The organism is Lacimicrobium alkaliphilum, assembly GCF_001466725.1.
Classification (GTDB): domain Bacteria; phylum Pseudomonadota; class Gammaproteobacteria; order Enterobacterales; family Alteromonadaceae; genus Lacimicrobium; species Lacimicrobium alkaliphilum_B.
Genome location: NZ_CP013650.1, coordinates 401,819 through 514,340 on the forward strand (window position 1 = coordinate 401,819; position 112,522 = coordinate 514,340).

Consider the following 112,522-nt stretch of genomic DNA (forward strand, 5'->3'; position numbering starts at 1 on the left):
CTTACTGTTAATGAATATTTGCTCAGTGACGGTGGTCTAATTGACGCTCGCTACGTATTTATTCAGGCGTTTTACCGTGATAGACACTTGTAGTCAGTCAGGGGGCATAATAATGGAGAAGACTGTGGCAGAACAAAAATCAGGACAAAGCTCAGCCAGGATAACCAGCACAGAGCCAAAGAATGAATTGCATCAGGAATTGCCGGTTGATTTTCCTGATCCGTTTTTTCGTGGCTTACATCATGTGATCCGTTTTGCCATACGGGTGCTGGCGGTATTGATGGTTGCCGTGATCCTCTGGGGCGTCGGGGATGTGGTGTACATTATTTATGAGCGGCTGATTACGCCACCGATTTTGCTGCTCGATATCAACGACATTTTCTATACCTTCGGCGGCTTTATGGCGGTGCTGATTGCGGTGGAGATCTTTATCAATATCAGGCTGTATCTGGGCACCAATATCTTCCCGGTACAGCTGGTTGTCGCCACGGCACTGATGGCCATTGCCCGAAAAGTCATAGTGCTGGACTTTGATCAGATTACTCCCATGTACCTCATCGGTATTGCCGCCACCACCCTGGCTTTGGGGATCACTTACTGGCTGTTGAGAAAAAGCAGTGATCAGGAATACCCCGAGCACTGATAACAACACAGGGCAGAGCGGTGGTGGGAATGACATTGGTGACCTTTCCATCTTCCAGACCAGTAGTAACGCCGATATCAGTGGCTTATGCATGTCAAGCCTACGACTAATGTCTAGGTTCTCTTCGGCCTTTTAGGCTGGGCACCAATCCTGTTTGAGCCAATAATGGGGTATCGTACTGGATAGCTGAAGCGGGGCTTTATCATGGCTCAAAGTCTGTTCCGAACCGGACTGGTAGCGCTGGGCACACTTATCTGCACTGGCCTGGTTCTGTGGCTGATTACAGGCCAGATTCTGCAGTTTGTGGCACTGGCGGTAATTATACTTGCGGCTCAGGCCCTGATCTACGCCAGGCAACAGGCAGTGCCGGAAACGGAACAAGCCCAGTCAGCACAAAGCAAATCCGATCAGACCCTCCATCAACTGGCCCGTAACTCAGGGGCTAACGCTATTTCCACTGCAGAGCTCAGCTTTGCCATCACCAATCTGCATCAGGTATTAGCCAGCACCGTAGAGCGCCTGCAACAGGTGGCGAAAAGTTCCGATGTGATCAACCGGCGGGCGCAGGACATTCATCATATTACCGGCGAAGTGGCTGAGGCAGGAGAACAGACCCGATTGATCAGCATTCAGGGGCAGCAGCAGGTGGAGTCGCTCTCCCGCGATATCACTGAAATCGTCAGTGCCAGTCGTCAGGCGGAGCAGACCATCGCCGGGTTGCGTGATAAAGCGGAGAAAATCCGCAGCGTGACCAATGTGATTCAGAGTATTGCCGACCAGACCAACCTGCTGGCATTGAATGCAGCCATTGAATCGGCGCGGGCCGGTGAACATGGTCGTGGCTTTGCAGTGGTGGCCGATGAAGTTCGCACCCTGGCCCTGCGTACCTCAAAGGCGACGGTGGAAGTTGGCGAGCTGGTGGAAGGGATTCACCACGAAACCCAACAGGCAGCAGATATCATTAACAGACTGGCCGAGCAGGTGGATCGTCAATCCGCGACGACTCATCAGGTGGCCGATCAACTTGGCCAGATAGCCCGGCATGCCGAAGAGGTGGATCAACAACTCAAAAGCATTGCCGGCAGCCTGGGAGAGAACCAGCAGGATCTGTCCGAAAACACCCTGTTACTGGATTCTCTGACCGGAGATCTGAGTTCACAGCAACAGCAGATGAAACAACTCACGGAGCAGGCCGAGCGGCTGGAAAGTCAGGCCGAACAGCTGCTGGCGTTATTGGTTACCTCTGACGACAGCTCTGCCCATCGCAGAATATTCAGCATCGCTGAGCAAACCGCCCGACGTATCGGCCAGCGACTGGAACAGGCCCTGGCAAAAGGAGAACTGTCTGAAGCGCAGCTTTTCAGCCGCGATTACACTCAGGTTAAGGGGATCGCACTGACCAAGTTTGATACGCCTTATTCCGCGTTTTTTGATCGGATACTGCCCGAATATCAGGAACAGGCGCTTAACAGTGAAGACCATATTGTCTATGCTATTGTCACCGACCCCAACGGATATGTCGCCAGGCACAACAATGGCTTTAACCAGCCGCTGACCGGTGACAGCAAAAAAGATTTGCTCGGCAACCGCTCGCGACGCATGTTTGACGACAAGACTGGCAGCCGCTGCGGGGCGCATACTCAGCAGCTGTTATTGCAAACCTACAAACGCGATACCGGCGAAGTCATGCATGATCTGTCGGTGCCCTTATATGTTAATAACAAGCATTGGGGCGGATTCCGCATCGGCTACAGGCCGCTGGAATAACCCCACCGTCTACCAGGAATACAGAGAACAATAAAAAGTGCGACTTGTGTCGCAGAAAAGCTGATGTTATTGTGTGACACATGTCGCACAAGCGTGATTGTTATTGGCAGGAATAACCATGGCGAAACATCAGCCTACCGCCCCTGAACTCGAAGTACTGAAGTTACTCTGGAATACCCAGCCCCGTACCGGCAAAGAAATCCACCAGGTGCTTACCGCGCTTTATGGCTGGACCTACTCATCAACCCGTAAAACCCTGGAGCGCATGAGCGACAAAAACTTTGTTCGTACCAGCACCCGGGGCAATAAAAATCTCTACTACGCAGAGCTTCAGAAGGTACCGACTTTAGCCGCATTTGCCAGCGACTTTGCCCGGCGGGTGCTGGAAATTGATACCCCGCTACCAGTGAACTTTTTCTCTGACAGCCATCTGATTAATGAAGATGAGCTGGCTGAGCTGGAAGGGTTGCTGCAACAAGTGCCAACAACGAAATCAAAACAGGGTGGTGCAGCATGAGTAGCAATATTCTACTTTCTCTGGCGCTGTGGGTGTTGTTAACTGGCCTGTTCACGCTGACGGCGGGTTATATTGCCCGCAAGCGGCGACTTACCCCCGGCTTCTGGTTATGGACCCTCATCGCGCCTTCGGTGGTAATGCTGCCCGTACCCGATGTCCTGTTGCGGCACACCAAATACACCGGTGCTGCTGATTTCAGTGTATTTGAGCCCGTGGTCTGGATGGCAGACAACATTACAACACCCTTGCAACAGCCCTGGGTGGTGTCCTGGAGTCTGCTGGTATTGACCCTGATCGTGCTGGTGAGTCTGGCAAAACTGGCCCGGCTGGCATGGCATTATCACGCGGTTTTGCAGTTAGCACAGCAGAGCACTCATTGCCCTGAAGCGCTGAACGGCCATATCATCAACAGCAATATTGATTGTGTATTGCTGCCGGCACAAGCGCCACCAACCAGTGCTTTTGTGATTGGATTACGCCGGCCCCGTATTGTGTTGCCGCAGCACTTTTTACAGTTGTCGCCACAACAGCGGCAGATGATCTTAGCTCATGAGGTTAACCACATCCGTTTTTATGACCACTGGTGGCTGGTGGCCTGGCATATTATCTCAGCCGTTGCCTGGTTTAATCCGTTCCTGGTAAGGCTCAGCGCGCATTTTACTCAGGCAGTTGAGATGCGCTGTGATGCCGCGACTGTTGCGCAGGGCCGGTTCTGTCCCGATGCCTATGCCCGGGCTCTGATCGCCAGTATCAAACAGTCGGTTAATACCACGGCTCAGCCACACTCTGCGGCTATGCAACTGAGTTTTACCGGCCATGGCATGGGCCTGGCAGCCTATAAACAACGTATACGCGCGATAATCGGAAGCGGGCCTGCACCCTTAAACTGGCAACGCCAGATGCCGGTTTTTCTGGTGGCGATGCTATTAGTCTTGTTCACCCGATCTGCCTACACCCGGGCGTTAGCCAGCGGGCCGGATCAGTGGATAATGCCGGTCGATAAACCGGCCATCAGTTCGTCATTTGGCCATGTGGCGGCCATCCGTCAGAATCAGGTGCATCAGGGTGTTGATTTCAAAGGGCCCGTTGGCACAGCAATCTATGCCAGCGCTGCGGGCCGGATTATGATTGCCGATGCCACCACGCTTAGCGACAACTACGGCAAGGTAGTGGTGGTGCAACACGGTGATGGCTGGCAGACACTCTATGCTCACCTCGACAGTATTGACACGCAAAAGGGGGATCGGGTTAAACAGGGCGAGATCATTGGTACCATGGGCGCCACCGGCAAGGTTACAGGTTCGCACCTTCATTTTGAGTTGGTTCAGAACGGTCAGAGGCAGGATCCAATGGTCTATTTAGGCCATACACGCAAAAGTGGGAGTGAGTAATATGACAGCACTTTCCCAACGGCATGTTTTTGCGCTGGTTTTTGTTATTGCTGCGTTACTGACCTTTATTATCAGCTCCGGCAAAGATAATAACCCCGTTACAGCTACAACGGCGGCGTCCCCCGTGCCTTTTGACAGCAGTTTATCGGGCGATTCGCTACAGTCTTATGCTCAGCAACGGCGTATTGGAGCGGGAGTAACAGAGGTACAAGCCCAACCACCAGGCCAGTTGGTTACCCTTGAACCCGGGCAAAACCTTACCAGATTGTTAGGTAAACAGGGTATTTCGGCGCACCGGGTCGCATTGCTGGCCATAGCCGCGAAGCCCTTGCTCAACCTGGGCAGATTACAAACCGGTATCAATATTGAAGTTGCACACCCGACATCCACCAGCCACCGCGTGCGCCTGGCTCGTGAGTATGGCGAGATTATCGAAGCCACCTATGCCGATAACGCCTGGTCAGTGGAATTAAAGCAGGTGCCCACAGTGTATGAAACGCACGAGCAGGGTCTGGATATCCGTAACAGCCTGTATCAGGACGCAGCGCAAAACAGCATTCCTGTTGATGTGATCAACAGTGCCATCATGGCGTTGTCACATTTTGTGGATTTTCAGCGGCAGGTACAGCAGGGGGACGTACTTGAGGTGCGCTATCAACGCACGCAGGTGAGCCAGGATCCTGCCTTGTTTGCACATTTACAAAATCCGCTGCTACTGACGTACTTACGTTTTACTAATGCCGGAGAGGATCATCGTCTGATCCGTTTCAATGACGCCTTCTACTTTCCCGATGGCCGTCTGGCGCAAAGTTTTCTGATGAAAACCCCGCTCAATGGTGCACGTTTGTCTTCCCATTTCGGCAGCCGACATCACCCTGTGCTTGGTTACAATCGCCAGCACAAAGGCATTGATTTCAGCGCCCCTGTTGGCACCCCGATTATGGCAGCAGGTGGCGGTGTGGTGAAACGTGCCAGCCGTTTCGGCAGTTTCGGTAATACGGTGATTATCCAACATAGTAATGGCTATGAGACCCTGTATGCGCATTTAAAAGGTTTTGCCGGCAAACTGCGGGTGGGTGAGCGGGTTAAACAAGGCGATATTATCGGCTACCTGGGTAATACCGGGCTTTCCGCCGGGCGTCATTTACATTATGAAGTGCATCGGCATGGCCGGGCGATTAACCCGTTGAAGCTCAAAGCTTCCGCCGATATCCGCTTGCACGGAGAAGAATTAAGCCGCTTCAGGCAGCAATTAGCAAGGCTGGACCGGGCCAATAGCCAACTGTCCAGCCTGGCACCCTGATAAGGATCTGTTTATAAGAAGGCCGTAGCCCGGATGCAGCGAAACGGAATCCGGGTATACCTGCGGCATGCGCGAATGACCGGGAGTTGTCTTGCTGAATGGTGCAACCGGCCATCTCCTTTTCCTGTTGTCATCTGGATGAAAGCGGAGATCCAGTGCCTTTATGCCTGTATCGTCGGGTTGTCACGCTGATACAAATGCAAAAGCTCATCGTCCGGTGTCTGGCGGTACTCACTTTTAAAAACAAAACCGATACGTTTCAGAAGCTTAATTGAACCCTGGTTATCCGGCAGGCAGAACGCCAGTAGGGTGGGCCGGCCGTCTTTATCAGCCTGTTCGACTACAGCTGCGGCGGCTTCAGTTGCGAGGCCCGCGCCTCTTCCTGCAGGTAAAAAGGCAAAACCCAGATCCGGATGCGGCAGGTTATCGCGCTGCAATAAACCGCACAGGCCGATGGCCTGATCCTTGTCTTTCAATCCTACCCGCAGCATGCAAAATCCATGTTTTTGCTTCATCGCCAATGGCCCCTGTTGAATAAAGTTGCGGGCATCATCGAGGTTATTAACCCCTCGATTACCGATATATTTCAGCCAGTCCGGGTCATTCAGCAATTCCAGAATAAAGGCAGCATCGTTGTCATCTAACAGACGCAGATTAAGGCGAGGGGTGGTTATTGGCGACATATCACTTTCCGTTTACTAAAAAAGACCGGCCTTAGCGGGCCGGTCAAAAGGTCTCAGAGAGTTATATTAAGTGAATCTTACTGCTTGCATAGCCCTATGGGCTGTTATTCATCTGTGTAGCGACGAACCACTTTGCTGCTCAGGGCGCTGTTTTCCAGTTTCAAATCTACAGGGCGTTCAAGAATAATCTCGCCGTCGATCTGTACGTTGGCACCAATGGTCAGGCTGGGTTCACTGTCTGAGTTCCACTTAAACCAGCTCTTATCACGGTTACGTCTGATTGCCACATCACCCTCGATATGGGTATTGCCAAGCAGCTCAACATCGCCGTTAAAGGTTTCTACATCACCGCCAATACGGGCATCAATCAGGCGCAAATCGCCGTTGATATTGGATACGTCTTTGCCGACTTCAGCCCCTTCCTCGAGCAGAATTTCACCATTAACAGTTTCCAGGCTTTTTTCAACACGCAGGTTTCTGCCCGCTTCAATGCTGCCGTTGACAGTTTCTGCATTGCGGATAGACACATTATCTGCCAGTTCGATGCTGCCGTTCACAGTGCTCAGATCCCTTGCACTGCTGTCGTTTTCCATTTCAATACTGCCGTTGACCATAGACAGGTCTTTAGCGCTGCGACCGGATTGAATATCAATGCCACCAAATACGCCATCGACATTACCACCGCTTTCACCGGCACCGACATGCACAATACAACCGGTAAGCAATACGGATATCAGAGCCGTGGCAGAGATAATAGAAAATACGCTGTGTTTCATGAGTGTTCCTTTCAAATGTTGTTTTTACGATTTCTCACACTACTGAGCAATTCCTTTGCCAATAGTTTAAGATGTTGATTTATATGAATATTGTTGTTTTGTGGTGGAAGGAGGGGTTGCCAATACCACCAACAGTTGGCGAAAAACACCAATGTGGATAACGTTTTGGCAGGTTTACCCGGATTTCGCTTCGCTGCATCCGGGCTACGGGGTTGGTGTAGCCTGCAAGGAGCGTAGCGGATTGCGGGTTGAGTGGTCTATATTTAATGTTTTTCAAATGGAGTTGAAAACCATGGTTAGATACAGACGGGTCTGGGTGGATGGCGGTACCTACTTTTTTACATTAACGCTGATTGATCGTCATGCGAGTTACTTAACTCAATATGTAGATGAACTCAGACAAGCATTCAGAGAATCTCGCAAAAACCATCCTTTTAAAATTGAAGCAATTGTTGTGTTACCAGAACACTTGCATATGATTCTGACCTTGCCGGAAGGAGTCAGCGATTACGCCAGGCGCATACAAAGCATTAAGGCTATTTTCTCACGTAAGGTCGCAAATCTGATCCCGGGCTGTTGTCCGAACAATCGTGGTGAGTACAACCTTTGGCAAAGGCGGTATTGGGAACATTTAATCAGAGATGAAGAGGATTTCAATTCGCACGTGGATTACATTCACTACAATCCGGTCAAGCACAAGCTCGTTGATGAAGTGAAGGCCTGGCCCTATTCCAGTTTTCATCATTATGTAAGAGAAAGAATTTTACCCCAGGATTGGGCGGGTTATGCCTTTACATCAAATAGTAACTTTGGCGAACGGTGATTTTCCCGGATTCCGCTTCGCTGCATCCGGGCTACGCGGTGGTGTAGCCTGCAAGGAGCGCAGCGGGTTGCGGGTTGCAGGAGCGTCGCAGGTTTACCCGGATTTCGCTTCGCTGCATCCAGGCTACGGGGTTGGTGTAGCCTGCAAGGAGTGCAGCGGATTGCGGGATTGTGAGCACGCCGCAGGTTGACCCGGATTCTGCTTCGCTGCATCTGGGCTACGGGGTTGGTGTAGCCTGCAAGGAGCGCAGCGGATTGCGGGTTGTAGGAGCGTCGCAGGTTTAGCCGGATTCCGCTTCGCTGCATCCGGGCTGCGGGGTTGGTGTAGCCTGCAAGGAGCGCAGCGGATTGCGGGTTGTAAGAGCGTTGCAGGCTTACAGTGGAATCAGAACAATAAATCCATCACATCAGCCAGGTCGGTCTTGCCTGCACGGATTTCCTCTTCGCTGAGATCGGCTATCTCATGGGGGAATACCAGCCACTCGTCACTGGTTTGTACATAATAATCCGGTTCGATATCCACTTTGGAGTTCTGTGGTTTGTACCAGGGGCAGGCTATGCGGATATCATGGGGTGTGTTCAGCCGCGAGAGCTTCTGAATTTGCTTGATCAGCGCATCCACGCTTCGGCCTGAATCGAATACATCATCTACGATCAGCAGTTTATCGTCGGCGTTGGCATTCTCGATCAGGTAGTGCAGGCCATGTACTTTGATTTCTTTGGATTGCTGATTGATGCCGTAATAGGACGAGGTGCGTACGGAAATATGATCTGTAGTCACCTTTTTAAAATCAAAAAATTCCTGCACAGAAATACCCACAGGGGCACCACCGCGCCAGATCCCTACGATGTAATCAGGGCGAAAACCGTCGTTATACACATCGGCGGCCAGGCGGAAAGAATCCCTGAGCAGTTCTGCAGAACTGATAAAACGCTTCTCGGACATGGATTTGATATCTCAGTAGTGGCATAAAGATGTAGTATATCAACAGCAATCTGTGTTTGGAAAACGAGTCCCGGAGAAAACCATGTTATTAGCGCAATCAAGCTGGATGGAAGTGGAAGAATACCTTAAACGCTCAAAAAGTATTCTGGTTCCTGTTGGCTCAATCGAACAGCACGGCCCTAACGGCTTGCTCGGCACCGACGCCATCTGCCCTGAGGTGATCGCCAAAAGGGCCGAACAACTCACCGATATGCTGGTGGCACCGACCTTTTCGGTAGGCTGTGCGCAACATCACCTGGCCTTTGCCGGCACCATTACGCTGCGCCCCTCTACCATGATAGCCAGCATACTCGACTGGACAGCCTCATTGCAGCGCCACGGGTTTGAACGTATTTACTGGCTCAATGGCCACGGTGGCAATGTGGCGACCGTGAATGCCGCTTTTGCCGAGATCTACGCACAGCGCAGCTTTTCATCTGCAGTGCAGGAACAGGATATATTGCTAAAACTACAAAACTGGTGGCAGTTTGAATCGGTAGCGGCGCTGTGCAAACAACTCTATCCGGTTGGTGATGGCCAGCATGCCACGGCCTCTGAGGTGGCGGTGACTTATGCTGCCTACCCGGATGCGCAAAAGCAGGTACAGATGCAGCCAAAAATTGCCCCCACCGGCACTATCACCCATGCGCAGGATTATCGCCGCCAGTTTCCTGATGGGCGCATTGGCTCCGATCCTTCACAGGCGTCAGTTGAGGACGGCAAACAGATTATTCAGGCCGCCGCTGAAGCCGTGGCCGCAGAATTTGAGCGCTTCGCCAAAAGCTGAACTATAGTGCTCTAATCCTTTGTTAATTCAGGAAAACCTTGATGCATAACAACGCCGATAAATGCTTCTATTTTGCCTATGGTTCGAATATGTCATTCCAGCGGATTGGCGCCCGTATCTCACCCATTCAACGGGTGGGCGTGGCGCAGTTGCTTGGTTTTGCGCTGAAGTTCCATAAAGTAGGCCGGGATGGTTCGGCAAAGGGTAATGCCTGGTGTACCGGGGAAGAAGCCGATTCCCTGTGGGGCGTATTGTATCAGCTTGAGCACAGCCAGCTTGAAGAGCTGGATAAGATTGAAGGCAAAGGCCAGGGCTATGACAGGCGCACCGTGGCGGTATATCAGGGGCCAGAGCGGGTGGAAACGCAGATTTATGTGGCCACTCATATCGATGACAGCCTGCGGCCTTTCGACTGGTATCTGCACCATGTTTTATCCGGTGCAAGGCAGAATAATCTGCCGGTGGAACATCAGAATCTGATTGTGCAGACAACCAGTATCGAAGACCCGGACCGGGACCGTTATCACCGCGAGGTGTCGATTTACGACAACCTGTGAAATACCGCTAACGGACTGGCGTTACAGCCAGCCGTTACGTTTAAATAGCCACACCAGCGCCGTGGCCATTACGCCCATTACCCCTAACAGCACATAGTAGGCATACTCAAACGCCAGTTCCGGCATATGCTCAAAGTTCATGCCGTAAATACCCGCCAGAAAGGTCAGCGGCACAAAAATCGCCGTGATCACCGTCAGGATCCGCATGGTGTTATTCAGCTGGTGGGATGAGAGCGAGATATAACCCTCAACCAGGTCACCGCTGATGTCATAATACATCTGCGCCAGGCTGTGCAGGCGCTCGAAGCGCTCGTAGAGATCATTAATGGCGTGCAGTATTTCCGGATTTTCCCTGGGCAGCAGGCGATAATCATAGCCGCTCAGCTCATGGGTGATCGACAGGTGATAATTAAACACCCGGCGCAGTTTCACCAGTTGCGATTTATATACCGTCAGGGTCTTCATCTGGGTGTCGGTGGGGCGGGTCAGCAGCTCATCTTCCAGATCGCTGAGCTGATTCTCAAACGCCAGCAGGCTCTCCAGATAGAAACCCGATGACGTATGCATGGTTTTCAGCGCCCATTCGCCGATGGTTTTCTGATGCAGATAGGTGGTTTGCTGGCTCCACATCTGGTCAATACTCTTGGCACTGCCGGCATGCAGGCTTACCAGCATGCGCTCAAACAGAAAAAACACAATCTGCCGGGGCTCATAATTCAGATGCTCATCCAGGCTGGCCATGCCGCGATAGATAATCAGCGTGTGTTGCTCGAACTCCTCCACCTTGGGCGGGTGGCGTTCACGCAGGGCATCATTAATAGCCAGCGGGTGGCATTGCAACTGCTCCAGAAAGGCCCGCTGCTGTTCAACCGATTCGCCCTGTAAGTCAATCCAGATACGGCTGTGGCGATCCTTTTTCCAGCCATCCATTAATTCGGCACCGCCCTCTTCCAGCTTGCCGCCCTGTTTAAACAAGCGTGCTCTGATCATATCCCGCTCCGTTTTTGGTATTTACCGACAGCTTATCGGTAAAGCAAAAACGCCGCCAGTGGATTAGCAGAGAGTAAAAGACAGGTCTTGTCCAAAGTTGTTATCGGGCATCCAGAACCTTTTCTTTTTGTAGGTTGGACTTCAGTCCAACAAAACAACCAGAAACCACCAGCCATGTCGGACTGAAGTCCGACCTACAGAATCCCCGCTCTCCTGCAGGGTTCACACAGGTGCGTAATCGGTAAAAATTAATGACGCACAACCTACACTTTCCCGGATTCTGCCGGGTTATCAACGGGCGCGGCGTTGCCTTCTTCTTTATTGGTAAAGTACTGCACAGTGGTGCATGACACCACATCACCCAGCACATTTACCGAAGTACGGCACATGTCCAGGATCCGGTCTACGCCCAGAATCAGCGCGATACCGGCCGCCGGGATCCCAACGCCCTCCAGCACCATACTTAAAATAATAATACCAGCGCCCGGTGTGGCAGGTGAGCCTATGGAGGCGGCCACCGCCATGGTCACGATAAACAGGTAACTGCTCAGGCTCAGATCGACGCCAAAGACCTGGGCCAGAAACACCGTGGCTACCCCCTGATATAAGGCCGTGCCGGTCATATTGATGGTGGCACCCAACGGGATCAGAAAGCGGGCGATGTCGGCGTTAATGCCCAATTTATTCTCGGTTACGTCAAGAGTAATTGGCATTACTGCCGCCGAGCTGCTGGTGGAGAACGCCAACAACAAAAGCTCCCTGATATGTGAGATAAATTGTTTAATGGGCCCATGCCAGGTGAATTTCGCTACCAGCAGGTACAACATCGCTAACAGCAGTATTCCCAGCACCACGGTAAGTACGTAAACCAGCATCCCGCCCAGCACTTCAATACCCAGATTGGCCACCAGTTTGGTAATCAGACCGAATACTGCAAACGGCGCCAGCACCATGGCCCATGACACAATGCGCAGGCTCACTTCCTGTAATGCGCCAAGCAGCTCAAACAGAGGTTTAGACTGCTGTGCAGGAATAGATAACAGTGCCGCCCCTAACACTGCAGCAAAGAGGATCACCTGTAGCATTTCACCCGAGGCCATCGACGCCAGCGGGTTTTTCGGGATCAGTGCGGAAACCTTGTCGGGTAAGTCCGCCAGTTCCGGAAAGCCTTTTCCCACAGCGCTGGTCAGCGGTGCGGCCTGACTATCAATTAAAATTCCGGCATCGATATAGGCACCGGGCTGAATATTCAGCGCCAGGGTGATGCCCAGTGCCGCCGCGATCGCCGTAGAGCCTATGATAAACAACAGCGCAATCACGCCATTTTGCTTCAGCGCCGCAGGGTTATTATTGGCAGCCAGCCCGCGAACCACCGAGGCCAGCACCAGCGGCACCACAATCATCTGAATTATGGCCAGAAATAACTGGCCAGGCAGGGCCAGCCAGGCAGTAATAGTGACAACGGCGTCTGCCGATACCAGGTGAAGATCAGGGCCGAGCAGAATACCGCACAACACACCCAGGAACAGGGCAATCAGCACCTTAAGCCAGAGTCGCCCCTGAATAAATTTGTCGAACTGGGCAGTTAAATTCACCACGGGTTGCAGAAAAAGCGGCAGACTTCGCATTGCCATCCTCCGAAAGTTGATGGTTTGCCAATGAGTCTACAACATGCGCAGGCGGCTTACCCCCGTACACTGGTCATCTTTTGATCCAGCGCAGGGTTAGTCATGTCCGAATGCGGTTATCGGGCATCTGCGCCTCTAAACACGTAGCCTGGATGTAGCGAAGCGGAATCCGGGAAATTCAGTTTGCCATTTCTGCTTAACCTGAAGGACGCTGGATTCCCGCCAACAACCCGCGGGAATGACCCGCAGAGGCAATTAGTTTCGACCAGCAATAGCAGGCCCACAAGCCCAATAAACTGGACCCGACACAGGCCAAGGATAAAAAACCACGTCATCCTGATGAAAATCAGGATCTTTTTCCGTCCGGCTGTATTGGTCAGATTTCATTCCTCTGCCACCTGATAAAGATTCCGGCTAACAGCGTGCCGGAATGACGGGAAGTGCTGCCAGGTGTAGCCTGCAAGTAGCGCAGCGGATTGCTGGAGTGTGAGAACGCCGCAGGTTTATGGTAATCATGCATCAGACGATGGTACCGTTAGGGTAATAAAGACCCTGAACAACGGCTGACCTCGCCCTGGAGAATATGTCGCACAACACTATCGCCCTGAACAAACAACGCCAGCCGCTGGATCACCTCGAGTCCGTATGGCTGTTCGGTTATGGTTCGCTCATCTACAAAGCAGATTTTGAGTATCTGCAGCGCCGGCCAGCCTTTATCTGGGGCTGGCAACGGCGTTTCTGGCAGGGGTCACACGATCATCGCGGTACGCCGGAGGCACCGGGGCGGGTAGCAACCTTAATAGAAAAGCCGGGAGCGCGCTGTGCCGGCATGGCCTATAAAGTGACGCCGGATACCTTTGAACACCTCGATCACCGTGAAAAAAACGGCTATTTACGCGTATTTACCGCGCTGCACTGGTTAGATGAGCCCGGCGAAGCTGAAGGTTTGGTGTATCTGGCCAGTGCCGATAATGAAGCCTGGCTGGGCCCGGCGACGGAAGCCGAAATTGCCGCCCATATCGCCCGCAGTGAAGGGCCGAGCGGTCCGAATAGTGAATACTTACTTAAACTGGCCGAAGCGCTGCGCGAGCTGGACGAGCACGATGAGCATGTGTTTGCGATCGAGCAGGAGCTGATAAAGATTCCGGCTGACAACCTGCCGGAATGACAGACGACAATGGTCATGCCCGAATGTCGTTGTCGGGCATCCAGCGCCTTTAAACGCTTAAGCTGAAGGTTACTGGGTTTCCGCCAACAACCCGCGGTAACGACGATTAATCGCGCTTCTTGCGCCTGAAATACAGGGTGCGGCTGACATGAGCCACCACGTCACCGGCCTCATCGGTGATATCCACCGTTAGTGGTTTTATAAACTTCTCACCCCCGACGGTCTGCTGTCTGATTTCATCCAGCAGTTCCTGGCTGATTTCAAATACGGCTTTGACCCGGCCACGGCCCGGCTTGCGATATTCGATGCTGCCAGCCTGATCCCAGACAATATAGTCCGGGCCCAGGTTATTAATCAGCATCAGCATATAAAAGGGATCGGCCATGCTGGACAGGCTGCCGCCAAAATGTGTTCCCACATAATTGCGGTTATACCAGCGCAGCGGCATTTCCACCTGTAAAAAACGGTAATCAGGGGTGACTTTGCTAACACGAATGCCGGTGCCCAGATAGGGCGGATAGCAATTGATCATCAGTTTGAACCATCTGACTTTCATACCAACAGCCCTTGCTGTAAATAAGCTAAGTTTGCCATCTGTGGTCTGACCTGTCTAACACCGATCAAAAATACTGCTGTTCAGATATTGACCAAAGTCGCAAAGCGAACAAATATTAATCAGTTCAAGCTGTCGGTACCTCTTATGCCTCTGCTCACCCGCACTCTTAGCGCATCGCTGGCTTATGTTCCCGCGCTGCTGCTGTTGGCCGCCGTTGGTTTGAGCCAGTACAGCGCGAATCTGTACCTTGGTGCCCTGTTGCCCCTGGTGTTTCTATATGCTCTGTTGCCGCTGCTCGACTATCTGATTGGCCTGGATACCCGCAACCCTGACCGGGCCGAAGAGCAGCAGCTCAGACACAGCCGCCTGTTAAGGCTGTTGCCTGTGCTGGCACTGCCGGTTCAGCTTGTGCTGCTGTTTGGCACACTGATTTGGCTGCAGGGCAGGGACGATCTGAGCATTCAGGCACTGCTGCTGTGGGCTATCAGCCTGGGCGTAGTGAGTGGCATTAATGCCATTAATACCGCCCATGAACTGATCCACCGGCCAGGCAGAACTGAGCGCATTACTGGCGGTATATTACTGAGCCTGGTGTGTTATGGCGGCTTTAAGATAGAGCATATCCGCGGTCATCATGTGAATGTGGCCACACCGCTGGATAACTCCAGTGCCCGGCTGAATCAAAGCGTATACAACTTTGTGTTCAGGGCACTGCGGCACAACCTTTATCAGGCCTGGTTACTGGAAAAACAGCGCCTGGCACACCAGCATTTGCCCGCCTGGCACTGGCGCAATGAAGTGCTGGACTGGTACGCCCTGAGCCTGCTGGTTGCCTGTAGCTGTTATGTGCTGGCCGGATGGACAGGGGTGCTGTTCTTTTTGCTGCAAAGCCTGATTGCGGTGATTGAACTGGAAGTGATTAATTACATCGAGCATTATGGTTTACAGCGGGCCAGACAGGCTAACGGCCGCTACCAGCGCCCCACGGAGATGCATTCCTGGAACAGCAGTTACAGGCTCAGTAACCTGTTGTTGCTGCAGTTACAGCGCCACGCCGATCATCATGCTAACCCGAACCGCCCCTACCCATTACTACGCCATCTTGATCACAGCCCGCAATTGCCTGGCGGCTACGCTAGTATGATGTTACTGGCCCTGATCCCTCCGTTATGGCGCAGGGTGATCCACCCCCGCCTGCCGCAGCAACCTGACCGCAGAGGTAATGTTATACCGGGCTGAAGCTGCGACCTGCACTAGCCCTGACTTTCGCTGACAACGGCTATCTCAGTAAAATACGGGTTGGCCGTCAGCGCACGGATATGGCTGATTTGCATCATCTCAACCCGGTTTGCCGGGTTCTCCAGGCACAAAAACTCACCCCGGCCCTTCTGGGTTTCGGTGGTGCGCGCTACTCCGGTAATCCGCTCGCCACTGACCAGCGCCAGCTCCAGCCGGTAACCATACAGGCAGGCGGTTTCAATATAATCATGTATTGCACAGGCAATAATGGGTTTGTTCACGGTAAGGCTTCCTTCAGACGACATGAGTTTTTGTATCTATTCAGATGCGCGAACCAAACTGTTCCAGTCATCCGGCGGATTGCCCGAATTCAGCATCTTTTCGAACACCTTGCAGGCATCGGTTTTACTGTCGTAAGCACGTTTAGTTTTTTCATCATTAACCCAGGCATACACAATGGTTTTTGACGGCTCGTGGTAACGAAAGAACAGCCGGTACTGTTGAAAAAACGTAGCCCGAAACCAGTGTTTGTATGCATCTCCCAGCGTAGTTCCTTGTCGATACTCGGGCCTGGTGGGATCCTGAGGGATGACGTCATAGATTAGTTTCTGAATCGCCGCCAGGCGTTTGCTTGCGTTTTTGTGAATATAGTCCTGAGGGTGTTTTTGTTTTAACGCTTCGACCTGCCCGACAAGCTCATTGTATTGAGTGTTAAAACACGGATGGCCATATAATGACCATCCGTTTACCTGAGTGGGTAACCGCCGGGAAGGGTCACTCATCCTCATCACTGAGCGGGGTGTTTAAGTCAACCTCAACACCATCAATCAACCCATCGACATGAGCTTTACGTTCAGCTGAGAGCGGCTGAATATGCTGAGGATTGGCAGTCATATCCTGCTCAAGAAATGACAGAAACTGACCAACTACAGGATCAGTACCAAGCTCATCAGCGCGGCTCACCAGAACCTTGCCATCATCCATCACCGTAAAATTCAGTTTGTCACGTTTGTTCAGGTGCAAGGCTTTACGTACCGTTGCGGGTACCGTGGTTTGAAAGCGATCGGTCAGCGTTGACTGTGTCACTACTGCGGCTTTTGCCATAACAACCTCCATCGGTTGAATAATGCACAAAGTGTAATGCATTTGCATTACCCCGGCAATTGGAAGGGCAAATTTATTCGCCCTGTCGCAGGTCGTGGCTTTAGCCCGAAAAAATCCCCCAACACGCCCGAAGGCGGTGCTAAGTTAAACTGCAATTTGCCAACGGTTTTGCACTTCCTGCAGACGAATTTCCTGCGCAGCTTCCTGGGCTTCAGTATCAGCCAACAAATCAAGGAAATAGCTGACAGGATTGTTCTTCTCCTGGCTTTCCATATACAGAGATCTCAGAGCAGCGTCTGTTGTGCGGGGAATTTTGGTAGTCCCCTTTTCATAGCGGGCGATAGTTTGTTCATCGATGCCAAAACGCCTGGCAAGCATCTTCTGAGAAACATTTAATTCAATACGTAAAAATCTGAACGCTTCGTTTGTCAGTGGCTTATTGCTGTCAACAATGGTCTGGGCAATGGCTCTGTGCAGGCCGTTCAAATCATCAATGCTGGTATATTCCTCGCCATCAATTTCATCAACGGTAACGCCATTTTCTAAAAATACATTCGATAAACCGCACTCAGTGTAATGGTACATACTCCCCCCTAGTCAATCCACACGGTAATCAGCACCGAACTGGGGCTGCAATGATGATTCTTAAGTGCAACAGCAAGTTCAATAACATTACCGGCTGCCATACCCTTCAGGTTGAACTTCCAATCCCCATTGGCTTCAGGGTACGGGCCTTCCCTGAAGATAGAGTGCTTACTCTTAAGTAAGGTCAGTATCTGACCTGAAGTAATTCTCCGCTCTTTCATTCGCTCTTTAACATGCCGACTCCATCGGATCCGATGAGTATGATTTTCAGCCAGATCATTGATGATCTTCCTGGCGGTTCCCTCTGTCAGAGGGAACTCGTCGACACCTTGAGGATGATTCGTATCCATACGCCACCTATCAATCTGATACCTATCATTTTGATGGGCATTAACGGCATTGTCAACAAAACAAACTGCTGTGTGTTAATTCATTCGTCTAATTGCACGTGGCCTGGGGTCTTGTAGGGGCGAATTTATTCGCCTTGTTTATATCCATGAACGGTATGTCGGAGTTGCTGGGATGCACTTCGTCGACAATCCGGACAATGCCCGTACCTTAGTACATGACAGCACCCACACAATTCAATAAGCTGGATGCAGATTCCCCAACCGGCAGAGCAACATGGAAAAAGACGCCTATATACAGCATTGCCAACAGCAGATACTCGAGGTGTACCAGCGCACCAAAGCAGGCAAACCCGATGATGCCTTTAAACACCGCACCGAAGGCTGTATTCATGCTGCGCAATTGCTGGGGTTTATCAGCCAGCAGCAAGCCAAAGATATGATCGAATCGGCCCATCAACAGGTATTTGGTGAAACCGTGCAGCACCGCCAGGAGCGTAAAGAAAAACTCAATGCCATCAAAAAACAGTCACCGGAAAAGTATTACGAAATCCCCGCCGTAGAGCGCAAACCCTGAATATTAAACCTGGCCTGTAACCGATGAAGCATAAACAGAGTAGCGAATCCGAAAAAATCGTCCTTGAGCACCAGGCCGCGAAGCTCTTTATGCGCTGGTATGAACGCAATACCGGTGAAATAATTCGCCATATCTGGCACAACCGGCCCCATAAACCGGATGTTTCCTGCTTTTTAAACGGTGAACGGCTGGACCTGGAAATTGCCCATGTGTACGGCTCAGAAAAAGAAGCGATGCAGATCCTCGGCCGTGAACTGGATGACAAAACCCGCCATGAATTACAGCAACTCGACCAGTATACCGACGCCCATCAGCGTCTGCTAAAAGCACTCAACCGGATTCTGGCCAACAAGTCTGTTAAACATTATAAAACCCGGCGTGTATGGCTGGTGCTGCGCAATGCGCACCCGGCCTGGACAGCAGAAGAGATCCAGTCACTGCAGCACCATATTGATGTGCCGGATCAGCACCCTTTTGAGCAAATCTGGATTGTGGGCGATATGCAGGGCGAAAGCGGCATAGTACAGCTATTTCCCTAGCAGCCCGGTAGGTCACTTCAGTCCGACAACGCACCCCACCATAACGGTGCAGGGGTAGCCCGGTACCCTCTGGTGTTGTAGGTCGCGGCTTTAGCCCGACAATTGGGTACCCAGAGGTGCTGGATATACCTGGATGTAGCGAAGCGGACTTGTCCAGCACCTGTGAGTTACCTTAAAAAGGGGGGACTCAGGTGGGTAGTGAAAGGCTGCTGGGATCCGGGAAAGCCTGCCATATTTCCTGGTCAGCATTCCGCTGCGCCACTCTCTGTCATCTCCGCTTCTCTCTGTCATCTCCGCTTCTCTCTGTCATCTCCGCGAAGGCGGAGATCCAGTGCCTTTTCACATCATAGCAATCAGGGCACTGGATTCCGGCTAACAACATGCCGGAATGACTGTGTGGATGGCGTCGGAATAAGGGTAGGGTTTCCCGAATGCCGTTATCGGTTTTGTAGGGGGTGAATGTATTCGCCGTGCTGTAGGTCGGAATTTATTCCGACAAACTCATCACTAATCCCTCATCACTCATAACTGCTCTTTGAGCCGCGCAAAAGGCCGCATCGCCTCAGTCACCGCAAAATTTTCGTAATCCGGGCTGGTGACCTCAGATTCACAGGGTGTTGGTATCCTGCCTGGCCAGTTCCATCCTATTGGTACACATAAACAGCCCCGGCATTGATGGCGTTGTCATTGGGGCTTTTCGCTGTGCTGTTGAGATCGCCGTCTTCCTGGCTTGCCCCGACTACAATAGTATCTTTGTCGATGGTAACGCTGATACCAAACTGGTCATCTTTACCCCTGTTACTGGCCTTTAAGTAGGCATGTTGGCGCCATAATCCGCCATCTCGGGTAAAAACATAGGCCGCCCCGGTATTTTCCGCATTGTTATTGCGTTTCGAGGCCGACCTGTCTGCGTTGGCAACCTCCTGATCTGCCCCGACCACCAATCTGTCGCCGGACAAGGCTACGCTGATGCCAAACTGGTGATTGCGTAAGGCATTATAGGCTTTCAGGTAGGCCTGCTGGCGCCATTCCCCCTGGTCGCGCGTAAACACATAGGCCGCCCCGGAATTTGGAGCCTTACGATTCGGACTTGCTGCAGTGCTCTGGGCGTCACCATGCTCACCTGCCGCCCCGACAACCAGGGTCTCCCCATCAAGGGAAACACTGGAACCAAACTCGTCCTGATGACCGGCATTGCCTGCCTTCAGGTAGGCCCGTTGCCCCCAGGTATTGCCATCACGGGTAAACACATACACGGCGCCGGCATTGGATAATTTGTCATTTGGGCTGCCTGCCGAACTATTCGCATCACCTCGCTCCCAGATTGCACCCACCACCGCTGTGTTGCCGTCAAGATCAACACTGGTGCCGAAGCGGTCCCTTGCGCCCGCATTGCTTGCCTTCAGATAAGCTTGCTGGCTCCAGACCCCGTCGGTACGGGTAAATACGTAAGCCGCGCCTGCACCACCAGCATTTGTGTTGTAGTTCGATGCTGTACTGTTTGCGTCTCCGTTCTCCAGCGGTGCCCCTACTATCAGAGCATTACCATCAATTGCGACACTGGCGCCAAACATCTCACCCATCTTCGCATTAGCCGCGCTCAGGAAAGCCTGTTGACTCCACACATCGTCAGTACGGGAAAAGACATAGACCCCCCGGAACCCAGGAAAGCCGAACCGCCACCGATGTGCCGTGGTGCCCCTACAACCAGAGTGTCACCATCGAGTGCGATACTGTAGCCGAACTGCTCTTTGTGCCCCGCGTCGCCGGGCACCACTGAGGCATGTTGACTCCAGATTCCGTCACTGATGGAAAAAACGTAAGCGGCTCCAACACCAGGTGAGCCGATAGCCAGGGTGTTACCGTTGAGGTCGACACTATGACCAAACTGTTCTCTGGGCCCGGGGGAATCGGCTTTCAGATAGGCTTGCTGCACAACAGGCTGAACCTCAGCGCCGGACGTGGCGGTAAATGCGAGAGGGACCCATAACAACAGAAGTAATTTTAGCGATTTCATGTGTAGAACACTTTAAGCTGTATTGTAAAGCAGCGCCGCAATATCCGTTCCAGATATATAACGTAATGAAAAACAAGGTTATTTCAATTCGGGCAATGACCAATTGCAAAGAACACTGACAGTCCTGACGGAATAACAACCCACACGTCATCCTGAAGCACGCCAGGATCTCTTTCAGCCAACTGTGCCGGAACTACCTACAGGTCATCCTGATGAAAATCAGGATCTCTTCTGCTCAACTCGACGCTACACCCGTCATGCCCGAATACCCTTATCGGTTGTAGGGGCGAATTCATTCGCCTGATTGCACGTTGCCCTGGACTCTGTAGGGGCGAATTTATTCGCCATGCTGTAAGTCGGAAAGCGAATACAAGGATGGTTTGTCTCGCGAACCGAAGGGTGGAATTTATCCGACCAGCGATACCTGAGACGTGTTGGTATAAAATACGCCGCCCCGATAGCCCTGTTGAAGAAAATACAACGTACCCTGCCCCAAATCACAACCGGCATCCAGAATATGCGCAATGACAGCCTCATTTTTAAACGGCTTTTTTATACCTCTGATATTAACGTTCATTATGCGATATATTGGCCGCCTGAATGAATGCTCAGGGCACAATGCCCGCGCTGGCTGAAACGTCTGGTGGCTTATTTTATCCATTAGCCTGGATTTGCAGAGTAAAGGTCAGGCAGTACGTAACTATGCCAGTGTTATAAATGAGCAATAATTACTAATCGGAATTTATATGAAATTGATAGTACGCAACTTAGATCGGGCAACGACTGAAGAAGAGCTGAAAAGCATTTTTCAGGAGTTTGGAGCCGTTCAGTCATGCAATCTGGTCATCGATGGGGCTACCGGTTTATCTAAGGGTTTTGGGTTCGTAGAGATGCCTAAAGTGGGTGAAGCAAAAGCGGCAATAAAAAACTTAAACGATAAGTCTGTTGGCAACAGTAAAATACGCGTTAAAAAGGCCGAGGAAAAAAAGGCATAATTACAAGGTTGTGTCGCCCTCACCGGGATCCTCATCAATAAGCCATTAAAACAACATGAAACCCACAGTGTATGGCTGATTATTCGTAGCGCTCACCCGGCCAGGGCCTCAGAACCGTTATGCCGGAACGCCGTTGTCGGAGATCCAGCACTTGTGCCGTCATGCCCGAACGCCGCTAGTGGTTTTGTAGGGGGTGAATGTATTCGCCGTGCTGTAGGTCGGAAAGCGCGTAGCCCGGATGCAGCGAAGCGGAATCCGGGAAGCCTGCGAAGTTGAATGTGTCATGCCCGAATGCCGTTGTCGGGCATCCAGCGACTTTAACAATATTCCCGTCGTGCCGGTACCTCTATGGATTTTACCCCAACTCATCACTAATCCTTCATCACTCATAACTGCTCTTCCTCCCCCAACACCGCCCTCAACCGCGCAAAAGGCCGCATCGCCTCAGTAGCCGCAAAATCCTTATAATCCGGGTTAGTGGCATGCAACCAATACTCACCCTCAGCGGTCTTACGAATCACCCGCAGCACATACTGGTTATCACAGGTCTCATCCTGGCGCTCAATGGCCATGGCAGAATATGTGTATCAGCAGGCAACAAGGGCATAAAGCGCTGATACAGCGGCTGCATATCCATCGCTATTGTACCTTCGAAAAAAGCCTACGCGTGCTGCTGGTAATAGTCCAAAGACATCAATAAGTTTGGAAAAGTGATGTTAAGTCAGTACATTAGCAGAATTGGTGTGGGGATACAGTAGTGCTCAGCACTGCAATGAAAGAATAATGTTGTTAACAGTGCTTTGAGTGTAGTAGATACATTGGGTGATAATTTTGGTAGCTTACTTCAGAGTTGAGTACTGTTTTAGAGGACTAATTTTGACACATCCTCTACTATACAACGTGGTATCACGGAAAATACGGAGCGGATAGAAAATTCAAGCCTTTGGGTGGTGGCGAAGCCGAGACAACAAGGTGGACGTTATCTTAATATCTGCCGATTTTTACACAAAAAAATCTATTTGCTTTACAGCTAAAGCCTACTACGCCCCAAAAAGATATAGTTTACGGTTTGGCTTTTCTACTTATAGGTTAAATATTGGTGTTCTCGTCTTAGTCATAGATATGAATTACAATATAGACAGCGATATTTTTAAATAAGTCTTTAAAATTCTTGGCAATCTAAATATGAATAACAAATTTCCTGCTATTTGGTTTTTCGACATGGAAGGAACTCTTTTGAAGAAAGAGTATTCCCTTGATAATGGAAAAGTTGCACCGAGTGCTTGGACCGTTTTAGCAAGAAAACTGGGAGAGCAATGCTACTTAGAAGAGGAGAAAACAAAAGATAGATGGTTGAATGGTGAGTACAGAGGCTATTTGGATTGGATGGCTGATACTGTAGAGATCCATAAGAAATATGGATTGAGAAAAGAGCTGGTTGACCAAGTTGTCGAAGACGCAAAGCTTTATAACGGTGCTGAAGAACTCTTCAAATGGTTAAGAGAGAATAAAGCAATAACTGTTTTGATTACTGGAGGATTTAAAGCGCTAGCAGATAAAGTGCAACGAAAATTAAAGATCAATCATGCATTTAGTGGGTGTGAATACTTTTATGATGAAAATAACTTGGTTGAGTTTGCAAATTTACTCCCTTCAGATAATCAAGGGAAAGCAAGTTTTATGAGACAAGTTATCGAAGAGCATGGTGTAAGTTCTAAGGATTGTATTTTTATTGGTGATGGAATGAACGATATTTACTTGGCAAAAGAAGTTGGATTTTCAATAGCGTTTAATGCGCAGAATGAATTGTCAGATATAGCGTCAGCGTCCATTAATCAAGGTCAGAACAAAGAAAACCTTTTGGAAATAAAAGAACTAATCTCTAGCTATTTTATTATTACTTGATTGCTTTTTATTTTTTATTTTTTAGGTTTTCTATCTCAGTCTTTATTTTATTTATTTCGTCTTTATTAACTTGGAATTTGTCGTTTGTTACCTGTATCGCAACTGAAACAACTATAGGTAGTATGGTCAGAAATGCTGCGAAAATAAATGATATGATGGCAAATTTTCTGTTGCTTATAAATCCCGCTTTATCAGTGAGACTTTTATCTACTTCAGCTTTAATTTTACTCGGATCAAGAAAATGATATGGGAACTTTTTTAGGTCTGAAATTCTATATTCTTTATATTTTCTATATGAGTATTTTCTTTTCTCAGAATTCGTTAATTCACCGGAATTTGTCATTTTATGAAATACAACTCTAAAGAATAAATGGTTATCTTGGTTATTGCTTAACTCTATAGATTCTCTTGATAAATTGGTCATTACTGTTGAAACTGGACCATCGAATCCCGGATCAATTATTCCAGTATTAAAAGAAAATAAACCCATTTGAGATAGTCTGTTCTTGAGAAAAACATATGCCACATGATTTTCAGGGACAACAACCCTCTCTCTAGATATTACACAAACTGTTTCTTGTGGCCTGATAATGTATTTTTCACGACATTCTATAAAGTTGCTTTCCTCACTATCTTTCAAAAGTATTTCTTTTATTCCAAGATCAACACTTGCTTTTCCTCTATAGTCAAAAGGATTTAACTTTTCGCCATTAAAATCAACTATGAAACCATCATTAACAGCATCGAAAGCTGACAATTGCATAAAAACCTCTACGAGTTAATTTTATCAATAAAGTTTTTAAGGCTCCATATATCGACACGTTGTTCTTCAGTATATGTATACTGAATTTTCGTGGGTATAATGAGCTTAACATTTAGAGACTTCATTTGTTCTGTTTGTTCTTTTGAAATAGAAGGTTCAAGAGTTATTAAGTGTTTCGTACTAATTCTTTGCGCTTCAGTGAGAACTTGTCGCCACCTGTCTTTACACGTCGTTTTTGCTGCAAGAGAAAATAATTTATCACGGTTAAACGAAGCGTCGAGATATGCATCTTGAGATGGGAATAAAAAATCAGGCTTGTGTTTTCCTTCTGTATAAACACCACATTCAAATTTCATTTTATTTCTTTCTAATATTTCCGTTATATGGTTCTCAAAGGCGTGACCCACTCTTGATTTTCGTCTGTTCTGTACACTCAATGAAAATTTAATGAATTCATCAACATCATGTCCTGACTTACCGAAGCCACTTTTTAATCGTTCCGAAACTATATGTCGCTCTTGGATTCGGAAAAGCTTCTCTTCATAATCCATCCAACTGAGTAAAGCCTCGTCAGGTTCATCAATAGCTGAAATCTTGTCGTTTAAAAACTGCCTGGCAAAATCTGAGAACACTTTAGTTTTTGGAAATGTAGAACCGAACTTTTCAAGCATTTTATCCAGCAGTTGAGTATCTGATACTGATTTTGCATAGAATTCGACACCAAGCTCAGCCAGCATCAACCGTATTGGTGCAACTAGAGCCGCTTCTTCAATATAGATTGGTCTAAGCTTGTTATCGGTCGTTGCTGAAATTGAACCAAAGATACTACGAAGTTGGAGTTCAGCATCACTATCCGGCGGAGTCACGACAATCAACAGGCCGTTGTATCGGGTGAGCGCTATCAGAAAAAAATCGCCTTGACGAAACATATTCGTGACATCATTACTTCGGTAATATAGGCGATACTCAGCGGTTCGATGTGGTTTATTATATCTTGTGTCATACCACGACATTACATCTTCACAAATTAAAGGGTCAGTTGAATCATCTCCTATGTATACTATAGTGGCCGGGAAAGACCATTTATTTCCATCTTCCGGGTAGCCTAGCAGGTCAGCAATTCCCGCCTTCTTTAGCCCTCCAATCTCATGTTGGTTCGATTTAACAGGCTCTGCGTCAACAGCTGTAAGGTATTTTTCCGCAGCAGCGACAAAAATATCGCTTAGTTTCTCGAACATCAGTAAATCCTTCAGTGTCAGCCACTGCTACCTGATCACCAGCAACAAGCCATTCTTGAATATTTGTAAGTAGCTTATCAGGCTGTAATCTATCTTTTCCTTTTAAAGCACATTCCCATACTATCAATACCCTATAGTTTTTATCCAGTAGAAATTGTAAGTTACGTTTGTCGCGCTCAACATTACCGGAAAGTTTGTCCTGCCAAAATTTTTTCCGGCTCGATGGTAGTTTAAATAGATAGCAGCCATGTGAATGCCAAAAGCATCCATTCACTAAGACAGCAGCGTTGTATTTGGGTAAGTAGATATCGGGTTTGGCGGGTAAGTTTGGGGGGGCAATACGATAACGAAAACCAAGTTTGTGGAGACATTTGCGAAGCCAGATTTCAGGCTTAGTATCACGCCCCCGGATAGCCCGCATGTTTTTACTGCGGACTGCGGGGGAATGAACATCAGCCATAGATCAGGCGACCGCCCTTTGATTTTGTCTTGCAATTGCCTGAAGAATCCTGTCCTTCATTAATTTTGCTACAGACTGAAAAACCGGTACAACAACTGAGTTACCAAATTGTTTGTAAGCCTGCGTATCAGAAACCGGGATGCTGAAGGTTTCTTCACTAGGTTTACTAAACCCCATCAGCCGGGCACACTCTGTCGGGGTTAGTCTGCGAGGCCTGCGCTCCATATTGGTCGGATCGTTAAAGTCCTTATTAAAATCCCAGCCCCGGTCCACCAGAATTTCAGAGCCATCTTTGTAGTAGCGTGCTGACAGGGTTCTGGTAACAGGTGTGTTCTCATTGACCAGCCCAAAACCAAAGCCATTGCCTGCTGCTTTATGTTTGGCCGCATACTCATAAAGGTATTGCCACAGCCTTGGAGTGAGAACGTAATTTGCTGGGTATTTTTCATCAAGAATATCACCCAGTTTAGGTGTTTTTTCCGGCATCAGTCTGGTGATATCTTTGAGTGTAAAACCGTTATGAACGTCCAGATCTTTGCGAAAGCCGACCAGTACAATACGCTCCCGGTGCTGAGGCAGCCAGTGTCGGCCATCAATTACCTTCGGATCGCTGGCACCGCTTACGTCGCTGTCGGCTACCCAGTAACCCAGTTCATCCAGTGTTTCCATTATAACTTTGAAGGTCTTTCCCTTGTCGTGGCTTTTCAGGTTTTTCACGTTTTCCAGTACGAACGCAGCAGGTTTTTTTGCGGCAATAATACGAGCCACGTCAAAAAACAGGGTTCCCTGTGTTTTGCATTCGAAGCCATGAGCACGACCCAGCGCATTTTTCTTCGACACGCCTGCAATAGAAAAGGGCTGGCAGGGAAAACCGGCCAGTAAAACATCATGATCCGGGATTGATTTATCTATGTTCTGATAAGCTTCGTCTTCACTAATGTCTTCTCTGTCACTCAGTGTTACATCACGGATATCTTCGTTAAACTTATGATAATCGCTGTTACATGCATAGTTGGCTTTATAGGTTCTTACTGCATACTTGTTCCACTCGCTGGTAAACACACACAGACCGTTCTGGTCTTCGAATCCCTTGCGGATTCCTCCAATGCCAGCGAACAAATCAATAAAGCGGAAGTCCGCCGTATCCGGTGTTACTTTTTCTTCGGGAAATAGCTTCTGCAGATGTTTAAACTCAGCAACATTCAGTGAAGGATTTGCCTTTCCTTTAAGCCATCGGTTGATTGTCTCACGGCACCAGTGGCCCGGTGAAAACTCATTCAGGTATTCACCAATAAATTTCTGATCATAAATCTCAAGCAGTTTTTCTATGAGCTCCCTGCCGGATCTATCTTCTGTAGATTGTATTTCCAAGGCTAATTGCTCCATGATTACCCCCATTTAAAGGGGAAGAATGAGTGACCAATCATCACTCATTCTTCCCTATGTGTCAAACAGTTAATCTGTATATATGTACAGTATTTTTAAGTATGGATGTTTTCCCGTAAGAGGCAAGTCTGAACTGTTGTCTGGGATTGAATTTGTGTCAGTTTTAGCCAGGAGCAAATCAATGCCATTGCTTATCAGGTGGCTCAACGCGCGGTACAGGGCGAGCGGGATAAGTGAATTTGCCATGTGGGTGGAATTTTACGTTGTAGTTGCCTGATAGAGATTCCGGCTAAAAACATGCCGGAAAGACGGGGGGGACCGCAATGACGGAGCGTTGATTTGTCGGAATGAATTCCGACCTACAGCAAGGCGAATGAATTCACCCCTACAAGGTGCTGGGCATGCCCGCCTTCGCGGGAATGACAGGGAGTGGTTTATCGTTGAGTTCCGTTATCGTCGTACTGCCCCTTTTATTGCCTGATAGGATATCTGCTTCTAAACAGGGTCTGTCAGGGGAAAATAATGAATCATCAATCTGTAGAGCGCTTTAACGCATTGCACCAGGGCGAAAAGCCACTGGTGCTGGTGAATATCTGGGATGCCGCCGGGGCGGCGTTGTTGCAGAAGCAGGGCGCGCAGGCGCTGGCTACCAGCAGTGCATCACTGGCCTGGTCGCTGGGTTACGCTGATGGCGGTACGTTGCCGGTGGCTGAGTTATTGGCAGCGGTGGGCCGGATTATGCGGGTTTGCCGGGTGCCGCTGAGTGTGGATATTGAGCAGGGCTACAATGATAACCCGGTTGAAGTGGCGGCGCTGGCTAAGCAGTTGGCTGAACTGGGGGTGGCAGGTATCAATCTGGAAGACGGTAGCAGCAGCGCTGAATTGCTGGTGGAGAAAATCGGCGCTATCCGTTCAGCGCTGGGGCCTGGGCTGTTTATCAATGCGCGTACCGATGTATACCTGCGCAATCTGGCCCAAGGTGAGGCGGCCGTGGCTGAAACCCGTCGGCGTTTGTTGGCCTATCAGCAGGCCGGCGCCGATGGCGGTTTTATTCCCGGGCTGGATGACGAGGGCGTGGCGGCGCGACTGGCAGCGGCGGTATCGATGCCGCTGAATCTGATGGTGTCAGCTGAGGCCAAAACAATCAGCGCTTTGTCGGCCTGCGGTATCTGCCGTTTCAGCATGGGGCCTGCGCCCTTTCTGGTGGCCTACGGGGCAGTGCTAGGATGGGCCGGTTTTGATGAGGCGTTTGCAGCACTGGATTACGGGCAGGTAAACGCGTTGTTTGATTGATTGGATGAGGTGAGGCGGGGAGGGTAGGCTTTTTTGCAGGGTCGAATTTATTCGACCAACATTGACCAGACCAATCATCAAGGCCGAATAAATTCGGCCCTACACGCCAGCGAAGGGCGCTGGATTTCCGTCATACCGTCCATCCATGGACATCGGCGAAAAAACGTTCCCGACATTTCCGCCATACCGTCCATCCATGGACATAAAGCTGTGGCCTACATAAAACAAAAGGGGTTAAGGAATTGCCTGCCCCATAATAACTTACGGTCTGTTTTGCTAAGCCGGGCTTCATCACAAACGGCATGCCAGTGCGTTTCAATGATCGATTGCTGATGTTCAGATATTTCTTTTGCGTCTTCCTGGCTTAACAGGAAATTGTGCGCTGTTTCCAGACAGGTTGTTAACTGGCTAAGCCTGTTGTTGCCGCAGATCAGCATCGCCTGAACAGCTTCATTTCCTGTTCGCCCCTGTGGGCAGATATCATAGGCGGGTGTCAACGTCAGTTGTCTGCCATTCCAGAAAGCAGCATGATTTCTGGCGTGATCATCGTTATTGCCGCACAGAATATTAAAGGTTAACCGGGAAAACAGTTCGCGCAGTGTGGTCTTAGGGTCAGTGAACCGATGGCGGATGAGCTCAGCCAGTTTTTCATAGCTGGCATACCTTGCCATCATTTCGTCCAGTTCAAATAACGTCAGCGCGGATACCAGCGATTTGCGCATCCAGCCATGGGCTGTCTGTTGGCGGTCAAACCTCTCAATCAACAACACGTCTTTACCGGCCGATTGGGTGAGGCGTACCGGAGCCACATCAAGTCCGGCCAGCTTAGCCAGCCGCATGGCAATGAACTCGGCTTTTACCACGCTGTAGAGGTCAGTGCTGGCAGAGAATTTGGCAATGTACTTCACACCCTTTTCTTCGATCAGGGCCTTAGGGCGAGCGCCACCAATGGAGCTGCCATGAAAGAGCGCCTGATCAAGCTCAGGCGTTAAGGGTATACCTTTTTCAACACGCTCAGCGGATTCAAGCAGTTCTTCCATGCTGGCGTTTTGGGCAGTTCTGGGTATGTACTCAGTAGGAGAGCGTTGAAAATCCAGGGCGCCAATTCTGTCAGAGCCCGATTCCAGTAAATAGGTTAACTCATCGAATTGGGCGGTATCTGCTTTGGCCCCCTGGCGGCCAAGCTTTTGGTTAATGATTACCCTGCGCCCCCACGCATCCGGCGCACTGTCGCGGATACAGCCTGGCATGCTGAGCCCCTCGGGCAATGGGAGTATGCCCGGCCTTAAAGGCAGCTCCGGCGCGTAGATGGGTATTGCGTTTTCGGTACGCTGAAGATAGCTCTTACCATAGTTGAACAGCAACTTGTTGCCATCTGCTTCCAGTCTTCCGGCAACAACAGGTTCGGTTTCACCAGGGAGCCATATCCAGACGAAGGCTTCTTTGTACCGGGTATCAGAAGTCATCCATCACTACCTTATTTGGCTTACGCGCCTTTTGGGGCAGCAAAGTGAGCTTATCTTCAACTTGCTTTATGTGCATTGCCAGCCTGCCTGGCTCTGCGTTAAAGAGATTTACCCCAACAATATGCGCAACTTCAAAGGTGGCACCTATTTCGCATTTTGGGTCGGCCTTTTCGATGCGCTGAAGCATGCCTCTGGAAATGCCTGCCCGATCGGCCACCTCCTGTGCACTCATTCTGTTTTCCAGGCGGGATGCACGGATTAACCCCGCGAGCAGTGTCAACGCTTCTGCGGTGACGTCAGAGTAGGTTCTTACGACGGACTTAGGCATTTATTTGATTCACATATAATACAAAAGGCAGTCTAATGGGCTATATATAAATCAGTGTGGTTGCGAATAGCGAGTTTGTCAAGTTATGACATGGGTTTTATATAAACCATTTAGGTGCTTATTGGGTTATATATGAGTCAATGTGTCGAATAATAGGCTTCCTCAGAGCCTGCCCCGCACTTGATACGGGGTTCGCGAGGCAATACATCCCTGTATTCGCTTTTTGACCTACAACAAGGCGAATGAATTCACCCCTACAAGGTGCTGGACATGCCCACCTTCGCGGGAAAGACGGGAGAAGCGTGATGATCTGGAGTGGATCAGAAAGAGTGTGTTTTGGATTCGGATATTGCTCTGTCGATGATGTTTATTAAAGGTGACAGGTTGAGGTTTACCTCGGCGACATTGGCTTCAATCCACTTTTCCTGGGAAATTTCTGGCCAGGTTATTTCATACCCTAATGTGAATATCATTTCTTCAAAAAAGAACCTCTGAGCCCGGCCATTACCTTCTCTGAATGGGTGCAGTAAGTTTAACTCACAAAACAGATCCGCAGTCTGACCTATCAGTTGTTCACGAGATCCAGCCTCAATCAGGACAGGAATGGCTTTGAAAAGCCTTTCGGCTTCAGGCTCAATGCGCTGACAGTTGCAAAACCGAGTGGTACCTTTAGAAATGTCTACATCACGCACTTTTCCGGCCCATTCATATAGATCCTGAAAAAGATGATAGTGAAGTGCTTTAAGGTGTTTAAACGTGAAGTCGCTGATAGACAATTGAGGTGATTGGTAGGTGCGATATCGTTCCGCAGTGAATTCTGCTTCTGCTTCTGCCAATGTGTCAGCGTCGCGAATATTCAATAGGTTGATTAAAACATCCGAGTCAGGATAACAATACTTGTCCTGTGTTACGCCATACTTATCGCGCATATTTGCGTTTTAGATCCGCAATACTTTGGTTCTCTGGGTTTTTCTTCAAAGTCAGTCCCTCATACATCAGGCTGGTTCTGAAGTTATCCATTTTCGGAGTGAACCGGGCTTTGGTCTTTGCCGAACCAGCTTTCTGTTGCTTAGTCTGCACTGAGTCTGTCATATGCCCTCCTGTTTACCCGAAATTATAACTCTAACAGGCCGGTTGTGTCATGCGGATATCCGCTTGCGCGGGAATGAGTGCGGGGATGTAGGCTGTTTTATCTTAAACCCTTAGCTCCCGGCTACTTCATATACGGTAAGGGTAAAGATTGTGATTTCTTCTGAGGTGTTGGCGTAGTGATGGGGTACATCGGTCTGCGCCACCATGGCGTCGCCGCTATCAAGGCAGTAGTCTTTCTTATCCACGGTCATGGTCAGGGAGCCCTGCTCCACATGAAATAATTCAATGGTGCCTCTGGAGTGGGCCTCGGCACTGAATACTTCGCCGGGCTGCATTTCCCAGCGCCACAGCTCGACCATGGTCGGGCCTTTGGTACCGGCAAGCAGTCTGGCCTGGCCGCCGTTTTCCCCCCGCCACAATACCGGTATGTCGCGACCTTTTATCACCGCCACTTTTGGCTCAATGGACACATTCACAATATCGGCAACCGATACTTTCAGGGCGTTGGCCAGTTTACAGAGTATACCAATGCTGGGATTGGCCCGGCCTTTTTCAATTTGCACCAGCATGCCCTTGCTGATTTCAGCGCGTTTTGCCAGTTCATCGAGTGACAGGTGATGGGCCTTTCTGTACTGATGTACCCGCCCGGCAATGGCCTGATTAACAATCTCTGAGTTCGCTTCGGTCATTATATTGACTTTTTGGTTTATTAAAATAGACTGTGGCGGTGACTTCATTATCCGAGTGGAATCAGGCAGCGTCAATCAATGGGGTGGGTATGGCGGAATTAATCAGTACATTTTTTATGGGCGCGGTGATATCCGGTGGCCTGATTGTGGCCATCGGCAGCCAGAATGCCTTTTTACTTAAAGTGGGTCTGAGTAACCGTTACCCGGTGTGGGCGGCATCGGTGTGCTTCAGCGGTGATATTCTGCTGATCGGAGCCGGGGTGTTCGGCGTTGGCGCGATTTTCTCTGCCGATACGCTGTGGCGGGATCTGCTCAGCCTGGGCGGGGCGGCGTTTTTGTTCTGGTATGGTTTTACGGCGTTAAAATCTGCCATCCGTGGTAATAACAGCCTGGCGGTGGAGTCTGGCGATGCCACCCCAAAAAGTTTAAAGGCAACGCTGTTGATGGCCTTTGCCATGACCTTTCTTAACCCCCATGTGTATATTGATACTGTGGTGCTGGTGGGGGCGTTACCGCCAGCCTGCCTGCTCAGCAGAAGGTCTGGTTTGCCTCCGGCGCTCTGGTTGCCTCAGCGCTGTGGTTTTACAGCCTGGTGTATGTGGCCAGAAAGCTGATCCCGGTGCTGAACAAGCCCAAAACCTGGAGAGTGATTGACGCATCCATTGCGCTGGTGATGTTTGCCATTGCCATTAGTTTATTGATGGGTGTCTGAGAATGTCGCAGGTTTACCCGGATTGCGCTTCGCTGCATCCGGGCTACGCGGTGGTGTAGCCTGCAAGTAGCGCAGCGGATTGCGGGGTTGTGAGTATGCCGCAGGTTTACCCGGATTCCGCTTCGCTCCATCCGGGCTACGAAAGCATTGTCATCCTGACGCACGTCAGGATCTCTTGCGGCCATCTGTGTTGGTTAACTTAACCCCCTCTGCTGTTTGATAAAGATTCCGGGGCAGGCCCGGAATGACGTGTGGTGGTGCCGGAATAAGGACATGGTTGGTCATGCCCGAGGTTGTTATCGGGCATCCAGCGCCCTTAGGCACCTAAATTGAAGGTCACTGGATTCCCGCCTGCGCGGGAATGACTGTTTAGGCTCTCGGAATGACGGAGCCTGGTGTTGCCTGCAAGCCCGTTTCACTACATTCAGGCTACCCAACTACCCTACCTATAGCTAAACTTTCTATTTAGTAGAAAAATAACGCTGATTTATTGCTATTTTCTTTCTTTTTTGTTGGTCTATTATTCTCTTTAACCAAATAACTGGTGAATTAATCAACAATTCAGGAGAAAGAAAATGATCTTTTCAATTGTATCAGGCAACAAAACATTATCGGATCTGGCAACACTGTTTGCGCGGGTGGGTCTGTCGGCGATTTTTATTCTGGCGGGGCTGAATAAAATTCAGCAGTACGAGGGCAGTGCCCAGTATCTGGCGTCAGCGGGTTTACCCGAGGGGCTGCTGCCACTGGTGATTTTATTTGAACTGGGCGGCGGTCTGTTGCTGCTGGCTGGGGGGTTAACCCAACTGATTGCGCTGGCCTTTGTCGGTTTCAGTCTGGTCACGGCACTGATGTTCCACTTCCAGCTGGATGATCAGATGCAGTTTCTGATGTTTTTCAAAAACGTGGCCATAGCGGGCGGATTCCTGGCGCTTGCAGCCAGTGGTGCGGGCCGTTTCAGCCTGGATCATAAGCTGCTGAGTAAAAAAGTACAGGCTTGATTCCCCTAATCCAGTGCCCTTTAACACTTAAGCGGATCCTCCCCGGATTCCGCTTCGCTGCATCCGGGCTACGCGGTGGTGTAGCCTGCAAGAAGCGAAGCGGATTGCGGGGTTATGAGCATGCCGCAGGTTTACCCGGATTCCGCTTCGCTCCATCCGGGCTACAAAAGCTGCTGTTGGATAAAGGTTCCGGCTAACAGCATGCCGGAATGACGGGAACAGGCGCCGGAATGACTGGGATTTGGTTTGTCGGAATAAATTCCGACCTACAGGGAAGGTCACTGGGTTCCCGCCAACAATCCGCGGGAACGACGTTTGATAATGCCTGCCGTGTTGACTCAGATAAACACCATCCCATCTATTACAGGCACTGGTCGAGCAGTGACTCTATGGCCAGTGAGGCAGACAGCACTACTTCCTGTTGGCGTACTTCTGCCAGGGCCCAGAGTTGCTCGCGCAAGGCAGCGGCCTGTTCTGAAAGTTCCGGCTGACGGCATTGGCCAAGGATGGTGTCTGCCAGGGCCAGCAGTTTGTCCAGATCTTCGGCCAGCGGCTGCAGGTCGGCCAGTTCCGAGCTTTGTGCGATTAGTTTTTTCAGCGCCGGTTGGTTCTGCTGCCACTTTGCTAAGGTGGCTCTGATCTGTGCCACAGCCTCCTTGTCTTCAGGCACCTTGCTAATCGCCTGGTTAAGTGTGACCAGTGCCAGGCTCTCAGCAGGCAGAAAATCCACAAAGCGGTTCAGACGCTCCTGCTGGTGGTAGTTACCGGCCTGATACTTCAGATGATGGCGGGTGTAGTACTGGGCCTGCTCTACCGCCTGGCTGAAGACCTCAAGGAGGCGAATATCCGCCGATTCAGCCACCAGTGACGCAAAGCCCTGGCGCTGTTGCTGATTGTGTTGCAGACCGATGCCGGTATCGGCGTATTGCTGCATCGCCATAAGCCGCTGGTACATAAAATCAGGGTCCTGTATTTCAGCCGGTGACCACAAACGCTCGGCGATGGCGAACAGTCGCGGCCACAGGCGCAGATCGAGATTATGGGGCATAACGATTTCGGCCCAGATAGTGGCCTCACCGCCAAGAATATTATCGCGGGCAGCTTCAGTCAGGGTTACTGCTGCCTCTGCTTCAGTCGGCACCTGCCCTTCGCCTTTGTCTATCCGATGGCCGCTGAGGGCATAGGGGGCATTGCCAACCAACACCCGGCCTCTGAGCTTATCGGCGTTATCCAGATACAGTTCAAAACGGGTGGGTCCCATCCAGGTATCCAGCTCAAAGCGGGTCAGATTACCGGTTTGTTCTGCCAGCCTCAGCGGGCGCAACGACTGATTGTTTAAACGGATATTGCCCTTAAGCCCTGCTTCTGACTCACTCAGGGTAAATTCCCCTGTTACAGCACTGCCTTTGAGTCTTGGCATGGTGAATTGCCAGCGTTGCCATTTTCCGGGCGGCAGCGGTGTCGGGTGGGCCTGTTCGGTGGGGTCATTGCGGTAGTGATAAGTGGTCGGCTGGGGCTGGTCCACATAGAAACCGGTCGAGAGTAAGCCCTGATAGCCGCTGTTGGCGATTTCGGTCAGCGAGTCCAGCCCACGCCAGGATTGCACCAGAATATCTTTGGGTAAATCGGGATGAAAGATTTCGTCCCAGCCCATCATGCGCTTGTCAAAACCGGCCAGAATCTGCTGTAACTTCTGGTTAAAGTGGGTATGCAGTGCATCACTGTCGGCCAGTTTGTGCTGCTGCATATAGGCCTGAACAGCTTTGCTCTGCTGCCATTGGGCCGGATTAACCTCATCGCCACCAATATGTAAAAAGGGGTCGGGGAACAGCTCTGCAAATTCGCCCACCAGCGCCTCGATAAAGTCATACACCTTGGGGTTGGAGGGGTCCAGCAAAGGCTCGAATACGCCCCAGTGGCGCTGCATCTGATAAGGCCCGGGCAGGCTGATCAGCTCCGGGTAGGCCACGGCAATGGCCGAGGCATGGCCGGGCAGATCCAGCTCAGGCACCACACGGATGCCTCTTACAGCAGCAAATTCAACCAATTCCTTAATCTGCACACGGCTGTAATACTGGCCATCTGATGCCAGTTTATGCAGTTTAGGGTAGGCGCTGGATTCCACCCGCCAGCCCTGGTCATCGGTCAGGTGCCAGTGCAGAACATTGAGTTTGGCGGCGGCCATGCCTTCAATCTGGCGTTTGATGTCTTCAAGCGGCATAAAATGCCGCACACTGTCGATCAACAGCCCCCGCCAGGGGAATCTCGGGCGGTCTTCGATGAGCATGGCCGTCAGCGCTTTGTCACTGTTATAAAGCAGTTGTAACAGGGTTTGCAGACCGTTTAGTACACCCAGCTCGGTTTCGGCGGTCAGCCGGATACCATCCGGGCTTACCGCCAGGCGATAGCCTTCGTTTTGATTAAATTGCGGTATCGGGCTGGCAGCGATCTTGTCGGCCTGAATCAGTAACTGAGCTGTCGTTTGTTGCTGGCCGGAATTCTCTTTGCTCAATCTGGCAACGGGGTGCTGGTACAGCGCCTGCTCAAGCCGCTCACGAATATAACGGCTTCTGGGCGCAGAGATATTGACCAGTTCCAGTTTCATGCCCTGAGTAAGTGGGAAATGGCCTTCCTCAGTGGTGATCCTGGCCGGGTAGGGCATCAGCTGTGCGTTGGTAGTGGCAGCCTGAGCGAACAGGGCAGCGCTTGCCAATAAACTTATCAGTAGCGTTCTGGCTAGGTTCATATTAATGCTCCGCAATAAATAGCTGGGTAAGATCTGACATCTGCTCTGGCGCAATAATGGCGCCGGGGTACTGTATTACCCTGGCCGCCAGCTTGTGCCCGGCTTTGGCAGCCTGCTGGCCGCTGGCATTCTGCAGCCACAGGGATAGAAATCCTGCTGCAAACGCATCCCCTGCAGCACTGGTATCCACCACCGGTTCAACCCGTTGTGCCGGCACCTCACACAGGTCGCTTTTATCCAGCACCAGCGCCTTGCTGCCGCCCCGTTTAATCACCGCTTCCGGGATTTTGAGAGCCATACAGCGGCTGATGATCTGTGCTAACTGCTGTTCACCGTAGATGGCAAATTCATCTTCGTCGGTCAGCAGGGCTAAATCGGTTTGCGCCATGATGCGGGCATACCAGAGGCAGGCCTGAGATTGTTGCCATAACTGCGGACGGTAGTTGTTGTCGAATATCAGCTTGCCGCCGGCCTGGCGAAAGCTGCTGATCAGTTCAAGTAACCGCTCTTTGTGGGCGTCGGGCAAGATGGCCAGGCTGATGCCGCTGACATACAAAAAATCCCATTGCTTGTGCGCTAAGGCCTGCTCCATCGGGGTTGAGTCGATATTAAAATAAAAGCGAGCGGCACTGTCATCGCGCCAGTACTGAAAATGGCGTTCTCCGTCAGCGCTGGTATTAATGCGATAGCGCCCGGGCAGCTTATCTGCCAGCCGGCGCACCAGACTCAGATCCAGCCCTTCCTGCTGCCACTGGTAAAGCAGAGAATCACTGTCATCATCGGTACCCAGGGCAGTGGCATAACCGACCTTAACATTCTCGCGCCCGGTCAGACGGGCCAGATATATGGCAGTGTTAAGGGTATCGCCGCCAAAACTGATACCGCGGGCGGATTGTTCCAGCATCGCTTCGCCGAAAAACAGGATACGCTTCATGAGCCACTCCGGCTGGCTTTAGGTGACAGCACCACCTCAGGCGCCTGCTGTTCCATCTTGTCACGTTCCTGTGCAAGTATTTCCAGGGCCTGCTGTGGGCTGATGGTGCTCGCCGGGGTTAACAGGGTTACCAGTACGCCGCTGAGGGCAGAAACCAGCAGTGATGGGATCACCGGGTTACCAAACAGCGCATTCCAGTCCGGGCTCAGGCTCACCGCAATGGCGGTGGCGGAGCCTGCAACTAGTGTCGCCAGGGCGCCCTGCCAGTTGTATCTGGGCCAGAAACGGCCCAGCAGACCAGTTACACACAAGCCTGCCATCAGAATCGATATCATCCGGGTGATATAGGTAATGATATCGTTGGAGGTCAGGGCAAAGCCCAGTGCAATGCCTATGGTGATGAGCAGGGCGACCCGCGACAGCAGCACCACATTAACGGCCTGAGGCATGTTGCCTGTGGCCATGGCGTAGATATCTCTTAATACTACGCTGACACCGGCAATGGCATCTGAGCTGGCACTGGAGAGGGTGGCTGAGATACCGGCGATAATGATCAACAGCCCCAGCCCCAGTGGTAACACATTCAGGGCCATGTGGGGGAAAGCAAAGGAGGCGTTTTCCAGCGCGCCGCCACTGGCATAGGCGGTCATGCCGATAATGGCCGGGATCACCGAAAAGCCCAGATACAGCAGCCCTGATAACACAAAGGAGCGGCGAATGGAGCTCACCGTACTGCCGGAATAAATGCGCTGACGAAAGGAAGGAGTGGCTAATATGCCCACCAGAATCGCCAGTGATAAGGATAACGCCGGTAAAGTGCCGAGTTTGTCGATGGCCAGCCAGCTGATGTTCTCAGCCGGTTGCGCCGCGAGCATGGCGTCCCAGCCGCCAACCGCGATGACCGAGAAAATGGCCATCAGGATAAAGCCGGTGAACAGGATCAGCGCCTGAATGGAGTCGGTCCAGACCACCGCCGTGTAGCCACCGATCACCACATAAATGGTAAAGCTGGCGGCCAGCAGTACCTTGGCCCACTGAATATCCATGCCGGTTAACCAGGCCAGATACATGCCACCGCCGATAATATGGGCACCAAGCCAGCCGATGCAGGCCACAAAAATGATCACGGCGATAAGGTTTTTGATCAGCACATTGGCGCCGACGTAATAGGAAATTTCTTCGCTCATGGTCATAAAACGAAGTTTGCGCATGGGCGCGAAAATCCACGCCAGCAGCAAAATACCCACTGCGCCGCCGAGTCCGTACAGGGTGCCGCCCCAGCCGTTTTCGTATGCAAAACCGACAGCGCCCATGGAAGAACCCGTCCCCACCATGGTGGCGACCGTGGTGCCCATGGTCAGCAACAATGGCAGCGAGCGCCCGCCCAACAGGAAGTCCTCGCCACCTTTATTGTGCCTGGAAACAAACCAGCCGAGGCCAATCATGGCCAGCATATAAATCACAAAGGCAATAATAAAGCTGTAATGCATAGGATCCTCTCTGGTTTGGGCGTGCGTGCGATCAGGGGGCTTTGTAACAGGTCACATCTACTTCTACTTTGCAGTCCACCACCAGATCGGCAACGGCGCAAATGCGGGCCGGTGGATGCTCACCAAAGTATTGTCTGAACACCTTATTAAAGGAGCTGAAATAACGGGCGTCGGTCAGAATCACTTTCACATGGGCCACATGCTCCAGGCCATAGCCTGCTTCTTTCATGATGTTCAGGCAGTTCTCGATGGCCAGTTGCGACTGTTCGACGATACCGCCTTCCACCACTTCGCCATCACGCATCGGGGTTTGCCCCGATACCAGCAGCCAGCCTCCGGCTTCCACAGCCCGTGCAAAGGGCAGGTGTTGTCCGCCCGTGCCTGTACCGCCGTCGATGCCAAAACGTTTAATGGTCATAATGATTTACCTGTTTAGTTGCGGGTGAGAAAGCGACCAGCGCCGCTGCTGGTCAGTTGATATTCCTGGCCATCAGACTGATAGCTAAGATGGCCATTGACCCAGACCCGGCGAATGCCGGCACTGCGTTGTTTGGGGTCTGTGAAGCTGGCATTGTCTTTGACCTCATCGGGGCTGAACAGCACCAGATCGGCCTGATAGCCAGGGCGGATAAAACCGCGACCGTGTAAATTGAATTCGGTGGCAGACAGCCCGGTCATCTTGTGGATGGCCAGTTGCATAGAGAGTAATTGGGTGTCTCTGGCGTAATGCCCCAGCACGCGGGGGAAACTGCCCCACAGTCGGGGGTGAGGGCTGGGGTCGCAGGGCAGCCCATCAGAGCCTACCATGCCGCCTTCAAAGCCGAGGAAATGCCGCACATCCTGTTCGTCCATGCCGTGATATACGGCCCCGGCCGGTTGCAGCTTTTCGGCGGCGGCAGTTAATGACAGTGACCAGCTCTGGGCGATCTGTTGCAGGGTCTTGCCGGCCATCTCCGGGTGCGGAACAGACCAGGTGATATCGATATCGAAATCTGCGGTCACCTGTTTCAGATCCAGGGTGCTGGAACTGGCACTGTAGGGGTAGCAGTCGCAGCCAATATGCTGATGCTGTTGGGCATTTTTCAGATGATTGAGTACTTCCGGCGCCCGCCCCCAGTTGGCCTTGCCGGCACATTTTAAGTGTGAGATCACTACCGGAATGGCTAACTTACGGCCAAGGCCGAAGGCCTCATCCAGGGCCTGAATAATGCCATCAAATTCGGTTCGCAGGTGGGTGGTATAGATACCATCAAAGTCTTTGAGTACCGAGGCCAGGCTTTCCACTTCAGAAGCCGGTGCCGAATTGGCGCTCTGATAGGCCAGACCGGTGCTCAGGCCCAGTGCACCATCGCTCATGGCCCCGGCGAGCAGGGTTTGCATGGCCGCAATTTCTGCCTCTGTGGCGCTTCTGTCCAGCCTGTCCATAACCTGGGCCCGCAGTGCGGTGTGGCCTACCAGTGCGGCCACATTGACATTAGGGCGGGCCTGTTGCACCGCCTGAATATAATCTTTTAAACGGGGAAAACGAAACTCACCGGCCTGGCCGAGTAAATTCAGCGGATCAGGCACCTCGCCCTGAATACGCACCGGTGCGGCGCTGATACCACAGTTACCGGCAATCACGCTGGTCACACCCTGACTGACCTTGTTTAACATGCCCGGATTGCGAATCACTTCAATATCGTCGTGGGTATGTACATCGATAAACCCCGGAGCCAGCGCCAGCCCTTTCGCCTCAATCAGGTTGTCGGCCTGATACTGTCCTGCAGGGGTCAGGGCCAGTATTTTGTCGCCTTTGAGCAGTACGTCCTGCTGTGTGGGGGCGGCTTTGCTGCCATCAAAAACAAGGGCATCGCGAATGATGCTGTCAGGGGTATGGTGCTCCAATCTAATCTCCTAGTGGCAGGCGCTCTGAGCCCTTTCGGTGTTGATCAAGGTGGTGTTTGAGGCGGCGCAGCTTCTCACGGGATTTACGCTGATTGACCACCGCCACTTCACCGGCGACCACGTCAATCGCCGCCAGCATGGCGTAGCGGGAGGCGCTGGGGTTGAAAATATACTCGGCTTCCTGGGTTTTAATCGGCAGGTGCAGATCCACGGCATCGGCCAGCGGCCCTTCGGGGCAAATCGCCAGCAGATGGGCGCCATATTCCTTGGCTATCTGGGCTGAGGCCATCACATCGGGGCTGACACCGCTTAAAGACAGGCACAGCACCACATCATCGGGGTTCACCGTGGCGGCGGTCATGCGCATCATCATAGGATCCGAGTAGGCGTTACTTTTCACTTCCAGCCGGAACAGGCGGTTGTGACATTCCTGGGCCATAAAGGTACTGCCGCCACCGACGCCGAAGATCAGCACATGATCGGCGCGGGTCAGCAACTGGCTTGCCTTCTCAATGGCCTCATCGGTGATCAGCCCGGCGTTGATATCCAGAATGTCATGTATGGCCTGATAAACCGGCGGAATATCCTTGCGGCTGACGGGCTTATCGGCAATAAAGCGCTCGCCGACGGCGGCCGATTGGGCCAGCAGCATTTTCAGTTCACGCACATTTTTACATTCCAGCGCCTGAGCCAGTCGTGTAATGCTGGCATGGCTGACCTTGGCCTTGCTGGCCAGCTCATTGATAGAAGCACTGGCGGCGTAGTTAAGGTCACCGAGAATATAGCGGGCGACCTTTTGTTCTGCGGGCCGCAGGTGAGAAAGTTGGTTGTGTATGCGAGAAACAATATCCATTGCTCAGATCCCCTGTGTAATCAGAATTCGGTTTTAATCAGCCGATGGGCACACAAATTGTCATCGACCACGGCGATATATTTCCATTTATCCATGGTCAGACAGGGATGTGAAGTAGAAAATCCAATAATATCGCCGACTTGCAACTCGCAGTCGGCATCAGTTGTCAGCATGGCGTGCTGATCCATGATCTTGCTCAGTTGCCAGTTGGCCGGAGCCTGCCGGGGCTTTTGCTGCCCCGGCCTGGCGAACCATTGCGGCGTCGGCAGGCCTGCGTCAAAGGCGGCATCCCGTTTACCCAGGCCGATAATCGCCATGCCAGGCTCAGGAACAGACTGAACATAGGCACAGAGTTGCAGGCTGCTGATCAGATCTCCGCCGATATCACAGGCAAGGGCGCTGCGGCTCATCACGCCGGCCTGGGCCTGTTCATAAATGCCGGTGTCGTGAATCAGATAGCAGCCAGGGCGGATCACCACCTGCATGGCCGCGGGCAGAGAAGGGCCATCTAAGGTTTCTGCCACCAGATCATACCAGGCTGAGCCGGCGCCGGTGATGCTGACGGTGCCAGGGGCAAAGCCTTTTTGCTGGTAAATGGTCAGCGCCAGGGCGCGCATACGCTGTGTAAAGGCCGTGATTCTGGCCGGGGCATCTTCACCGCCAATCACACCCTCATAAAAAGCCAGCCCGCGCAGCGCCAGACCAGGCAGGCTGTTGATTCCGGCGCAGAGCGCCATGGCCTGCTCGTCGGTGCGTACGCCGCAGCGCCCCCCGGGTACACCCACTTCCAGCATTACGTTCAGGGTCAGACCCTGGCTGTCGAAGTAATGACTCAGCGCCTGCGCATTGGCAAGGGAATCCACAAAACAGTAATACTCCAGGCCCTGCTCAAGCATCCGCGCAATGCGCTGCATATTGGCTCTGCCCACCAGTTGGTTGGCCATCAGGATGCGGCTGATACCGGCCTGATGAGCCGCGGCGACCTGTGGGGCGGTGGCCAGGCTGATGGCCCAGCTGCCCGCATCGCGCATCTGCCGGAACAGCTCGGGGGCCATGGTGGTTTTGCCGTGCGGCGCCAGTCTGACACCGCTTGCGCTGGCATAGCGGTTCATCCAGTTGAGGTTGTTTTCAAGGGCACTTTGGTGCAAAACGGCAACAGGCAGGCTGACATCTTCGTTCAGAATGTGCCAGCCCCTTTCTTTCAGCTGTTGTTCACAGCCGGTTCCTTTTACCGCGTCAGATAAAGTCTGTGCAGCCTTTTGCATGCATTCCTCTCCTGCCAACCTCTGGCATCGGGTTGTTGTGGTCCGGTGAATAAAAAATTAACAGAAAGCCGTTGCAAAGCTTGCTGATTCAGTGTTAAAAATTATCACGTAAATGTTGGTTGTGGTGATAAAAAGTAACATTGTTTGCAACATTAATGGGCAATCAGGCGATTGTCAACAAACAAATAACCACAACAGGAGAAGACCATGAAAGACCTGAAAGTCAGTCGAAACAGGCTTGCGGCAAGTGTGGCGCTGATAATGGCGGGGCTTACCACGGCTGCGCCAACCCTGGCCCAGCAACAGGATAGTGAAGAGTTTGAACTGGTAGAAGTACGGGGTATTGCCGCCAGCCACAAACGAAATCTGAACGAAAAGCGTTTCAGTGACTCGATAACCGACGCGATTACGGCAGAAGATATCGGTAAGTTGCCCGATGTGACCATTGCCGATACCTTGCAGCGTATTCCCGGGGTACAGATCCGGCGCTCCGCCGGCGAAGGCTCTACGGTTAATGTCAGGGGAATGCCACAGGTAACGACCTTGCTGAATGGCGAGCAGATGCTCAGCGCTGGCTCTATCACCAGTGTACAGCCAGACTTCAGTGATATTCCGGCGCCGCTGGTATCCGGCATTTCGGTGCATAAGTCGCCAACCGCATCGATGTTGGCCGGTGGTATTTCCGGTACCCTGGATCTGCAGACGCTGCGTCCCTTTGATCTGGACTCCGGGGCGACATTCACCGGCGCTGCAGAGCTGACCCGCGGCAGCCTGTCAAAAGAAAATGACCATAAGCTGATTGCCTTTGGCGGTTATCGCGGTGACGACATGGGGTTTTTACTCAGTGCCTCCTATGACACTAACAATCTGGCAAACTATCGCTATGGCACCATTCTGACTTCATTTGAAGAGCTGGATGAGAGCTTCGGTAACGCCCGTGACATCAACGGCGATGGCGATACCAATGACAGTCTGCTGAGTCAGCGCTTTCACGGCATGATGGATAAAGAGGTGGAGCGCGACCGCCTTGGTGTGAATGCCAGCTTCCAGGCCGCATTGTCGGATAATCTGGAATTTGTGGCCGACCTGTTTTACACCGATATGGACGACGCCAATCGCCAGCAGGGTATTATGGTGGATAATGCCCGCGGCAGTATCTGGGCCTATTCCGATGATTTTATTGCCCGTACCGGTAATGATCAGGGCGGCGATATCTTTACCGTCAATCAGGCCGAACTGAGGGCGCGCCGGGTCAGCTCCTATTCGGAAAGCCTGACCAATGATCGCCAGTCAACCAACCTGAACCTGGAACTGAAATACGCCGGGAATGGCCCCTTCAGTGGCTCGCTGCGCTACCTGCGTGGTGATGCAGAACGTTCACACACTGAAAACGTGGCCCACTCTTATCTGACCAGCGGTGCTCAACACGGCCTGTTGCGCAATGACGGCAGCGGCGCCGAGCCGGCTAACCCCAGAGGCTATGGCCCGGATCCGGTGCCGGTACAGTTTGATCGGACCGGTGAATATATCACCCTGGATTACGGACCGGACTTCGGCTCGGATATCAGCAGTTACAATCTGGTTTCCACCTATTCGGAGAACAACTTTGACGAAGATGCCACGCTGGATGTGCTCAGAGGCGACGGACGCTATGAGTTTCTGGGTGAGCATATCAGCGATATGCAATTTGGCCTGCGTTACGGTAAGCGTGATGTGACCAGGGATACCTATATTCTGGTGGCGCCCTTTACCACCGGTGATATCAGTGCGGATGTGATGTGGAAAGACTCCGGCGCTTCTCTGGGTGATACCAATGGTGACGGTGAAAACAGTGTTGCCGGAGGCGATCTGACGCTGGGTAACACCAACTACTTTACCGATCTGCCAGAAGGGTGGGCGCAACGGGTAGATGGATTTGGCCCCGGCACCAATGACAGCTTCTATACCATCAACCCCAAAGTGCTGGATGACCCTTTTGCATTCCAGAACGCCATTTATCCCGGCAACAAGCGTCTGTCATTGCCGTCCCGTTCATTCCGGGTGGAAGAGGTCACTCAGTCGGCTTATCTGCGTTTCAACTTCGACGGCCAGCTGGGTTCAGTGCCCTACAAGGCCAATGTCGGCGGCCAGTATATCCGCACCGAGCTGGACATCGTACAGAATCAGTTGGGTGATGAACGCCCCTGCTCTTTGTGTACGGCGACTGAGAAGGTGGGCGAAGAGCTGATTTCCCGCAGCTATTCTGACTTTCTGCCAGCGGCGAACATTACGTTTAACCTTACCGATGACTTTCTGATCCGTGCAGCTTACGGCAAGACCATGACCAATCTGGACATGAGCCAGTTAGCCGGCGGTATCAGCGTGGGGCGCAGCCGTGCCGGTGACGAACTGGCGGCAGAACTGGGCGTGAGTCCGGATTTGCTGGTGGCCATCAACGGGCGTCAGAACGGTAACCCCTATCTGGAGCCCTGGCGTGCCACCAACTATAACCTCTCAGCCGAGTGGTACTTTGACGGCAGCAGCCTGCTCAGTCTGGGCCTGTTCAAAATGGACATCGAGTCCTTTATCGAACAGGGCACCGTACAGATGGGGCTGCCGGATATTGATGGGGTCGTACGCCGTGACGTACCGGTTACCACCGAAATCAATGGCGAAGGCGGCACTATCGACGGTATTGAGCTGGCCTATCATCAGGCCTTCGACTTTCTGCCGGGTATTTTCAGTGGTTTTGGTACGACCATGAACTTCACGTATGCGCCCAGCGACAGCGCCAATGTGGATGTGTATGGCGGTAAGCTGCCGATTCAGGATAATTCCGAGCGTTCAGCCAATGCTATCTTATGGTATGACCGGGACGGCATTCAGTTCCGCATCGCCGCAAACTACCGCAGCGATCGTCTCGACAGCCTGGGGATCGATGTTGGCGAAGGCGTGTTGCCGATCTGGGCCGATGACACTTTGTATGTGGATATGTCGGCAAGTTATGACCTGAATGACGACATCAGCCTTTACCTGCAGGGCAGTAATATCACCGAGGAGTTCGAGGATATTTATGCCCAGTGGGAGGACAATGTGGTGACTCAGAACGTTTATGAGCGCCGCTTTACCTTTGGCGTCCGCGGGCACTTCTAAGCTCCGCTCTGATGGCGGCTTCAGGGACGAACCCGCTATTCTCCCTCTTTGTTCACACCCGGAACTGATTCACCAGTTTCGACAGATCGCGGCTCAACCCTGTCAGGGCTTTAGCTGCCTGATCACATTGCTCTATACCACTGGCGGTTTGTTGCACCAGGGTGTTGATATTCTGCACGTTCTTATCCACGTCCAGGGCTACGGTGCTTTGCTGTTCGGCGGCGGTGGCAATGTGTGAGTTCATCTCTGAGATCTGGCCAATGGCAGTATTGATTTGATCCAGAGCGTCTTTGACTTCATCGGACAAGCTTACCGTGCTGTTGGCCTGCTCCAGACTCTGGTTGACCGAAGCGGTCATCTTGTCGGTGTCCTGCTGCAGATTCTCAATAATAGTGGCGATCTCGCGGGTGGAGTTCTGAGTTTGCTGGGCCAGGGTTCGTACCTCGTCTGCTACAACAGAAAATCCCCGTCCCTGCTCGCCGGCCCGGGCCGCTTCGATGGCTGCATTGAGGGCCAGCAGGTTGGTCTGATCAGCAATGTTGTTGATAATCCCAAGCGCCTTGCTGATCTCTACCACAGCGCCGGCCAATGCCTTGGCGACTTCGGCGCTTTCCTGCACATTTCTGCTCAGATGCTGAATGCTGCCACGGGAGCGGTCGACCACCTTATTGCCCTTATCGGTCAGTTGTTCCGCTTCCAGAGCCGAATGATTAGCCTGTTCGGCGCTGCCAGCCACTTCTGATACGGCGGCGCTCATTTGCGTAATCGCAGCGGCGACCTGTTCGGTTTCAAGTTGCTGTTGCTCGCTTTCTTTACGAATTTCCTCTGTGGCGGTGTTCAGCTGATTGGCGGCGTCGGCCAGGGACTGGGCTGATTCTGTCACTTCCCTGACCAGATTGCGGATCTTGGCAACAAACTGGTTGAAATAGTCAGACAGCCTGGCCAGTTCATCTTTGCCTTCCACCCTGAGGTTAACGGTCAGATCGCCATCGCCCTGGGCAATATCCTGCATCGCGTCGACCACCCCCTGCAAGGGAGTCAGAACGCTGCGGGAAACCATATAGATCAGCCAGGTCAGCGCGCCGACAATGAGTAAGGCTAATCCTGCCATGCTTAATGCGGCAGTCCGGAATGCACCGGCGACATCATCCACATAGATTCCTGTGCCCACTACCCAGCCCCAGGGCTGGTAGAGTCTGACAAAGGTTACCTTGGGAACGGGTTCTTCACCGCCGGGTTTGGGCCAGTTATATTCAACCGTATGCACGCCGTCGTCTTTGACGCCCATAGCCATGTCGTAAAATAACCTGTTGCCTTGTTTATCGGTGAAGTCACTGACACTGGTGCCATCCAGATCCGGGCGAAACGGATGCATCAGCATATTGGCCTGCTGATCAATCACAAAATAGTAGTCGTTGTCTTTGTAGCGCATCTTTTTGAGTGTGGCCAATGCCTGGCTCCGGGCTTGTTCAGAGCTTAGCTCACCGCTGCGGACTTTCTCCCGGTAACCGTCCAGCAAGCCGTCAACGGATTCAGCCAGAAAACGGGTAGTAAGGCGTTTTTCCTCCAGAATAGTCGCCTTCAGGCCGCTGAGTATCAGCAGGCACAGAACGATTTGCCCCAGTATGGCAACGGCCAGAATACTCCATAGTCGTTGCCGGATAGTCAGTGTTTTCAGCATAGGGGAACTCCGCAGGTTAAGGAGCTGGATAATCCTGAACATAACGGGAAAGTCAGCCTGAACAATAGCATAGCCATTTTTATGCGAATTGCGCTGAGACTTTGGTCGGGAATAGGGTATTTCTGTCGATTAGCCCGCCAGATAGCCTGGATGTAGCGAAGCGGAATGCGGGGGCATGAGAATGTCGCGGGTTTACCCGGATCCCAGCAGCCTTTTGCTACCCACCTGAGTCACCCTTTTTAAGGTAACTCACAGGTGCTGGACAAGTCCGCTTCGCTCCATCCGGGCTACGAAAGCAGTGTCATCCTGACGTATGTCAGGATCTCTTTAGGCTATCTGTGTTGGTTGAATTTGACCCCCTCTGCGGTTTGATAAAGATTCCGGCTGACAGCATGCCGGAATGACGGGGAGTGGCGCCGGAACAACGGAGGAAAGTAGGTCATGCCCGAATGTCGTTATCGGGCATCCAGCGCCCTGAAGCACGTAAAGCGAAGATCACCGGGTTCCCGCCTTCGCGGGAACGACGGGGTATTACAAGCGGGTGGCTCAGGTTTTCAGCCGGTAGCCGGTTTTAAAGATCCAGCCTATGGTTAGCAGGCAGATCAGCAAAAAGACCAGCGTCATACTCAGACTGATACCGATGCTGACATCAGACACATCATAAAAGGCCCAGCGAAAGCCGCTGATCAGGTAGACCACCGGGTTAAACAGGGTGATCTGCTGCCAGATTGGCGGCAACATGCTGATGGAATAGAAGCTGCCGCCGAGGAAGGTCAGCGGGGTGATGATCATCGCCGGCATAATCTGTAACTTGTCGAAGCCATCGGCCCAGACCCCGATAATAAAGCCGAACAGGCTGAAGGTCAGTGCCGTGAGAACCAGAAATCCGAGCACCCAGAACGGGTGGGCGATGTCAAAATCCACAAACAGCCCGGCGGTGGCCATGATCAGCAGACCCAGAATAATGGATTTGGTGGCCGCCGCTCCCACAAAGCCGGTCACAATCTCAAAAGGAGAGACCGGTGCTGAGAGGATTTCATAGATGGTGCCGGTAAATTTCGGCATATGGATACCGAATGAGGCATTGGAAATACTCTCTGTCAGCAATGACAGCATGATCAGCCCCGGAATAATAAAGGCGCCGTAACTGATACCGTCTATTTCTACCATGCGCGAGCCGATGGCGGAGCCGAACACCACAAAGTAGAGCGATGTGGAAATGACCGGCGAGGCCACGCTTTGCAGCAGGGTGCGCCAGGTGCGGGCCATCTCAAATTTGTAGATAGCGGATATAGCATGAATATTGAGTGTCATGGGTTTTCCCTCACCAGATTAACGAAAATATCCTCCAGTGAACTCTGCGAGGACTGCAGATCTTTGAAGTCGATATTATGGCTGTTGAGGCGCTTGAGCAGCTCGGCGATGCCGGTGTGCTCGGCCTGGGTGTCATAGGTGTAGATCAGCTCATCACCGCTGTCACTGAGCTCCAGCGGGTAGCCGCTGAATTCCGCTGGCAGGGCGTCTAGGGGCTGTTGCAGATGCAGCCGTAACTGTTTTCTGCCCAGTTTATTCATCAGGGTGGCTTTGTCTTCCACCAGTATCAGTTCACCCTTGCTGATCACGCCTATGCGGTCGGCCATTTCCTCCGCCTCCTCGATATAGTGGGTGGTGAGGATGATGGTCACGCCCTGCTCGCGCAGTTTTCTGACCATGGCCCACATGTCGCGGCGCAAATCCACATCCACACCGGCAGTGGGCTCATCCAGAAACAGGATCTTTGGTTCATGGGCAAGGGCTTTGGCGATCATTACCCGGCGTTTCATGCCGCCTGATAAGGCCATAATGCGGGAATCTTTTTTGTCCCACAGTGACAGGGTGCGCAGTAACTGCTCCAGATATTCAGGGTTCTTTGGCTTGCCGAACAGGCCGCGGCTGAAGGTAACGGTGGCCCAGACGCTCTCAAAGGCATTGGTAAACAGCTCTTGTGGTACCAGCCCAATGCGGGAGCGGGCCTCCCGGTACTGGCTGATGATGTTGTAGCCGTCGGCCTGGATTTCACCGTCGCCGGGATTGACGATGCCGCAAATGATGCTGATCAGGGTGGTTTTACCGGCCCCGTTGGGACCCAGCAGGGCGAATATCTCGCCGGGGTGAATATCCAGGTTAATGTCGCTAAGGGCCTTGTGGCCGGAAGCGTAGGTTTTATTCAAACCCTTGACAGAAATAACAGGCTGCACGGTACCTCCCTGTGTTATTGATGTTGAATAGCCTGACGCCCAGGGTGGGGCAGGATTACCCCCTGAACGTGATTGCTGGAATTGAAGGTTCATTTTTGCTCCTTTTATGCAAAGGAGAGTGACACTGTATAACAGCATTAGGCCTGATTGTTATACATCTTGTTATCACTCTGCGAATTGCCCTGAGTATTAAAAAATCGCAGTGAGGATAAAACCTCAGGTTAACTTAAGGTCAACAGGTTTTTTCAGCAATGACGGGGTCTTCATCCCCGCCTTTAACAGGTACAAATGGCACTGACTCAGAACTGGTAGGTTAGCTGGGCTGAGAGGCTGCGGCCCGGCTGGCTGTATTGGTTCCGCGGGGTATCGGCGGGCTGCCCGGCAATACTCTGGTAGGGAATATATTCCTTATCCAGCAGATTCTGCAGCGCCAGATTCAGCCGCCACTGGCCCAGGTCCAGGCCTGCGAGTATATCCAGCCTGCCCCATCCGGCTGCTTGCGCTGAATCGTTATCCGGCACTTTGCTCATGTTGGCTGCGGCACTTAGCAGTGTGCCGATGTAATAGTTATCGGCGTTGTAGCGCAGCATCATCGTGCCGGACAGCGGTGAGATGGAACTCAGGTAGGTTTGGCTGTCTTTTCCCTGGCTGTAGGCAATGGCGGTACTGATTTCCCAGTAGTCATTCAGCCAGGCATTGAGGCTTACCTCGGCGCCGTAAATGTGGGCACCGTCTTTGTTCTGATATTGGTATTCTACCCGCTGCACACCGGGGATAAAGGTAGGCGAGGTGCCCACCACCACAGAATCGATAAAATCATCGAAATCGGCGTAGAAAGCGGCAAGATTCAGACTGATGTCGCCGTTATGGTATTTCAGGCCCAGTTCGCTGGCATAGCTGGTTTCCGGTTCCAGATCCGGGTTTGGCAGAATCGCATAGAAGGGCTCTACACCGTGATTCTGATAGGCCTGATCATGGGGCGGGATCTTAAAGCCCTGAGCGTACTGGGCATACAGGTTAAGTTGTTCGTTGTAGCTGTAGATCATACCGAGCTTGGGTGACAGGGCGGTTTCGGTAATATCCGCCAGCAGGCTGGGGTCATACAAAGGATCTTTATTCGCCTGCATACGGTAATGATCCAGCCTGAGTCCGGCCACCAGTTTCAGGGGCAGGCTTGTCAGCACCATATTGTTCTGTACAAAAACTCCGCCGAGCAAGGTCTCAGCCCCGGGAAAGGCCTTCTGCGGCTCGCGGTCCTGGCTCAGGGTACCGTCCGTTTTAACACGGGTTTTATAGCGTGGGCGCAGGGTGTCGTAATAGTCGATATCAGTACCAAATACCCAGTGCTGATCCAGGCGTTGTCCTTTAACGACTTTGTCACCCTGCCAGCGAAACCCGAGAATCTGCTGCTCAAAGCGATAATCGTTATGGTCTGTGTAGGGGCCGGTTTGTCCGGCGCCAGCGCGCACCTGCAGGCTCTTCTGGCGGTAATCAGAAATATACAGCTGGGTGGCCATAGTGTCATACCACTGGCTGGCAAGCTGGCTGGTATAGTCCAGTGACAGCGCCAGTTGTTTGTCCAGATCATCGGTTTCGTTGCTGCCAGCGCTGATCACCTGTTGGTTCTGTTGGCGGTATCCGTCGAGCGTGAGTTTCAGTTGTTGCTGGTGACTGATGTCCCAGTTCAGTTTACTAAGCAGGCTGTAGTTGTCGTAATCGTAGCCCGGCAGGGTTTCGGCAAAATTCTGAGTCTCATTCCCTTCTCGATAGCTGAAACTGGCCATGCCCTGGGTGTCTCCCCAGCTTCTGGCATGGGTGATATTGGTGTTGGTTTCGTCACTCAGACCCTGGTAGCCAAGGCTGAGGCGGCTGTGTTGGGTTGCACCGCCGAGTAAATCTTTTGGGTCGGGGGTGGTGATCACCACAATGCCGCCCAGGCCATCGGAACCATAAAGCGAAGAAGCCGCCGATTTGGCCACTTCGATGCGTTCAATCTGTGCTACGTCCAGATAGCCGCGACCTACCAACAGGCCGCCGCCCCCGGCGTAGCCGTCATTCAGACGGCGACCATCTTTTATGTAAATCAGGCGATTACCCCCTATCCCCCGAATGCTGAGCTCCTGCGCCTGACCAGCTTTGCCGGTACTGCTGATACTGGGGTCATAGCGAAACACATCGGCCAGGCTGTTACTCAGTTGCCGTTCGATATCGGCTCCTTCCATTACCGCTACTGAACCGGCTACATCTTTGAGTTTCTGTTCGATGCGTGAGCCTGTTACGACTATGACGTCATGCGTTGGTGCCAGGCCCGGGACCTCTTCGGCCACACTCGTGCCAATGAACAGGCTGGCAAGGGCCAGACTTAACGGGGTGATTCGGAACTTACCCATTTTCAAAAAATACTCCTGTTGTCTGTCAATCATTCTGGGAATAAGATCTAAACGAAAATAGTTTGCATTTGCAACTAGAAATGAGTAATTTATTTCCACGGGTTAATTACAAAGGAGTAATCGTATGGGAATAGTGACCTCGGCTGCGCGGATCCTGATGTTGGCAGCAGGGTTCTGGTTGGGTAGTCCGGTGTCGGTTGCTATGGCCGCAGAATCAAGGCTGATTACCGCAGGTGGTACCCTGACTGATATTGTTTTTGCGCTTGGAGCAGAGCAGGCACTGATAGCGACCGACAGCTCCAGCACCTCGCCCCGCCAGGCCAGGGAATTGCCACAGGTAGGCTATTACCGGGATCTTTCCAGTGAAGGGGTGCTGTCTTTTGCGCCTCACAGTCTTTGGGTGCTGGAAGGTGGTGGCAGCGATAAAAGCCTGCGACAGATCGAACAGGCCGGGGTGGACGTGCAGCGTTTTGCCAAACCAGATTCGGTGCAGGAGCTTTATAGTCTGATTGGGCAACTGGCTGAACGACTGAATGCCAGTGTTAAAGCTGAAACTCTGATTAGCCAGTTACAACAGCAACTCGCTGGCCTTGAAGCCGGTAATCCACACCGGGTGTTATTTGTTCTGCAGGCCTCTGCCAGAGGAATAATCAGTGCTGGAAGCGATACCGTGCCACAACTGTTGTTTGATTATAACGGCCTTAAAAATATCGCTGAGCATAAGGGTTTTAAACCGGTTTCGATGGAATACCTGACCTTACAACAGCCGGATATGCTGATTGCACCAGCCCATACGGTTGCCTCAGTCGGCGGCAAGCAGGCGTTTTGTGCGCAGCCCTCGTTACGTTTATTAAAGGCGGCGCAGCAATGCCGGTTATTGGTGATGGACTCATTGCTGGCACTGGGTATGACCACACGTCTGCCACAGGCCATTCAACAGGTGGCCGCCTTCAGTGCACAGCTGGATTCATCCCGAAACGCCGGAACCGTCAGCCAAAAACAACGCCCGGAAGAGGATTTTTATGCAGCCGGTCGCTGAACATCGGCAACGGCCATTACTGCTGGCCAGTGCCCTGGCTCTGCTTCTTTGCGCCGCGCTGGCTTTGTCATCCGGACCGGTAATGAGTGACTGGCGTCTGGCTCTGGCCTGGTGGTGGCCGATGGATTTTGGTGGCATCAACGACCTGCATATTGATGTGGTAACACAGATTCGCCTGCCGAGGTTGTTACTGGCGTTGGTGGTAGGTTGTGTACTGGCGCAATGTGGTACAGCTACCCAGACCCTGTGCCGCAATCCGCTGGCCGATCCCGGCCTGATTGGTATTTCTGCCGGGGCTGCAGTGGCGGCACTGATGGTGATTTCTCTGGGCCCGCAACTGGGTTTTCAGGGGCCGTTGTGGGTCAGCGGCGGTGCTTTTCTGGGTGCCCTTGGCACCACCTTGCTGGTGTACAAACTGGCGGGCAGTGCTGGTCAGACTTCGGTGGCGACTCTGATCCTCGCCGGCGTGGCTATCAATGCGCTGGCTTCTGCCATTATCGGTCTGCTCAGTTATTTCGCCGATGACGATGCCTTAAGGCTGATGACATTCTGGCAGATGGGCTCTTTGGCGGGGACCAGTTGGCAGCAGTTGCCATTTGGATTCCTCTGTATGGGGCTCAGTGCCCTGATGCTGTTTGTCCGCCGCCGGGCCATTAATGCGTTGTTGCTCGGTGAGCGCCAGGCCGGGTATCTGGGTGTGGATGTCCGCAGACTTAAGCGGGAAATTATTCTTTGGGTGGCGCTGGGTGTGGGCGGCGCTGTGGCGCTGACCGGCATCATTGGCTTTGTGGGGTTGGTGATTCCACATATCAGCCGATTGCTGGTTGGTGCTGATATCAAACGCCTGATGCCCATGTCCATGTTGCTGGGGGCTGCTGTGCTGACCTTTGCCGACTGGCTGGCGCGGATGCTGGTGTCACCGGCAGAGTTGCCTATCGGCATTATCACGGCGCTGGTGGGGGCCCCGTTCTTTTTATACTTACTGCTGCGTCAGAAGCGACAACTCTATGCTTGAATTATTAAATGTCAGTATTCACCGTGGCCGGCGCCGGGTGATTGAAGATCTCAGCGTGGAACTCAGCGCAGGCCAGATGGTGGTGATTCTGGGTGAAAATGGCGCCGGTAAATCGACCCTGCTGCGGGCCTTAGCCGGTGATCTGCCCTACCGGGGGGGCATTAATCTGCTAGGTAGCTGTTTAGGCCAATGGTCTGCCGCACAACTGGCCGGCACCAGGGCAGTGATGGAACAACAATTTTCGCCGCCACCACTGATGTCGGTGCGCGAACTGGTGGCGTTGGGACGCTATGCAAAAATGGAGAGTGATACCAGGGCCAATCAGTGTGCTGACAAATGGCTGGAACACACTCATTTAGTTGACTATGGCCACCGGGAAGCGGCGAGCCTGTCTGGCGGAGAACAACAAAGAGCGCAACTTGCCCGGTGTCTGGCGCAACTGGACAGCAGCCGGCCAATTCAGAAGATGCTGTTGTTGGATGAGCCTACCTCGGCGTTGGACCTTTACCATCAGCATCATTGCCTGCGACGGATCAGAGAGTTTGCGGCGCAAGGTAATCTGGTGATAGCGGTTATGCACGATGTCAATCTGGCGTCACTCTACGCCGATCATATTCTGTTGCTTAAACATGGCCGGTTAGTGGCTCAGGGCTCTCCGCAACAGGTGCTGCAGGCCAGCACCCTGAAATCGGTGTACGAAATAAGCATGCATATCAGTGCGCACCCAAACCTCGGCGTCCCTATGGTGTTTTCTGAGCCCGGTAATCAGGATTGCCCGTCACCGATGAGGCTGCAGGGAGCCAGGCGGATAGCAACTGCTGATGCAAAAGGTAATGACGTAATTTAATCAAGGAGAATAACAATGAATGAACGTATTGATGCGGCCAATGAGGCCAGACTGCTGGCGCAACAGTGTCAGACCGCAGTATTTTCGACCTTGTCGGTAAAACTGCAGGGCCATCCTTTTGGCTCGGTGGCGCCGGTAATGATGACAGACAGCGGTAATATGGTGTTTTATGTCTCCGATATTGCTCAGCATGCCCGTAATCTGCAACAGGATCCGCGTCTGAGTCTGACCTTGTTCAGGCAGGCTGAACGGGGCGATCAGAATGAACAGGGGCGGCTGACGTTGTGCGGTGAAGCCTATCCGCTGACCGAATTGCAAAGTGAGACTTATGCTGACCGTTACTTCAGATTATTTCCGCAAGCACAGGGTTACCGCAAGGCTCATGATTTCCGGTTCTGGCATTTAGATGTCAGGGATGTCCGCTATATTGGCGGTTTTGGTAAAATCTTCTGGATCACTCAGTCTGAGTGGCGGCGGCTTGTGCCGAAATGGTCGGCAAAGCAGGAGACGGATATGGTTGCGCACATGAACGCCGATCACAGCGATGCCTGCCGCCTGATATTGTGGGACCATTTCACCCTGGAGGGGCAGCCGCAGATGGCCACAGTGTATCCCGACGGCTGTCACTTTGAGCTGGATGGAAAATGCTATTTTGTCCCTTTTGTCAGCCCTTGCCATACCAGTCAGGAAGTGCGTCAGGCGCTGGTTGCTATGACTAACAAGGCGCGTGCCGCATAGCTGGTGGCGTGAGGAGTAATGGCGGTGGAATGCCATCCCGTCATCCTCACGGATGTCATGATCTCTTTCGCACAGCGGTGTTGTTTAACCTTACCCCTTTGCAGTTTGATAAAGATTCCGGCCCGGTGGCCGGAATGATGGAGTGAAGTGAGAATGCCGCAGGGTTACCCGGATTCCGCTTCGCTACATCCAGGCTACAAAAGCAGTGTCATCCTGAAGCACGTCAGGATCTCTTTTTGGTCGGTTGTGTTGCCCGGATTTGACTCCTCAGCTGAATGATAAAGGTTCCGGGGCAAGCCCGGAATGACGCCGGGCTACCCGTTATGTGTTTTTACCTGTTGGCCGCGGTTTGCGGGCCTTCGGCAGTGAGGGTCAGAGATACCCGGCGGTCAAAGGCGTTGCCGTCTAAAGAAGGCTGAGGATCCAGTGGTTTGCTGGCGCCCAGAGCTTTACTCTGAATGCGCCCGGCGGAGATGCCTTTCGCCAGTAATTGTTGTTTCACCGAGTCTATCCGCTGTGCCGAGAGTTGTTTGTTGTAGCCGGCGTCGCCGCGGCGATCGGCATGGCCGGTCAGCTCCACCCGCAGTGCCTTGTTGCTGTTAAGCAGTTTGGCCAGTTCCTCCAGCTGTTGCTGATAGATTGACTCCAGTTTTGCCGAACCGGTGCGAAACTGCACATTCAGGCTTAAATTCGGCAGGCCGTCGAGCAACTCGTCGTTATTCATGGAAACCAGTTGGGTACGGTTTTGCTCCTGAGCGCTGCGCAGTTGCGTAAGCAGGGTCTGATTGGAAGCCAGCAATTGATTGATCTCTGCTTCATGCTGATTCAGGGCGGTATTCAGATGTTTCATTTCTTCGTCGGCGGCCACAGAGTTGCCGATAAACAACCCGCCGATACCGCCGATTACGGCACCGAGTGGGCCACCGGCGACGGCGCCCACGACCAGGCCGGAACCAAAGCCGATGTTCTGGGCCTTTTTAATCTCTTTTTCACCGGCCATGGCGGCAGGGGCTGACAGGGCGGCGATGATGGTGGTGGTGAGGATCAGTTTTTTCATGGTGTTCTCCTTGGATTGCATTTTTTGCCTGGGTGTTTTTGATTGTGGTTATTAAACACCTCTGAATTGGCACAAAAGGGGAACAAAAAGGGCAATCTGAAGATCAATTGTGGCAACAATATGGCTTTTTATTCCGTTGGTCGCCAGGCGCTGGTTTAGGCGCTTAATTGCGGTATAGTCCGGGATAATTGAGATACAAAAGAGGTCGTCTGCCAGTGGGCCGCAGAATCGCAATAGTCGAAGATGAAGACGCAATCAGAGAAAACTACGCAGCGGTGCTGCGCCGCCAGGGCTATGAGGTGCTGACCTTTGCCAACCGCAAACAGGCCATGCACAGCTTCGATCAGCGCCTGCCCGATCTGGCCATTATTGATATTGGCCTGGAAGATGAGATGGACGGTGGCTTTTTGCTATGTCAGTCGCTGCGTAAGTTGTCTTCGTCCTTGCCGATTATTTTTCTGACAGCCAGAGACAGTGACCTGGATACGGTTTCAGGCCTGCGCATGGGCGCCGATGATTACCTGACCAAGGATATCAGTATGCCCCATATGACGGCGCGCATCTCGGCATTGTTCCGGCGCATGGAGGCCCTGAGCGAACCGCAGGACAGTGAACAGCGGGTCAATTGTGGCAGTCTGGAACTGGATCTTAAACGTATGCAGGCCCACTGGAAGGGGCTGGCGGTAGACCTCACCGTCACGGAGTTCTGGATGGTGCATGCCCTGGCCCGGTTCGCCGGCCATGTAAAAAGCCGTCAACATCTGATGCAGGATGCCAAAGTGGTGGTGGATGACAGCACTATCACTTCTCATATCAAGCGTATCCGCAAAAAATTTATCCAGCTGGACACCGGTTTTGACTGTATTGATACGGTCTACGGCATGGGGTACCGCTGGACTACAGACGGAGATTAAGGGCTTTTGTCACGCAGAACCTTTGTGTTTGGCCTGCGCGCCAAGCTGTTACTGATGTCACTGTTTCTGTTTGCCATTCCCTGGCTCGGTTATGAGTATGTGTGGGAGATGGAAAAGTATCTGCGAGCCGGCCAGGAGCGCACTCTGCTCGGCACGGTGCGGGCAGTGGCCACGGCACTGCATGAACGGCCCCGGCTGTTCGATGCCCAGGCCAGTTACCTGAGTGTGGAAAAGGGCCGCGATCTCTACGCCTATCCTATTGTGGATCCTATTCGACTGGATGGCCGGCTGAATGACTGGCGTCAGCAACAACATGCTCTGACCTATGATGACAATTATCTGATTGAACAGAGCCCTGCTTATCAGCCCGGTAGTCTGTCCTTCAGCCACATGGTGGGCAAATACCGGGACTATCTTTATGCCTACTTTGAGGTACAGGATGCTGAGGTTATCTATCGGCCACAGAACAGTCTGCGAATTGACCGCAATGATCATCTGCAAATTGCCTTTACCACTCCGGCAGGGGATTTTCGCCGTTATCTTATTGCCACCACAGGCCCGGGCTGGCTGACACCCTATGAACTGGATACCGGTGAATCGGTCAGCGGGATACGGCCCTTAAGCCCGGAGCCCCGAATTCAGGGCAGTTGGGCACAGACCCGGCAAGGTTACACCATTGAGCTGCGCATTCCGCTGGAGTTGCTCGGCAGCAAGCTGAGTTTTGCTATTACTGATGTGGATAAGATTGGTGGTGAGCCGGTAGCCACCATTGGCACTTCAGATGTGGGGGATGCCGATACCCTGGGTACGGTGTTGGTGCCGTCACCGGAGATTGAACAGATTATTCGTGGTCTGGGGCATACAGATTCACGCATCTGGGTGGTGGATCGTTATCAGCGGGTGCTGGCCCGCTCAGGGGATATCCGCAATTCTGACGGGATCTGGAGCCGCAATGTCAGTGGCGAGGACGAACAGGGCTGGTTCGCGCGCTTTGAACACAAGTGGCTGCATCCTTTGTACTATAAGGTTCTGACCCGTCCACCAAAGGATTTTATCGATCAGTTCTACGATGTGGCGCAATTGGAAGGCAGCCATATCGAACAGGCTCTGACTGGTGAGGCTGGCTCTGACTGGCGGCTGACCCCGGATAACAAGGCGGTGGTACTGGCAGCGGCCTATCCGATTTTTATTGAAGATGAAGTGATGGGGGCGGTGATCGCCGAGGAAACCACCAATGGCATTCGCAGCCTGCGTAATCTGGCGCTGGAAAAGCTGTTTACCCTGATGCTGGCGATTATGCTGCTCGGCACCCTGGGACTGTTTTTACTCGCCTCAAGAATTTCCAGCCGCATTCGTCGTTTGCGTGACCAGAGTGAGCAGGCCATCGACGAGCAGGGCCGTTTGCGCGGCAGTATTGAGCCTTCTCATGCCAGCGATGAAATCGGCGATCTGTCGCGCAGCTTTGCCGATATGGTGCAGCGACTCGGTCAGTATCACCATTATCTGGAGAATATGTCTTCACGGCTGTCACATGAGCTGCGCACGCCGGTGGCGGTGGTGCGTTCATCCCTGGAGACACTGAGCATGGAGGATGAAGGGGCGGCGAAGTCAGTGTACATGCAAAGAGCTCAGGATGGCCTGAATCGCTTGTCGGCCATTCTGACCAACATGAGTGAGGCCACCCGGCTTGAGCAAAGCCTGCAAAGTGCCGAGCGCCAGCCATTTGACCTGGCCGAAGTGGTAACCGGTTGTATGCAGGGCTATCAACTGGCCTATGCCGGGTGCGACTTACAAGTGAGTATTGCCCATCAGCCTCTTGAAATTGAGGGGGCCCCGGAACTAATTGCTCAATTACTGGATAAACTGGTGGCCAATGCGGTGGAGTTTGCTACACCCGGCGCGCCGGTGCTGGTCAGCCTGGCCAGAGTGCAGCGCCAGGCCGTGCTGGAAATCACCAATCAGGGGCCATTGCTGCCAGAGGAAATGGCAGGTCGTCTGTTCGATTCTATGGTCTCGGTGCGAGCCGGTGGTAAAGGCGGCCAGCCTCATCTGGGCCTGGGGCTGTATATTGCACGGCTGATTGTGCAGTTTCATCAGGGCCAGATAACCCTGCATAATCAAAGTGATCGCAGTGGTGTTTGTGTGCGGGTAAGCCTGCCGATTTAGCCTGCTATCCGTGCAGCAGATGGGTTGGTAATACGCCGGAATGACCGTCTGTCATGTCCGAATGTTGTCATCAGGCATCCAGCGCCTTTTAAGAAAAACGCAATTCATCGCAGAGACACAGGGGTTTAATGGTGTCATGGCCTTTACTTCTCTGCGCGCCCTGCGTATCTGCGTGATCTCAGGCTTTTATCTTTTTTGATCTCGCAGAGGCGCTAAGGCGCAGAGGATTAAGTAATTGACTGATCGAAAAAGACACTGGGTTCTCAGCAACCTTTGAACTACCAATGCGCTAACTGTTAACACTGACCTATCAAAGATGCTGGACATGCCTGCCAACTGCATGCGGGAAAGCCCGGATAGGATCAAACTGCAGATTTTCATTGTCGGCAGCGGACCTCTGACATAAGGTTAACCACTTATGATTTTTAGGAGCTGTTATATGGATATCCTGTTTGATTACGTATTGAGAATTGAAACCTTCCTGCTGCTGTTTGTGCTGGTACTGCTTAAATCTTCGATTATCTTTGTCCCACAGAACCGCGCCTACCTGATAGAACGTTTTGGTAAGTTTCAGTCAACCCGCGAAGCGGGGCTGAATTTTATCCTGCCTTTTGTTGACCGTATCGCCGCGGACCGCTCTTTGAAAGAACAGGCGGTAGATGTGCCCGAGCAAAGTGCTATCACCAAGGATAATATTTCTCTGAGAGTGGATGGGGTGCTGTATTTCCGGGTATTAGACCCCTATAAGGCCACCTACGGTGTAGACAGCTATGTGTTTGCGGTTACCCAGCTGGCACAGACCACTATGCGCTCTGAGCTGGGTAAGATGGAGCTGGACAAGACCTTCGAAGAACGGGATCTGCTCAACACCAATATCGTTGCTGCGATCAATGATGCTGCCGGTCCCTGGGGCATCCAGGTGATGCGTTATGAAATCAAGGACATTGTGCCGCCGCAGTCGGTGATGGAAGCCATGGAAGCGCAGATGAAAGCGGAGCGGGTGAAGCGGGCGCAGATCCTCGAATCGGAAGGCGACCGTCAGGCGGCGATTAACCGTGCCGAAGGTGAAAAGGCCTCGGTGGTACTGGCCGCTGAAGCGGATAAAGAAGAACAGGTGTTGCGCGCCGAAGGTGAAGCCAAGGCCATTATCGCCGTAGCCGATGCGCAGGCCGAAGCACTGCGGGTGGTAGGTGAAACGGCCAATACCGAGCAGGGGCAAAAAGCTATTCAGCTGGATCTGGCGACAAAGGCCATTGAGGCGAAACAGGCGATTGCCAAAGAGTCTTCCGTGGTGTTGTTACCCGATGGTAATACCGACGCTGCTTCGGTGGTGGCACAGGCCATGACCATCATCAATCAGATGAACAGCAAGGGGGCATAATGAGTTTGTTTACCGAACATCTGGCCGAAACCCTGATTGTGATCGGCCTGATTTTGCTGGCGGTGGAGATCCTGGTGCTGGGTTTTTCTACCTTTGTGTTGTTCTTCCTCGGGCTGGCGGCACTGGTCACCGGTGGCCTGATGTACATTTCGCTGGTACCGGCGACCTTGTTTGGCGCCATGGGCAGTATGGCGGTACTGACAGCGCTGCTGGCAGTGGTGTTATGGAAGCCTCTGAAACGGATTCAGGCCGATACAGCACCTAAAGAGGTGACCAGTGATCTGATTGGCCATCGTTTTTATCTGCCCGAAGCACTTATGCCCGGTCAGAGTATTACCTACCGCTATTCCGGTATTAACTGGAACGTGCGCAGCAAAGAGCCCGTCGCCGCCAAACAGGAAGTGGAAGTGACCAGAGTCAGTGTCGGTGAATTAGAAGTCAGGCTGGTACAGGGCGGGTGAGTTCGTAGGTCGGACTTCAGTCCGACTTTACGGGAATGACGGCAGAGTGTTGGTCATGCCCGAATATTGTAATCGGGCATCCAGCGACCTTTGCGAAATGTACAATTAACCACGGGGCCACAGAGGTTTGTTGGTGTAATGGCCTTTACTTCTCTGCGCGCCCTGCGTCTTTCGCGTGATCTCAGGCTTTTATCTTTTTTGATCTCGCAGAGGCGCTAAGGCGCTAAGGCGCAGAGGGTTGCAGGGTTGTGAAAATACACTGGGTTTAAAGAAAATATTGTGCGTTTGTCGGACTAAAGTCCGACCTACGATAATGATGCTGAGGGCTAATTTACTCGTCTTTTTCCTGCGCCTGTTGTTCCTGGGCTTCGGCGGCGTCCACATCTATGCCCATGTCTGCCATCAGTTTACGGGCCTCGGCCGGGATCTTATTGGGGTTGTCTTTGCGCAGATCGTCGTCATTGGGTAGCGGCTGGCCGGTAAAGGCATGCACAAAGGCTTCACAGAGCAGTTCTGAGTTGGTGGCGTGACGCAGGTTATTGATTTGCCTTCTGGTGCGTTCATCGGTCAACACCTTGAGTACCCGGGTTGGAATGGAAACGGTAATTTTCTTTACTAACTGACTCTTCTTACCATGTTCAGCGTAAGGGTCGATATACTCACCATTCCATTTAGCCATGCTTTTAGCCTTTTTATTTTAAATTAGAGTTTAAAATTCTAACCCGTGTAGAAATGGATATCCAAACATCTTGATGTCTGAATCAAATACAAGTAGATTTAGCCATCTAAACGGCCAAATTTAAAGTATCCCAATCAGGAGTCACCATGGTTTCCTATGCTCAGGGCATTGATGCGTTGAATAATTCTTTGTCTGAATTGCGTAATATCGACGTTTCTTTTGAGTTTTTCCCTCCCAAGACGGAGCAGATGGAGAGAACCCTGTGGAACTCTGTAGAGCGTCTGGCGCCGCTGAAGCCGGCTTATATGTCGGTGACCTACGGTGCTAACAGTGGCGAGCGTGACAGAACCCATGAGGTGGTGAAGCGTATTCAGGCGGAAACCGGAGTGGCCGCCGCCCCCCATTTAACCTGCGTGGACGCCAGCCGCGAGGAGTTGATCCAGATCGCCAAAGACTACTGGGCAGCGGATATCAAAAAGATTGTGGCCCTGCGTGGTGATCTGCCACCTGGTGTGGCACAAACCGAGCTTTATGCGGCCGATCTGGTGGCGCTGCTAAAAGATGTGGCAGACTTTGACATTGCCGTGGCCGCTTATCCGGAGATCCATCCTGAAGCGCCCAACGGCCAGTTCGATCTGCTTAATCTTAAGCGTAAAGCCGAGGCCGGCGCGACGTCGGCTATCACCCAGTTTTTCTTTGATGCTGAGGTGTTTCTGCGTTTCCGTGACCGTGCCGCTGCAGCCGGCATCGACATGGAAATCATTCCCGGTATTTTGCCGGTGACCAACTACAAGACCCTGGTGAAGTTTGCCGGTATGACCAATGTGCATGTGCCACAGTGGTTGCACAAGATGTATGAAGGCCTGGATGAAGCCGACCAGACCACCCGTAACCTGCTTGGTGCCAGTATTGCTATGGACATGACCCGGATCCTGGCCAAAGAAGGCGTACGTAATTTTCATTTCTATACCCTGAACCGGTGCGAACTGAGCTATGCCATCTGTCATATGTTGGGTTTAAGAGCTAATTCCGGGTAAACTGATTCCAAACCAGAGTAAATCGCTGTCAGTTTCGGGATGAGTTATGTCACAGTCGCCTGATTTCAAGGCCAGATTGCTAAATGTCGCCAATGAGTTAAAGGATTTTGTGCTGGCCATGGTCAGCCGTTGCAAGCAGGATCGCATTTCGGTTACGGCAGGGCATCTGACCTATGTGTCACTGTTGTCGCTGGTTCCATTTATTATGGTGTTTTTCACCATACTCTCCGCTTTTCCTGCCTTTGCGTCCTTGCGGGGCGATCTCGAGTCCATGATCTTCAGCAACTTTGTGCCCCATGCCGGCGGTGTGGTGCAAAAGTATGTGGCCGAGTTTGTGGGTAATGCCTCGCAAATGGGCATTATCAGTATCGTGTTTCTGGTGGTGGTGGCGCTGCTGCTGATCTCGAATGTGGACAAAACCCTGAACAGCATTTTTCGGACCCCCAGTGCGCGGCGGCCGATTGTGACCTTTGCGATTTACTGGATGGTGTTGACCCTGGGGCCGTTGCTGATTGGATCGGGGCTGGCGGTGAGCTCCTATCTGGCAGGACTGGCAACGTTTGCCGAAGAATATACGCCAGGTATTACCACCGCGTTGTTAAAACTGCTGCCTTTTCTGACCTCTATCGGCGCCTTCTTTATTCTGTATATGGTGGTGCCAAATAAGGCCGTGCGGCCGCGCTATGCGCTGGGTGGGGCTTTTCTGGCAACCTGTTTGTTTGAGTTGTCGAAGAAGGGATTTGCCCTGTATGTGAGCAGTTTTCCTTCCTATCAGATTATCTATGGCGCCATGGCCACCATTCCACTGCTGTTTGTGTGGGTGTATTTATCCTGGATAGTCGTGCTGCTGGGGGCGGAGTTTACGGTGCAGGTGGAAGATTCGGCAGCTCAGCATAAAGAAGATGCAGAGACTGCCGAAGAGCCAGACAGCAAAGGCTAACCCTGGCGGATACTGGCGATAAAGTCGTTAGACTGGGCAATGGCGCTGTTCATTTCTTTGATCAACTGATCAATATCCCGTTTGATATTGCCATATTCGCCTTGCAAAGCGCCTATAGCACTGGCGTTGAGGTTGTGTTTCAGATACAACACATTGTCCTGTAATGCCGATAACACCGGCGCCATTTTGCTTTCTGCCCGGCGCATGGAGCGCAGCAGGTCGTCATAACGTCGCTGAGTTTCTTTGAGCTTACGGCTGCTGTCGCGGCGCAGGGACTCATTCGAGTATTGCTCCAGCTCCTCCTGCCATTCATCAAACAGGTCTTCGGCCACAGATTCAACCTTGTCGATTCTGTCAGTCACCCGCTGTGCGGAACTCTCGCTGGCTTCGTACTGATCTTTGAGGTTCTCATAGACGTCCTGTAACTCACCACCCTCGAAGTTAATTAACTGGCTGAACTGATCCAGCGCAGAACTGAATTGTTGCTGGGCATCTTCCTGAGCGTCACGGGTGTCTTCTACCCGGTCCACCAGGATATCGCGTTTCTCAAAGCCGACTTTCTCCATGGCGGAGTAGTAAGCCGACTGACAGCCTGACAACAGAGGCAGGCCTAATGCCAGACCCAGCGTCAGCAGCAGATGAGCTTTCATATTCCCGGTGACCTGAACTTGGCGGCGTCAATAATCGCCCAAAGGTGCAACAATGCGCCCGGGATCCACATGAAAATCAGGATTACGGTGGCTGCCATCGCATAACATACGGAGACAAGCACGAAGAACAGCAACGCAGCCAGAATGCGCCCCTGCACCAGTTGACCTAAACCGGGGATAAAGATATTACAAATAGCAGCGATAACATTACCGCCTGAGCCTTGTCCTGCCATGATTTTTCCTTCATTTTTGATAGTTGCATCGGTTAAGTTAATGCAATTATTTACCAGTTACAATATATGCCTGTGTTGACAGTGTTACAAAGATTATCAGGGAGTAGTGAATTTATGATTGGGTTGTTACAGCGGGTTTCTCAGGCACAGGTGAGTGTCGATGGTGATATTGTCGGTAAGATTGGGCAGGGCACACTGTTGCTGTTAGGTGTTGAGAAAGGTGATGACCAGAACAAAGCCAGGCGTTTATGTGAGCGGGTGCTGAATTACCGACTGTTCAATGATGAGCAGGGCAAAATGAATCTCAGCTTGCGTCAGATTGGCGGCGAGTTGCTTGTGGTGTCGCAGTTTACCCTGGTGGCTGACACCCAAAAAGGCAACCGACCGGGCTTTTCCCGTGGCGGTGACCCAAAAAGCAGTGAGGATCTGTATGAGTATTTTATTGAGCAGGCAAAAGCGGCGGGAGTGAATTGTCAGTCGGGCCGTTTCGGCGCCGATATGCAGGTGAGCCTGATTAACGACGGCCCTGTTACTTTTCAGTTGAGTGTTTAAGTACAGAGCGCTGTATCGCGCTCTAGAGCAGTATCAACTGATTCAGGTCGACATCATGCTGATGGGCAAACTGCAGCAATGGCTCAAACTCATGCAGATCCGGCAAAGGCCGATTGGCGGCAAAGACAATTCTGTTCTGGTAACCTGGTATGCCAATTACCGTACAGGCCTGCCCTGTCAGCTTGTGCAGCGAGCCGGTGAGCCAGTGCAACTGTACGTTTAGTGCAGGCAGAAGATTGATTGTCAGTATCCCATTTTCTGAAAGGGCAGACATACAATGCTCATAGAAGAGCGGGTCACTGAGAAAAGACGGGTGATCCTGTTCACCAAACAAATCCAGTATCAGCAGATCCTGATTGCTGATATGGTGTATGGCTTGCTCAGCATCAGCCTGTTGAATCTGCGGGTTGTGGGTCAATGGATTGAAAAATTCATGAAAGCAGTGAATGATGGGCTGGCTGAATTCGATACTCTGGATGTTGGCTTTGGCTGCATATCGTTGCAGAAAACGCAGGAAGGCGCCGCCGCCCAGCCCCATCTCGGTAATGTGCGCAGGTTCCGGGCGCAGATACAGTGCCAGGGCCAGGCCATGTAAATGGGGTAACACCAGGCGCAGAGGCGCGCCGATGTCCATCACGGATTGCACCGTATCGCCCAGGCAGAGCCATCGGTACTGTTGATTTTGCAAAATCCGTAGACGCTGTTGCTGGTGCCAGTAAAGCAACTTTGGGTTATTGAGTTCACGGGACAAGTTAAACACCGGTTGGCCTTTGAGTCATATTGTTATTATTCGGGTCCAATATAGAAGCAAAGCGCCAGGCGGTAAACAGGTGAGATTCATGTATAAAGTAGAAACGCCACAAAGTGACGAAGAGTTCGAAAAGTATTTCGCTTTTCGTTGGTTTATGTTGCGCAAGCCATGGAATTTCCCGCTCGGTTCGGAAAAAGACGAATACGAACAGGTGGGTATCCACCGGATGGTGCTGGATGCTGAAGGTGAGGTGATCGCCATCGGCCGTTTGCATTTCAACACCCCTGAAGAGGCCCAACTGCGTCATATTGCTGTGCATCCTGATCATCATGGTAAAGGTCTCGGCAAACTGATTGTGGCCGCCCTTGAGAGCGTTGCACGCACTGAAGGGATAGAACGTATTGTCACCAACAGCCGGGAGTTGTCGACGCCGTTTTTCAAAAGCTGTGGCTTTGAAGTTGTCGGTGAAGCCACCACTGAGCTGGGGCAACTGAAGCGCGAGCAGATGGTAAAAAAGCTTACCGAGCTGAATACTGTGCTGTTACACCCGCGCTGGTGTAAAGAATTACAGGATACCTGGTATGAGACCATTCCTATCAGTGAGCAGATGGGCATCAAGATTTACCGTTTTACCGGCCGTACTCTCGAAGTACGTGCATCGCTGAACAAGAATATCAATCTGCATGGCACCATGTTCGCCGGTAGTATCTTTTCCCTCGCGACATTGACGGGTTGGGGTATGCTGTTTCTGATGCTCAAAGAAAAAAACCTGACCGGCGAGATTGTGCTGGGTGATGCGGATATTCACTATCATAAGCCCATCACCAGCCAGCCAAGAGCGGTGTGTAATATCGAAAGTGTCAGCGGTAAATTTGAGCTGCTGGCGAAAAAGCGCAAGAAGCCCTTTACCCTCCGAGTCGATATTCATGATGGCCAGAATCCGGTAGCCGAATTTAAAGGCGTATACTGGATATTGCCACCCGCAGAGGTGAAGGAAGACGAATCGGTAGAGTGAATAGTGATGAATGCCGAATTATGAATAAAAAGCTATTCACCACAGAGGCACGGAGAGCACAGAGGTTTAGAACTGTCTTATCATCTCTGTGTCCTCTGTGGTTAAATTTCCTTTTCGTGCTTTTACTTCGGACTGCCTCTGCGTCTTTGCGCCTCTGCGAGATCCCTAACGAATTGAGATCCTGATTTTCATCAGGATAAAGATGCGGTTGGCATTCTTCAGTGTTTTTTGTGCCTTTCCGGTATCCCATAAAAAAAGGAGCCAGCGGCTCCTTTTTCTGAAATTCTATCTGGCTTCAGACCATGGCGGACTGGAGCTTTTTAATCGCATTCTTTTCAATCTGACGGACACGCTCGGCTGAGACTTCATATTTATCAGCCAGATCCTGCAAGGTGGTTTTGTCGTCAGACAACCAACGGCACTGGATAATATGCTGGCTGCGTTCATCCAGCGTCTTAATTGCAGAATGCAGACGCAGACTGGCTGAATCGTCCCAGTCGGCATTCATGACTTCAGATTCCACGTCGGCGCTTTTGTCTTCCAGATACTGAACCGGTGCAAAGTTACCTGTTTCATCATCGTCGGCAGACAGATCAAAGGTCTGATCCTGACTGCTCATGCGTGCTTCCATTTGCAGCACTTCTTTGGTGCTGACACCCAAGTCATCGGCTACTTTCTGAACTTCTTCGTGCGTAAACCAGCCAAGACGCTTTTTGGCTTTACGCAGATTGAAAAACAATTTGCGCTGGGCTTTGGTGGTTGCCACTTTGACGATACGCCAGTTCTTCAGTACAAACTCATGAATTTCGGCCTTTATCCAGTGCACGGCAAAGGATACCAGGCGCACACCAACGGCAGGGTCAAATCGCTTGACTGCCTTCATCAGACCGATATTTCCTTCCTGGATCAAATCCGCCTGAGGCAGACCATAGCCGGAGTAGGATTTGGCAATATGCACAACAAAACGCAGGTGAGACATGATCAGCTTACGGGCTGCTTCAAGATCCCCTTCATGATGCAATCTTTCAGCGAGTTGACGCTCTTCCTCCGCCGTCAGCATGTCTATGCTGGTGACTGCCCGCATATAGCTGTCCAGGCTGCCTGACTGAGGAACGCTCAACGCCATTGAATGCATTTTTGTGCTCATATTTAACCTCTTGGAAATTTATCGCAAACCAGTTTAGCACTGGCCTGAGCGGATCACCAGATCCGATTTTCTGCTCGCCAGCTAAGACAAGCAAAAAAGGTTTTAGTTCCTATTTGACCAACCTGATGTTGGGTTGTGGCTCGGCTTTTTCAACGCTTTCCATCAATTTTATATTACGACCGCGCCGTTCGCCGTTCTGAAATCTGTCGTAGCGGAAATTGCCGACGTCCATCATCTGGGCAAAGTTTAAAAAAGCTTCCAGATCTTTGCGGCCCAGATTCTCATCGGCACTGCTAAGCTGGCTGTCTACGTAGACCTCGTCGCCGTTGAAGGTCATATGAGCGACGGCGTCATAAGGCTTGCCATACTCTTCAACCCGAATGGCACGGACCATCTTAACTTCGAACATCCAGTTGCCAACTTTAATATAGCGTTTTGCGCTATTGTCCATGATTCCCCCAAAAAGGTGTAGATAAAGGGCCGGGCTCTATATGCCCTGGTGCCCGTTAATGGAAAATCAGGCATTTCGACTCGCCGTAAGTAAACTGCTGAGAATCCGGTTTCCTCATTGAAACCTGAATACACTTACTTGTTGGGAAATCGGCCTCCGGCCGGGGGAAACTGTCGACTATCCTGAGTGGAGCAACAGAAAGACAGGGGGATGTCCTTACCCTGTCGTTCTGATATTTCTCCGCTGGTTATTCTACCCGGCTGACAATGTGCTGCAAGCCCCATGGAGGAATGTTCTATGATATCGTATGCCAGCGGCTGCGCGGTTTAACCGCGACAGTCCTACTTCTTGTCTTCTTCTTTCTTTTCTTCAGCTTTCTTGTCAGCAGCCATTTCTGCTTTTCTGGCTTGCAGTTCTTTGGCTTTCTGCTCTGCTTTTTGCTGTGCTTCCTGCTTAGCTTCTTCTTTTTTGCTGGTGGTATCGGCATCTGTTGCCATAGCACCAAAGCTCATTACTGCGGCGATTAACATTGCAAACTTTTTCATCATTTTCTCCTTAACACCTGGTTATTAAGAGTGGCAAGCAAAGCCTGTTATGGCTGTGGTTACCCTCTTTTCTACAAGCCTGTTGAAACAGGTTGCAGGAGATTAAGCGGATAGCGTGCCAACTTTGCAAAAGCCCGGAATGACTGGGGTGCTGAGATTTTATACTGTTGTGCGTAAGGGATCCTGTCGCAAAAAAGAGACAGTGCATATTCAGATTAAGACTGATAGCTGCGGTAGCTTCTGTTGGGAGGCATTAAAACCATTATATATCAACGCTTTAATATCATGTCTGGAACCCGTCAACAGTTGTCTCAAATAACAGACAGTGTAAAAAACATCCGAAAAATGGGCCTATTTACTTCAGTTTGGAGGGGTTTTTAGGGCATTATCGGCCAGTCTTTTCAGGATAGAATGAGAAACTATTGGCTTTTTCAATCAGAAGACTAACGTTATTGGGGTTTACGCTGGTGGGACTACCGCTGGTGGTCGCCCTGGGCCTGGCGTTGGTGCGCATAGAGCAATTGTCGGTACAGGGTACCGGGGCCATACAGCAGGTATCCAGGCTGGTTTATGTCAGCCGTCAGGTGAGCCAGTTGCTGAACAATATGGAGCGGGGAGCCAGCCAGTATCTGGTGCTCAAAGACGAGGCGCTGTGGGACAGTTATCTGCGCCTGCGCGAAGAGTTTCGTCAACTGGCCACTGAAATGGTCACTAACAATAACCCTGTTATTGAGCCGGCCGTTGCCAGGTTGCTCAGACAAGAGCAGAGCCTGCATCAGGAGTTGGCCGAGGCCTCCGTGGATTTTCCCATCGCCAGTCTGCAACAGGGGTATAGCAAACTGAATAACCAGAGCAATGATTTGTTCCGCCTTAACCGGCGTATCATTGATGAGGAAATTGAGGCCATTGAGCAGAAGGCTGATCAACTGCGCGAAACGCTGTTGCAGTCAGCGCTGGTGATACCAGCTTCATTGCTGATCGCGATACTCTTTGTGCGTTTGATTACCGGCCCTATCAATCAGCTTAAACCCCAGATCAGGCGTCTGGAACGCGGAGACTTTGATCGCCCGGTAACCGTCAGGGGGGCTTCGGACATTGTCGAGGTGGCTGAGATATTAGAAGCCATGCGTCAGCAACTGCTGGCACTGGAGAAACAGAAAACCGGTTTTATCCGGCATATATCCCACGAGTTAAAGACACCACTGGCGGCTATCCGCGAAGGGGCGGAATTGTTGTATGATGGCACCACCGGTAAGCTGAATCCCGCTCAGGAAGAGGTCAGCGCGATTATCCGTGACAGCGTTGGCCGTTTGCAGCAACTGATTGAAGATTTGCTTAATTTTAATATGGTGCTGGATAATGCCAGGGCCCTGAAACAAAGTGCTGCACTTGCCAGCGCATTGCATAAGGTGATAGCAGATCGTCAGTTACAGATACAAAGTAAGAGCTTAACAATATCATTACCTGATAGTGACTACTTACTGCGAATAAATCCTGAGCAGTTGCGGGTCATTCTGGATAACCTGATTTCTAATGCGGTAAAATTCTCGCCATCTGAGGGAACCGTCAGGGTCTCTGCGGGCTTTGAGTCAACACTCTGGTGGCTGCGGGTTTCTGATCAGGGGCCCGGTGTGCAGCCTGATGATAAGGACCAGGTTTTCGAGCCATTTTTCCAGAGCAGTGTACAACCTCAGACAAAAGTAAAGGGAAGCGGGCTGGGCCTGACAATTACCCGGGAACTGATCGAGAAATATAAAGGCAGTATTCGTCTGCAGGAGTCGTCTGAAGGCTGCTGTTTCGAGATACGATTCCCCGCTACATTGGTGGAGCAAAAAAAACATGTATGAGAAAAAGCGCTACAAGGCAGCATTGACGCTGATTGTGGTCATATTATTGAACGGATGTCAGGCTCTTTCTCCCCAGGTCAATGCCCCGGTGGATGATGTCGGCAATGAGCCACTGGAGAAACTGAAGGTCAAAAAGAGCAGCAGTGCCAGAGTGAAGCAGGATTTTGGCGAGTATTATCTGTGGCTCAAAGAGCAGCCTGTTGGGGTTCTGGAACAAGAAGTGCAGACGCGTCGTGACGGCAAGCAGCAGGGTGATGTCGCCGATATGCTGAAACTGGTGCTGCTATACAGCCTGCCCAATTCACCGGTAAGAAATCCCCATCAGGCCAGAACCGAACTGCTGCGTTTGTTTAATCAGCAGGAAGTGGCGATCCCCGGAACTTTCTATGCCCTGTTTGATCAGCTTACTGACAACATCAAAAGGCAACGCCAGTTGCTGGAAACTTCAGAGAGTCTCGATCATATCTTGCAGGAGAAGCAATCTTTGGAACAACAATTGCAGCAACTCAAGTTAATTGAGCAAAATATTCTTAAACGAGAAGTGGAAAATAATGGCAGCTGAACAGGAGAAGAAACGGGTACTGGTAGTGGATGACGATCCCAGCCTGTTGAAGTTAATAGGCATGCGATTGACCGGGGCCGGATATCAGATCCAAAGCGCCGATAATGGCAAACAGGCGCTGGGCATACTGGAGAGTTTCAAGCCACACTTGCTGATCAGTGACCTGCGGATGCAGGGCATGGATGGAATGGCTTTGTTTGCCGCAACGCGGGAACGTAATCCCGGGTTACCTGTGATTATACTCACCGCCCATGGCACTATTCCTGACGCGATAGAGGCGACTAAAAAAGGGGTGTTTTCGTATCTGACCAAGCCTTTTGACAGTCAGCAATTGCTCAGTACTGTAGATGATGCTATCCGCTTGCACCCGGTCGTAGAGGAAGATCAGCAGCACAAGGATTCCGGTAGCTGGCGCAGTGCCATTATCAGCCGCAGCAATAAAATGGAAGAGTTGCTGCAGCAGGCCAGACAGGTGGCAGACAGTGATGTAAGCCTGCTGATCCACAGCCAGAGCGGAACAGGTAAAGAATTGCTGGCCAATGCCATTCACCAGGTCAGCGAGCGTAGCGAAGCGCCATTTGTGCCGGTGAACTGCGCGGCGATTCCCGAAACCTTGTTCGAGTCAGAACTTTTTGGTCATGTGAAAGGCGCCTTTACCGGAGCTAACCGTGAGCATGTAGGTCTGTTTCAATCGGCGAATGGCGGCACCCTGTTTCTTGATGAGATTGGTGATATGCCGCTGAATTTTCAGGTTAAGCTGTTGCGGGCGTTGCAGGAACGGGAGGTTCGGCCGGTGGGGGCGACTCAGTCTGTGCCCATTGATGTCAGGATTATCAGCGCCACCCACAGGGATCTGGAGCAGGCAATCAGCGAAGGCAATTTCCGTGAGGATTTATATTATCGCCTGAATGTGGTGGAACTGCGTTTGCCACCTCTTGCAGACAGAAGAGATGATATTCCGTTACTGGTGAATCACTTTTTAAATCAGGTGCTCTCCCGCAGTAAGAAAAAGGTCACGGGGTTTTCCGATGAGGCCATGGAGGTGTTGATCGCTGCTCCCTGGCCAGGCAATGTAAGACAATTGCAGAATGTGGTAGAACAGACGGTAGCCCTGTGTAATGGCCCCCTGATTCCCACAGAGCTGGTGCAAAAAGCGCTGAGAGATAAACCAAGTTCTTTGCCCACCTTTGCCAGGGCCAGAGATGAATTTGAACGCCGCTATCTGGCAGATCTGCTTAAAGCCACAGAAGGCAATGTGACCCAGGCCGCCAGGATTGCCGGGCGCAATCGTACCGAATTCTATAAATTGCTGGATAAGCATCATCTGACCCCGGATGCATTCAGGGAGTAAGCTTTCAGTTTTGTAGCCCAGCACCCCCGGGGGTTGTAGGTCGTGGCTTTAGCCCGACAACTGAGCAACCCGAGGTGCTGGATATACTCGTATGCAGCGCAGCGGAATACGGGAATTTCCCGGCTCAGTCCTGCAATCCGCTTCGCTCCTTGCAGGCTACCCCACTGTGTTAGATTCGATCTCGCAGAGGCGCAAAGACGCAGAGGAAGAATGGAACGGGTTGCTGGTATCCCTGCGTCTTTGCGCCTCTGCGAGAGACAGTTTTTCTCCTGGATTTGATCGCGCCAACAGAGACTACTTCGGTTCGATGGCGCGGATATGCTTATGCACCGAGAGTAAGGATCCCGCCAGGCCCAGAAATACTGACAGGCCCAGCATGCCGAGCAGGGATTCGCCCTGTAAGCCGGTCAGTTCAAACTGGGTCTGGTATAGCTGGGTGACACGGGAGATGCTGTCGCTCATCCACCATAACAGCAGCCAGGTGGTTAACCAGGCCAGCAGTCCGCCGAGCAATCCGTACCAGAAACCTGTATACATAAAAGGTCGCTGAATAAAGGCATCGGTGGCTCCCACCAGTTTCAGTACCAGAATTTCGTCCTGTTTATTGAGGATATTCAGCCTTATGGTGTTGCCGATAATCAACACCACGGCGATAAACAGCAGCAGTGCGACGACGCTGACCAGTTCCCCGGCAATGGCAACCAGGCCATGCAGCCGCTCCAGCCACTGGATATCCAGTTGGCCCAGTTCCACTTCCCGTTCTTTTTGCAGCTTTTCCAGCAATCGCCGGGCCGCGGTAGGCGATGTGTTTTTACTGTCAGGGGTTACCAGAATCACATCCGGAAGCGGGTTGTCTTCGAGATAATTCAGCGCATCACCAAAGCCGGAAAGTTGTTTGAATTCCTCCAGTGCCCCGGCCTTATCGATATGTGTCAGTGACTCAATTTCGGGCCACAGGCTCAGACGGGTGGTCAGCTGTCTGATATCGCCAGGCTGGGTATTCTGATGTAAGAACAGCGTGATTTCCGAGGCCTGTTCCCAACCGGCACTGACTTTTTCTGTATTTTTCAGCAGGATATACAGAGTGCTGGGCAGGGTAATGCTTAAACCCAGTACCGCAACCGTCATCATTGACGCCGCAGGGTTTCGCCATAATTCACCCAGGCTGGCCAGCGCCTGACGAATATGACTGATAAAAAACATCAGCAGCCGCTGGAGTGGTGAAATGCGGGTGCGCTGTGCGCCCTGATCGCGGCCTTTAAACAGCAGGCTCATCGTGCCAGTCCTCGGTTAATCCATCGGTGATCATCTGGCCCTTTTTCAGAGTCAGCGTCCGGTATTTCATTCTCGCGATCAGGCCCAGATCATGGGTGGCAATCAATACTGCTACACCGGCCTGATTGAAATCCTCAAACAGGCGGATAATCTCCATAGACAGTTTGGGATCCAGGTTGCCCGTGGGCTCATCGGCCAGCAGCAGAGGGGGTTTGTTGATCACGGCGCGGGCGATACCGACCCGCTGCTGTTCCCCTCCTGAAAGGGTGATCGGCAGACTGCGACTCTTATCACTCAGTCCCACACGGTCCAGCACAGCCCCCACTCTTTTACTGATTTCCCGATGTGAATAACCCTCGATGATCAGTGGCAGGGCGACATTATCAAATACGCTTCTGTCCATCAGTAGCTGATGGCTCTGGAAGATCATGCCGATATCACGGCGTATATAAGGCACCTGACGACGCTGAATCTGATTGAGATCATGACCGTTGATCAGCACTTTCCCGACCGTAGGGCGTTCCATAATACTGATCAGCTTAAGCAAGGTGCTTTTACCCGCGCCGGAATGACCGGTCAGAAAGGCCATTTCACCCGGTGCAATATGGAAACTCACCTGCCGCAGTGCCTGTTGCCCTCCCGGATACGTTTTGCTGACCCCTTCAAAACGTATCATCAGGCGTCCACTTCCTGGTGTTTCTCACTAAACAGGGCTTCCACAAACTCTTCGCCGTTAAAAGCACGCAAATCGTCAATACCCTCACCGACGCCGATATACCGGATCGGTAAGCCGAATTGATCGGCCAGGGCGAAAATGATGCCCCCTTTAGCGGTACCATCGAGTTTGGTCAGGGTCAGGCCGGTGATGCCCACCGCCTGATTGAATAATCTTGTCTGACTGATCGCGTTCTGGCCGGTGCCGGCATCCAGAGTCAGCATAATTTCGTGGGGAGCGTCGGGGTCGAGCTTTTTCATCACCCGCACGATCTTTTTCAGCTCTTCCATCAGGTTGTCTTTGTTCTGCAGACGACCGGCAGTATCGGCGATCAGAATATCGGTGTTTCTGGCTTTGGCCGATTGCAGTGCATCGAAAATTACCGAGGCGCTGTCGGCACCAGTATGCTGAGCAATGACCGGGATATTATTGCGCTCACCCCAGGTTTGCAGTTGCTCCACTGCCGCCGCTCGGAAGGTATCACCGGCGGCCAGCATCACGCTTTTTCCGGCCTGCTGGAACTGCCTGGCCAGTTTGCCTATAGTGGTGGTCTTTCCCACCCCGTTAACCCCGACCATCAGGATCACATAGGGGCCTGATTCAGATCTGGGCTCCAGCGGTGCGCTGGCCACATTAAGAATGTCCGTCAGTTGCTGCTTGAGCAGTGAAAGCAGGGCTTCACCGTCTTTAAGGGCTTTGCGGTCGGCGCTGTCGGTAAGATTATCGATAATCTTCGCGGTGGTGTTGATACCGACGTCGGCCACCAGTAACTGGGTTTCCAGTTCTTCAAACAACTCATCATCAATTTTTTTACCACTGAACAGACCGACAATGCCCGAGCCAAGATTAGAGCGCGTTCGTGTCAGGCTTTGCTTGAGGCGGCTGAAAAAGCCAGCTTTACTGTTTTGCTCTGGCTCTGGCTCTGGCTCTGGCTCTGGCTCAGGTTCCGATTCAACTTCAACTTCCGGTATCGCTTCAGCGACGTCGACCTGGGGTTGGGTAACCTCTGGCTCAGCTTCCTGCCCGGCTGTTTCTGCTTCACGCTGTTGCGGTTTTGCCTGGTCGGCAGGCTTCTGCGAATCCTGTTCCTGTGCACTTTCAGCGGATTGATCTTGTGCAGCATCACTATCCTGCTGTTGTGATTCATCTTGTTTTGCGGATTTATCTTTATTGAACCAGCCAAAAAACTTAGACATGGGCGGTGAGAATCCTTTGAAAATCGTTGGGTTATCGACAGGGGCCGATTAGACTATGCAATCATAGCATTTCTTGAATTGACAAATGAAGCGAGCTGTAAAAAGCCGGGCTAAGGCACTGGGGCAAATCCGTATTATTGCAGGGCGTTGGCGAGGCCGAAAGCTGCCGGTCCCCGATGTTGAAGGGTTGCGCCCCACTACCGACAGAAACAAGGAAACCCTGTTTAACTGGCTTGCACCTTATGTAGCCGGGCGGCAATGCCTGGATGCCTTTGCGGGATCAGGTGGCCTGGGGTTTGAAGCCTTGTCCCGCTATGCGGCCAGAGTCGATTTTGTTGAACAGGACACCGGGGCGGTGCGCATGTTGCGGGAGAATGCTGGCAGATTAGGCCTCAGTTCTGAACAGGCGGCGGTGCATCAGGGAGATATGTTGCAGATACTGAGCCGGCTCAGCGGGCCCTTTTCGTTGGTGTTTCTCGATCCACCCTTTAATAAGGGCCTGTTGCAGAGGGCTGTCGATGCCTTAGTGCAATCTGACAAGCTGGCGGCAGAGGCGCTGCTCTACCTGGAAATGGAAAAAGGCGCGCCCTTGCTTGTGCCTTCCCATTGGCAACTGTTAAAGCATAAACAGAACTCTCAGGTGGATTACCGGTTATACCAGTTAAGCATGCAGAAGGTGGATAATGAGTAAGCTTAACGGAACCGGGCTGATACGTATTATGCGGGCTGCAAGATGCTCCTGGTTGGGGATTCGCTACGCCTTTGTGAATGAGTCGGCGTTCCGGCAGGAACTGTTATTGAGTTTGCTGCTGATCCCCTTAGCCTTGTGGATGACGGATAACCCGGTGGAGCGGCTAATGCTGATTCTGCCGCTGTTGTTGTTATTGGCGGTGGAATGCCTTAACAGTGCGATTGAAGCCGTGGTGGATCGTATTGGTACTGAGCTGCATCCTCTGTCTGGTCATGCCAAGGATCTTGGCTCGGCAGCGGTGTTTTTCTGCCTGCTGATGAATCTGTTTAGCTGGCTGATCATCGGACTGCCTAAAGTACTCTGAACGCCAGTTACAACAGAGCAGGCATTCAGCTTATTTCCAGGCCGATATTGGTGATCCCTTCTTCGGTCGCCATCTGCCGCAGGGCCCGCATACTTCCTTTGGTTCTGCTGGCATTGTCGATGCTGTTAAGCAATGCCTGCTGGAATTCGATTTCCCACTGCATCAGCGGGTGAGATTTGACTTCATCGGCGCTCAGTTCTGACTCGCTGGTGGCCTCAATGTAGGCCTCAACGGAGCCCTGAGACAGCTTGCTGATCACCACAGCGCCCTGGGGATCTTCATCCATCATCAGTAATATCAGTGATGCCAGAGAAATACCCACATCAATAGCGGGGTAGACGCCATAGCTGTCAAAATCAGCGGCATCGGGTATAGCCAGTTCGGTTTTCTCCAGCTGTACCGCCAGATTGATTCTGGCCTTTGGATTTGCCAGCCAGTCCCAGATGGCATCCAGGGTGTTGCGATATTGGGCCGGGTCAGCAAAACCGGTTAACTCACAAAAGAGCTGATAATTAGGCAGGCTACGCTCCAGCAAGGTGGCACCAAAGGCAACCGCTTGCCAGCCGCTCAGTTGTCTTACTCTGGCGAAAGTGGTCAGTTTCATAAGCTATGCTCCAGGTAACTGGATATACCATCTAAAAACATCTGTATGGCGATCATTACCAGAATCATGCCCATCAGACGTTCTACGGCGATCAGCCCGCGTTCTCCAAGCAGGCGGTGAAACAGGCCGGAAAACATCAGAATAATTGATGTGGCCAGCCAGGCCGAACCGGCGGCAAGGGTCCAGTCGGCCATACGCGTCGGATCCTGATTGGCGATCAGGATCAAGGCTGCCAGCAGCGAAGGGCCAGCCACCAGGGGAATGGCCAGGGGCACCAGAAAAGGTTCCGTTATGGTCTGCGTCGTCGTGGTTGCACCGGGTTGAGGGAAAATCATGCGTATGGCGATTAAAAACAGGATAATGCCACCGGCGATACTGACGGTTTCCTGCCTGACGTTGAGAAAATCCAGTACCGCCTGGCCGCTGTATAGAAACAGCAGCATAATTCCGAGGGAGAACAGCAATTCTCTGATCAGAATAATACGCTGGCGCTTAGGTTCAATGCCCTTTAGCACGGACATGAAAATGGGCAGATTGCCCAGAGGGTCCATAATAAAAAACAGCATAATGGCGGCTGACCAGGTATCCATTCTTGCCCCGGGATGTCATAAATTCTTTAACCAGACTAATATTATCTGTCAAAACAGGCTAAATTTCAGTAAGTTAATTATTTTAATCAGGATGGCCTGAGCAAGGGGCCCGGCCACCTGCGAGGTGTAACGGCGTCAGCCACGCTGGTGCTTTTCGGTGTGATGAGGAAATACAGATGAGTTTAATGTCAGTGGCCGAGGTGGCGGAATTCCTTGGTGTACAGGAAATCCGGGTAGAGCGGCTGGAACGTGAAAGCCTGCTAATAAGCAAAGACAAAGATGCCGAGGGCAAGCCGCTGTTTGATAAGGCCGATGTGGAAAAATATAAGGAATTTGCCGAGCGGCTCGGTGGAATCTGAAAATTAGTACGTGGGTACATTTTTATACCCACGTTAAGGTGTCAGCAGTTCAATCGTCCAGCAAGGTTCTGGCGATGGTACGTATACCCTGTGCAGTTGCGCCTGCCGGCATAGTAGCGGTAGCAGTACCATTAAAGGCCGCAGCCAGATCCATATGTATCCAGCCTTTACCCTGAGGCGGCGCGAATCGGGCTAAGAAGCCTGCTGCATTGGATGCGCCTCCGGCGCCGCCGCCTTTCATCGGCCGGCTATTGGCGGTATCCGCGTAAGGGGAAGGACACATCTCCTGATGCCAGGGTTCGAGGGGCAGCGGCCAGGCCGGCTCATTTTCACTGTCTGCGTGACGGAGCACTTTGTCCTGTAAACTCTTATCCATGCTGAACAGCGCGTTGTACTCATTGCCCAACGCCATCACGGCGGCACCGGTCAGTGTGGCGGCATCCAGAATCAGCGGCGCACCGGTTTCGGTGGCGGCCATCAGACCATCCGCCAGCACCAGCCGGCCTTCGGCGTCGGTATTCACCACTTCAACTGATACGCCGTTTTTATAGGTGATAATGTCGCCGAGTTTATAGGCATGGCCGCTGATCAGGTTCTCGGCACAGCACAGGAACAGCCGGACCCTTTTATTCAGGCCCTGCATAATGGCCAGCCCAAGACCACCAGCTACTGTTGCCGCACCACCCATATCGCATTTCATGGTCAGCATGCCTTCGCTGCTTTTAATGCTGTATCCGCCACTGTCAAAGGTGATGCCCTTGCCGACCAGTGCCGCACTGACCGGAGTGTTATTATCCTTGCCAGGATTATAATCCAGCTCCAGCAACACCGGGGGCCGCTCGCTGCCGCGTCCCACATGATAAATACCGGCCCAGCCTGCTTCGAGTAATGCTTCGCCGGTCAGCGTTCTGGCAGTGATAGCATCACCTGCTATTTCCCGTAGCCAGTCAGTCACTTCACTGGCCAGTTTTTGCGGTGAAATATCTTCCGGGGTGCGGTTAATCAGGTTGCGGGTAAACAACATGGCCTGATATTGCTGTTGCAGGCGTGATTTGTGCTGATCTTCACACCAATGAATAGCCTGTTGTTTGCTGGCGGAGGTAAAAGCCTGAGCAAAGGCCCATTGCTGTTCCGGGTGCCAGTCGCCACGCAACTGAAGGGCTTCGATGGCCAGAGATTCAAGCAGACGCGCCGCTTTTTTTATGCTGCGCAGGTGCAAATCCTTTTGGTCTGGCAGGTGGATAGTAGCCTGTCCCGCATCAAAACTCAGTGGAGCTTTATTGCCCCAGTGCTTGTCTGCCTGGTCGGTACTGAGGCTAACCTGCAATAATGACATTTGTTTCTCCATAATTTTAAGTTGTACGCAATCAAATTAGTACATTTTGTACTCTTGCTATATGATGCGCTCCGTTTTTTAAATACCAATAGCGGTTAGTACCAATATATCTGAATTATGGATTACTGTTTAGTCAGGATAGGCCATGAAGTTTAATCCGCCACTGATAAGTGGCACCCTGATCAAACGTTATAAACGTTTTCTCGCCGATGTAAAACTCGACGATGGTGAGGTGGTTACTGCTCACTGTGCCAATACCGGAGCCATGACCGGCTGCGCAGAGCCGGGCTATAAAGTATGGCTGTCTTATCACCAGGATCCAAAGCGTAAGCTGGCCTATAGCTGGCAACTGGCGCAGGATTCTGACGGTAACTGGATTGGTATCAATACCCACAATGCCAACAAGCTGGTGGCAGAGGCATGGCAACATGGAAAGATTACAGAGCTTAGTGGGTATCAACAGATGCAGCAGGAAGTGCGTTATGGTGATGAAAAAAGCCGTATAGATTTGCTGCTCAGAAGCGCCCAACGGCCGGATTGCTATGTGGAAGTCAAATCTGTAACACTGCTGGAAAAGGGCATCGGTTACTTTCCTGACGCGGTAACTGAGCGCGGGCGCAAGCATCTTCGCGAATTGATGAAACTGCCGAAACAGGGATTCAGGGCAGTATTGTTGTTCTGTGTTCAGCACAGCGGCATAACACAAGTCAGGGCCGCAGATCATATTGATGCTGAATACGGCCGTTTGCTGGAGCAGGGAATGGCGAGCGGGCTGGAAGTCATTTGTTATGGTTGCCAGTTCAGTGCTGAAAAAATTGAATTAAATCAATCACTCGATTTTATGTGCCATAAAAAAGGTTGATTTTTCTTAATCCGTAGCCATATTTGGCAGTCTTTAGTTTTTGTATGACTCCGGGGTGGCACCGAGAAAACCGGAATCGAATTGCCTGGCAAGGGGCTTTCTGCTATAGATAGTCGTTTGCGCAGACGAGCCTGTAATGCTGTTTAGGAGATGTGGCTGATGCCAACAGAAATTTCACAAAAGTCACTTGGTTTACTGGCCCTTGCCGGTCTGTCTCCCTACCAGGAGAAAGACGGCGAAGAATACATGAACGATGCTCAACTGGAGCATTTCAGCCTGTTGCTTAAAGCCTGGCGCGATCAGTTACGGGCAGAGGTCGACCGAACGGTGCACCATATGCAGGATGAGGCCGCTAACTTTCCGGACCCTGTGGATCGTGCCGCACAGGAAGAGGAGTTCAGTCTGGAGCTGCGCACCCGGGATCGTGAGCGTAAGCTGATCAAGAAGATCGAAAAGACTCTCAAGCGTATTGATGATGATGATTTCGGATTCTGCGATTCCTGCGGCATTGAAATCGGCGTACGCCGCCTCGAAGCCAGACCTACAGCTGATATGTGTATCGACTGTAAAACCATGGCGGAAATCAAAGAGAAACAAATGCAGGGTTAACCCCCTGAGGTTTTTACCAGCCAGAAGTGCTGAATGATAATATCTGGTTTTGTCATTCAGCATTGTTCTGTTTGATATTCACTGCACCCGTCCCACATGGTATACACCGGCCGCTTCGCTCCCTCTCCTTCTGGTCCCCTGCACTTCGGGTCCCTTGTTGCTGCTCTTGGCAGTTATTTGCGGGCAAAAAGCCAGAGTGGAAACTGGCTGGTGCGCATCGAAGATATTGATCCGCCCCGAGAACAACCTGGTGCCGCTGATGTTATCCTCAGAACCCTTGAAGTACATGGGCTTGCCTGGGATGGTGAGGTCAGCTATCAAAGCCGTTTTGGTTATTATTACGATGAAATACTGGATTATCTGGCACAGCGTAATCTGAGTTACTACTGTAATTGCACCCGGGCACAGATCAAAGCACTTGGAGGCCGTTACCAGGGCATCTGCCGTGACCGGCAACATGCCAAAGAAGACTGTGCCCTGCGTTTTCGCAACAATCATCCCGTATATGGTTTTACAGACCAGCACCTTGGCCTGATCAACGTCGATCCGGCCACGGCAGCGGAAGATTTTATTATCCGCCGCAAAGACGGCTTGTATGCTTATCAACTGGCGGTGGTGGCCGACGATATCCGTCAGGGTATTACGGAGGTGGTCAGGGGAGCCGACCTGCTCGATACCACCACCAGTCAGATTGCCCTTTATCATGCATTGGGTGAAGCTGCCCCTGACTGGTTGCATCTGCCGGTGGCGGCAGTGCGCCCGGGTTTTAAGTTAAGTAAACAGAATCATGCCCCGGCCATCGATGATCGCTTTGCTGTAGATAACCTGCGTCAGGCGCTGATGTTTTTGGGCGTATCAGAGCAACAGGCAGGCGGCTTTGATCGGGTTGAAACCCTTTTGCAATGGGCTAGAGGCCAATGGTCGCTACTGAATTTAACTTCAGAGCAGGAAGTACTCTGGCCACAGCCTGGCACCGGCTTTGATCGCTTATCCCCATAACGCTGGCCGATAAGACGTTTTTCGTTATATCATTAGCGCCCATTTTTTCGTCTTGGTGTAATGCCAAATTGGTAGGAGACAGGATTATCATTTCCCGGGTAATCAACAGGGTCAAACAGGCATTTGCCGGTGACATGCAAAGCAAACAGAACAAACTTGAGCCCAGGGTGATCCCCAGGGCAGAGCATGATGTTTCCCGCAAGGATATCAGTGATAATGCCCTGAAGGTGCTGTATCGCTTACATAATGCCGGGTATCAGGCCTATCTGGTGGGTGGCTGTGTTCGCGATTTGCTGCTCGGTTTACATCCTAAGGACTTTGATGTGGCCACCGATGCTGAGCCTGAGCAGATTAAGGCCTTGTTTCGTAATTGCCGTCTGATTGGTCGCCGTTTTCGCCTGGCGCACATTGTGTTTGGCCGCGATGTCATCGAAGTGGCCACTTTCCGCGGCCATCACGACAGTGAAGAGCAGGGCGCCAGTGACAAACTCAGTCGCCGCTCAGACGAAGGGCTTTTATTGCGTGATAATGTGTTTGGCAGCATTGAGGAAGACGCCGAACGGCGCGATTTCACTGCTAACGCCATGTATTACAATATTGCCGATTTCAGTATCACCGATTTTGCCAATGGCATGCAGTCACTTAAGGAGCGCAAGCTGCACCTGATAGGCGATCCTGAGACCCGCTATCGAGAGGATCCGGTGCGGATGCTGCGGGCGGTGCGTTTTGCGGCAAAGCTGGATATGCAGATTTCCTCCGAGGCGGGAGACATTATTCCCCGGCTGGCGCCGTTGTTGGCCAATATTCCCCCGGCCAGACTGTTTGAAGAAGTGCTAAAACTCTTTCTGGCCGGCCGCGCCGAACAAACCTTCGATTTGCTGCAGGAATACGGTCTGTTCGGTCAGTTGTTCCCGATGCTGCAGCCCATGCTCAAGGTGGCTGACAGTAAAGAAAACCTGTTTGTGCGCCAGGTGCTGATCAATACTGATGACAGAATCAATAACGATCAACGGGTTACTCCGGCATTTATTTATGCCGCCATGCTCTGGTATCCGATGGAGCAGCGTTTTGATGAGCTGATGGCCGAAAGTGGTCTGAGCCCTCATGACGCCTTTAATATGGCTATCAATGACGTGTTACAGGCACAACAGAAGCGCATCATGATCCCTAAGCGTTTCAGTATGCCGATCCGTGATATCTGGGTATTGCAACAGCGCCTGCCCAAGCGTTTCGGACGCCGTGCCTTTCAGCTTCTTGACCATCCGAAATTTCGTGCCGGTTATGATTTTCTGTTGTTACGGGCCAGTGTTGAAGGGGGTGAACTTGAAGAGCTGGGTAAATGGTGGACAGACTTTCAGGATGCCAGTGGTGATGAGCGCACGAGTATGCTGGCGCAGCTTAAAGGCTCCACAAAAGGTAAGGGTCGCCGCCGTCCGCGCAAACGGAAACCTCAGCAGTGACAGTTGCTTTCGTGGGCCTGGGCAGCAACCTGGCCAACCCTCAGCAACAACTTCTCGATGCGTTGCATAGCCTGACTGAGGCGGCGGATGTCCGTTTGCTGAGTTGTTCTTCATTTTATCAGAGTCTGCCGATGGGGCCGCAGGACCAGCCTGATTATCTTAATGGGGTGGCGAAACTGGATACCTCGTTGTCAGCCAATGGATTGCTTGACCTGCTGCAGTCCATTGAACAGCAGCAGGGACGGGTCAGAAAAGCAGAGCGCTGGGGCGCCCGTACCCTGGATTTGGACCTGCTGCTGTTTGGGCAACAACAGATTAATTCAGAGCGCCTCACAGTGCCTCATTATGGACTGGCCCAGCGCGAATTTGTGCTATACCCCTTATTTGAACTGAGCCCTGAGTTGATTCTACCCGATGGGACAGCACTGAGCGTCCTGGTCGAAGAATGCCATAGCAAAGGGCTAAGGGTCGTGTTCAATGGCGCTGATGTATGGAAATCCGTAACAGGATCCGTATAGTAGGCCGTTTTCAGCGGGCAGGGTGTTGGAGACTATATCTGTGTTGCCCGCTGACAGTTAACGCTCAACCTTGGGGTAAATGATGAAAAAAGTCACAATCTCTACCTTGATTAAGATGAAGCAGCAAGGTGAGCGGATCACGGTGATTACCGCCTACGACGCCAGTTTTGCCAAGCTTTTCGATGAACAGGGAATGGATGCCATTCTGATTGGGGATTCACTGGGAATGGTGCTGATGGGCGAGGACGACACGCTGCCGGTTACTATCGAGCAGATGGTTTACCATACCCGTAGCGTTAAGAAAGGCACCCAACGCGCTTTTGTGATTGCGGATATGCCTTTTATGTCTTATGCCACCACAGAGCAAACCTATACCAATGCAGCCAGGTTGATGGCCGCCGGTGCCAGTATGGTGAAAATGGAAGGCGGCGACTGGCTACTGGACAGTGTCAGAGGACTGACAGAAAGAGGAATTCCTGTTTGTGGGCACCTGGGGCTCACTCCCCAGTCTGTGCATAAGCTTGGTGGCTTCAGGGTGCAGGGGCGCGAGCAACAGCAGGCTGAAGATCTGATCAATCAGGCGATGGCGCTGGAAAATGCCGGGGCACAGATGCTGGTACTGGAATGTGTGCCCACGGAACTGGCCCGGCGTGTTACAGAAGCGCTGAGTATTCCTGTTATCGGCATAGGTGCCGGTCCGGATACTGATGGTCAGGTGCTGGTGATGCATGACATGCTGGGAGTTAGCGCCAATTATATGCCTAAGTTTTCTAAGAACTATCTGGCCTTATGTGGTGATATCCGCAAAGCAGTCAGCCTCTATATTGAAGAGGTGAAGCAGGGCAAGTTTCCCACCGATGAACAAAGTTTCAGTTAATACGAGAGTCTCAGCATGGAAATCATCAGTGACATCATTTCATTGCGTCAGGCCAGGCGACGCTGGCAGGTTGAAGCGAAAAGCATAGGTTTTGTGCCCACCATGGGCAACCTGCATCATGGTCATCTGCGCCTGGTAAGAGAAGCCAGAGAGAAATCCGATATCGTGGTGGTGTCGATCTTCGTCAATCCGCTACAGTTCGGTCCGGATGAGGATCTGGCTGCTTATCCCCGTACCATGGAACATGATCTGGCGGCACTGGAAGCCATGGGGGTGGATATTGTATTTAGCCCCAGGACAGAAGACATCTATCCGCGCGGTTTAGAGCAGCAGACCTTTGTGGAAGTGCCTGGAATCTCTTATATGATTTGTGGCGCCAGCCGCCCCGGCCATTTTCGCGGGGTGGCCACCATTGTATGCAAACTGTTTAATATGGTGCAGCCCAATCATGCATTTTTCGGTGAGAAGGATTATCAGCAGTTACAGGTGATCCGGGCAATGGTGACAGATTTGTCAATGAATTTGCATGTACATGGTGTACCCACCGTGCGCGAAGCCGATGGCCTGGCCATGAGTTCCAGGAATAATTATCTGACGACTCCGGAGCGGGAAACGGCTCCGACCCTGTACCGGGTGTTAACTGATATGGCGGATGCGATTCATCTTGGGCGCCGCGATTATTCGCGCCTGATTCAGGAGCAAAAGCAGCGGCTGGCAGAGGCGGGCTTTAAGATTGATTATCTGGAAGTTCGCGCTGCAGATACCCTGTTGCATCCCGGCCATGAAGATCTCAGACTGGTAGTGCTGGTGGCGGCCTTTTTGGGTAAAGCAAGACTCATCGACAATATTCAGATTCAGTTGGAAGAGTAACAGCCTCTCTGGCTGGCGTAAGTTTACCAGGGATTGACCTGATAATACTCGGGATTCTCGGTGGCGAAACGTTGGATTGCGGCTTCAAACTTGCCTTCTTCAAAGGCTTTTTCTGTCAGGCTTCGGACTTCATCGAACCGTGCTGCAAGTTCTGATTTTCTGGACAAGCCGAAATAGACTGTACGGTTCAGTTGTCGGGTATAAGGTTGTGCCTTGATGTCTTTTTTGAGCTCTGGCGTACTGGCCAGGATCGAGGTCAGGGTTTCCATGCTGCTGATAACGGTATCAACCCGCCCGGCTAATAGTAGCTTGTAGGCAAGATGCACATCGTTCACGGCTATTTTTTTCAGATTGTTGTCCTGATCAAATTTATCAAAGTAGTTTACCCCTTCACTTACGGCAATCAGCCGGTCGTTGAGATCGGCATAGCGCTGAATGGGACGGGCGTCAGCCCTGGTGGCAAAAATATAGGAGGTGTCTATCCGCATCGGCAACAGATGGAGAAAGTGCCGGCGGTCCTTACGATCCAGAATACCCGCTATCACATCTGCTGTCCCTTTCTCGAGTCGTTTCATGCAATGGGGAAAGTTGGGCTCGGTGACAAACTTTAATTTCATATCGAGTTCATCAGCCAGTTGATGCAGTGCGGCTACATGTTCTCCTTTAGGCGGCGTTTCCAGAATCTGGTAAGGCGGAAACTCGTCCAGACACGCAATCAGCGTACCCTGTCCATAAGCGGTAAAGGCAACAAAGGTAAGTATCAGTGACAATGACCAGCGCACGTTAAAAAGCTCCATGCCAAACGCAAATATTAGCCTAACACAAGTCACACTGAAGAGGAGACTGGTAATCTTTTTAGCTGTGCGTAAATGTTGCCATCCCCAAAAAGAGAGCTCGTGGCTTTGAGTCAGCGTACAGTATAAGCGTTTTATGTTTATTTCGGTTCACAACCTGTCCCATAAAGGATGTTTGGTAGCCAGCTCAGACTGCTCTGCGAGTATCGCCTGTAAATCCTGCTCAGTGGTGAGGGGGTTGGCCAGCACCACACGAAATACGGTGATGGGCTCAGGATAGCTTTCTGTACTGAGCCGGGTGCGGGATACAAAGGAATGACCGGCTTCCCGTTGTTGTTTTTGTATCAGACGGTTGAGTTCATCCAGTTGATGATTGTGTTTGTCTGAAATGACCCTGCCTTTTTCCCGCAGATGGCCGGGGCACAATCTGTAAGTCAGCAGACACAGTACCGGCTCGGTCACCAACTCGAAATCTTTATGCGCTTTGATCAGTTGTGCAAATTTGCGTGCTTTGGCCAGACTCTCATCGATCAGTAATTCATATCCCTGGCGACCGAGAATATGCAAAGAAGCATAGAGCATCATGGCCATGCCATTGCGGGAGCCCTCCACACTGGTGGCGCCGAGATCCTTAGAGCCCTGACGCAGAATATACTGGGCGTGATGGCGCACTGCGTTGCCAGCCAATGGATCTTTAAACAGCACCATGCCCGCGCCCATGGGGACGTACATCTGCTTATGAGCATCCAGAGTCACCGAATCCGCTTTTTCAATTCCGGATAATAGTGGGGCATGACGCTCAGAAAACAGGGTGGCGCCACCCCAGGCCGCATCAACATGGAAATGGCAATTCAGTTCAGATGCCACCTCTGCCAGCTCATCGAGGGGATCGATATGACCTGTCTCAGTGGTACCGGCAATACCGACTATGGCCATCACCCTGCCACCCTGCTGCAGAATCTGTTGACCCTTTTGCAGCACCTGCTGCGGATCCAGTGTCTGTTGTGGGCAGTTCAGTTTGTGTAACTGTGACTTACCCAGGCCCAGCAGATCCATGGCCTTAGCCAGTGAATAATGGCCGCGGGCGGAACTGATCACCGCCAGCTGATTAATATTATGATGCTGCATAGCGGCGATAAGACCGTCTTCGCTGATCCCCCGGAAGCCTGCTACTGGCGGCAGGGCATTATTTCTGGCTACCCACAGGGCGTTAAGATTAGCCAGTGTACCGCCGCTGCAGAAGGTACCCAGGCTGCTGGTGGCGCTGTGTAAATGCTGCTGGTAGAACCCGTCATTTCCGGCAAAAACCAGGCGATGCATCATGCCCAGTACCTGACGCTCCAGGGGAGTAAAGGCTTTGGACGTTTCAATTTTGACCAGATTCTGGTTCAGCCCCACCAGCAATTTGGCCAGGGAAAGATGAAAATACGGCAGCGCCGAGGTCATGTGGCCAACAAACCTGGGGGAGTAAGTGTTTACTGACTTTGATACCAGAGTATCCAGCAAGTGCTGGGCATGGTCGGAAACAAACTGAGGTTGTTCCGGTACCTGAGCCTGGCTGAAGTCCTGCTCTATCTGCTCCAGCGGTATTTCTTCGGTGACGATATGACCGGACAGAAAGTCTGCAAGATTGTCGGACAACTGGGCTTCAATCTGCGCAAGACGGGAATCTTTACCTTCTGGTTTGGTAAAGACCCGATAAAGGTGTGCTAGGCTGGCCTTGGCTTGACTCACATGGCTTCCCGACTGACAAATTCAGGCCCGGACTTTATCTTATTTCACCCGGGTTCGTCATCTGTGTTTTTAGCCACAGGTTAACATTGTCGCTATCCTAACAGGCACCGACACTGCTATATTCATAGTCGACTCTCAGAGAAAACGGTCATGCATATCAAACAGATAATGGATTCTTTTGACATTGAGCGGATTGTTCCTTACTTCCAGCCGATTATGGATTTGGAACATCACGCCGTGAACAGCTATGAATGCCTGGCCCGCCTGATCACGGAAAACGAGCAAACCTTCCTGCCCAGCGAGTTTTTGTGTCTGGTTGAGCGTGAGCAGTGTTTTGGTGAACTGACACAACGGGTTTTTCATGCCAGTGCAGAATATTTCCGCAACAACAATATGGGCTGGAGCATTAATATCAGTCAGCAGGATATTATTGAACCGCATCTGAGTAAATTTCTGTCCGGGTTTGTACAGGACTATCCCAATCCTGGCCGGGTTACTCTTGAGCTGATGGCCGCAACCGCATTTCAGCATCAGGATGAATTTAAGTCATTTCTGCAGGTCTGTAAGGCTTTGGGGATCAGATTATTTGTGGATCATTTCGGGGCGATTAACAGCAATATTCTGACATTGCTGGATCTGCCGGTTGACGGTATCAAAGTGGATGGTCATCTGATTAAACAAATGGTCAGGAGTCAGGAAGCGCTGGATTTTGTCGCACATCTGCATCAGGTATCGCAGCAACGTAATATTATTGTTATTGCCGAGCATATCGAAGATAAAGATTGCCTGGATGCGGTGCAGAGTCTGGGTATTCGCTATGGCCAGGGCTTCTACTTCAGCAAACCCCAGGCGTTTTTAAATTAACCACAATCTGTTGTGGTAAAAATGCATTTCACTACGGAGACACAGAGAACACAGAGGTATTAACGGGGGAGTCCCCTTCACCTCTCTGTGTCTCTGTGGTTAATTCTGCGTAGCCCGTATAAAGCGCAGCGGCATGCGGGTAAGCCGAGGGTGTCCCCGGATTCCGCTGCGCTACATCACGGGCTACAGGATCCTGCCTTGTTCGTGCTTATAGTGTTTTTCGTGGTTGGAGGCTTTTTGACCACGAAAGGCACAAAAGAAATACCATAAGCGCCGTCATCCTGATGAAAACCAGGATCTCAATTCGTGAGGGAAAATGGATCTCGCAGAGGCGCAAAGACGCAGAGAAATGCGGAATGGGCGCAATAAGGGCCCTGCGTCTCAGCGAATGGTATGCCCCCAGAAAAGTAGACACTGTTTGTAGTTTACTGTTGTTCAAAAGCCATGGGGCTGACTCCGTTGAGTGTCCCATGGCGCCTTACTGTATTGTAATACTCTTCAATATACCACTTGGCCTGTAAATGCGTTTCCTCACGGCTTTGGATCGTCAGAGGGCTCAGCCACTCCTTTTTCATCTGAGCGAAGAAGCTCTCTGTACAGGCATTATCCCAGCAATTGCCTTTACGAGACATGCTAATCGTCACCTGCCGCTTATGAAGCCAGGCGATGACCTTTTCACTGCGATACTGACAGCCCTGGTCAGAATGAAACAGCAGTGAGCTTCCCGTTGGCTGGCGTTTTTTCCAGGCTCCTTGCAGAGCGTTTTTAACCAGCTCTGCACTGTTCAGACAACTGGCCGCCCATCCCACAACATTTCGCGAGTATAAATCCAATACCACGGCAATATAGAGCCAGCCCTCTGCACAGCGAATTTGTGTAATGTCTGAGGTCCAGACATGATTCGGTTTCCCTACCTTAAACTCCCGATTAAGCAGGTTGGGTAACACGGGCATACCGGGCTGGGGTTTCTGATAGCCTGGCTTCATGCTCGCACGGGAACGATAGCCTGACGCTTGTAGCAACCGCTGTACGCGATTCTGACTACAGATAAAACCCTCGTCAACCGCTGCCTTCCAGAGCTTGCGGTAGCCCGGTATGCCCTCTTCCTGTTCGGCTGTCAGTAACAGAAACGCCAGTAACGTCTGGTTGGCTTCTTCTCGCTTACCGGGGACTCTTCTGCACCATTTATAGAAACCGGCTGTAGAGACCTGCAGTACTTCGCACATGAGCGTGACCGGCCAACGTCGGCTGCGGTAACACTCAATGAACTCATATCTTATTTGAGCTTTGTGGCGAAGTACGATTGCGCCTTTTTTAAGATTTCGGCCTCCAGCTTGGCGCGCTCTAATTCCTTTTTCAGGCGCCGGTTCTCTTTCTCAAGTGACTGGTAGCTTTTTTCCGGCCCTTCGTTCTTAACGCTTGTCTCAGTAGACGCATGTGGACGGGTCAACTCGGTTCTCCATCTGGATAGCATACTGGGATGAATTCCCAACTGTTTCGCCAAGGATTTTACCGTATCTGGTGAGCTAATGGACTTCTGTACTACAGATAATTTGAAGTCCACTGAGTAATGCCGTTTAGTCAAGACTTTCATAAACACCTTACCTCTTTGATTAAGGTGTCTACTTTCTTAGGGGCGGATCAGAAAGGTGGCTTTTTATTCATCATTCATCACTAATCACTCCCCCAGCGCCTCCCCAGATCCGCCACTAACTGCCAGCTTTGCTGGCCACTGGCCCGGTATTTACGCTCAAAGGGCGTCATCGCCTGTTCTGAATGGTAGAGATGTGGTTTGGCTTCAACGCCTGCAATTTGCAGAGCCAGGGCAAATTCCTCCACATACAGCGCCCAGTTACTGCGCACAATCAGTTCACCGCCGAGCTTAAGGATATCGGCAAAGGCGGCGCCGCCATGCCAGCGCCTTTTAATGTGTACGGACTTAGGCCAGGGATTCGGGTAAAGCAGGTAATGCTTGTTTAGTCGCCAGCCAGCCTGATGAGCCAGACGCCAGAAATCATTCAGGTCGGCCCGCAACACCAGATAGTTTGGCTGTTCGGCGGCATAACCCCGCTGATGTTTTTCGGTGCGCAGTGCTGATTTGTCTACTCCGATTACTCTGGCTTCAGGGTAAAGCCCGGCAATCACCGCAGTGCTCTCGCCGACCCCACAGCAGGAGTCCATGATCAGTGGCCCTGACCAGTCATCCAGCCAGGATTGCGCCTGTTCAAAAGCAGCCAGGGTATGCTCACTGAAGGGTTTACGGGAAGGCATTGCCAGGTGACGCTTTACCAACTCCGGCAGTTTCTTATGGGGGCCAGTCTGGTTCGACGTGACAACTCTGGAGTTAGCGCTCATCATCAGCTACGGATCCCTACTCCCCGGTTGATCAGGTTCCAGGCGAGTGTGAATAGCAGCAGATTAAAACCAATTAACACCGCCACAGATGTGCCGATGCCTACATCGGAAACACCCAGAAAACCGTAGCGAAATCCATTTACCATATACACTATCGGGTTGGCCTTACTCACCCATTGCCAGAATTCAGGTAACAGCGTCAGGGAATAAAACACGCCGCCCAGATAGGTCAGCGGGGTAAGTACAAAAGTGGGGATCATGCTGATATCGTCAAAGGTCTTGGCAAATACCGCATTGACCAGCCCCGCAGCAGCAAACAGGGTGGCCGTGAGCACCAGTGTCAGTAACAGCATCAGCGGATTATGAATCTGCAAATCCACAAAAAACAGCGAAACCAGAGTCACCAGAGCGCCGACCAGCAGTGCCCGCGTCACACCGCCACCCACATAGCCGAGAATGATAATCCAGTTCGATACCGGTGCCACCAGTAACTCTTCCACATTGCGCTGGAACTTGGCACTGAAAAACGACGACGATACATTGGCATAGGCACTGGTGATCACCGCCATCATTATGAGGCCAGGGACGATAAATTCCATGTAGCTGAAGCCGCCCATCTGACCGATACGACTGCCAATCAAATTACCAAAAATAACAAAGTACAGAGTCATGGTAATAGCGGGAGGTACCAGTGTCTGGATCCAGATGCGCAGGAAACGGGTACATTCCTTTATCCAGATGGTACGCAGGGCGGTAAATTGCAAACTATTCATCGATTTTCTCCTGCCTGGCTGACTGACGCATCCCCGGCCCGTCCGTTTTCCACCAGTCTGACAAACAGCTCTTCAAGCCGGTTGGCCTTGTTACGCATGCTTAATACCTGAACGCCCTGCTCTGACAACTGGCTGAACACGGCATTCAGACCGCTGGCTTTGGGTACATCCACCTCCAGGCTGTGATCGTCAATTTGCCGGTATTCGAAGTCTTTCAGGGTCGGCCTGATACTGTCCGGGGGCAAATCCAAAACAAAGGTCTCCACGTTAAGCTTGGACAGCAGGCCTTTCATGCTGGTGTTCTCAATAATCTGCCCTTTGTCGATAATGGCGATATTGCGACACAGCATTTCTGCTTCTTCCAGATAATGGGTGGTGAGAATGATGGTAATGCCTTGCTGATTGATTTTTTTCAGAAACACCCACATGGAGCGGCGGATCTCAATATCCACACCGGCTGTGGGTTCATCCAGAATCAGCATTCTGGGTTCGTGCATTAAGGCGCGGGCAATCATCAGGCGGCGTTTCATGCCGCCGGAAAGTTCCCGTGCCGGTGCATTGCGCTTATCCCACAGATCCAGTTGTTTGAGGTATTTCTCTGCCCGCTGTTTGGCCAGAGCTCTGGGAACGCCATAATAACCTGCCTGATTCACAACGATTTGCATCAGGGTTTCAAACTGATTGAAGTTGAATTCCTGTGGTACCAGGCCGATATGGGATTTAGCTTTGACCAGGTCGGTTTCCAGGTCATCGCCGAAAACTTTCACCGAGCCGGAGGTTTTATTGATCAGGCTGCTGATAATGCCAATGGTAGTGGATTTACCGGCGCCATTTGGGCCGAGCAGGGCGAAGAAATCGCCTTCCTGCACACTTAAATCAACGCCTTTGAGCGCTTCTGTTCCGCCGCGATATACCTTACGTAAGGCACTGATTTCTAGAGCAAGCATAAGGACACCTTTGAATCCGGATTGTGCAGATACGCTATCACCTCACCGGCGACAGATGAATCCGGACGTTAACAAACAATGACAGCCTTTATTGGGCCGGTGCTAATCAAATTCAAGCTGTTACTGGAGATTATCGCCGGGGGTGGTAGGCTGGATAAACACCTCATAATAATAAGGTAAAGCAATGAGCCATATGTCGCCCCTCTCCGCAGACAGCCATCCCGAACTGGCGGAGGATTTTGCTATTTTTGAGCGAATTCTGGGCTTTGTGCCCAACAGCCTGCTGACCATGCAGCGTAAGCCTCAGATCGTCAAGGCATTCGGGGCCCTGACCAAAGCTGTGATGGCTGAGGATGGTGAAGTGGATGCGGGTTTTAAACGCCTGCTGGCCCACTTTGCCAGCCGGGCCGCAGGTTGCCGTTATTGTGAAGCACATTCATTAGTCGCGGCAGGCTTACATGATGTCAATGAGGAGAAAATCGAGGCGCTGTGGAAATACCAGTCCAGCCCCTTATATTCAGACGCGGAACGCGTGGCGCTGGATTTTGCTCTGGCGGCCGGAACTGTGCCCAATGCCGTTGATGACCAACTCATGGCAAGGCTCAGAGAACACTGGAGTGACGATCAGATTGTTGAGATTCTGGCAGCGGTGTCGCTGTATGGTTTTCTCAATCGCTGGAATGATTCTATGGCGACAGAGCTTGAGTCGGTGCCCCGGGCTTTGGCTGAGAAAGTCCTGGCCAAAGGTGGCTGGCAGCAGGGCAAGCACCAACCGAGCGACTAAACTTAGAGCTTAACCTGTCAGGTGTATCAGGAGGCCGATTGAAACGATTCAGCTGCTGTACAGCTATGTGCTGGCTGATAACATTCTCTTTTTTTACCGTTGCAGATAGCCCCGTACCGGTTCATATATGTTACGAGTCAGAACACTACGAACCTTTTCTGGTTTTGCCGGGAAATGATGCAGAGGATCCTGCAGAAGGTTATCTGTTGCAGCTCTCACGTTGGGCCGCAAAGCAATCCGGTCTATCGGTTAAATATACCCGGCGCCCATGGTCCCGCTGTCTGAACATGGTGGAAACCGGAACTGCCGACGCTGCCTTTAGTGTAATTTACACTCCTGAAAGGGCGGAATCTATGCGCTATCCCGCAGGCGCAGAGGAGGAGCGGCCCGAACACTTTCTGTGGGAGGCTGAATATCCTTTCTTCGTTGCCAAAGACAGTGACTTCTCATTTCAGCAGTATCAAAAAAGACCCAGGGTGGGAATGGGCGCGCCATTTGGGTATGTACCTTATTACAAACTCAAAGAACTGGGTTTACTTGCGCCATTTGACTTATCCCTTGAACAGGGACTGCAGATGGTGGCTACAGGAAAGATTGATGGCTATGTGGTAGAGACTCAGACTGGCCTTAGCGCAATCAAAAAACTGCATTTGAATGAGCGAATCAGGATGACCTCTGATACTTTGCTTAAGGCTTATTGGCATATACCCTTTAATAAGGATTATTATCGGCGTAACAAGCAGCGGATAGAGCGATTCTGGGCCAGCCTCAAACCTGCCAGGGAGCAGGTCGAAATACCAGACTCATTGCAGGTCAGAGACAAAAATTGATAGCTGTTTTCAATGCCGAATTTATTTGTTTAAGTTTAACCTGAAACCAAACAGAGTGTCAGATGCGCTATTTACTCAATGTCCCGTTGTTACTGGTGCTGTTTACCGGTGTGGTTAAGGCAGACAGTCTGGTTTTGGCAGCGGATCTCTGGTGTCCGTATAACTGTGAACCGGGTAGCGATAAGCCTGGCTTTATGGTGGAGATTGCCCGCAAGGTCTTTGCCACACAGGGGATATCTGTCGACTACAGACTGATGCCATGGAGACGCGCTGTGCAAAGCACCCGTGAAGGTGAGTTTGATGCAGTGATCGGTGCAAGTCTGCAGGATGCCCCTGACTTTGTTTTTCCGGCCATAGAACAGGGTGAAATGCGTACCGGGTTGTGGGCGATACCCGGAACAACGTGGCGATATCAGGGCTTATCTTCTCTGTCTGATGTGGTGTTGGGTGTCAGTGCCGGTTATAGCTATGGTTCTCAAATCGACGCATATATTGCCGATCCCAGAAACGCAAACTATATCCATGTGTTGTTCGGAACCGAACCTCTCAAGCAGGGGCTCAGAATGCTCAGGGCCGGTCGCATTGATGTGATGGCGGAAGATGAGTCGGTATTCAGTTATTACATTGAACAACAGGCTTCCCGGGCTTCTTATATAAATGCCGGCATGATCGATAGTTCGCAGACCGATACAAAGGTCTATATTGCCTTCTCTCCGGCGAAGCCCGAATCTGAAGGGTTGGCGGAGACACTGAGCAGGGGAATTGCTGATCTAAGAGCCTCTGGCGAGTTATCAGCAATTCTGCAGCGCTATGGTCTGAGAGACTGGCGGGATTAGGATAGCGCCGCCTTTTGGGTTACAATCCCGCCTTTATTTTTTCACTAAGAGGGGCGGCGTGGTGCCCTTCAAATCTGAGGAGCAAAAATGTCAAAAGTGGCAATTGTTATGGGGTCTCAATCTGACTGGCCGACAATGCAGAATGCTGCACTGATGCTTAAGCAGCTTGGCGTTGAGTATGATGCCCAGGTGGTATCTGCACATCGTACTCCAGAGCTGTTGACAGAGTTTGCAGTCACTGCTGCGGATAAAGGCATTGAGGTGATTATTGCCGGTGCCGGTGGCGCGGCCCATTTGCCGGGCATGATTGCGGCTCATACTCATTTGCCGGTGTTTGGCGTGCCGGTTAAATCCCGCACCCTGAATGGCCTGGACTCTTTGTTATCTATTGTGCAAATGCCCAAGGGTGTTGCAGTAGGTACCCTGGCTATCGGTGATGCCGGTGCCGCCAATGCAGGTTTGATGGCGGCGCAGATCATTGCGCTTCATGATGAGGCGGTCAGGTCTGCGGTGCAGGATTTCAGACGATCACAAACTCAGAAGGTGCTGTCCAATCAGAAGTTGGAGTTACCTGAATGAGAGTGCTGATTTTCGGCTCAGGTCAGTTAGCCAGAATGATGTATCTGGCTGGTTGTCCGCTCGGTATTGAAGTTTCTGCGGTGGATGTAAACACGCAGAAAGTCGTTAATCCGGTGGACAAACATCCATACAGTATCAGTCTGGACGAGGCCATAGAAGAGGCTGATGCCATATCGGTTGAGTTTGAACATGTCCCGGAGGTGCTGCTGGAAAAAGCCGAGCTCAGTGGCAAACTGATGCCGGGTATTAATGCGATTCTGACCGGTGCTGACCGGGTCAGAGAAAAGCACCTGCTCGAACGGCTGGGCATTGCTAACTGTCCTCATCGTATCGTCGATGACATTGCTCAACTGGACAGCGTTGTTGCCGACCTGGGCGATAAACTGATCCTGAAATCCAGTCGTGATGGATACGATGGTTATGGTCAGTGGCGATTACAGGATAAGGCTGGCCTGGTGGCATTGAAGCAACAGCTGGCAGAACTTGATCTGAAAAAAGTGCCGCTGGTGGTAGAAAAAATGCTCAGCTTTGACAGAGAGGTGTCGCTGGTTGGAGTGCGCAGCAAAAAAGGCGATATCAGTTTCTATGAGCTGACAGAGAACCTTCATCATCAGGGCCAGTTGCATGTGTCTCTGGCGCCTGCACCAGGGATTACCGATAAGCTGACTGCGCAGGCCAGAGAGATCTTTACTGCACTGGCCGGGGCTTTGGATTACACCGGCGTACTGGCGGTGGAGTTTTTTTCAGTTAGGCGACCGTTTACTGGTGAATGAAATTGCCCCCCGTGTACACAACTCCGGTCACTGGACTATGCAAAGTGCGGATACCTGTCAGTTTGAAAACCATTTGCGTGCTGTATGTGATCTGCCTTTAGGAGATACCAGTAACCAAGGGGTTTGTGCCATGATCAATATTATCGGCTACGCCTCTTTCGCCAGGGATATGCTGGCTGTCAAAGGTTGTCACCTGCATTGGTATGGCAAAGAAGTCAGAGAAAAGCGCAAAATGGGGCATTTCAACCTCGCAGCGCAAACCTATGCTGACCTGGCGTCTTCGATGCAGGCTCTGGCCGGTTATCTTCCACAAAGCCATTTTCCACACCTGGAAAGTAAGGCCGAAACGCTGTCCTGAAGGGCAATAATCAGAGATTGAAGCAGAACAGGTAATTAAACACAGATGGATCAGCAAACGAATAACATTATCAATATCGACCTCGATAATTTTCAATCAGTAATCCTTGAAGCCTCTCAGCATAAACTGGTGATGGTAGATTTCTGGGCTGACTGGTGCGAGCCATGCAAAAATCTGATGCCAGTGCTGGAAAAACTGGCAACAGAAAGGCCGGATGGTCTGATTTTGGCTAAGGTTAATTGCGACGAGCAGCAGCAGATCGCTATGCAGTTTGGAGTACGCAGCCTGCCTACGGTGATCCTGGTGAAGGATGGACAACCCGTCGACGGCTTCGCCGGAGTGCAATCGGAAACAGAGATTCGCGCCTTATTGGATAAGCATTTACCCAGCCCAGCAGATGAATTGCTGGAGCAGGCTCGTGCAGCTTTGGCCCAGTCTGATGTCCAGCAGGCCTTCAGTCTGGCAAAACAGGCCCTGGAACTGGAGCCTGAGCGCAGTGATATCAAGTTTGTATTGATCGAGTGTTATATTGAGCTCAAACGTGTCAGCGAAGCGAAAGAACTGATGGAAACAATTGGGCTGGTAGATCAGGATGCCACCTATCAGAGTCTCAGAGGGCGCATAGAGCTGGCCGAAGAGGCCGCAGAATCTCCTGAGATCAAGGCGCTGCAGCAGGCGTTGGCGCAAGATCCTGAGAATATGGAGCTTAAAGTCAAGCTGGCGGTGCAGTTGCAGCAAAATGGGCGGGCCGAGGAAGCGCTGAACCTGTTGCTGGAGGTACTGCGCAAAGACCTGAATTTTGGTGATGCCCGCAAAATTATGCTCGATAGTCTCAACGCACTGCCCGAGGGGGATGCGCTGGCCAGCCAGTATCGGCGTAAGCTATATAGCTTACTTTATTGATGGCAAAGGAGCTGTCGTAAGTTAAGCAGAACTGGGTGCAGTTTTAAGGATAGGGTTAATGTGGTCAAAGGCTGAGAAAGGTATAAACAAATTACCGGGCGGTACTATTGTACTGTTCTTAGCCTTAGCAATGCTGCCAACAACGTTATTCGCTCAGGGCAAGCTTACCGATTTCTTCCAGGAAAGCTGGACCACCAGAGACGGTTTACCTCACAACACCATTAACAGTATTCAACAGACAGAAGATGGTTATTTGTGGTTTGCCACATGGGAAGGGGTAGCCCGTTTCAACGGCCGCAATATGAAGATTTTCGTGCGCGGCGAACAGACCGGTTTACCCGATACCGGAACTTTCAGTCTGGGTAAAGATTGCCAGGGCAACCTGTTGGTGAGCAGCGCCCGGGGAGGACTGAGCCAGGTGCGCCCTGAAAACTGGCGGGTTTTGCAGGAATCCAGCTCGATGATTCGCGCGTTGCACTGTGATAGCGCCGGTAATCTCTGGCTTGGCACAGACAGTACCGGAGTGGTGCGACAGCATTCTGATGGAAGCCGGACTACATTCGCTTCGTCCAGAGGGCTTACCAATGAAAGAGTCTATGCCCTGGTAAGTGACGGCAACGGTGCATTATGGGTGGGTACGGCCAGCGGATTGTTCAGGATTTCAGGTGAACAGGCGCAGGCCATTGAGGACGATGGTCGTTTTAGTGGTTTGCCGCAAGGCCCTGTGTTTTCTCTCAAGGTAGACAGTCAGGATCGGTTGTTGATCGGCACAGAAAACGGCGTCCATCGTCTTGAAGATCATCAGTTTACCCCCCTTGACGCCAGGCTTTCCGGTGTAGCGGTTCTGGAGATGCTGGTGGAGGAAAACGATACAATCTGGATTGGTACCGTAGAGGATGGCCTGTTCAGAATTCAGGATGGCGAACTGGAGCATTTGTCCGCTGAGGAGGGGTTGCCCAACAACCGTATTACTTCTTTATTTATCGATCGTGAAGGCAGCCTCTGGCTGGGTACTAATGGTGGCCTGTTCAGGTTAAGAGATGCTCCCTTTTCGGCCCTGACTGAAGACAAGGGGCTCAGTGACAATTTTGTCCGTACTCTCTTGCAGGGCAAAGGGGGAGAAATTTATATCGGTACCAGTCGGGGCCTGAATGTTTTTCAGGATGAGAAGTTTCGCACTCTTGATGGGCCTATCGTCAGTAGCAGTGTGCTGAGTCTGGCTCAGGGCCTGGATGATGCCGTTTGGGTCGGTTCTTACACTCAGGGGCTGGCTCGTTGGCAGGATGGGCAGGTACAACAGGTATTCACCCGGGACAGCGGACTGTTCTCGAATGAAGTGCGAGCCATTCTTCCGGTTGATGATAAAACCCTGTGGGTAGGCACAGTCAATGGTCTGAACATTATTGAAGGCCAGGATGTGACGGCCTTACCTCAACAGCAGGATCTACCCAGCCCTTTTATCTCATCATTATTGCATGCCCCCGATGGCCGTATCTGGATAGGTACCGCCAAAGGACTGGCCTTTTGGAAAGATGAGAAGTTGCAGGTAATGGATTTACAGCCCTTCGAGCAGGCTGAGTTTATTTTCGGTTTATATCAGCAGCCGGACAACCAGGCTTTGTGGGCCGCCAGTGACAGGGGGTTGTTGCGTTATGACTACGCTACTGAATCGCTTGGGTTGGTAGGCGTTGATGCCGGCATGCCATTTGATAAGTACTTTCAGATTCTGGCAGATGACCAGGGATTCTTCTGGGTCAGTAGTAACCGTGGCATCGTCAGAATTGATAGCCAACATGCTAAAGAAGTAGCCCTCGGACAGCGCAGCGAGCTTGAGCATGAATTATTTGGCGAGTCTGATGGTATGGTCAGTTCCCAGGCAAATGGTGGCTCAAATCCGGCGGCCATCAGAGCCAGTGATGGCAGTATCTGGATTGCCACGGCCAAAGGCGTGGCCAGGGTACAGCCACAACGCTTGTCCGAATTTTCGGCTATCGTGCCTCCTGCAGTGATTGAAAGCCTGGTCGCTGATGGTAAGTCCTATCTGCCAGCCAATGTTCCATTGCTGCCGGCAGGAACTAATCGTATAGAAATCCGTTATGCGGGCTTAGGTTACGTGATGCCAAGCAAGATTCAGTACCGTACCCTGTTGGAAGGGTTTGATAATGACTGGGTGTCCCGGAATACCCAGACCAGCAGTGAGTTTACCAATTTGCCCCCTGGCGACTACGAATTCAGAGTCATGGCGTCCTACCCGGATGGTGAATGGAGTGAGCAGGAATCCATTCGCTTTTCTATTGAGCCTTTTTTCTGGCAACGAACCGGTTTCTGGGTTTTGGTGGTGGTTACATTAATGCTTGCTCTTGGTGGGCTGATCCGGTGGAGGCTCAGCAGTTTGCGACGTGCAGCAGCGACCTTGCAGAATACAGTGGCCGAACAGACTGCTCAGTTGCGGCAAAAAGCCGAATCGTTGCAGCGGGCCGATAAAGAAAAATCAGATTTACTTGAAAAAATTCGTCAGCAGTCTGAAGCCTTTGAGCTCCAGGCCCGACAGGATTCACTGACGGGTCTTGGCAACAGGCGGGCCTTTGATGAGGCTATTGTTCGCGAGTTGTCCAGAACCAGACGTCATTCGAGTCCTTTATGTCTGATTTTGCTGGATTTGGATTATTTCAAGAAGGTGAATGATAAATTTTCTCACGCTATTGGTGACAAAATACTGATCATGGTTGCGCAATGTATTCGTGATAACAGTCGTGAAGTGGATTCCATCGCCCGTTGGGGCGGGGAGGAGTTTGCTTTATTGCTGCCCAATACCAGCCTGGAAGATGCATTGGCGCTGGCTGAGCGTTTGCGCCGGGCGATCAGTAAACTGGATTGCAGGGAGCTGGTCGGTGAACTGGAGCTTACCGGCAGCCTGGGGCTGGCACAAGCTAGAGAAGGAGAAGGTGCAGAAGATCTGCTGCATCGTGCCGACGATGCCCTTTACCGGGCCAAGGATGAAGGCCGCAACAGAGTTTGTGTGGCCTGTTCAGACAACCAATAATGAATCCGGATAGTCTGCGGCGCTATTTTTTCAGTCGCTGAGCGAACTTCTGCCGGAATTTAGCCAGTTTGGGCGCAACCACCATATTGCAATAGGTGTTCTGGGGATTATTGGTAAAATAGTCCTGATGATAATCTTCTGCCTGATAGTAATTGTTTACTTCTGTCACTTCAGTAACGATCTTACCTGGCCATATTTGTTGTTTATCCAGCTCGTCGATCAGAGCCTGGGCCTGCTCTTTCTGTTCATCGTTGTGGTAGAAGATGGCGCTGCGGTATTGCGGTCCGATATCATTGCCCTGACGGTTTAGCTGCGTTGGGTCATGCAGGGCAAAAAATATCTCCAGCAGCTCTTTGTAACTGATTTCATCGGCATCAAAGGTAATCCTGACAACTTCTGCATGACCTGTGTCGGCCTGACAAACCTGTTCATAGGATGGTTCTTTAACATGACCGCCAGCATAACCGGAATAAGCCGACTCAATGCCTTTGAGGCCATTGAAGGCCGACTCAAGACACCAGAAGCATCCACCTGCTAATGTTGCCTGTTGTAAATTCTTTGCCATGATGGCTTCCCCAAAAGGTTGTCAAAGTAAGGTAATGGGACTGATATTACCCATATTCAAGTCATCCAAAGTGAACTTTTATACGTATCAAGGCTTTTCGTGTCGACAGGCCAGAGATAATGAAGACGACCTTAATAGTGGGTTCCGGTGGTGGCATTGGCAAAGAAGTGGCCAGGCAGCTTAGTGACGATCATTACAAGAACAGTATTTTTGCAGTCAGCCGTCGCCACCAGCAGGAGCTGTCTGCTCCGGTCCGGCAGTTTCAGATAGCTGAGTATGACGATATCAATATCGCCCGCTATTGTCAGGGACTGGCAGAAACCGGAGTACACATCGACCAATTTATCTGTTGTGTGGGCCTGTTACACGATGGACAGTTACAACCGGAGAAAAAAATTGAGCAACTGGATGCCGCGCATCTGCAACAGTATTTTGCCGTTAACAGCATTATCCCTGCCTTGTGGTTAAAACACCTGCCTGTGCTCTTAGACAGGAAAAAGCCTGCACAAATAGTGTTTATCAGTGCCAGAGTCGGCAGTATCAGTGACAATCGTCTTGGCGGCTGGTATGGCTACAGAGCCTCCAAGGCGGCGCTGAATATGCTGGTAAAAACCGCTCAGGTAGAATACCGGCGCCGCTTCCCGGACACCGTATTGGTAAGTTATCACCCGGGTACGGTGGATACACCCTTATCCAAACCCTTTCAGGACAGAGTCCCCGAACACAAACTGTTCAGTCCACAACAGGCTGCAGGTTTTCTTCTTGAGCAGTTGCAACACCTTGACCCCGGGCACGCGCCTTACTATCTGGACTGGCAGGGCAAAACAATTCCCTGGTGATTAATAGTCGCATCAGTAGACGAATAAATCCGTTGAGGCACAAAGACTTTTTGTTACGCTGCTGTTAATATCCTTTCCGCTGACCAGCTCGTGTTGATCTCTGGTATTAGATAACATTCATACACCAAAGATGAACACGCTCTAAATAACAATTAATAAGAATCAGGGAGCTCGCGCACTAATGAAACGTGAACAATTCAGTTCCAGCCTTGGCTTTGTACTGGCTGCGGCCGGCTCGGCTGTTGGTATCGGCAATCTGGTGGCTTTTCCGGTAATGGCCAGCAAAAACGGTGGTGCCGCCTTTTTAATCATGTATGCCATCTTTGTGTTTTTTATCTGTTTACCGGTAATGTTGGCCGAGATGAGTCTGGGCCGGCATACCCGCCAGAGCCCCCTGGGTGCTTATACTGAGATTGGCCAGAATCCTGCCTGGCGGGCCGTTGGCTGGATGTCTGTGATTACGCCCTTTATGATCGGCGTATTCTATCTGGTCATCACAGTGTGGATATTCGGTTATCTGGCCAAGTCGGTGATGGGACAACTGGAGTTTCTGGCATCCCCGGGCAGTTTCGGTGAGTTTATCAACAGCAATGAACTTTTTGTGTATATGGCGGTGGTGATTGGCCTGACCTTTCTGATCCTTCAGGGAGGGGTCAAAAGAGGCATCGAAAAGGCGGCCCGCGTACTGATGCCGCTGCTGTTTCTGATGCTTATGGCGCTGGTGATTTATGTTCTGACTCTGGACAATGCCATGCTGGGGGTTGAATTTTTCCTGATTCCTGATTTCGACAAGCTCACCGGCAAGGTACTTAATGGTGCGTTGGCGCAGGCGTTTTTCTCCCTCTCTCTGGCGATGGGGATCCTGATAACTTATGGCTCCTATATCCAGAAGAGCAATAATATCATTCAGGCCGGAAAAATGGTGGCGGGCTTATCTCTATTGGTTGCTGCCGGTTCAGGTTTGCTGATCCTGCCTGCGGTGTTCTCTTTTAATCCTGACGTACAGCTCAGTGAGCTGTCTGAGTCCAGTATCAGCATGATCTTTACCTTTCTGCCGAAGATCTTCCTGGCGCTGCAGGCCAATATCGGTTATTTAGGTGCCTCCTTTGTTGCCAGCTTCTTCTTCCTGTTGGTATTTTTTGCAGCATTGACCTCTCTGGTGTCCATTATTGAAGTGCCCGTAGCCAGTCTGATGGATGGTAAAGGGATGCGTCGTCGTACAGCGTTGTTATCTCTGGGCAGCGCCATGATTGTGCTGGCAGTGATCTGTGCATTGTCATTTGGCCGGGTTGAGATATTTACAGAGTTGACCAGCTATGGTCTGGATGCTGAAGGCCAGCCACTGGTCAAATCCTTTTTTGACCTGGTTTACGATATTTTCTACGAGACTATTTTGCCATTAAACGGATTTTTGCTCTGTTTGTTTGTGATCTATCGCTGGAGGAAACACAATTTTGATGCAGAAATCAGCCAGGGCAATGACAGTTTTGCCGGGTCATTTTTGCAGAAATACGTGAATTTCTCCCTCGGTACCTTTATCCCGGTGATCCTGGCGGTGATCTTCGTGAACACGGTTTCGACCATATTTTTTGGTAAGAACCTGCTGTTCTGAATTTCCTGAAAAGCGCCGGGCCATCAGCTCAGTTCTACCGGCATTTGCATAGGGTCAGGATAGTTCAGACTGATGCCAAGCTGCCTCAGGGTTGCTCTGGCATCAATCTCTTTACCCGGCCCGCTGCTAACCTTATCCGTTGTGAAAACAGGCGGTGCTAACTCAGCCAACCCTGCGGCCTGGCAATAAAAGTCCTGCCGGGTTGGATGTTCAGTGGCGGACAGATGAAATACCTGACCCCAGTGATTTCCTTTAATGATTGCAATAATGGTCTTTAACACATCCTCAAGGTGCACCAGGTTGACCCTCTGATGGCCTTTATCCAGAGTGCGGCCCGCCAGAAATTTTACCGGATGCCGGTTCTGGCCGATCAGTCCTGCCAGGCGCAATATGCTGGCTTTGCCCGTTGCCAGAAGATATTGCTCTATTTCCATGTGAGCAAAACCTGAAGCCGTATTTGGTGTTGGTGCGGTCTGTTCATCCACCTTACCCTGACTGTTGCCGTAAACAGATGTGGTGCTGATAAAGAGGATCTGCTGGCAGCCTCGTCTCAGAAGCTGGTCCGTCAGCAGTTTGATTGAGTGCACAAAAGACACCGGCTCAATAGTTTTACGATTGGGGGGGATATTGAGAATACAGATATCTGCTCCGGCGATGGCGTCGGGAAGAGGATCGCCCAATTGAAATAACCAGGTTTCGATACCATCAGCGGATAATTTTTGCTGTTTGTGTTTGTGACGACAGGTGCCCAGCACCCGGTATCCCTGCTGCAAAAACTGAAACGCCAGCGGCTGTCCAAGCCAGCCGCAACCACAAATGCTGATACTGATCATAGTGTCACAGATTACCCTCGGTCTGATAAGAGATTAGCAATATACCATGGACAGGTCTGTGCTGATCATTACATCAGATTTCGATCGCCCTCAACTCTGACAATATCCAGTTCAGATAAGTCGGGAATCTGGTGGCTTATTTGCTGTTCCAGATCATCCAGCCTGGCCAGATCATAGCAAAGGCTGTCGGCTCTTTTTTCTATGATCTCCGCTTTGCTGGTGATGCGCTGTTCTAGATTCTCGCCGAAATTCTCCATGCGCTGCTCGAAGTTTTTCATATCGCCACCACTGGAAAGCATTTGCTTACCCATCGCCATCATCAGACTGCCCATAGAGCGAGCCACCATTTTTTTAACTTTCTGTTCGATTTCAGACTCAAACTGCGGTCCGAAAAACTTATCGTCTTTGAGTTGCACGGAGTTAAACCGAATACTGCCATCCTCAGCGTAGAGCTGTTGCGAGACTTTTTCTTTTAGCATGCTCATCTCCTCGCTGAACTCCAGCACCAGTTCATCGTCATATCCGAGTAACTCGCCAAACGCGCTGTTAATTCCTTCGCTGGCAAGCTCAACAGCATCCATGGCAATTCCTGCAACCTGCGGAGCCAGTTCGGATACCTGTTGATGATATTGGTTTAGCAGTTGCTGCTGTTGTGTGTTCAGCGACATAGTATTGCCGTTAAAGGTAGCCCCGGTTCCATCCAGTACCAGAGGTTGATTGTCCTGGGTCGACAGAGTCAGAATGCCTTTTTCAAGACTGAGATCGCCTTTAAGATTAACATTACAATCGGTCGCTATAGCGGATGAGCTGATAACAAGCAGTGAAGCGAGCAGTGTTTTCATCGGTATTCCTCAATTCATATTAAAAATTATTCTACAGTGTCGGATACAGCAACCCTTATGCCAAAAATCTAACCTGTTGTTTCTAAATGGGTTGTGCTCTTTGTCAGGACGGTGATAACAGAGCCTTTTGGTCAATATCACAATTTAGTGGGCGTTTGAGCCATACATCAAAGCTGCGCAAAAAATTGATCTGGTGCACTGATCAGTTAGCACTTTTACGGCATAATAGACTCATATTCATCGTTTGAGGCATATTTATGGGAAATTGGGTTGAAGCAATTTTATTTGGTCTGGCATTGTTGGCTTTTGTGCTCGGTGTCAGCAGCATTATCATGGCCATGACGTATAAACCGGCTGCCGCCGATGTACAGATGAAATCTAAAGTAGAATATGGCTTTTTCGGGGTGAGTGGGCTGGTATTAGGTTTGCTGTTTGTCTACGCCCTTTAGATGAGCTTCAGACTCAGTTTAAAAAGGCGCCATCGGCGCCTTTTTAAAACACTTTTATCGGGCATGGTGATAGGTATCTATGCCGAACAACTTGTACAACCAGCAAATACCGGTTGATGCGGTAGTCCAGAGCGCCAGGCCGACAACAACCAGAACAATACTGACTGCGGCAGGAAATATACCTTCCACTGCCACTGCCAGTAAAATGCATGACAGCACTGAGCGGATTAAGGTATCCCAGACACCCACATTGTCTTTATCTTGCATCATCTTATCTCCTCGTCATTTTGCCTGAGTATGTTCCGGTAAAGACCACGATGCTTTGACCAGGATCAATTTGCTCAATATCCCTGATTAAAAAGGGGTATAAGTTGTTCCAGATCAAAGTTGCGTCTTGTATGCCACTCTTAATAAAGTAGTAGTCAGTTTTGTCTGCACTTGCCAATAGCATTAACAACTTTATGGGAAAAGTATGAATTTTGACCAGATTGTCGATCGTAAGCCCACCTTCTCTTTCAAGTGGCAGAAGTATAAGGGCCAGGATGTTTTGCCTATGTGGGTGGCGGATACTGAGTTCAGATGTGCTCAGCCTATTCTCGATGCCCTGACTAAACGTATTGAACATGGGGTACTGGGCTATACTCTTCCTGCCCAATACGAACCGGCAAAACAGGCGGTGGCAGATTGGCTAAGCCGACGTTATGACTGGCAAATTGAGCTGGACTGGATAGTGTGGATGCCTGGCGTGGTACCAGGTTTTAATGTGGCCTGTAAGGCATGTTGTGAACCCGGTGATAAAGTGATGATCCAGGTGCCTAACTACCCGCCTTTGTTGGCGGCACCACAATTAAATCAACTGCAGCGAGCGGATATACCGACCCTAGAACAGGACGGACGCTGGATGCTGGACTTTGACGAGCTGGAAAAGCAGGCCGCCGATCCGGCAACTAAGCTGTTTGTATTGTGTAATCCAATGAATCCGGTCGGCACGGTGTTAACTGAGCAGGAGTTAGCCCGTGTTGCAGATATCTGTCAGCGTAATGGGGTCACGCTGTGCAGCGATGAAATTCACTGTGATCTGATTCTTGATGATCAGGCTTCGCACCTTCCTGCCGGCAAACTCGAAGCGCTGAAATCCAACAGCATTACCCTGATGGCGGCCAGTAAAACCTTTAATATTGCCGGGCTTGGTGCGGCCTTTGCGATTATCCCTGATGCCCGCTTGCGTCGTCAGTTCAATCAGGCGGCGATGGGTATTGTGCCCTGGGTCAATGTGCTTGGGTTGTATGCTACTGAAGCCGCCTTTACCCAATGTGATGACTGGTATGAGGCGCAGCTGGATTATTTGCGTGGCAACAGAGATTATCTGGTCGAGCAAATCAACCAAATTGAGGGGTTGCAGCTGATTTCTCCCCAGGCGACGTTTTTAGCCTGGATCGATGCCAGTGGCCTGGGGATGGATAATCCACAGCGATGGTTCGAAGACCGGGGAGTCGGTCCTTCACCCGGAGCAGATTTTGGTGATAAACAGTTTGTGCGGATAAATTTCGGCAGTCCCCGTGAATATTTACGCGAGGCCATTAACCGTATAAAGCGGTGTGACTGACGCTGATCCTGTTGATCAGAGCTTTATCATTAGGCATTTTTGCCGATAAAAAAGCTGGTGATGATCTGCAACTGTCCTGTGCGGGAGAATGAGAATATGATTAGAACGTTGTTTGGTGCATGTTTACTGGCTGTGGCAGCCGTGCCTGCACTTGCCCAGCAAAGCGAACTCAAAGCCGTACAGATCTATTCTCAGGATGAGTTAATCGCCATGATTAATGAAAATACCCATCTCGATCGGGTGGTGATGGATGATTGCCAGCTAGTGCAGGATATCGAAGCGCGGGCGACAACGCTGAAACTGCCTGCTTATCAGTTTCTGTGGGGAGATATGCTGGCCTGGGGAGTGTGTCTTAAAGCCGACCCGGAACGGGGGATACACTATATGCATGAGGCTGCCGAGCAAGGCCTGCCTGCCGCAATGGAACAATTAGGCCGCTACTATGCCGTGGGCCGGTTGGTGCAGCAGGATATCGACAGGGCTATCGTTTTCTTAAGAGAAGCCGGTAGTCTGGGTAATCTCAAAGCGCAGTTACGGTTGGCTGAATTGTTTATCGAGGGCCATGGCAGCCCCTATGACTATGAAGATACCTACCACTGGCTATATAACGCGATTACTGACGACAAAGCCGTGCACCAGCAAATTGCCCGTTGTCTGCAGGAACTTGAAAAGCTGATGCATCCCAAGGTGGTGCGCAAGGCCCGTCGTCCGCTTAATTCCTGAGTTCGTCAGGTTGTGGAAATTGTGCAATCATTCGGGCCCTGAATTCGTTATACTGTGCGTTAAATATTCAGAAAATAACGGAAACTAGCATTGCCAACGCAACACGATGACCCCTATTACCAGCGCGAAAAAGAAAAATACGACAATCCGGTAGCCAGCCGGGAATATCTCCTTAAGCTCCTGACCGATGAAAACAAGCCCCTTTCCATGCTGGAAATTTGTGAGTTGGTGGGTGCCGAAGATGAAGAGAGCCGTATTGGTATTCAGCGCCGCTTAAGGGCCATGGAGCGGGAAGGGCAGATTCTGTTTAACCGTAACAAGAAATACGGCCTGGCAGATAAGATGGACCTGATCCGAGGCAGGGTCATAGGCCACCGTGACGGCTTTGGCTTCCTCAAACGTGAGGATGGTAAACCGGACCTGTTTATTCACAATGCGCAGATGCGGACCTTACTGCATGGTGACATCGTGTTGGTTCGTGAGAGCAATCAGAATTACAAAGGTAAAACCGAAGCCCGTATTGTCAGAGTCGTTGAACCCCGCACGGAACCCGTAGTCGGGCGTTATTTTGTCGAGCATGGTTTCGGTGTGGTCGTGCCTGATGACAGCCGTATCTGCCAGGATATTGTTATCCCTCCTGAGCAAACCGAAGGTGCCCGTCAGGGACATGTAGTGGTGGTCGAGATTGTGCAGCGCCCGAACAAAAGGGTAAATGCCACCGGTAAGATCATCGAAGTACTGGGCGAACATATGGCGCCGGGCATGGAAATCGAAATGGCCATGCGCACCTATGATATTCCCCATGACTGGCCTAAAGCTGTTACTGAACAAATTAAGGGGTTAACCGAACAGGTACCGGAGCAGGCCAAGCAGGGGCGGGTGGATTTGCGTCAGTTACCTCTGGTGACTATAGATGGTGAAGATGCCCGTGACTTCGACGATGCCGTGTATTGTGAGCCACTGGATGAAGGTGGCTGGACACTTTGGGTCGCCATTGCCGATGTCAGTTATTATGTAAGGCCTGGTTCTGCGCTGGATAAGGAAGCCATTGAGCGGGGTAACTCGGTGTACTTCCCAGAACAGGTGGTGCCCATGCTGCCTGAAGTGCTGTCTAACGGGCTGTGTTCACTCAATCCCGAAGTGGATCGGCTGTGTATGGTATGCGAGATGCGCATCGACAAAACCGGCCACCTGAAGAGTTACCAGTTTTATGAAGCGGTAATGAACTCTCATGCCAGGCTGACCTACAATAAAGTGTGGGATATTCTGCAGGGCGATAAGGAGTTGTATCAGCGCTATGAGCCGCTGGTGCCCCATCTTCGTAGTTTGCATGATCTGTTCCGGGTACTCAAAAAGGCCAGAGCCAAGCGTGGCGCTATTGAGTTTGAAACCCAGGAAAATAAATTTATCTTCAATGCACAGCGTAAAATCGATCATGTGGTGGCGGTTGAGCGTAATGACGCTCACAAGATGATTGAAGAGTGCATGATCCTGGCCAATGTCAGTGCCGCCATGATCCTGCAAAAATATGAAGCCGAAGCTTTGTACCGTGTGCATGACAAGCCCGATGCCGATCGCCTGATGAGCTTTTTAGGCTATCTGGCCGAAGTGGGGATTCCCCATGGTATCGGTAACGATCCGGTGCCGGCCGATTTTTCCAACGTTGTTAATAAGGTCGCTGGAAGGCCGGATCAGGAACTGATTCAGACCATGTTACTGCGCTCCATGAAGCAGGCTATTTATGACCGCGAGAATATCGGCCATTTCGGTCTGGCTCTGGAAGCCTATGCCCACTTTACCTCACCCATACGCCGCTATCCTGATCTGGTTGTACACCGTGCCATCAAAGGGGT

115 protein-coding genes and 1 pseudogene (1 of these 116 only partly in view) are annotated in these 112,522 nt (G+C 51.5%); 58 read left to right on the plus strand and 58 right to left on the minus strand.

Annotation, left to right across the window (positions count from 1 at the left end; all coding sequences use genetic code 11):
* Positions 1-124: 124 nt before the first annotated feature.
* From AT746_RS01875 to AT746_RS01895, 5 genes are all read left to right on the plus strand, one after another.
* Entirely contained in the window at positions 125-643 is a 519-nt protein-coding gene (locus tag AT746_RS01875) for a phosphate-starvation-inducible PsiE family protein (RefSeq protein ID WP_231730989.1), read from the plus strand.
* Positions 644-847: 204 nt separating this feature from the next.
* Positions 848-2,410 (plus strand): methyl-accepting chemotaxis protein, encoded by a 1,563-nt coding sequence (locus tag AT746_RS01880; protein WP_062475673.1) that lies wholly within the window; start codon positions 848-850, stop codon positions 2,408-2,410.
* 118 nt (positions 2,411-2,528) lie between these two features.
* Positions 2,529-2,927: a BlaI/MecI/CopY family transcriptional regulator gene (locus tag AT746_RS01885; protein ID WP_062475676.1), complete on the plus strand. Its 399-nt coding sequence runs from the start codon at positions 2,529-2,531 to the stop codon at positions 2,925-2,927.
* Positions 2,924-4,318, plus strand: coding sequence for a M23/M56 family metallopeptidase (locus AT746_RS01890; protein ID WP_062475679.1), 1,395 nt, complete (start codon positions 2,924-2,926; stop codon positions 4,316-4,318). The genes AT746_RS01885 and AT746_RS01890 overlap by 4 nt, the downstream gene beginning before the upstream one ends.
* Position 4,319: 1 nt before the next feature.
* On the plus strand, positions 4,320-5,621 hold the full coding sequence (locus AT746_RS01895) for a M23 family metallopeptidase (protein WP_062475682.1): 1,302 nt from the start codon (positions 4,320-4,322) through the stop codon (positions 5,619-5,621).
* Positions 5,622-5,782: 161 nt separating this feature from the next.
* Here the strand turns inward: AT746_RS01895 and AT746_RS01900 are convergent, their stop codons facing one another.
* Together AT746_RS01900 and AT746_RS01905 are read right to left on the minus strand one after the other, a co-directional pair.
* Entirely contained in the window at positions 5,783-6,304 is a 522-nt protein-coding gene (locus tag AT746_RS01900; RefSeq protein WP_062475684.1) for a GNAT family N-acetyltransferase, read from the minus strand.
* Between the two features lie 104 nt (positions 6,305-6,408).
* Positions 6,409-7,080 (minus strand): hypothetical protein, encoded by a 672-nt coding sequence (locus AT746_RS01905; RefSeq protein ID WP_062475686.1) that lies wholly within the window; start codon positions 7,078-7,080, stop codon positions 6,409-6,411.
* 151 nt (positions 7,081-7,231) lie between these two features.
* Here AT746_RS01905 and AT746_RS01910 point away from each other — a divergent pair, with 151 nt between their 5' ends.
* Positions 7,232-7,903, plus strand: a complete 672-nt coding sequence (locus AT746_RS01910) for an REP-associated tyrosine transposase (RefSeq protein ID WP_231730990.1) — start codon at positions 7,232-7,234, stop codon at positions 7,901-7,903.
* 384 nt (positions 7,904-8,287) lie between these two features.
* On the opposite strand, the gene AT746_RS01915 is transcribed toward AT746_RS01910, so the two are convergent.
* Positions 8,288-8,848 carry a phosphoribosyltransferase gene (locus AT746_RS01915; RefSeq protein ID WP_062475688.1) on the minus strand — a complete coding sequence of 187 codons (561 nt, stop codon included), beginning with the start codon at positions 8,846-8,848 and terminating at the stop codon, positions 8,288-8,290.
* An 82-nt stretch (positions 8,849-8,930) separates the two neighbouring features.
* On the opposite strand from AT746_RS01915, the gene AT746_RS01920 reads away from it, so the two are divergent.
* Both AT746_RS01920 and AT746_RS01925 read left to right on the plus strand, forming a co-directional pair.
* A complete protein-coding gene (locus AT746_RS01920; RefSeq protein WP_062475690.1) occupies positions 8,931-9,674 on the plus strand; it encodes a creatininase family protein in 744 nt (247 codons plus the stop codon).
* A 41-nt stretch (positions 9,675-9,715) separates the two neighbouring features.
* A complete protein-coding gene (locus tag AT746_RS01925) occupies positions 9,716-10,231 on the plus strand; it encodes a gamma-glutamylcyclotransferase family protein (RefSeq protein WP_062475693.1) in 516 nt (171 codons plus the stop codon).
* 21 nt (positions 10,232-10,252) lie between these two features.
* Here AT746_RS01925 and AT746_RS01930 read toward each other — a convergent pair whose 3' ends face one another.
* The gene (locus AT746_RS01930) at positions 10,253-11,221 is read right to left on the minus strand and encodes a magnesium transporter CorA family protein (protein WP_062475696.1); all 969 of its coding nucleotides are present in this window, start codon (positions 11,219-11,221) and stop codon (positions 10,253-10,255) included.
* A 263-nt stretch (positions 11,222-11,484) separates the two neighbouring features.
* Positions 11,485-12,849 carry a dicarboxylate/amino acid:cation symporter gene (locus AT746_RS01935; protein ID WP_062475699.1) on the minus strand — a complete coding sequence of 455 codons (1,365 nt, stop codon included), beginning with the start codon at positions 12,847-12,849 and terminating at the stop codon, positions 11,485-11,487.
* A gap of 583 nt (positions 12,850-13,432) precedes the next feature.
* On the opposite strand from AT746_RS01935, the gene AT746_RS01940 reads away from it, so the two are divergent.
* Positions 13,433-14,017, plus strand: coding sequence for a gamma-glutamylcyclotransferase (locus tag AT746_RS01940; RefSeq protein WP_062475702.1), 585 nt, complete (start codon positions 13,433-13,435; stop codon positions 14,015-14,017).
* A 106-nt stretch (positions 14,018-14,123) separates the two neighbouring features.
* Here AT746_RS01940 and AT746_RS01945 read toward each other — a convergent pair whose 3' ends face one another.
* Positions 14,124-14,573: a DUF4442 domain-containing protein gene (locus AT746_RS01945; protein ID WP_062475705.1), complete on the minus strand. Its 450-nt coding sequence runs from the start codon at positions 14,571-14,573 to the stop codon at positions 14,124-14,126.
* Positions 14,574-14,717: 144 nt separating this feature from the next.
* Here AT746_RS01945 and AT746_RS01950 point away from each other — a divergent pair, with 144 nt between their 5' ends.
* The gene (locus AT746_RS01950) at positions 14,718-15,812 is read left to right on the plus strand and encodes an alkane 1-monooxygenase (RefSeq protein WP_082633372.1); all 1,095 of its coding nucleotides are present in this window, start codon (positions 14,718-14,720) and stop codon (positions 15,810-15,812) included.
* Between the two features lie 14 nt (positions 15,813-15,826).
* Here AT746_RS01950 and AT746_RS01955 read toward each other — a convergent pair whose 3' ends face one another.
* The 5 genes from AT746_RS01955 to AT746_RS01975 form a co-directional block, all read right to left on the minus strand.
* A complete protein-coding gene (locus AT746_RS01955) occupies positions 15,827-16,093 on the minus strand; it encodes a Rho-binding antiterminator (protein ID WP_062475708.1) in 267 nt (88 codons plus the stop codon).
* A gap of 36 nt (positions 16,094-16,129) precedes the next feature.
* Positions 16,130-16,594, minus strand: a complete 465-nt coding sequence (locus tag AT746_RS01960) for a type II toxin-antitoxin system YhaV family toxin (protein WP_062475711.1) — start codon at positions 16,592-16,594, stop codon at positions 16,130-16,132.
* A complete protein-coding gene (locus tag AT746_RS01965) occupies positions 16,587-16,916 on the minus strand; it encodes a type II toxin-antitoxin system PrlF family antitoxin (RefSeq protein ID WP_062475714.1) in 330 nt (109 codons plus the stop codon). Before AT746_RS01965 ends, AT746_RS01960 begins: the two co-directional genes overlap by 8 nt.
* A 144-nt stretch (positions 16,917-17,060) precedes the next feature.
* On the minus strand, positions 17,061-17,501 hold the full coding sequence (locus tag AT746_RS01970; protein ID WP_062475717.1) for a helix-turn-helix domain-containing protein: 441 nt from the start codon (positions 17,499-17,501) through the stop codon (positions 17,061-17,063).
* Positions 17,502-17,509: 8 nt separating this feature from the next.
* Complete coding sequence (locus AT746_RS01975; RefSeq protein ID WP_062475720.1) at positions 17,510-17,851, minus strand: DUF4258 domain-containing protein; 342 nt, start codon at positions 17,849-17,851, stop codon at positions 17,510-17,512.
* Between the two features lie 274 nt (positions 17,852-18,125).
* On the opposite strand from AT746_RS01975, the gene AT746_RS01980 reads away from it, so the two are divergent.
* A complete protein-coding gene (locus AT746_RS01980) occupies positions 18,126-18,425 on the plus strand; it encodes a hypothetical protein (protein WP_062475723.1) in 300 nt (99 codons plus the stop codon).
* A gap of 23 nt (positions 18,426-18,448) precedes the next feature.
* Positions 18,449-18,964, plus strand: a complete 516-nt coding sequence (locus AT746_RS01985) for a hypothetical protein (RefSeq protein WP_062475726.1) — start codon at positions 18,449-18,451, stop codon at positions 18,962-18,964.
* Between the two features lie 644 nt (positions 18,965-19,608).
* Here the strand turns inward: AT746_RS01985 and AT746_RS01990 are convergent.
* Together AT746_RS01990 and AT746_RS01995 are read right to left on the minus strand one after the other, a co-directional pair.
* Complete coding sequence (locus AT746_RS01990) at positions 19,609-20,589, minus strand: FG-GAP repeat protein (protein ID WP_197414309.1); 981 nt, start codon at positions 20,587-20,589, stop codon at positions 19,609-19,611.
* Positions 20,565-20,981 (minus strand): FG-GAP repeat protein, encoded by a 417-nt coding sequence (locus AT746_RS01995; protein WP_062475732.1) that lies wholly within the window; start codon positions 20,979-20,981, stop codon positions 20,565-20,567. Before AT746_RS01995 ends, AT746_RS01990 begins: the two co-directional genes overlap by 25 nt.
* A 746-nt stretch (positions 20,982-21,727) precedes the next feature.
* On the opposite strand from AT746_RS01995, the gene AT746_RS02000 reads away from it, so the two are divergent.
* Positions 21,728-21,976 (plus strand): RNA recognition motif domain-containing protein, encoded by a 249-nt coding sequence (locus AT746_RS02000; protein ID WP_062475735.1) that lies wholly within the window; start codon positions 21,728-21,730, stop codon positions 21,974-21,976.
* A 386-nt stretch (positions 21,977-22,362) separates the two neighbouring features.
* On the opposite strand, the gene AT746_RS02005 is transcribed toward AT746_RS02000, so the two are convergent.
* The gene (locus tag AT746_RS02005) at positions 22,363-22,548 is read right to left on the minus strand and encodes a S24/S26 family peptidase (protein ID WP_062475738.1); all 186 of its coding nucleotides are present in this window, start codon (positions 22,546-22,548) and stop codon (positions 22,363-22,365) included.
* A gap of 613 nt (positions 22,549-23,161) precedes the next feature.
* Here AT746_RS02005 and AT746_RS02010 point away from each other — a divergent pair.
* Positions 23,162-23,881 carry an HAD family hydrolase gene (locus AT746_RS02010; RefSeq protein ID WP_062475741.1) on the plus strand — a complete coding sequence of 240 codons (720 nt, stop codon included), beginning with the start codon at positions 23,162-23,164 and terminating at the stop codon, positions 23,879-23,881.
* A 7-nt stretch (positions 23,882-23,888) separates the two neighbouring features.
* Here AT746_RS02010 and AT746_RS02015 read toward each other — a convergent pair whose 3' ends face one another.
* Genes AT746_RS02015 through dcm form a run of 4 tightly spaced genes read right to left on the minus strand, consistent with a single transcriptional unit; the run spans position 23,889 to position 27,728 of the window.
* Positions 23,889-24,644: a dCTP deaminase domain-containing protein gene (locus AT746_RS02015; RefSeq protein ID WP_062475743.1), complete on the minus strand. Its 756-nt coding sequence runs from the start codon at positions 24,642-24,644 to the stop codon at positions 23,889-23,891.
* 8 nt (positions 24,645-24,652) lie between these two features.
* The gene (locus AT746_RS02020) at positions 24,653-25,882 is read right to left on the minus strand and encodes a type II restriction endonuclease (RefSeq protein WP_062475746.1); all 1,230 of its coding nucleotides are present in this window, start codon (positions 25,880-25,882) and stop codon (positions 24,653-24,655) included.
* Positions 25,821-26,342 carry a very short patch repair endonuclease gene (locus AT746_RS19585; RefSeq protein WP_082633118.1) on the minus strand — a complete coding sequence of 174 codons (522 nt, stop codon included), beginning with the start codon at positions 26,340-26,342 and terminating at the stop codon, positions 25,821-25,823. Before AT746_RS19585 ends, AT746_RS02020 begins: the two co-directional genes overlap by 62 nt.
* Before the next feature lie 3 nt (positions 26,343-26,345).
* The gene (gene dcm, locus AT746_RS02025) at positions 26,346-27,728 is read right to left on the minus strand and encodes a DNA (cytosine-5-)-methyltransferase (protein WP_062475749.1); all 1,383 of its coding nucleotides are present in this window, start codon (positions 27,726-27,728) and stop codon (positions 26,346-26,348) included.
* A gap of 522 nt (positions 27,729-28,250) precedes the next feature.
* Between dcm and AT746_RS02030 the strand changes: the two genes are divergently transcribed.
* Positions 28,251-29,021 (plus strand): isocitrate lyase/PEP mutase family protein, encoded by a 771-nt coding sequence (locus AT746_RS02030; protein WP_062475752.1) that lies wholly within the window; start codon positions 28,251-28,253, stop codon positions 29,019-29,021.
* Between the two features lie 215 nt (positions 29,022-29,236).
* Here AT746_RS02030 and AT746_RS02035 read toward each other — a convergent pair whose 3' ends face one another.
* The 5 genes from AT746_RS02035 to AT746_RS02050 all read right to left on the minus strand — a co-directional run bounded on the left by AT746_RS02035 (position 29,237) and on the right by AT746_RS02050 (position 32,596).
* Positions 29,237-30,487, minus strand: a complete 1,251-nt coding sequence (locus AT746_RS02035; RefSeq protein WP_062475755.1) for a type II toxin-antitoxin system HipA family toxin — start codon at positions 30,485-30,487, stop codon at positions 29,237-29,239.
* On the minus strand, positions 30,477-30,815 hold the full coding sequence (locus tag AT746_RS02040; RefSeq protein WP_062475758.1) for a helix-turn-helix domain-containing protein: 339 nt from the start codon (positions 30,813-30,815) through the stop codon (positions 30,477-30,479). Before AT746_RS02040 ends, AT746_RS02035 begins: the two co-directional genes overlap by 11 nt.
* A gap of 320 nt (positions 30,816-31,135) precedes the next feature.
* Complete coding sequence (locus tag AT746_RS02045) at positions 31,136-31,744, minus strand: Fic/DOC family protein (RefSeq protein WP_062475761.1); 609 nt, start codon at positions 31,742-31,744, stop codon at positions 31,136-31,138.
* Positions 31,734-31,907 carry a hypothetical protein gene (locus AT746_RS19885; RefSeq protein WP_197414310.1) on the minus strand — a complete coding sequence of 58 codons (174 nt, stop codon included), beginning with the start codon at positions 31,905-31,907 and terminating at the stop codon, positions 31,734-31,736. The genes AT746_RS02045 and AT746_RS19885 overlap by 11 nt, the downstream gene beginning before the upstream one ends.
* 110 nt (positions 31,908-32,017) lie before the next feature.
* Positions 32,018-32,596: a helix-turn-helix domain-containing protein gene (locus AT746_RS02050; protein ID WP_082633120.1), complete on the minus strand. Its 579-nt coding sequence runs from the start codon at positions 32,594-32,596 to the stop codon at positions 32,018-32,020.
* 89 nt (positions 32,597-32,685) lie between these two features.
* On the opposite strand from AT746_RS02050, the gene AT746_RS02055 reads away from it, so the two are divergent.
* The 3 genes from AT746_RS02055 (at position 32,686) to AT746_RS02060 (ending at position 34,309) form a co-directional block, all read left to right on the plus strand.
* Complete coding sequence (locus AT746_RS02055) at positions 32,686-33,210, plus strand: LysE/ArgO family amino acid transporter (protein WP_250635726.1); 525 nt, start codon at positions 32,686-32,688, stop codon at positions 33,208-33,210.
* On the plus strand, positions 33,171-33,308 hold the full coding sequence (locus AT746_RS20135) for a hypothetical protein (protein ID WP_250635727.1): 138 nt from the start codon (positions 33,171-33,173) through the stop codon (positions 33,306-33,308). The genes AT746_RS02055 and AT746_RS20135 overlap by 40 nt, the downstream gene beginning before the upstream one ends.
* A gap of 575 nt (positions 33,309-33,883) precedes the next feature.
* On the plus strand, positions 33,884-34,309 hold the full coding sequence (locus AT746_RS02060) for a DoxX family protein (protein ID WP_062475764.1): 426 nt from the start codon (positions 33,884-33,886) through the stop codon (positions 34,307-34,309).
* A 361-nt stretch (positions 34,310-34,670) separates the two neighbouring features.
* Here the strand turns inward: AT746_RS02060 and AT746_RS02065 are convergent, their stop codons facing one another.
* The 7 genes from AT746_RS02065 to AT746_RS02095 are packed head-to-tail and all read right to left on the minus strand — an operon-like array spanning position 34,671 to position 43,484.
* Positions 34,671-37,055 (minus strand): family 20 glycosylhydrolase, encoded by a 2,385-nt coding sequence (locus AT746_RS02065; protein ID WP_062475767.1) that lies wholly within the window; start codon positions 37,053-37,055, stop codon positions 34,671-34,673.
* Between the two features lies 1 nt (position 37,056).
* Positions 37,057-37,989 (minus strand): sugar kinase, encoded by a 933-nt coding sequence (locus AT746_RS02070; RefSeq protein ID WP_062475770.1) that lies wholly within the window; start codon positions 37,987-37,989, stop codon positions 37,057-37,059.
* Positions 37,986-39,479 carry a sodium:solute symporter family protein gene (locus tag AT746_RS02075; RefSeq protein ID WP_062475773.1) on the minus strand — a complete coding sequence of 498 codons (1,494 nt, stop codon included), beginning with the start codon at positions 39,477-39,479 and terminating at the stop codon, positions 37,986-37,988. Before AT746_RS02075 ends, AT746_RS02070 begins: the two co-directional genes overlap by 4 nt.
* A gap of 31 nt (positions 39,480-39,510) precedes the next feature.
* Positions 39,511-39,897 carry a RidA family protein gene (locus AT746_RS02080; RefSeq protein WP_062475775.1) on the minus strand — a complete coding sequence of 129 codons (387 nt, stop codon included), beginning with the start codon at positions 39,895-39,897 and terminating at the stop codon, positions 39,511-39,513.
* A 14-nt stretch (positions 39,898-39,911) separates the two neighbouring features.
* Positions 39,912-41,366 carry an N-acyl-D-amino-acid deacylase family protein gene (locus AT746_RS02085; protein WP_197414311.1) on the minus strand — a complete coding sequence of 485 codons (1,455 nt, stop codon included), beginning with the start codon at positions 41,364-41,366 and terminating at the stop codon, positions 39,912-39,914.
* Between the two features lies 1 nt (position 41,367).
* Entirely contained in the window at positions 41,368-42,219 is an 852-nt protein-coding gene (locus tag AT746_RS02090) for a MurR/RpiR family transcriptional regulator (RefSeq protein ID WP_062475781.1), read from the minus strand.
* Positions 42,220-42,239: 20 nt separating this feature from the next.
* Entirely contained in the window at positions 42,240-43,484 is a 1,245-nt protein-coding gene (locus AT746_RS02095; protein ID WP_082633121.1) for an amino acid deaminase, read from the minus strand.
* A gap of 207 nt (positions 43,485-43,691) precedes the next feature.
* Here AT746_RS02095 and AT746_RS02100 point away from each other — a divergent pair, with 207 nt between their 5' ends.
* Positions 43,692-46,616: a TonB-dependent receptor gene (locus tag AT746_RS02100; protein WP_062475784.1), complete on the plus strand. Its 2,925-nt coding sequence runs from the start codon at positions 43,692-43,694 to the stop codon at positions 46,614-46,616.
* Positions 46,617-46,668: 52 nt separating this feature from the next.
* Here AT746_RS02100 and AT746_RS02105 read toward each other — a convergent pair whose 3' ends face one another.
* From AT746_RS02105 to AT746_RS02120, 4 genes are all read right to left on the minus strand, one after another.
* Positions 46,669-48,297 (minus strand): methyl-accepting chemotaxis protein, encoded by a 1,629-nt coding sequence (locus AT746_RS02105; protein WP_062475787.1) that lies wholly within the window; start codon positions 48,295-48,297, stop codon positions 46,669-46,671.
* Positions 48,298-48,843: 546 nt separating this feature from the next.
* Entirely contained in the window at positions 48,844-49,611 is a 768-nt protein-coding gene (locus AT746_RS02110; RefSeq protein WP_062475790.1) for an ABC transporter permease, read from the minus strand.
* Positions 49,608-50,627 carry an ABC transporter ATP-binding protein gene (locus tag AT746_RS02115; RefSeq protein ID WP_231730991.1) on the minus strand — a complete coding sequence of 340 codons (1,020 nt, stop codon included), beginning with the start codon at positions 50,625-50,627 and terminating at the stop codon, positions 49,608-49,610. The genes AT746_RS02110 and AT746_RS02115 overlap by 4 nt, the downstream gene beginning before the upstream one ends.
* A gap of 206 nt (positions 50,628-50,833) precedes the next feature.
* Positions 50,834-52,924, minus strand: a complete 2,091-nt coding sequence (locus tag AT746_RS02120; RefSeq protein ID WP_062475796.1) for a TonB-dependent hemoglobin/transferrin/lactoferrin family receptor — start codon at positions 52,922-52,924, stop codon at positions 50,834-50,836.
* A 124-nt stretch (positions 52,925-53,048) separates the two neighbouring features.
* On the opposite strand from AT746_RS02120, the gene AT746_RS02125 reads away from it, so the two are divergent.
* From AT746_RS02125 to AT746_RS02140, 4 genes are read left to right on the plus strand one after another with little or no spacing between them, the layout of a single operon-like run.
* A complete protein-coding gene (locus AT746_RS02125; protein ID WP_231730992.1) occupies positions 53,049-53,963 on the plus strand; it encodes a heme/hemin ABC transporter substrate-binding protein in 915 nt (304 codons plus the stop codon).
* Positions 53,947-54,978 carry a FecCD family ABC transporter permease gene (locus tag AT746_RS02130; protein ID WP_062475798.1) on the plus strand — a complete coding sequence of 344 codons (1,032 nt, stop codon included), beginning with the start codon at positions 53,947-53,949 and terminating at the stop codon, positions 54,976-54,978. The genes AT746_RS02125 and AT746_RS02130 overlap by 17 nt, the downstream gene beginning before the upstream one ends.
* Positions 54,971-55,825: a heme ABC transporter ATP-binding protein gene (locus tag AT746_RS02135; protein WP_082633123.1), complete on the plus strand. Its 855-nt coding sequence runs from the start codon at positions 54,971-54,973 to the stop codon at positions 55,823-55,825. The genes AT746_RS02130 and AT746_RS02135 overlap by 8 nt, the downstream gene beginning before the upstream one ends.
* A gap of 15 nt (positions 55,826-55,840) precedes the next feature.
* A complete protein-coding gene (locus AT746_RS02140; RefSeq protein WP_062475801.1) occupies positions 55,841-56,563 on the plus strand; it encodes a HugZ family protein in 723 nt (240 codons plus the stop codon).
* Positions 56,564-56,894: 331 nt separating this feature from the next.
* Here AT746_RS02140 and pdsO read toward each other — a convergent pair whose 3' ends face one another.
* The gene (gene pdsO, locus AT746_RS02145; RefSeq protein ID WP_062475804.1) at positions 56,895-57,620 is read right to left on the minus strand and encodes a sortase-associated OmpA-like protein PdsO; all 726 of its coding nucleotides are present in this window, start codon (positions 57,618-57,620) and stop codon (positions 56,895-56,897) included.
* Between the two features lie 215 nt (positions 57,621-57,835).
* Here pdsO and pdsR point away from each other — a divergent pair, with 215 nt between their 5' ends.
* From pdsR to AT746_RS02165, 4 genes are all read left to right on the plus strand, one after another.
* Entirely contained in the window at positions 57,836-58,534 is a 699-nt protein-coding gene (gene pdsR / locus AT746_RS02150) for a proteobacterial dedicated sortase system response regulator (protein WP_062475807.1), read from the plus strand.
* Positions 58,535-58,540: 6 nt separating this feature from the next.
* Positions 58,541-60,700 carry a proteobacterial dedicated sortase system histidine kinase gene (gene pdsS, locus AT746_RS02155; protein WP_257721072.1) on the plus strand — a complete coding sequence of 720 codons (2,160 nt, stop codon included), beginning with the start codon at positions 58,541-58,543 and terminating at the stop codon, positions 60,698-60,700.
* A 439-nt stretch (positions 60,701-61,139) separates the two neighbouring features.
* Positions 61,140-62,081, plus strand: a complete 942-nt coding sequence (locus AT746_RS02160; protein ID WP_062475810.1) for an SPFH domain-containing protein — start codon at positions 61,140-61,142, stop codon at positions 62,079-62,081.
* Positions 62,081-62,542 (plus strand): NfeD family protein, encoded by a 462-nt coding sequence (locus tag AT746_RS02165; RefSeq protein ID WP_062475813.1) that lies wholly within the window; start codon positions 62,081-62,083, stop codon positions 62,540-62,542. The genes AT746_RS02160 and AT746_RS02165 overlap by 1 nt, the downstream gene beginning before the upstream one ends.
* A gap of 331 nt (positions 62,543-62,873) precedes the next feature.
* Here the strand turns inward: AT746_RS02165 and metJ are convergent, their stop codons facing one another.
* Positions 62,874-63,221 (minus strand): met regulon transcriptional regulator MetJ, encoded by a 348-nt coding sequence (gene metJ, locus AT746_RS02170; RefSeq protein WP_062475816.1) that lies wholly within the window; start codon positions 63,219-63,221, stop codon positions 62,874-62,876.
* Between the two features lie 146 nt (positions 63,222-63,367).
* Between metJ and metF the strand changes: the two genes are divergently transcribed.
* Together metF and AT746_RS02180 are read left to right on the plus strand one after the other, a co-directional pair.
* Positions 63,368-64,258 (plus strand): methylenetetrahydrofolate reductase, encoded by an 891-nt coding sequence (metF, locus tag AT746_RS02175; protein ID WP_062475819.1) that lies wholly within the window; start codon positions 63,368-63,370, stop codon positions 64,256-64,258.
* A gap of 46 nt (positions 64,259-64,304) precedes the next feature.
* Positions 64,305-65,198, plus strand: a complete 894-nt coding sequence (locus tag AT746_RS02180) for a virulence factor BrkB family protein (RefSeq protein ID WP_062475823.1) — start codon at positions 64,305-64,307, stop codon at positions 65,196-65,198.
* Here the strand turns inward: AT746_RS02180 and AT746_RS02185 are convergent.
* Positions 65,195-65,848 (minus strand): DUF2959 domain-containing protein, encoded by a 654-nt coding sequence (locus AT746_RS02185; protein ID WP_062475826.1) that lies wholly within the window; start codon positions 65,846-65,848, stop codon positions 65,195-65,197. The genes AT746_RS02180 and AT746_RS02185 overlap by 4 nt on opposite strands.
* Entirely contained in the window at positions 65,845-66,081 is a 237-nt protein-coding gene (locus AT746_RS02190; RefSeq protein WP_062475828.1) for a hypothetical protein, read from the minus strand. Before AT746_RS02190 ends, AT746_RS02185 begins: the two co-directional genes overlap by 4 nt.
* Before the next feature lie 114 nt (positions 66,082-66,195).
* On the opposite strand from AT746_RS02190, the gene dtd reads away from it, so the two are divergent.
* Positions 66,196-66,633, plus strand: coding sequence for a D-aminoacyl-tRNA deacylase (gene dtd / locus AT746_RS02195; protein WP_062475831.1), 438 nt, complete (start codon positions 66,196-66,198; stop codon positions 66,631-66,633).
* 22 nt (positions 66,634-66,655) lie between these two features.
* On the opposite strand, the gene AT746_RS02200 is transcribed toward dtd, so the two are convergent.
* Positions 66,656-67,393, minus strand: coding sequence for a hypothetical protein (locus tag AT746_RS02200; protein ID WP_062475835.1), 738 nt, complete (start codon positions 67,391-67,393; stop codon positions 66,656-66,658).
* A 79-nt stretch (positions 67,394-67,472) separates the two neighbouring features.
* On the opposite strand from AT746_RS02200, the gene AT746_RS02205 reads away from it, so the two are divergent.
* Positions 67,473-68,399: a bifunctional GNAT family N-acetyltransferase/thioesterase gene (locus AT746_RS02205; RefSeq protein WP_062475838.1), complete on the plus strand. Its 927-nt coding sequence runs from the start codon at positions 67,473-67,475 to the stop codon at positions 68,397-68,399.
* A 295-nt stretch (positions 68,400-68,694) separates the two neighbouring features.
* Here AT746_RS02205 and rpoH read toward each other — a convergent pair whose 3' ends face one another.
* From rpoH to AT746_RS02220, 3 genes are all read right to left on the minus strand, one after another.
* Entirely contained in the window at positions 68,695-69,546 is an 852-nt protein-coding gene (gene rpoH / locus AT746_RS02210; protein ID WP_062475841.1) for an RNA polymerase sigma factor RpoH, read from the minus strand.
* Between the two features lie 109 nt (positions 69,547-69,655).
* Positions 69,656-69,997, minus strand: coding sequence for a hypothetical protein (locus AT746_RS02215; RefSeq protein WP_062475845.1), 342 nt, complete (start codon positions 69,995-69,997; stop codon positions 69,656-69,658).
* Between the two features lie 341 nt (positions 69,998-70,338).
* Positions 70,339-70,545 (minus strand): hypothetical protein, encoded by a 207-nt coding sequence (locus tag AT746_RS02220; RefSeq protein WP_156413603.1) that lies wholly within the window; start codon positions 70,543-70,545, stop codon positions 70,339-70,341.
* 449 nt (positions 70,546-70,994) lie between these two features.
* Between AT746_RS02220 and AT746_RS02225 the strand changes: the two genes are divergently transcribed.
* Genes AT746_RS02225 through AT746_RS02235 form a run of 3 tightly spaced genes read left to right on the plus strand, consistent with a single transcriptional unit; the run spans position 70,995 to position 74,302 of the window.
* Positions 70,995-72,389 (plus strand): HAMP domain-containing sensor histidine kinase, encoded by a 1,395-nt coding sequence (locus AT746_RS02225; protein WP_062475851.1) that lies wholly within the window; start codon positions 70,995-70,997, stop codon positions 72,387-72,389.
* On the plus strand, positions 72,382-72,951 hold the full coding sequence (locus AT746_RS02230) for a hypothetical protein (RefSeq protein WP_062475854.1): 570 nt from the start codon (positions 72,382-72,384) through the stop codon (positions 72,949-72,951). Before AT746_RS02225 ends, AT746_RS02230 begins: the two co-directional genes overlap by 8 nt.
* Positions 72,941-74,302, plus strand: a complete 1,362-nt coding sequence (locus tag AT746_RS02235; protein ID WP_062475857.1) for a sigma 54-interacting transcriptional regulator — start codon at positions 72,941-72,943, stop codon at positions 74,300-74,302. The genes AT746_RS02230 and AT746_RS02235 overlap by 11 nt, the downstream gene beginning before the upstream one ends.
* Before the next feature lie 294 nt (positions 74,303-74,596).
* Here the strand turns inward: AT746_RS02235 and ftsX are convergent, their stop codons facing one another.
* From ftsX to ftsY, 3 genes are read right to left on the minus strand one after another with little or no spacing between them, the layout of a single operon-like run.
* Positions 74,597-75,577 carry a permease-like cell division protein FtsX gene (gene ftsX / locus AT746_RS02240; RefSeq protein WP_062475860.1) on the minus strand — a complete coding sequence of 327 codons (981 nt, stop codon included), beginning with the start codon at positions 75,575-75,577 and terminating at the stop codon, positions 74,597-74,599.
* A complete protein-coding gene (gene ftsE / locus AT746_RS02245; protein WP_062475863.1) occupies positions 75,561-76,253 on the minus strand; it encodes a cell division ATP-binding protein FtsE in 693 nt (230 codons plus the stop codon). The genes ftsX and ftsE overlap by 17 nt, the downstream gene beginning before the upstream one ends.
* Complete coding sequence (ftsY, locus tag AT746_RS02250) at positions 76,253-77,488, minus strand: signal recognition particle-docking protein FtsY (RefSeq protein WP_062475866.1); 1,236 nt, start codon at positions 77,486-77,488, stop codon at positions 76,253-76,255. Before ftsY ends, ftsE begins: the two co-directional genes overlap by 1 nt.
* An 85-nt stretch (positions 77,489-77,573) precedes the next feature.
* On the opposite strand from ftsY, the gene rsmD reads away from it, so the two are divergent.
* Together rsmD and AT746_RS02260 are read left to right on the plus strand one after the other, a co-directional pair.
* The gene (rsmD, locus tag AT746_RS02255) at positions 77,574-78,179 is read left to right on the plus strand and encodes a 16S rRNA (guanine(966)-N(2))-methyltransferase RsmD (RefSeq protein WP_062475867.1); all 606 of its coding nucleotides are present in this window, start codon (positions 77,574-77,576) and stop codon (positions 78,177-78,179) included.
* The gene (locus AT746_RS02260) at positions 78,172-78,543 is read left to right on the plus strand and encodes a diacylglycerol kinase (RefSeq protein ID WP_062475870.1); all 372 of its coding nucleotides are present in this window, start codon (positions 78,172-78,174) and stop codon (positions 78,541-78,543) included. The genes rsmD and AT746_RS02260 overlap by 8 nt, the downstream gene beginning before the upstream one ends.
* Before the next feature lie 25 nt (positions 78,544-78,568).
* On the opposite strand, the gene AT746_RS02265 is transcribed toward AT746_RS02260, so the two are convergent.
* Positions 78,569-79,147: a YjaG family protein gene (locus tag AT746_RS02265; RefSeq protein WP_062475873.1), complete on the minus strand. Its 579-nt coding sequence runs from the start codon at positions 79,145-79,147 to the stop codon at positions 78,569-78,571.
* The gene (locus AT746_RS02270; protein ID WP_062475877.1) at positions 79,144-79,737 is read right to left on the minus strand and encodes a YhgN family NAAT transporter; all 594 of its coding nucleotides are present in this window, start codon (positions 79,735-79,737) and stop codon (positions 79,144-79,146) included. Before AT746_RS02270 ends, AT746_RS02265 begins: the two co-directional genes overlap by 4 nt.
* A 176-nt stretch (positions 79,738-79,913) precedes the next feature.
* Here AT746_RS02270 and AT746_RS02275 point away from each other — a divergent pair, with 176 nt between their 5' ends.
* Positions 79,914-80,096, plus strand: a complete 183-nt coding sequence (locus AT746_RS02275; RefSeq protein ID WP_062475879.1) for a hypothetical protein — start codon at positions 79,914-79,916, stop codon at positions 80,094-80,096.
* A 49-nt stretch (positions 80,097-80,145) separates the two neighbouring features.
* Here AT746_RS02275 and pepB read toward each other — a convergent pair whose 3' ends face one another.
* Entirely contained in the window at positions 80,146-81,432 is a 1,287-nt protein-coding gene (pepB, locus tag AT746_RS02280) for an aminopeptidase PepB (RefSeq protein ID WP_062475882.1), read from the minus strand.
* Between the two features lie 145 nt (positions 81,433-81,577).
* Here pepB and sfsA point away from each other — a divergent pair, with 145 nt between their 5' ends.
* The 7 genes from sfsA to panC all read left to right on the plus strand — a co-directional run bounded on the left by sfsA (position 81,578) and on the right by panC (position 87,627).
* Entirely contained in the window at positions 81,578-82,294 is a 717-nt protein-coding gene (sfsA, locus tag AT746_RS02285; RefSeq protein ID WP_062475885.1) for a DNA/RNA nuclease SfsA, read from the plus strand.
* A gap of 159 nt (positions 82,295-82,453) precedes the next feature.
* The gene (gene dksA, locus AT746_RS02290) at positions 82,454-82,903 is read left to right on the plus strand and encodes an RNA polymerase-binding protein DksA (RefSeq protein WP_062483883.1); all 450 of its coding nucleotides are present in this window, start codon (positions 82,454-82,456) and stop codon (positions 82,901-82,903) included.
* 96 nt (positions 82,904-82,999) lie between these two features.
* Entirely contained in the window at positions 83,000-83,902 is a 903-nt protein-coding gene (gluQRS, locus tag AT746_RS02295) for a tRNA glutamyl-Q(34) synthetase GluQRS (RefSeq protein ID WP_062475887.1), read from the plus strand.
* A gap of 170 nt (positions 83,903-84,072) precedes the next feature.
* Positions 84,073-85,362, plus strand: coding sequence for a polynucleotide adenylyltransferase PcnB (pcnB, locus tag AT746_RS02300; RefSeq protein ID WP_062483884.1), 1,290 nt, complete (start codon positions 84,073-84,075; stop codon positions 85,360-85,362).
* Complete coding sequence (gene folK, locus AT746_RS02305) at positions 85,359-85,880, plus strand: 2-amino-4-hydroxy-6-hydroxymethyldihydropteridine diphosphokinase (protein WP_062475890.1); 522 nt, start codon at positions 85,359-85,361, stop codon at positions 85,878-85,880. Before pcnB ends, folK begins: the two co-directional genes overlap by 4 nt.
* Before the next feature lie 82 nt (positions 85,881-85,962).
* Positions 85,963-86,757, plus strand: a complete 795-nt coding sequence (gene panB / locus AT746_RS02310; RefSeq protein WP_062475892.1) for a 3-methyl-2-oxobutanoate hydroxymethyltransferase — start codon at positions 85,963-85,965, stop codon at positions 86,755-86,757.
* 15 nt (positions 86,758-86,772) lie between these two features.
* On the plus strand, positions 86,773-87,627 hold the full coding sequence (gene panC / locus AT746_RS02315; RefSeq protein WP_062475895.1) for a pantoate--beta-alanine ligase: 855 nt from the start codon (positions 86,773-86,775) through the stop codon (positions 87,625-87,627).
* Positions 87,628-87,650: 23 nt separating this feature from the next.
* Here panC and AT746_RS02320 read toward each other — a convergent pair whose 3' ends face one another.
* Entirely contained in the window at positions 87,651-88,424 is a 774-nt protein-coding gene (locus tag AT746_RS02320; RefSeq protein WP_082633125.1) for a substrate-binding periplasmic protein, read from the minus strand.
* 147 nt (positions 88,425-88,571) lie between these two features.
* Positions 88,572-90,155, minus strand: a complete 1,584-nt coding sequence (gene panP, locus AT746_RS02325) for a pyridoxal-dependent aspartate 1-decarboxylase PanP (protein ID WP_062475901.1) — start codon at positions 90,153-90,155, stop codon at positions 88,572-88,574.
* A 150-nt stretch (positions 90,156-90,305) separates the two neighbouring features.
* On the opposite strand from panP, the gene AT746_RS02330 reads away from it, so the two are divergent.
* Positions 90,306-91,019 carry an EAL domain-containing protein gene (locus AT746_RS02330; RefSeq protein ID WP_062475903.1) on the plus strand — a complete coding sequence of 238 codons (714 nt, stop codon included), beginning with the start codon at positions 90,306-90,308 and terminating at the stop codon, positions 91,017-91,019.
* Positions 91,020-91,444: 425 nt separating this feature from the next.
* Here the strand turns inward: AT746_RS02330 and AT746_RS02335 are convergent.
* The 4 genes from AT746_RS02335 to AT746_RS02355 all read right to left on the minus strand — a co-directional run bounded on the left by AT746_RS02335 (position 91,445) and on the right by AT746_RS02355 (position 95,094).
* Positions 91,445-92,613, minus strand: a protein-coding gene (locus AT746_RS02335) for an IS3 family transposase (protein WP_156413604.1) whose coding sequence is annotated in 2 segments (ribosomal slippage) — positions 91,445-92,322 and positions 92,322-92,613 — 1,170 coding nt in all. Because the reading frame shifts where the segments join, the coding sequence is not laid out codon by codon here.
* Positions 92,614-92,693: 80 nt separating this feature from the next.
* On the minus strand, positions 92,694-93,377 hold the full coding sequence (gene trmB, locus AT746_RS02345; RefSeq protein ID WP_062475908.1) for a tRNA (guanine(46)-N(7))-methyltransferase TrmB: 684 nt from the start codon (positions 93,375-93,377) through the stop codon (positions 92,694-92,696).
* On the minus strand, positions 93,377-94,147 hold the full coding sequence (locus AT746_RS02350) for an ABC transporter permease (RefSeq protein WP_062475910.1): 771 nt from the start codon (positions 94,145-94,147) through the stop codon (positions 93,377-93,379). Before AT746_RS02350 ends, trmB begins: the two co-directional genes overlap by 1 nt.
* Positions 94,144-95,094: an ABC transporter ATP-binding protein gene (locus tag AT746_RS02355; protein WP_062475912.1), complete on the minus strand. Its 951-nt coding sequence runs from the start codon at positions 95,092-95,094 to the stop codon at positions 94,144-94,146. The genes AT746_RS02350 and AT746_RS02355 overlap by 4 nt, the downstream gene beginning before the upstream one ends.
* Positions 95,095-95,278: 184 nt before the next feature.
* On the opposite strand from AT746_RS02355, the gene AT746_RS02360 reads away from it, so the two are divergent.
* The 7 genes and pseudogenes from AT746_RS02360 (at position 95,279) to AT746_RS02390 (ending at position 103,200) form a co-directional block, all read left to right on the plus strand.
* Positions 95,279-95,878: a carboxymuconolactone decarboxylase family protein gene (locus AT746_RS02360; RefSeq protein ID WP_062475914.1), complete on the plus strand. Its 600-nt coding sequence runs from the start codon at positions 95,279-95,281 to the stop codon at positions 95,876-95,878.
* 65 nt (positions 95,879-95,943) lie between these two features.
* Positions 95,944-96,708: a substrate-binding periplasmic protein gene (locus AT746_RS20220; RefSeq protein ID WP_062475917.1), complete on the plus strand. Its 765-nt coding sequence runs from the start codon at positions 95,944-95,946 to the stop codon at positions 96,706-96,708.
* Between the two features lie 62 nt (positions 96,709-96,770).
* Complete coding sequence (locus AT746_RS02370) at positions 96,771-97,544, plus strand: substrate-binding periplasmic protein (RefSeq protein WP_062475920.1); 774 nt, start codon at positions 96,771-96,773, stop codon at positions 97,542-97,544.
* Between the two features lie 87 nt (positions 97,545-97,631).
* Positions 97,632-98,123: a 5-(carboxyamino)imidazole ribonucleotide mutase gene (gene purE / locus AT746_RS02375; protein WP_062475923.1), complete on the plus strand. Its 492-nt coding sequence runs from the start codon at positions 97,632-97,634 to the stop codon at positions 98,121-98,123.
* Positions 98,120-99,254: pseudogene (locus AT746_RS02380) on the plus strand (5-(carboxyamino)imidazole ribonucleotide synthase). The gene purE and the pseudogene AT746_RS02380 overlap by 4 nt, the downstream one beginning before the upstream one ends.
* A 45-nt stretch (positions 99,255-99,299) precedes the next feature.
* Positions 99,300-100,157, plus strand: coding sequence for a thioredoxin (gene trxA, locus AT746_RS02385; protein ID WP_062475927.1), 858 nt, complete (start codon positions 99,300-99,302; stop codon positions 100,155-100,157).
* 58 nt (positions 100,158-100,215) lie between these two features.
* Positions 100,216-103,200: a two-component regulator propeller domain-containing protein gene (locus AT746_RS02390; protein ID WP_062475930.1), complete on the plus strand. Its 2,985-nt coding sequence runs from the start codon at positions 100,216-100,218 to the stop codon at positions 103,198-103,200.
* 22 nt (positions 103,201-103,222) lie between these two features.
* On the opposite strand, the gene msrA is transcribed toward AT746_RS02390, so the two are convergent.
* Positions 103,223-103,765: a peptide-methionine (S)-S-oxide reductase MsrA gene (gene msrA, locus AT746_RS02395; RefSeq protein WP_062475933.1), complete on the minus strand. Its 543-nt coding sequence runs from the start codon at positions 103,763-103,765 to the stop codon at positions 103,223-103,225.
* A gap of 119 nt (positions 103,766-103,884) precedes the next feature.
* Between msrA and AT746_RS02400 the strand changes: the two genes are divergently transcribed.
* A complete protein-coding gene (locus tag AT746_RS02400; RefSeq protein ID WP_062475936.1) occupies positions 103,885-104,604 on the plus strand; it encodes an SDR family NAD(P)-dependent oxidoreductase in 720 nt (239 codons plus the stop codon).
* Positions 104,605-104,785: 181 nt separating this feature from the next.
* On the plus strand, positions 104,786-106,216 hold the full coding sequence (locus AT746_RS02405; RefSeq protein ID WP_062475939.1) for a sodium-dependent transporter: 1,431 nt from the start codon (positions 104,786-104,788) through the stop codon (positions 106,214-106,216).
* A 23-nt stretch (positions 106,217-106,239) separates the two neighbouring features.
* Here the strand turns inward: AT746_RS02405 and AT746_RS02410 are convergent, their stop codons facing one another.
* Positions 106,240-107,049: an SDR family oxidoreductase gene (locus AT746_RS02410; RefSeq protein WP_062475942.1), complete on the minus strand. Its 810-nt coding sequence runs from the start codon at positions 107,047-107,049 to the stop codon at positions 106,240-106,242.
* Between the two features lie 68 nt (positions 107,050-107,117).
* Positions 107,118-107,891, minus strand: a complete 774-nt coding sequence (locus tag AT746_RS02415; RefSeq protein ID WP_062475945.1) for a DUF2884 family protein — start codon at positions 107,889-107,891, stop codon at positions 107,118-107,120.
* A gap of 257 nt (positions 107,892-108,148) precedes the next feature.
* Here AT746_RS02415 and AT746_RS02420 point away from each other — a divergent pair, with 257 nt between their 5' ends.
* Complete coding sequence (locus AT746_RS02420; protein WP_062475948.1) at positions 108,149-108,340, plus strand: hypothetical protein; 192 nt, start codon at positions 108,149-108,151, stop codon at positions 108,338-108,340.
* 54 nt (positions 108,341-108,394) lie between these two features.
* Here AT746_RS02420 and AT746_RS02425 read toward each other — a convergent pair whose 3' ends face one another.
* Positions 108,395-108,610: a YgaP family membrane protein gene (locus tag AT746_RS02425; protein ID WP_231730993.1), complete on the minus strand. Its 216-nt coding sequence runs from the start codon at positions 108,608-108,610 to the stop codon at positions 108,395-108,397.
* A 202-nt stretch (positions 108,611-108,812) separates the two neighbouring features.
* Here AT746_RS02425 and AT746_RS02435 point away from each other — a divergent pair, with 202 nt between their 5' ends.
* The 3 genes from AT746_RS02435 to rnr all read left to right on the plus strand — a co-directional run.
* On the plus strand, positions 108,813-109,946 hold the full coding sequence (locus AT746_RS02435) for a MalY/PatB family protein (RefSeq protein WP_062475954.1): 1,134 nt from the start codon (positions 108,813-108,815) through the stop codon (positions 109,944-109,946).
* Positions 109,947-110,042: 96 nt separating this feature from the next.
* Positions 110,043-110,669 (plus strand): tetratricopeptide repeat protein, encoded by a 627-nt coding sequence (locus AT746_RS02440; RefSeq protein ID WP_082633374.1) that lies wholly within the window; start codon positions 110,043-110,045, stop codon positions 110,667-110,669.
* A 90-nt stretch (positions 110,670-110,759) separates the two neighbouring features.
* Positions 110,760-112,522: the 5' portion of a ribonuclease R gene (rnr, locus tag AT746_RS02445; protein ID WP_062475957.1), read on the plus strand. It continues 562 nt past the right edge of the window; the window shows 1,763 of its 2,325 coding nt (coding positions 1-1,763); the start codon lies at positions 110,760-110,762; its stop codon lies off the right edge, out of view.

Bases quoted from the DNA above. Each gene is read 5' to 3' on its own strand.
- AT746_RS01995 (WP_062475732.1), bottom strand. From the start codon at position 20,981: ATGAAATCGCTAAAATTACTTCTGTTGTTATGGGTCCCTCTCGCATTT.
- AT746_RS02215 (WP_062475845.1), bottom strand. From the start codon at position 69,997: ATGGACAATAGCGCAAAACGCTATATTAAAGTTGGCAACTGGATGTTC.
- AT746_RS01930 (WP_062475696.1), bottom strand. From the start codon at position 11,221: ATGATCAGAGCACGCTTGTTTAAACAGGGCGGCAAGCTGGAAGAGGGC.
- AT746_RS02370 (WP_062475920.1), top strand. From the start codon at position 96,771: ATGCGCTATTTACTCAATGTCCCGTTGTTACTGGTGCTGTTTACCGGT.
- AT746_RS01895 (WP_062475682.1), top strand. From the start codon at position 4,320: ATGACAGCACTTTCCCAACGGCATGTTTTTGCGCTGGTTTTTGTTATT.
- AT746_RS02020 (WP_062475746.1), bottom strand. From the start codon at position 25,882: ATGTTCGAGAAACTAAGCGATATTTTTGTCGCTGCTGCGGAAAAATAC.
- AT746_RS02180 (WP_062475823.1), top strand. From the start codon at position 64,305: ATGTCACAGTCGCCTGATTTCAAGGCCAGATTGCTAAATGTCGCCAAT.
- AT746_RS02355 (WP_062475912.1), bottom strand. From the start codon at position 95,094: ATGCTTGCTCTAGAAATCAGTGCCTTACGTAAGGTATATCGCGGCGGA.
- panC (WP_062475895.1), top strand. From the start codon at position 86,773: ATGGAAATCATCAGTGACATCATTTCATTGCGTCAGGCCAGGCGACGC.
- AT746_RS01985 (WP_062475726.1), top strand. From the start codon at position 18,449: ATGAAGCATAAACAGAGTAGCGAATCCGAAAAAATCGTCCTTGAGCAC.
- AT746_RS01920 (WP_062475690.1), top strand. From the start codon at position 8,931: ATGTTATTAGCGCAATCAAGCTGGATGGAAGTGGAAGAATACCTTAAA.
- AT746_RS02230 (WP_062475854.1), top strand. From the start codon at position 72,382: ATGTATGAGAAAAAGCGCTACAAGGCAGCATTGACGCTGATTGTGGTC.
- AT746_RS02050 (WP_082633120.1), bottom strand. From the start codon at position 32,596: ATGACCGAAGCGAACTCAGAGATTGTTAATCAGGCCATTGCCGGGCGG.
- AT746_RS02390 (WP_062475930.1), top strand. From the start codon at position 100,216: ATGTGGTCAAAGGCTGAGAAAGGTATAAACAAATTACCGGGCGGTACT.
- gluQRS (WP_062475887.1), top strand. From the start codon at position 83,000: ATGGTATACACCGGCCGCTTCGCTCCCTCTCCTTCTGGTCCCCTGCAC.
- dcm (WP_062475749.1), bottom strand. From the start codon at position 27,728: ATGGAGCAATTAGCCTTGGAAATACAATCTACAGAAGATAGATCCGGC.
- AT746_RS02270 (WP_062475877.1), bottom strand. From the start codon at position 79,737: ATGGATACCTGGTCAGCCGCCATTATGCTGTTTTTTATTATGGACCCT.
- AT746_RS02160 (WP_062475810.1), top strand. From the start codon at position 61,140: ATGGATATCCTGTTTGATTACGTATTGAGAATTGAAACCTTCCTGCTG.
- AT746_RS02205 (WP_062475838.1), top strand. From the start codon at position 67,473: ATGTATAAAGTAGAAACGCCACAAAGTGACGAAGAGTTCGAAAAGTAT.
- AT746_RS01980 (WP_062475723.1), top strand. From the start codon at position 18,126: ATGGAAAAAGACGCCTATATACAGCATTGCCAACAGCAGATACTCGAG.
- AT746_RS02110 (WP_062475790.1), bottom strand. From the start codon at position 49,611: ATGACACTCAATATTCATGCTATATCCGCTATCTACAAATTTGAGATG.
- AT746_RS02095 (WP_082633121.1), bottom strand. From the start codon at position 43,484: ATGCAAAAGGCTGCACAGACTTTATCTGACGCGGTAAAAGGAACCGGC.
- AT746_RS02065 (WP_062475767.1), bottom strand. From the start codon at position 37,055: ATGAACCTAGCCAGAACGCTACTGATAAGTTTATTGGCAAGCGCTGCC.
- AT746_RS01970 (WP_062475717.1), bottom strand. From the start codon at position 17,501: ATGTACCATTACACTGAGTGCGGTTTATCGAATGTATTTTTAGAAAAT.
- AT746_RS02135 (WP_082633123.1), top strand. From the start codon at position 54,971: ATGCTTGAATTATTAAATGTCAGTATTCACCGTGGCCGGCGCCGGGTG.
- AT746_RS01965 (WP_062475714.1), bottom strand. From the start codon at position 16,916: ATGGCAAAAGCCGCAGTAGTGACACAGTCAACGCTGACCGATCGCTTT.
- AT746_RS01960 (WP_062475711.1), bottom strand. From the start codon at position 16,594: ATGAGTGACCCTTCCCGGCGGTTACCCACTCAGGTAAACGGATGGTCA.
- AT746_RS01925 (WP_062475693.1), top strand. From the start codon at position 9,716: ATGCATAACAACGCCGATAAATGCTTCTATTTTGCCTATGGTTCGAAT.
- AT746_RS01950 (WP_082633372.1), top strand. From the start codon at position 14,718: ATGCCTCTGCTCACCCGCACTCTTAGCGCATCGCTGGCTTATGTTCCC.
- AT746_RS02090 (WP_062475781.1), bottom strand. From the start codon at position 42,219: ATGGATATTGTTTCTCGCATACACAACCAACTTTCTCACCTGCGGCCC.
- AT746_RS02400 (WP_062475936.1), top strand. From the start codon at position 103,885: ATGAAGACGACCTTAATAGTGGGTTCCGGTGGTGGCATTGGCAAAGAA.
- AT746_RS02115 (WP_231730991.1), bottom strand. From the start codon at position 50,627: ATGAACCTTCAATTCCAGCAATCACGTTCAGGGGGTAATCCTGCCCCA.
- AT746_RS02220 (WP_156413603.1), bottom strand. From the start codon at position 70,545: ATGATGAAAAAGTTTGCAATGTTAATCGCCGCAGTAATGAGCTTTGGT.
- ftsE (WP_062475863.1), bottom strand. From the start codon at position 76,253: ATGATACGTTTTGAAGGGGTCAGCAAAACGTATCCGGGAGGGCAACAG.
- AT746_RS02000 (WP_062475735.1), top strand. From the start codon at position 21,728: ATGAAATTGATAGTACGCAACTTAGATCGGGCAACGACTGAAGAAGAG.
- AT746_RS02330 (WP_062475903.1), top strand. From the start codon at position 90,306: ATGCATATCAAACAGATAATGGATTCTTTTGACATTGAGCGGATTGTT.
- rpoH (WP_062475841.1), bottom strand. From the start codon at position 69,546: ATGAGCACAAAAATGCATTCAATGGCGTTGAGCGTTCCTCAGTCAGGC.
- sfsA (WP_062475885.1), top strand. From the start codon at position 81,578: ATGAAGTTTAATCCGCCACTGATAAGTGGCACCCTGATCAAACGTTAT.
- AT746_RS02420 (WP_062475948.1), top strand. From the start codon at position 108,149: ATGGGAAATTGGGTTGAAGCAATTTTATTTGGTCTGGCATTGTTGGCT.
- AT746_RS02265 (WP_062475873.1), bottom strand. From the start codon at position 79,147: ATGAAACTGACCACTTTCGCCAGAGTAAGACAACTGAGCGGCTGGCAA.
- AT746_RS02435 (WP_062475954.1), top strand. From the start codon at position 108,813: ATGAATTTTGACCAGATTGTCGATCGTAAGCCCACCTTCTCTTTCAAG.
- AT746_RS02185 (WP_062475826.1), bottom strand. From the start codon at position 65,848: ATGAAAGCTCATCTGCTGCTGACGCTGGGTCTGGCATTAGGCCTGCCT.
- AT746_RS01915 (WP_062475688.1), bottom strand. From the start codon at position 8,848: ATGTCCGAGAAGCGTTTTATCAGTTCTGCAGAACTGCTCAGGGATTCT.
- ftsY (WP_062475866.1), bottom strand. From the start codon at position 77,488: ATGTCTAAGTTTTTTGGCTGGTTCAATAAAGATAAATCCGCAAAACAA.
- AT746_RS02140 (WP_062475801.1), top strand. From the start codon at position 55,841: ATGAATGAACGTATTGATGCGGCCAATGAGGCCAGACTGCTGGCGCAA.
- metJ (WP_062475816.1), bottom strand. From the start codon at position 63,221: ATGGCTAAATGGAATGGTGAGTATATCGACCCTTACGCTGAACATGGT.
- AT746_RS02415 (WP_062475945.1), bottom strand. From the start codon at position 107,891: ATGAAAACACTGCTCGCTTCACTGCTTGTTATCAGCTCATCCGCTATA.
- AT746_RS02130 (WP_062475798.1), top strand. From the start codon at position 53,947: ATGCAGCCGGTCGCTGAACATCGGCAACGGCCATTACTGCTGGCCAGT.
- AT746_RS02190 (WP_062475828.1), bottom strand. From the start codon at position 66,081: ATGGCAGGACAAGGCTCAGGCGGTAATGTTATCGCTGCTATTTGTAAT.
- AT746_RS02045 (WP_062475761.1), bottom strand. From the start codon at position 31,744: ATGCGCGATAAGTATGGCGTAACACAGGACAAGTATTGTTATCCTGAC.
- dtd (WP_062475831.1), top strand. From the start codon at position 66,196: ATGATTGGGTTGTTACAGCGGGTTTCTCAGGCACAGGTGAGTGTCGAT.
- AT746_RS01885 (WP_062475676.1), top strand. From the start codon at position 2,529: ATGGCGAAACATCAGCCTACCGCCCCTGAACTCGAAGTACTGAAGTTA.
- AT746_RS02010 (WP_062475741.1), top strand. From the start codon at position 23,162: ATGAATAACAAATTTCCTGCTATTTGGTTTTTCGACATGGAAGGAACT.
- AT746_RS02030 (WP_062475752.1), top strand. From the start codon at position 28,251: ATGAATCATCAATCTGTAGAGCGCTTTAACGCATTGCACCAGGGCGAA.
- metF (WP_062475819.1), top strand. From the start codon at position 63,368: ATGGTTTCCTATGCTCAGGGCATTGATGCGTTGAATAATTCTTTGTCT.
- AT746_RS02035 (WP_062475755.1), bottom strand. From the start codon at position 30,487: ATGACTTCTGATACCCGGTACAAAGAAGCCTTCGTCTGGATATGGCTC.
- AT746_RS02060 (WP_062475764.1), top strand. From the start codon at position 33,884: ATGATCTTTTCAATTGTATCAGGCAACAAAACATTATCGGATCTGGCA.
- trxA (WP_062475927.1), top strand. From the start codon at position 99,300: ATGGATCAGCAAACGAATAACATTATCAATATCGACCTCGATAATTTT.
- AT746_RS01890 (WP_062475679.1), top strand. From the start codon at position 2,924: ATGAGTAGCAATATTCTACTTTCTCTGGCGCTGTGGGTGTTGTTAACT.
- AT746_RS02125 (WP_231730992.1), top strand. From the start codon at position 53,049: ATGGGAATAGTGACCTCGGCTGCGCGGATCCTGATGTTGGCAGCAGGG.
- dksA (WP_062483883.1), top strand. From the start codon at position 82,454: ATGCCAACAGAAATTTCACAAAAGTCACTTGGTTTACTGGCCCTTGCC.
- panB (WP_062475892.1), top strand. From the start codon at position 85,963: ATGAAAAAAGTCACAATCTCTACCTTGATTAAGATGAAGCAGCAAGGT.
- AT746_RS02410 (WP_062475942.1), bottom strand. From the start codon at position 107,049: ATGATCAGTATCAGCATTTGTGGTTGCGGCTGGCTTGGACAGCCGCTG.
- rsmD (WP_062475867.1), top strand. From the start codon at position 77,574: ATGAAGCGAGCTGTAAAAAGCCGGGCTAAGGCACTGGGGCAAATCCGT.
- AT746_RS02080 (WP_062475775.1), bottom strand. From the start codon at position 39,897: ATGACCATTAAACGTTTTGGCATCGACGGCGGTACAGGCACGGGCGGA.
- AT746_RS01940 (WP_062475702.1), top strand. From the start codon at position 13,433: ATGTCGCACAACACTATCGCCCTGAACAAACAACGCCAGCCGCTGGAT.
- AT746_RS02425 (WP_231730993.1), bottom strand. From the start codon at position 108,610: ATGATGCAAGATAAAGACAATGTGGGTGTCTGGGATACCTTAATCCGC.
- AT746_RS02275 (WP_062475879.1), top strand. From the start codon at position 79,914: ATGAGTTTAATGTCAGTGGCCGAGGTGGCGGAATTCCTTGGTGTACAG.
- AT746_RS02320 (WP_082633125.1), bottom strand. From the start codon at position 88,424: ATGGAGCTTTTTAACGTGCGCTGGTCATTGTCACTGATACTTACCTTT.
- AT746_RS01975 (WP_062475720.1), bottom strand. From the start codon at position 17,851: ATGGATACGAATCATCCTCAAGGTGTCGACGAGTTCCCTCTGACAGAG.
- AT746_RS01880 (WP_062475673.1), top strand. From the start codon at position 848: ATGGCTCAAAGTCTGTTCCGAACCGGACTGGTAGCGCTGGGCACACTT.
- AT746_RS02100 (WP_062475784.1), top strand. From the start codon at position 43,692: ATGAAAGACCTGAAAGTCAGTCGAAACAGGCTTGCGGCAAGTGTGGCG.
- AT746_RS01945 (WP_062475705.1), bottom strand. From the start codon at position 14,573: ATGAAAGTCAGATGGTTCAAACTGATGATCAATTGCTATCCGCCCTAT.
- AT746_RS01900 (WP_062475684.1), bottom strand. From the start codon at position 6,304: ATGTCGCCAATAACCACCCCTCGCCTTAATCTGCGTCTGTTAGATGAC.
- AT746_RS02055 (WP_250635726.1), top strand. From the start codon at position 32,686: ATGGCGGAATTAATCAGTACATTTTTTATGGGCGCGGTGATATCCGGT.
- AT746_RS01910 (WP_231730990.1), top strand. From the start codon at position 7,232: ATGTGGATAACGTTTTGGCAGGTTTACCCGGATTTCGCTTCGCTGCAT.
- AT746_RS02120 (WP_062475796.1), bottom strand. From the start codon at position 52,924: ATGGGTAAGTTCCGAATCACCCCGTTAAGTCTGGCCCTTGCCAGCCTG.
- AT746_RS02235 (WP_062475857.1), top strand. From the start codon at position 72,941: ATGGCAGCTGAACAGGAGAAGAAACGGGTACTGGTAGTGGATGACGAT.
- ftsX (WP_062475860.1), bottom strand. From the start codon at position 75,577: ATGAGCCTGCTGTTTAAAGGCCGCGATCAGGGCGCACAGCGCACCCGC.
- AT746_RS02440 (WP_082633374.1), top strand. From the start codon at position 110,043: ATGATTAGAACGTTGTTTGGTGCATGTTTACTGGCTGTGGCAGCCGTG.
- AT746_RS20220 (WP_062475917.1), top strand. From the start codon at position 95,944: ATGTGCTGGCTGATAACATTCTCTTTTTTTACCGTTGCAGATAGCCCC.
- pdsO (WP_062475804.1), bottom strand. From the start codon at position 57,620: ATGAAAAAACTGATCCTCACCACCACCATCATCGCCGCCCTGTCAGCC.
- AT746_RS02075 (WP_062475773.1), bottom strand. From the start codon at position 39,479: ATGCATTACAGCTTTATTATTGCCTTTGTGATTTATATGCTGGCCATG.
- AT746_RS02350 (WP_062475910.1), bottom strand. From the start codon at position 94,147: ATGAATAGTTTGCAATTTACCGCCCTGCGTACCATCTGGATAAAGGAA.
- msrA (WP_062475933.1), bottom strand. From the start codon at position 103,765: ATGGCAAAGAATTTACAACAGGCAACATTAGCAGGTGGATGCTTCTGG.
- AT746_RS02165 (WP_062475813.1), top strand. From the start codon at position 62,081: ATGAGTTTGTTTACCGAACATCTGGCCGAAACCCTGATTGTGATCGGC.
- AT746_RS02360 (WP_062475914.1), top strand. From the start codon at position 95,279: ATGAGCCATATGTCGCCCCTCTCCGCAGACAGCCATCCCGAACTGGCG.
- AT746_RS01905 (WP_062475686.1), bottom strand. From the start codon at position 7,080: ATGAAACACAGCGTATTTTCTATTATCTCTGCCACGGCTCTGATATCC.
- AT746_RS19885 (WP_197414310.1), bottom strand. From the start codon at position 31,907: ATGACAGACTCAGTGCAGACTAAGCAACAGAAAGCTGGTTCGGCAAAG.
- purE (WP_062475923.1), top strand. From the start codon at position 97,632: ATGTCAAAAGTGGCAATTGTTATGGGGTCTCAATCTGACTGGCCGACA.
- AT746_RS01935 (WP_062475699.1), bottom strand. From the start codon at position 12,849: ATGCGAAGTCTGCCGCTTTTTCTGCAACCCGTGGTGAATTTAACTGCC.
- AT746_RS02070 (WP_062475770.1), bottom strand. From the start codon at position 37,989: ATGAAGCGTATCCTGTTTTTCGGCGAAGCGATGCTGGAACAATCCGCC.
- AT746_RS02405 (WP_062475939.1), top strand. From the start codon at position 104,786: ATGAAACGTGAACAATTCAGTTCCAGCCTTGGCTTTGTACTGGCTGCG.
- AT746_RS02040 (WP_062475758.1), bottom strand. From the start codon at position 30,815: ATGCCTAAGTCCGTCGTAAGAACCTACTCTGACGTCACCGCAGAAGCG.
- AT746_RS02015 (WP_062475743.1), bottom strand. From the start codon at position 24,644: ATGCAATTGTCAGCTTTCGATGCTGTTAATGATGGTTTCATAGTTGAT.
- AT746_RS02105 (WP_062475787.1), bottom strand. From the start codon at position 48,297: ATGCTGAAAACACTGACTATCCGGCAACGACTATGGAGTATTCTGGCC.
- AT746_RS02005 (WP_062475738.1), bottom strand. From the start codon at position 22,548: ATGGCCATTGAGCGCCAGGATGAGACCTGTGATAACCAGTATGTGCTG.
- AT746_RS02260 (WP_062475870.1), top strand. From the start codon at position 78,172: ATGAGTAAGCTTAACGGAACCGGGCTGATACGTATTATGCGGGCTGCA.
- AT746_RS19585 (WP_082633118.1), bottom strand. From the start codon at position 26,342: ATGGCTGATGTTCATTCCCCCGCAGTCCGCAGTAAAAACATGCGGGCT.
- pepB (WP_062475882.1), bottom strand. From the start codon at position 81,432: ATGTCATTATTGCAGGTTAGCCTCAGTACCGACCAGGCAGACAAGCAC.
- trmB (WP_062475908.1), bottom strand. From the start codon at position 93,377: ATGATGAGCGCTAACTCCAGAGTTGTCACGTCGAACCAGACTGGCCCC.